Raw genomic sequence first — 111,871 nt, 5'->3', positions numbered from 1 at the left:
GGGCACCTTCACCGACAGCACGCAGGCCAGGCCTTCGCGCATGTCGTCGCCGGACGTCTCGACCCTGGCCTTCTTGGCCAGTTCGTTGTCGGTGATGTACTTGTTCAGGATGCGGGTCATGGCCGCGCGCAGACCGGTCAGGTGCGAGCCGCCGTCGCGCTGCGGGATGTTGTTGGTGAAGCACAGCACGCTTTCGCTGTAGCTGTCGTTCCACTGCATCGCCACTTCCACGCCGACCGACACGCCGCCGGCCGCGGATTCGGTGCTGACCGAAAACACGTTCGGATGCAGCACGGTCTTTGCGCGGTTGATGTATTCGACAAAGCCCTTCACGCCGCCCGAGAACGCGAAGTTCTCTTCCTTGCCCTGGCGCTGGTCGACCAGGCGGATCTTCACGCCGTTGTTCAGGAACGAGAGCTCGCGCAAGCGCTTGGAGAGGATCTCGTAGTGGTATTCGATGTTGTTGAAGATGAGCGGATCGGCCAGGAAGCGCACTTCGGTGCCGCGCTTGTCGGTCGTGCCCGTCACCGCCAGGGGCGCGACGCGCTCGCCTTGGCGGAATTCCATCTGGTGCACCTGGCCATTGCGGCGGATCGTCAGCCGCAGCCATTCGGACAGCGCGTTCACGCAAGACACGCCCACGCCGTGCAGGCCGCCGGACACCTTGTAGGAGTTCTGGTCGAACTTGCCGCCGGCGTGCAGCTCGGTCATGACGATTTCCGCCGCGCTGCGGTGGAATTCGTCTTCCTTGTGGATATCGGTCGGGATGCCGCGGCCGTTATCGGTGACCGAGATGGAGTTGTCGGTGTGGATCGTGACGACGATGTCGTCGCAATGGCCGGCCAGGGCTTCGTCGATGGCGTTATCCACGACCTCGAACACCATGTGGTGCAGGCCGGTGCCGTCGGACGTGTCGCCGATATACATGCCGGGGCGCTTGCGCACGGCCTCCAGCCCCTTGAGCATCTTGATCGAGTCAGCGCCGTAGCCGCTGGTCTCGGGAGTGGTGTTCTGCTGATCTGACATGTCTGTATCGATAACGCTTTAAAGAACGGCCTGGCGGCCGGACCGCCCGCGAGCCATCAGGCCCGCAAGCGGCACAAACCCACAAATGGGGCGCGGATCAGATCCGCATGGGCATGACGACGTACTTGAACTGGTCGTCTTCGGGCAAGGTGATGAGCGCCGACGCGTTGGCGTCCGGCATGACCGACCACTGGATGTTGTCGACTTTCACGTTGGCCAGCACGTCAAGCAAATAGCCCACGTTAAAGCCCACGTCCAGCGCTTCATGGCCGTAGTCGATGTCGATCTCTTCCTGGGCCTCTTCCTGCTCGGCGTTGGAAGACGAGATCTTCATCTGGTTCTGCGCCAGTTGCAGGCGCACGCCCTTGAACTTGTCCGTGGTCAGGATGGCGGCGCGCTGCAGGCTGCCCTGGAGCGCTTCGCGCCCGACCAGGAAGTGGCGCGTGTAGTTCGTGGGAATCACACGCGTGAAATCGGGGAACTTGCCTTCCACCAGCTTGGACACCAGTTCCACGTCGCCGAAGCGGAAGCGGATCTGGCCCGGCGCCACATCGATGGAGACCACCTCGTCGGAGTCTTCCAGCAGGCGCTGCATTTCCAGCACGGTCTTGCGCGGCACGATCACTTCGTGGCGTTCGGCGATGCCGTCGGCTTCGGTCGAGCAGTGCGCCAGGCGGTGGCCATCGGTAGCGACGGCGCGCACGCGGCCCGGTTCAAACACCAGCAGCATGCCGTTCAGGTAATAGCGGATGTCCTGCTGCGCCATGGCGAAGTGCACCATGTTGAACAGGTGGCGCAAGGTGCGTTGCGGCATGGTGAGCGAGACGTCCCACTGCTCGGGCTGAGCAACGGTGGGGAACTCGCTGGCTGCCAGCGTCTGCAACGCGAAGCGGCTCTTGGCCGATTGCACCGACAGCTTGTTGCTCGCCAGCGCCAGGCGCACGTCGCCCGTGTCCGGCAGCGCCTTCAGGATGTCCAGCAGCTTGCGCGCCGCGACCGTGGTGGACTCGTTGTCCTGGCCCACGCCGAAGTCGGCATGCGTGGTGATCTGCACTTCCAGGTCGGTCGCAATGAAGGCAACCTTGTTGCCTTCCTTGCGCATCAGGATGTTCGCCAGAATGGGCAGGGTATGGCGTCTTTCGACGATGCCCGCCACAGTCGATAGCGGTTTCAGCAATGCATCGCGTGTGGTTTGTACGAGTTGCATGTTCATCCTTTTAGAGTTTGTTCCAACACGTGCAGGGTATGGTTGAGCTCCGCCTGCTTGGCGCGGGCGTCGGAAATCTTGCGTACGGCGTGCAGCACCGTGGTGTGATCACGGCCGCCGAACAAATCGCCGATTTCCGGCAGGCTTTTCTGGGTCAGCTCCTTCGCCAGGTACATCGCAACCTGGCGCGGCAACGCGATATTGGCCGGCCGGCGTTTCGAGTACATGTCGGCCACCTTGATCTTGTAGAAATCCGCAACCGTCTTCTGGATGTTTTCCACAGTGATCTGGCCGTTGGACACCGACAACAGGTCCTTCAGGGCTTCCTTGCAGACATCGACCGTCAGCACATCGCGTCCGTGGAAGCGGGCGTAGGCCAACACCTTGCGCAGCGCGCCTTCCAGTTCGCGCACGTTGCTGCGCAGATGCTTGGCGATGAAGAAGGCCACTTCCTCGGGCATGGGCACGCCTTCGGATTCCGCCTTGCGCAGGAGGATCGCCACGCGCATTTCCAGTTCCGGCGGCTCGATGGCCACCGTCAGACCGGAATCAAAGCGCGAGATCAGGCGGCTGTCGATGCCCGACAGCTCCTTCGGATACGTATCGCTGGTGATGATGATCTGCTTGCGCTGCGCCACCATCGCTTCGAACGCGTAGAAGAATTCTTCCTGCGTGCGGTTCTTGCCGGAGAAGAACTGGATATCGTCGATCAGCAGCAGGTCCAGCGAGTGGTAGTAGCGCTTGAAATCGTCGAACGCCTTGCGCTGGTACGCCTTGACCACGTCGGACACGTACTGGTCGGCATGCACATAGCGCACGCGCACCCCGGTGCCCGCCGCCACCATCGCATTGCCGATGGCGTGGATAAGGTGAGTCTTGCCCAGCCCCACGCCGCCGTACAGGAACAGCGGGTTGTAGGACGTGCCCGGGTTCTCGGCCACCTGCAGCGCGGCGGCGCGCGCCAGCTGGTTGGCCTTACCCGTCACGAAGTTCTCGAAGGTCAGGTCGGTGTTCAGGCGCGAGCGCTCGTACACGATATTGGCCGCATCCGCGTTCACGGCCTGCGCCGCGGCTGTCGTCGCGGGAGGGGGCGGGGCGGTCGATACCGTGACGGTCACTGGCGGCGCGCCGCCGGAGGGGGAGGCCGCGGACAGGTGCGCTTGCTCTGGTTGCTGCGCACGCACGGGCGCGACCGGCATACGCGGCGCGGCGCCATGGGAAGGCAACTCGAACAGGACCTGTACCGGACGCTTGAACCACTCCGCGGCCAACGCTTCGATCTGGTGGGAAAAGTTCTTGCGCACCCAATCCAGCTTGAAGCGGTTGGGCGCGGCAACGCGCAGCACCGCCTGCGTTTCGTCGTACGCAAGCGGGACCAGCGGTCGTATCCACGCGCTGATTTGTTGGGGGGGGAGTTCCTGCTCAAGACGACTGACGCAGGTCTGCCAGAATTCTTTCATGTCGCTCTTATTCAAACCTCGATTCTACCTTGCCTGGGCACGGGTTATCCACAGGGTAGGGCATAAGCGTCTACACTCTCCTGGCTTAACTGTTTGACAAGACAGGGAAAACTTGCTGAAATGGTGGGCTTTTCCGAATTCTGTCTGTCAGAAGGTTTCACAGAGAGCTTAGCCGGGCTTGCCAGAAAGTGGTGTCTTCATTGATGCCTCGCTGGTCAACAGTCCGGTTTTTAGCTTTGCTGAATAGGTCGCCTGGGAAGAAATTCTCAGAGCACCGAGAAGAAATTCTCGGTCCAGAGCCCCGTCTACGAGTTGTTTTTTGCACATGTTGCAAAAATGCTCACTAGATACCCGCTTCTGAACTGCGCGACCTGGAACCCTCCGGGCAGGTCCCTTCTGACTTTTGTTCTTTTTGTGGATCGTCCATGAAACGTACCTACCAACCTTCCGTTACCCGCCGCAAGCGCACCCATGGCTTTCGCGTGCGCATGAAAACCCGCGCTGGCCGCGCTATCCTGAGCGCCCGTCGCGCCAAGGGCCGCAAGCGTCTGGCCGTCTAAGTCCTGGTTTTCCGGTTTTTCCGGAAACCTGACTATTTGCACGGCCGGCCATATTGCAAGACCTCTCGCAATCCCGTTCCGGTTCCGCGCAAACGCCTGACCCGCAGTCCATGCCGCGCTCCACGCTTCCACCGGAGGCGCGGCTGCATCGCCCCTCCGAGTTCGCCGCCGCCCTCAAAGGCCGGCGTCTTGCCCGAGGGGCGTTCTTCATTGTGAGCTCGGCTCCCAATGATCTGCCTCCCGGCCAGGATGCCTGTGCCCGTTTGGGCCTGGTGATCGCCAAGCGGTTCGCCGCCCACGCCAGTACGCGCAACGCGCTCAAGCGGGTCATCCGCGAAGCGTTTCGCCACCGGCGCCTGGCGCTGCCGGCAAAAGATTACGTCGTGCGCCTGCATAGCAAGGTCGCCCCCGCCACGCTCACTGCGCTTAAACGCGCGGCGCGAGCCGAAGTGGACGCTCACTTTGAGCGGATCGCGCGATGATCAAGGCTCTACTCATTGCCCCGATCCGGTTCTACAGGTTCTTCCTGAGCCCCTGGATCGGAAGGCAGTGCCGCTTTACTCCCACTTGCTCGGCGTACGCGATCGAAGCGATCGAACGCCATGGCGCCTGGCGCGGCTTCTGGCTGGCGGTCCGGCGCATAGGCCGCTGCCATCCGTGGTCGCCGGGCGGGTTGGATCCGGTTCCGCCGGCCAAGGGAACCAATGACGCCCCGTGCTGCTCCCACAGCCACCGCACCGAGCACGATTGACGCTAAACTGGCGGGCTTTGCTGGCCCGTATTCACTTCAGTAGGCACCATGGATATCCGACGAACCGTCCTCTGGATGATTTTTTCCTTTTCGCTGTTGCTCCTTTGGAACAACTGGCAAATCCATAACGGCAAGCCGTCGCTGTTCGGGGGCCCCACGCCCACGGCCAGCACGAGCGAACCGCAGGCTGGCGCGAACAACGCGACGCCTTCGGTGCCGAGCGCGCCCGCAGCCGCGGCCAGCGCCTCTTCCGCGGTGCCCGGCGCCGCCGCCCCCGCGGCCGCGCGCTCGGAAGAGATCGTCATCACCACCGACGTGCTGCGCCTGACGTTCGACACGATGGGCGCCCAACTGGTGCGAGCCGAGCTGCTGAAGTACCCGGCGACCGGCCAGCCGGACAAGCCCACGGTGCTGCTGGACCGCTCGGCGGGCCTGAACTATGTGGTGCAGACCGGTGTGGTCGGCGCGCCCAATGGCCAGAGCTTCCCCACGCACCAGACGCCTTTCCGTCTCGTGTCGCAAGACCGCACCCTGACCGGCGACAACCTGGTTGTCACCTTTGAAGGCGAATCGGGCGGCGTGAAGGTCACCAAGACGTTCACCCTGCATCGCGGCCGCTACGACATCGACGTGCGCCACGACCTGGCCAACGTCGGCGCCGCCCCCGTGACGCCCTCGCTGTACCTGCAGCTCGAGCGCGACGGCAACGACCCGGCCGACACGTCCAGCTTCTATCACACCTTCACCGGTTTCGCCGTCTACTCTGAACAGGACAAGTTCCAGAAGAGCACCTTCAGCGACATCGAAAAGAAGAAGGCCAGCTACATCAAGCAGACGGACAACGGCTGGATCGCCGTGGTCCAGCACTACTTCGCCACGGCCTGGGTGCCGCCGCAAGGCAAGCCCCGCACGAACGAACTGCTGGAAGTGCAGAAGAACCTGTACGCCGCCCGCAGCATCGAAGCCGTCGGCGAGATCGCCCCCGGCGCCGCCGCGCGCGTCGATTCGCACCTGTGGGTCGGCCCGCAAGACCAGAAGGCCATGGCGGCGCTCGCCCCCGGCCTGGAACTGGTCGTCGACTACGGCTGGCTGACCATCATCGCCAAGCCGCTGTTCACGCTGATGACCTGGCTGCACTCGATCCTGGGCAACTGGGGCTGGACGATCGTGGCCCTGACCGTGCTGATCAAGGCCGTGTTCTATCCGCTCGCCGCCGCCAGCTACCGCTCCATGGCCCGCATGAAGCAAGTGGCCCCGCGCCTGCAGGCGCTGAAGGAAAAGTACGGCGACGACAAGCAGAAGCTCAATGCGGCCATGATGGAGATGTACCGCACCGAGAAGATCAACCCGCTGGGCGGCTGCCTGCCGATGGTGGTGCAGATTCCGGTGTTCATCTCGCTGTACTGGGTGCTGCTGGCCAGCGTGGAAATGCGCGGCGCGCCGTGGATCCTGTGGGTGCATGACCTGTCGGTCCGCGACCCGTTCTTCATCCTGCCCGCCATCATGATGGCGACCATGTTCCTGCAGATCAAACTGAACCCGACGCCTCCGGACCCCATCCAGGCCAAGGTCATGATGATCATGCCGCTGGTGTTCGGCGGGATGATGTTCTTCTTCCCGGCCGGCCTGGTGCTCTACTGGTGCGTCAACAACACCTTGTCGATCGCCCAGCAGTGGTCCATCACGCGCGCCATGCAGCGCAAGGCGGAAGCCGCGGCCAATCGCTGACCGGCTCCCTCCCGCACGAAAAACCGGCCCTTGGGGGGCCGGTTTTTTTTATGTCCGCCGCAAACGCAAGGCGGATGGGTTGCTCAGCATTTTCTATTCCCGCCCGCGATTTCAATAGTTATTCTTAATCACGAATGGAAGATCAATCAACTTCACATCATCAGGCATGACCCCTATTATGGGTCTGAGTTTGCCGCCCGGCTGCCGTGCCGGACCGCATCCGCCACGCTGCGCGGCCTCATTTGCGGCCCGCGCAATCCAGGAATGACATAGGGAGTGTGCCATGACCGACAAGAAGCATCTGACCACCGCCTCGGGCGCGCCGGTGCCGGACAACAGCAATACCTTGACCGCGGGCCCTCGCGGCCCGGCGTTGTTGCAGGACTTCTGGCTGATTGAGAAACTCGCCCACTTCGACCGCGAACGCATCCCCGAACGCGTCGTCCATGCCAAGGGTTCGGGCGCCTACGGCACCTTCACCGTCACGCATGACATCTCCCGCTACACCCGCGCCAGTATCTTTTCCCAGGTCGGCAAACAGACGCCGCTGTTCCTGCGCTTTTCCACCGTGGCCGGCGAACGCGGCGCGGCGGACGCCGAACGCGACGTGCGCGGCTTCGCCATCAAGTTCTATACCGATGAAGGCAACTGGGATCTGGTGGGCAACAACACGCCCGTCTTCTTCATCCGCGATCCGCTGAAGTTCCCCGACTTTATCCACACCCAGAAGCGCGACCCCAAGACCAACCTGCGCAACGCCACCGCCGCCTGGGACTTCTGGTCGCTCAGCCCCGAATCGCTGCACCAGGTCACCACCCTGATGAGCGACCGCGGCATTCCCGCCAATCTGCGCCAGCAGCATGGCTTCGGCTCGCACACCTTCAGCTTCGTCAACAGCAACGGCGAACGCTTCTATGTGAAGTTCCACTTCAAGTCGCAGCAGGGCATTGCCTGTCTGACCGACGAGGAAGCGGCGCAGGTGGTGGCGCACGACCGCGAAAGCTCGCAGCGCGATCTCTTCAACAATATCGAGCAGGGCAACTTCCCGAAGTGGACGCTGAAGGTGCAGATCATGCCCGAGGCCGAAGCCGAGACCTACCACATCAACCCGTTCGACCTGACCAAGGTCTGGCCGCACGGCGACTACCCGCTGATCGAAGTGGGCGTGCTGGAATTGAACAAGAACCCCGAGAATTACTTCGCGGAAGTCGAGCAGGCCGCGTTCACGCCGGCCAATGTGGTCCCCGGCATCGATTTCTCGCCGGACAAGATGCTGCAGGGCCGGCTGTTCTCCTACGGCGACACGCACCGCTACCGCCTGGGCATCAACCATCACCAGATTCCGGTGAATGCGCCGCGCTGCCCGTTCCACAGCTACCATCGCGACGGCGCCGGCCGTGTGGACGGCAATGCCGGCGGCACGCTGAACTACGAGCCCAACAGCGCGGGCGAGTGGAAGGAAACGCCGTCCGCGGGCGAACCGCCCCTGCCGCTGGACGGCCAGGCCGCCGCGCGCTGGAATCACCGGGTGGACGACGACTACTACTCGCAGCCGGGCGCCTTGTTCCGACTGATGACGCCGGCGCAGCAGGAACTGCTGTTCGGCAACATCGGACGGCACATGGCGGGCGTGCCCGAGGAAATCCAGCGCCGTCAGCTGGAGCACTTCCGGAAGGCCGATCCCGCCTACGCCGCAGGCGTCGCCCGCGCGCTGGGGCTGGATCTGTAACCGCCGGCAAGGCCTGAATGAATAAGGGGCGGTCCTATGCGGGACCGCCCCCTTTTTTTGCGGGCGACTGATTGCCATGCCCGCGCGCAGCCTCAGCGCTGCATCCCCCACCGCCTGACCGTCAAACGCTCCAAGGTGTCGAATCCCAGGTTTTCCACAAGCAGGCCGATGATCACCACGGCCGCCAGTCCGGCGAACACCCGGTCTGTGTATAACTCGTTGCGGTTCTGGAAGATGTACCAGCCCAGCCCGCCCTTGCCGCTGGACGCGCCAAACACCAGCTCGGCGGCGATCAGCGTGCGCCAGGCAAAAGCCCAGCCTATCCTCAGCCCCGCCAGGATCGCCGGCAAGGCCGCCGGCACCAGGATCTGCAAGACATAGCGCAGCCCCGTCAGCCCGTAGTTGCGCCCCGCCATGCGCAGGGTCTCCGATACCCCGAGGAAGCCCGCATAGGTGTTCAGCGCCAACGCCCACAGCACCGAATGGATCAGCACGAACACCAGGCTGCCTTCGCCCAGGCCGAACCACAGCAGCGCCAGCGGCAGCAGGGCGATCGCTGGCAGCGGGTTGAACATGGCGGTCAGGGTGGACAGCAGATCGCGCCCGAAGCGCGTCGACACCGCCAGCGTGGTCAACACGAAGGCGAGCGCGACCCCGGCCACATAGCCCTGCACCAGCACCCGCAGGGATTGTGCGGCGCGCGCCAGCAGTTCGCCGCTCGCGATACCCTCCACGAAGGCCTGGGCGGTCTGCCAGGCGCCGGGCAGCAAGAGGTCATTGTCGGTATAGCGCGCCGCCAGTTCCCACAAGCCGGCCAGCAGCGCCAGGATCACGAGCTTGCGCAGGCTGGCGTGCTGCCACAGGCGTTCGTGCCAGGGCAAGGGCGTCTCGGCGGCCTGCGCGGGCAAAGGCGGCAGATCGTATTCAACCTCGGGGCGGACCAGGGGCGGTCCGGCGTAAGTGCTGTTCATGCGTCTTCCTTCATGCCGCCGCGCGTTCGGCCTGCGCGGGCGAGGGCGCATCGAACAACAGGTCGTGGATACGCCTGGCGGCCGACTGGAAGGCCGCGGAACCCTGGCTGTGCAGGTCGAAGCCATGCGCATTCAGCTCGGCGCGCACGCGGCCGGGATGGGGCGACAGCAGCAGCACGCGGCTGCCCAGCACCAGGGCCTCTTCAATCGAATGCGTGACGAACAACAGCGTGAAGCGCACGTCCTCCCACAAGGCCATCAGTTCTTCCTGCATGCGCCGCCGCGTCAGCGCATCCAATGCCGCGAACGGCTCGTCCATCAGCAGCACGCGCGGCTGCATCGCCAGCGCGCGCGCAATGGCCACGCGCTGCTTCATGCCGCCCGAAAGCGTGTGGGGATAGGCATCGGCAAACGCGGACAGGCCTACCTTGTCCAGATAGTGCATGGCGCGTTCGTCGGCCTCGCGGCGATTCAGCTTGCGCGAGGCCACCAGCGGAAACGCAACGTTCTGGCGCAGGGTCTTCCAGGGCGGCAGCTGGTCGAATTCCTGGAACACCACGATGCGGTCCGGACCGGGTCCCTGCACCCGCTTCCCGTCGATGGCGATGCGTCCTTCGGTCGGCTCGATGAATCCGGCAACCGCCTTGAGCAGCGTCGACTTCCCGCAGCCGGACGGCCCCAGCAGGATGAAACGCTCGGCGCCATGCACATCGAAGCTCACCTGATGCGTGGCGCGCACGCGCCGTTCGCGCGTCTTGTATTCGATCGACACCTTATCCACAGCCAGCAAAGGCGTGGTCGTTTCAATCTTATCCACAGGGCCGGCGGCGATCAGTCCCATATCAGCTGCCTTGCGCCGTGGCCGGATCGTCAAAGAAGTAGTCGCGCCAGCTCGCCGGCGCGTTCTTGATCGCGCCTACCTTGTGCATGAATTCGGCCAGCGCGAACGTGTTCTGCGGTTCCAGCTTGAACTGCACATCGGGATTCTTGATCACCTTGACCAGGAAATCGCGATCCTGCTTGGCGCCCGTGACGCGCAGGTAGATGTCCGCGGCCTTTTCCGGATTGGCGGCGGCAAACGCCGCCGCTTCCTTCAGCGCTTCCTGGAAGGCCTTGTACGTCTTGGGATTTTCGCGGCGGTACTTCTCGGTGGCGAACAACACGGTGGACGAACTGGGGCCACCCAGCACGTCATAGGAATTGAGCACGATGCGAGCCTTCGGGTTCTCGGCCAGCTCCTGCTCCTGGAAAGGCGGATTGCCGAAATGCCCCGTGATCTCGGTGCCCCCCGCGATGATCGCGGCAGCCGCGTCGGGATGCGGAAGCGCGACGGAAATCTTGTCCAGCTTGTTGAACTGCGCATCGCCCCACAGCTTGGCCGAGGCCAGCTGCAGCACGCGCGATTGCACCGATACGCCTACTGCCGGCACCGCGATGCGGTCCTTGTCCGTGAAGTCCGCAATGGTCTTCACGTTCGGGTTGTTGGTGACCAGGTAATAGGGAAAATTGCCCAGCGACGCCACGCCCTTCACATTTTGCTTGCCGCGCGTGCGGTCCCAGATCGTCAGCAGCGGTCCGACGCCGGCCCCCGCGATATCCACAGCCCCCGACAGCAGCGCGTCGTTCACCGCCGAGCCGCCGGACAACTTGGCCCATTCGACCGAGATATCCACACCTTCGGCCTTGCCGTGCTTCTCGATGAGCTGCTGGTCGCGCGCCACGTTCAGCAGCAGATAGACAATGCCGTATTGCTCGGCGATGCGGATGCGCCCTTCGGCCATCGCGGGCGTGGGCGAGGCCAGCGCCAGCACCGCAAGAATCAGCGCCAGCCCGGCGCCGGTGGCGGTTTGGACCAGCCGGTCCCGTAGTGCAGAGGACAAACGCATGGCGTTCCTTGTGGATAAGTGATGGTGCGCCGCTGGGGCCCACATTTTCAGAAAGGCGTATCGCCTTCGATCGTCGTGCGGTACAGCTTGCGGCGCAGATGATCCGGCGTGCCGCCCGCCAGATGGATCAGCGAGCGGTTGTCCCAGAACACCAGGTCTTGCGGCTGCCAGCGATGGCGGTAGATGTGTTCGGGGCGGATGCTGTGCGCGAACAGCTCGCCCAGCAAGGCGCGGCTTTCGTCTTCCGGCAGGCCTTCGATGCGGGTGGTGAAGCCTTCGCTCACGAACAGCGCGCGGCGGCCGTTCTCCGGATGCGTGCGCACCACCGGATGCACCACCTCCTGCACCTGCGCGATCTGCTGCGCGCTCAGGTTCGGGCGCCAGTTGCCTTCCTTCTGCAGCTGCCCGTACTGGGCCAGGTAGGAATGCACGCCGCGCTTGCCCTCGATCGCATTGCGCAGGGCGGCGGGCAAAGTGTCGTAGGCCAGGTGCATGTTGGCGAACAAAGTGTCGCCGCCTTCCGATGGCAGCTCCTGCGCATGCAGCAGCGAGCCCAGGCTGGGCAATTCCTTGTACGAGATGTCCGAATGCCAATACTTGCCGGCATCGCCCAGGCCTATCGGCTTGCCGTCTTCCAGGATGTTGGAGACGATCAGGATCTCGGGGTGGCCGGCCAGATGGAACTGGTGCAGCACGTGGATCATCAGGCGTCCGAAGCGGCGGCTGAAATCGATGTGCTGCTGCGGCGTGATGCGCTGGTCGCGAAACACCAGCAGGTGATGGTCCAGATGCGCCTTGTGCACCCGCGCGAAGTCGGCGGGCGCCAGTTCGCGCGATAGGTAGAGGCCTGTGATCTCGGCGCCCACGGGACCGGGCAGGGGACGCACGTCAAAGGACTGCGCCTGGGGGGCGGGGGCGGCGTCTACTTCGCGCCGCAAGGCGTTGCTCTGGGACATCGATCGCTCCGGTTCGCCTTGCGGCATGTCTGGAACGGTCGATTATGGAAAACGCGCCTTGTATCTCAAACGAAGTTATCGGCGTTTGAACAAAGCTCCACGTCATATAGAACGAAGCCGCGGAGCAAGGCCCGCGGCTTCATGGGGAAACGCTTATAAGCAAATAGCGTATCGGTTCTTAGGCGGCCGGCATGAACGCTTCCACGAGCTTTACCCAGTAGGTGGCGCCCACCGGCAGCAGGGCGTCGTTGAAGTCGTAGTTCGGGTTGTGCAGCTGGCACGGGCCCATGCCGTGATAGCTCTCCATGCGATGGTCGCCGTCGCCATTGCCCAGGAACAGGTAAGAACCCGGAATCGCTTCCAGGAAGAAAGAGAAATCCTCGGCGCCCATGAAGGGCGGCATGTCGCGCAGCACGTTCTTGGCGCCGAACGCATCTTCGGCGACCTTGGCCGCAAAGGCCGTTTCCTTCTCCCAGTTCACCAGCGGCGGATAGGCGCGCACGAAGTCCAGTTCGCCCGTGCCGCCATAGACCTGCGGCAAGGTGGTGGCGATGCGCCGCATGTCCGCTTCGATCTTGTCCAGCGTCTCCACCGAGTACGTGCGCACCGTGCCGCGCAGCGCCGCTTCGCCCGGAATCACGTTGTAGGCATCGCCCGCGTGGATCTGCGTGATCGACAGCACCGCCTGCTCCAGCGGATTCTTGCTGCGCGAGATGACCGTCTGCAGGGCATGCACCATGTCGGCCGCCACGATGATCGGATCGACCGATGCATGCGGTTGCGCCGCATGGCCGCCCACGCCCTTGATCACGATGTCCCAGCGATTGCTGGACGCCATCGTCGGGCCCGCGCGGAATCCGAACTGGTTGACCGGCATGCCCGGCATGTTGTGGATGCCGAACACCGCGTCGCACGGGAACTTGTCGAACAGCCCGTCCTGCATCATGGCGCGCGCGCCGGCGTTGCCGCCTTCTTCGGCGGGCTGGAAGATGAACACCACGGTGCCGTCGAAGTTCCGGTGCGTGGACAGGTACTGCGCGGCGCCCAGCAGCATCGTCGTATGCCCGTCATGGCCGCAGCCGTGCATGCGTCCGCTGATCGTGGACTTGTGCGCGAAACGGTTGTGTTCGGGCATCGGCAGCGCATCCATGTCGGCGCGCAGGCCGATGGTCTTCTTGCCGCTGCCCGCGCGCAGAATTCCCACCACGCCGGTTTTCCCCAGCCCCGTGTGGACTTCCAGTCCCCAGCCGCGCAAACGCTCGGCCACCAGGGTGGAGGTGCGCGTTTCCTGGAACGCCAGTTCAGGGTGAGCGTGGATATCCCGGCGCAGTGCGGTGAGATCCCCGTGTACGCGTTCGATTTCGGCTATGGTTTTCATGGCTGTGGATAAGCAGGGTAAGTTGATGGGTGACGCATGCTTGAACGGCTTGCTCGTGCAGGAATTCTCGCGCTCTCCCCCGTCCCCCGTCCAGCCCTATTTCGGATCGGGGTCAGCCCGCGTCATTCAAATGGCATGCGCTGAATTGCCCCGGCGCGATCTCCCGCAAGAGGGGACGCTCCGTCTTGCAGCGCGGCATGGCGTGCGGACAGCGCGGGTGGAAGGCGCAGCCGGTCGGCGGATCCAGCGGCGAGGGCAGCTCGCCCTTGATCGGCTGATACGTGCGCCGCCCGGGTACCAGCGTAGGCAGTTCCTTCAGCAAGGCCTGGGTGTAGGGATGATTGGCCCGCTGGAACACGGTGTCGGTCGGCGCAAGCTCCACCACGCGGCCCAGATACATGATGGCCACGCGATCCGAAATGTGGCTGACCACGCTGAGGTTGTGGCTGATGAACAGATAGGTCAGGTCCAGGTCGGCGCGCAGCTGCTCGAACAGGTTGAGCACCTGCGCCTGGATCGACACGTCCAGCGCGGCGACGGCCTCGTCGCAGACAATTACCGACGGCTTGAGCGCCAAGGCCCGCGCAATGCCGATGCGCTGCCTCTGGCCGCCCGAGAATTGATGGGGATAACGCTGTGCAAAACTTGCATCCAGCCCCACCTGGCGCATCAGGCCCGCCACATACTCCGCCTTGTCCGCGGACCGGATCAGGCCGTGCGCCACGGGCGCCTCGCCAATGATCTCGCGCACGCGCATGCGCGGGTTCAGCGAGGCATACGGGTCCTGGAAGATCATCTGCACGCCCAGCTCATAGGCGCGCCGTTCCTGGCCGCTCATCGCGCGCACTGCCTTGCCCTGGTAGAACACCTCGCCCGCGGTCGGCGGCAGGATGCCCGACACGATGCGGCCCAGCGTGGATTTTCCACAGCCCGACTCGCCGACGATGCCGATCACCTCGCCGGGCTGCACTTCCAGGTCCACGCCGGCCACGGCATGCACCACCTGCGTCTTCAGGCCTGCGCCCAACAGGTTCGCGATGCGTCCGGCCAGGTCCACCGGCTGCACGAAGCGCAGTTCGACCCCGCGCAAGGCCAGGATGGGAGTCGTGGAGTCGCGTTCGGCTGCGCTCATTTGATGTCAGGGTCTCCGGCATGCCAGCAGCGCACCCATTGCGCCGGGCGGACTTCCACGGGCTGCGGCTCGACCAGACAGGCGTCCGTCGCGCGCGGACACCGGCCGCGAAATGCGCAGCCTTGCGGCAGGTTGAGCAGTGACGGCGTCATCCCCGGAATCGGCACCAGCGGCTTGCCGCGGGACTCCGGCGTCGGAATCGAAGCGATCAATCCGTGCGTGTAGGGATGCATGGGATGGCTGATGACCGCTTCCGTGCTGCCCGTTTCCACGACGCGGCCCGCGTACATGACCGACACGCGGTCCGCCAGGCCCGCCACGACCGCCAGGTCATGCGTGATCCAGATCAGCCCGGTGCCCGTCTCGCGGCAGAGCTTCTGCACTTCGAAGAGAATCTGGCCTTGTATCGTGACATCCAGCGCGGTGGTGGGCTCGTCGGCGATGATGAGGCGCGGCGAATTGAGCAGCGCGATCGCGATCGCCACGCGCTGCCGCATGCCGCCCGACAACTGGTGCGGATAAGCACGCAAGCGCTCCTGCGGCGACGGTATGCCCACCATCGTCAGCGTCTGCAGGGCACGCTGGCGCGCCTGTTCGCGCGATGCCTTGCCGTGCGCCTGGACCGCCTCGATCATCTGCGTATCCACGCGCAGCACGGGATTGAGCGTCATCATCGGATCCTGGAAGATCATGGCGATCTCCTGGCCCCGCAACTGCCGCCATCGCGCAGGCGTCGCCATGCGCAGGTCCTCGCCGTTCAGGAGCAGTTGGCCGTCGACGATGCGGCCGGGCTCGTCCAGCAGGCCCATCAGCGAAAAGCCGGTGATGCTCTTGCCCGATCCCGATTCGCCCACCAGCCCCAGGATCTCCCCCTCGGCCAGGGCGAGGTCCACGCCGTCGACCGCCTTCACCACGCCGTTGCGCGTGAAGAAATGCGTCTTCAGCCCATGCACCTCAAGAATGGGCGTGGGCGTTGCCAAGGACTTTTCCACCGCTTGAGTCAGCATCGCGCCTGTCCTCAATTCGCGTGGCGCGGGTTGAGCACATCGCGCAGATGGTCGCCCACCAGGTTGATGGCGATGATGGCCAGCGCCAGCGCAATGCCCGGAAAGAACGATATCCAGTACTGGCCGGACAGCAGGTACTCGAACCCGTTGTAGATCAGCATGCCGAGCGACGGCTCGGTTACCGGCACGCCCACGCCCAGGAAGGACAGCGTGGCTTCCAGCGCAATGGCGTGCGCCAGATCGATCGTGGCGATCACGATGAGCGGCGGCATACAGTTCGGCAGCACATGGCGAAACAGCACGCGCCCCCACGACAGCGACATGCAGCGCGCGGCCTCCACGTATTCCTTGCCGCGTTCCACCAGCGCCGCGCCGCGCGCCGCGCGCGCAAAGTAGGCCCACTGCGCGACGATAAGCGCGATGATCACCTTATCCACACCCTTGCCCAGGATCGCCAGCAGCATCAGCGCGACGAGAATGGCGGGAAACGACAGCTGGATATCCACAATCCGCATCAGCAAGGCATCGATGCGGCCGCCGAAATAGGCGGCGACCAGCCCCACGGTGGCGCCGATGCCGAAGGCCGCCAGCACCGACACGGTGGCCACCAGGAGACTCGTGCGCATGCCGTACAGAATGGCGGACAGCAGGTCGCGCGCCAGGCCATCGGTGCCCAGCAGGTGGCGCATGGAGCCGTCGCTGCTTTCGCTGCCTGGCTTGAGCTTGGAATCCATGATGTCCAGGCTGGCCAGGTCATACGGGTTCTGCGGCGCGATCCACGGCGCCAGCAGCGCGGCGCCCACGATGACGATCAGCATTGCCAGGCCCAGCGTGGCCAGCTTGCTGGCAAAGAAATCCGATACGAAGCGCCGCCAGGGCGACTGTTCCTTGACGGCGGGCGGCGGCGCGGCGGCGGTGGCGGGCGTGTTCATCGGCGGCTATCCAGGCGTACGCGTGGGTCCAGCACCGTATAGACGATGTCCACCACGAGGTTCAACATGACCAGGAAGAACACGATAAGCAGCAGATAGGCCACCACCACCGGACGGTCCAGGTTGATGATGGAGTCAATCAGCAGCTTGCCCATTCCCGGCCACGAAAACACGGTTTCGGTCACGACGGCAAACGCCATCACCTGTCCAAATTCCAGGCCCGCGACGGTCACCACGGGAATCAGGATGTTCTTCAGCAGATGCACCCCAAGCACACGCTTTTCCGACAGGCCCTTGGCGCGCGCGAACTTGATGTAGTCCATGGGCAGCGCCTCGCGCGTGGCCGCCCGCGTGACGCGGATGATCATGGCGCACTTGGCGAACGCGATGGTGACGGCCGGCAGGGCCAGGCTCAGCCAGCCATTGAACGTCAGCACGCTCAGCTGCAGCGAACCGATGCTGACCGTCTGCCCCCGCCCGCCCGCGGGCACCCAGCCCAGCATCACGGCGAACACCATGATGAGCATCAGGCCGACCCAGAAGTTGGGCAGCGAAAAGCCCAGCACGGAACCCGTCATGATCGCGCGCGATCCCACGGCCTTGGGTTTGAGGCCCGCCAGGATGCCCAGCGGCACGCCGATCAGCACCGACAGCAGCATGGCCACACAGGCGAGTTCTACGGTGGCCGGCATGCGCTCCAGGATCAGGTGCATGGCCGGCTCGCCGGTCAGGAAGCTGTTGCCGAAGTCTCCACGCACCGCCTGGCTCATGAAGATCAGGTACTGCCGCCACAAGGGCTGGTCCAGCCCCAGCGACGCGCTGATCGCGGCGCGCTGCGCTTCCGTTGCTTCCGGGCTGGCCAGCATGGATACCGGATCGCCCACCATGTAGATGCCCGCAAAGACCAGCGCCGACATGACGAGCATGACGACGATGGTCTGCAGGAGCCTTCTTACTATTGTGGCAAGCACGAGATACCGCCTGCTGTACGCGTTACTTCTTCAGCGTTGCGAACTGCGCAAGCGTGACCTGGTCGGGACGGCCCTGGTAACGGATGTCGTTCTTCATGGCCCATACCGAGAGCTCGAAATGCACGGGCAACATGGCGAAGTCGTCCATGGCGATGTTGCTGGCCTTGGCAAGCAATTCGGCGCGCTTGGCGTCATCCATGGTGGACGAGGCCTCCTTCACCAGTTCGTCCATCTTGGGATTGGAATAGCGGCTGCGGTTGGTGGTGCCCTGGCCGGCTTCCGGGTTGCGCGTCATGAGCAAGGACGTCAGCGCGTTGGACATTTCTCCGCTGGTCACCGACCAGCCCGCCAGATAGGCCGAGAACGCATAGCTGTCGCGGTTCTTGAAGAACACCGGGGGCGCCATCGCATCCACGCTGGTCTTCACGCCGATGCGCGTCCACATCGATGCGATCGCCTGCGACACCTTTGAATCGTTGACGTAGCGGCCCGACGGCGAACCCAGCGTGATCGAGAACCCGTTGGGGTAGCCGGCTTCCTTCAGCAGCGCCTTGGCCTTTTCCACGTCGGCCTTCGGCGCCTTCGAGTGCTCTTTGCTCGAACCGAACATGGGGTAGGGCAAGAGGTTGCCGGCAGGCAGCGCCACGCCGCCCATCACGCGCTCGACGAGGGCGTCTCGGTTGATGGCCAAGGACAGCGCCTCGCGCACGCGCTTGTCCTTCATCGGGTTCTTTTCGGTGCCCTGGATGCCGGGCGAGGGCTCGGCATACTGGTCCAGCGCCACATAGACCACGCGCACCGACGGCGTTTCCTCGACGTAGAGCTTTTTGTCGCCCTTGAGCTTGGGCAGGTCATCGGTCGGGGGATCTTCGATCATGTCGACGTCGCCGGCCAGCAAGGCGGCCACGCGCGCGGCAGCGTTGCTGATGGGACGGTAGACCACCCGATCCCACTCGGGTTTCTTGCCCCAGTAGTTGTCGTTGCGCGCCAGCACGAATTCCGCGCCGCGCTTCCACGACACGAACTTGTACGGGCCAGTGCCGATCAGGCCGTCGCCGCTGTTCAATTCCGTGGTGGTCTTGCCTTCGGCCGCGGGGCCGGACGCGGCCTTCTTGGACATGATGGGCAGCTGCGCCAGATTCACCAGCAGATTCGGCGCGACGTCCTTGGTCGTGATGCGCACAGTCATCGGATCGACCGCTTCGGTTTTCGCGACAGACCCCAGATACAGCGTGAACGGCGACGGGCTGTTGGGCACCTTCGGCACGCGGTCATAGGTAAAGACGACATCTTCCGCGGTGAACGGCGTGCCGTCCGAGAACTTCACGTTCGGACGCAGCTTGAACGTCCAGATCTTGCCGTCCACGGTCCACGATTCCGCCAGCGAAGGCTGTGGCTTGAGCTGCGCGTCGGTGGCAACCAGCGTGTCGAAGATGGTCTGGGAAATCTGCGTGTTTGGCGTCAGCGCGTGATATTGCGGATCCATCGAAGACGGCTCCGTCTTCAAGGCGATCACCAGATCGCGGGCCATGGCCGAGCTGAACGTGCCAAAGGCCAACATCACCGCGGCGGAGCCGCAGGCCAAGACACGCGAAAACCGAGATGCCATCGTGATCTCCCAGAGTTGTTTCGGGTTTTGAACCTCCGGGCCACAGTAACCAGCAAACAACGTGCCGCGCAACAGTTATATTCCCCTATTGTTCTCGCATCGCCATCGCCCAGATATGTCCGCCTACGCCCCCATTGCCGCCATCGCCACCGCCCCCGGAAGAGGCGGCATCGGCGTCGTGCGCGTTTCTGGCGCAGACCTGTCCGGATTGGTGCGCCGCCTGTTCCAGCGCGACCTCACGCCGCGACACGCGCATTACCTTCCGTTCAAATCGGTTGCCGGAGAACTGCTGGACGAAGGCATCGCCATCTACTTCCGCGCGCCGCATTCCTATACCGGCGAGGACGTGCTTGAACTGCAAGGCCACGGCGGCCCTGCCGTGCTGCGCCGCGTTCTCGACAGCTGCCTCGCCGCCGGCCGGGACCTGGGCTTGCGGCTGGCCGAACCGGGCGAGTTCACCCGCCGCGCATTCCTGAACGACCGCATGGACCTGGCGCAGGCCGAAGCCGTAGCCGACCTGATCGAAGCCTCGTCGGTGGCGGCCGCGCGCGGCGCCATGGCGTCCCTGTCCGGCGAATTCTCGGCGCGCGTCAATGACCTTTCGGATCGCATTATTCACCTGCGCATGCTGGTCGAGGCAACCCTGGATTTCCCGGAGGAGGAGATCGACTTCCTGGAAAAGTACCAGGCGCGCCCGACGCTCGATGCCCTGGGCGCGGACCTGTCCGCGCTGATTGCGCAGGCCCGCCAGGGCGTCATCCTGCGCGAGGGCCTGCACGTGGTGCTGGCGGGCCAACCCAACGTCGGTAAATCCAGCCTGCTCAACGCCCTGGCCGGCGACGATATCGCCATCGTCACGCCGATTGCCGGCACCACGCGCGACAAAGTGGTGCAGGAAATCCATATCGACGGCGTGCCGCTGCATATCGTGGACACGGCGGGCTTGCGGGAAACGGAGGACACCGTCGAGAGCATCGGCATCGCGCGCACCTGGCAGGAAATCGAACGCGCGGACGTTATTTTGCATCTGCAGGACGCCACCCAGCCCGGCGACGAACTGGACGCCCTGATCACTGCGCGCCTGCCGCCGCGCACCCCGGTGCTGAAGGTTTTCAACAAGGTCGACCTGTTGTCCACGCCATTTGCCGCCGGCCCGGACGAACTGGGCATTTCCGCCAAGCGCGGCGCCGGCCTGGACGCGCTGCGCGCCGAACTGCTGCGGATCGCGGGCTGGAATCCCGGCGCGGAGTCCCCCTGGCTTGCGCGCGAACGCCATCTGCACGCCCTGCAGGACGCGGCGGAACATCTGGAACTGGCCGCCGAACATGCGGGCCAGGATGACCGGGTGCTGGACCTGTTTGCCGAGGAGCTGCGGCTGGCCCATGACAGCCTGTCCAGCATCACCGGAAAATTCACCAGCGACGACCTGCTGGGCGAGATCTTTTCCAGTTTCTGCATCGGGAAATAGGCGGGAGCAGACGACAATCATGCCCCATCACATGCGTCCCGCAACATCCGATGACGTGCCCGCCATCGAGCGCATCGTCAAGGAGGCGTACACGCATTACATCGCCCGTATCGGCGCAACGCCCGGCCCCCTGCTGGACGACTACCCGGCGCGCGTAGCGCAAGGCGTTGCCCACGTGCTGGAATCCCAAGACGGAATCCAGGGCGTGATCGTGCTGATTCCCGAGTCGGGATGCATGCTGCTGGACAACATCGCGGTGTCGCCCCTGGCGCAAGGCAAGGGGTATGGCCGAGAAATGATGCTGTGGGCGGAAGAGGTTGCGCGTCAGTCCGGCCTTTCCCATATCCGCCTCTATACGCAGGAGATGATGACGGAGAACATCGCCATCTATCAACGGTACGGATATGTCGAAACCCATCGCGCCACGGAGATAGGATTGAACCGCGTATTCATGAAAAAGTCCCTTATTTAAGGGGTTTTCTTCATATCTAGGCACTGTGTTTTCCACACGAAGCGCGGCGGCCATGATTCAGAAATTGAATTAATATGAGCTTTTGCTCATTTTTTATCCGCGCCCGCTTTGCTTTTCGACGGCACGCTGCGCAAGCCGATTGTTCGCCAGCGATCTTGCGTAGACGGAGTCGGGCCGGATGCGCTGCGCAATCACATATCCCGTCATGCACGCCAGCATCAAAGGCAGCATGACTTCATAGCTGAGCGTCATCTCGAAGATCATCAAAATGGACATCAGCGGCGCATAGGTCGTCGCGGCCAGCAGCGCCCCCATGCCCACGACGGCATAGCTCGACACCGCGGACAGGCTCCCTGCGGGAAACAGCCCGTGCAAACCCGTGCCGTACAAAGCGCCCAGCGCAGCCCCCACGAACAGCGTGGGCGTGAAGACCCCGCCCACGGCGCCCGAGCCGACGCTGGCGGCCGTGGCCAGAATTTTCAACAGCAGAATGGCGGCCACCGCCTGCCACGCCCACTGCGTGTGCAGCATGCTGTTGACCACGCTGTAACCGTTGCCCCAAACCTCGGGGTTCAGCACCGACAGCGCTCCAACAATCAGTCCGCCCAGCATCATCCTTGCCCATAGCGCAAAGGGCAGGCGGCGAAACGCCGCGCGGGACAGGTCCAGGAAACGCAGGAATTGCGGCGCAGCCAGGCCGGCGATCAGCCCCAATCCCAGGTAATTGATCACTTCCCAGCCCGACACGAATTCAAAGTGGGGCATGTGGAACACGGCGTCGTAGTGCAGGATCTGGCGCGTGACGATATTGGCGACCACCGACGACACCGCCAGGGGAACCAGCGTGGCCGATGAAATCACGCCGTAGACGATTTCAGAGATGAAGAGCGCGCCTGCAATCGGCGCGTTGTACGCGGCGGTGATGCCCGCCGTCGCGCCGCAGGCCACCAGCAGCCGAAGATGGCGGGGCGGCAGCACCAGATAACGGCCCGCCAGGGACGAGAGCATCGCCGCCAGCTGGACCATGGGGCCTTCGCGGCCAATGGATGCGCCGGATCCGATGGAAAAAATGGACGACAGGCTGCGCGCAATCGTCTGGCGAAAGCCGATGACGCCTCGACCGATCGAAATTGCCTCCATGTAGTCCGCCGCGCCACGCCTGGGCAGCCATCTGGCCGCCATTTGCAGAATGGCGCCGGCGATTGCGCCCCCCGCGGCCGGCAGCAGGAAGCGTTGCCAGGGATCCAGACCGCGGGCGAGGGACACCATGCCTTGGGGAACCTCGCCTGCGCCGAGCAGTATTTGCGTCCAGCCCAACAGTTCGCGGAACACCACGGTCGCCAACGCGCCCAGCGCGCCCATCAAGGCCGCCACGCACAAAGTGGCGGGCAGATTGTCGGCCAGCAAACCGCTTCTCAAGCTGCTGGCCCATGCGGATTTCCGGATTCTGATGTCTCTTGCCATGCCGGAATTCTACGGCGGAATCTGCTCACTTTTTGTTCAGTCCCCTGTAAAGAAGGCAGGCTGGCGTCCCCTCGAATGCCCGGTTTCGGCAAGGCCTCACAGGCCCTCTACGGCCCCCTGGAAGGGCAAAAATCAGGGTAGGCAAAATGCCATTTTTCGGGGTAAAAGTGCCGCTTTCCAGACCCGTTTCCAGAAAAAGGTCCTGTGGATAACTCCTAAGACAGCGGGTTGTGCACATGTTGTGGAGGCAAGTTGAACAAGCAGGGGTTTTGGGCAGGGTCCAAAATCTTGTCCAACTTCAGCTTTTTTCCCACACAGAGTTCTTGCACAGGCAAAATCGCTTGTAAAGCCGTGAAAAAAAAGAGGTTTTCAAGGTTAAGGTAGTTATCCACAGGCCTTATTAATCATTAGTCTTTATATAAAGAGAAATAAAGGAAAAGCCAAACATGCTTTCCCATTCCGCCCAGCCACCGCCCCCCGGACTGCGTCCATGCGTATCCTTCTGATCGAAGATGAAGCCGAACTTGCCCTTTGGCTTTCAAGAAGCCTGGCCAGACATGCTGGCTTTGTCGTCGAATGGGCTGACGACGGATTGGTGGCCGAAAGAAGGCTGGCGATCGAAGAATTCGACGCGGTCGTTCTGGATCTCGGACTTCCGGGCATGGATGGCCATACCTTGCTGGCAAAAATTCGCGCGCGAGACGACCGTACGCCGGTGCTGGTCTTGACCGCGCGCGATTCCTTGGCCGAGAGAATCGGAACTCTCCACCAGGGAGCGGACGATTTCCTGCCAAAACCGTTTGTTGTGGAAGAGTTGGAAGCGCGCCTGATCGCGCTCATCCGGCGCAGCCGCGGGCGTGAACATCCGCGCCTGGCTCTGGGAAACCTGGTTTTTGAGACTTCCGCGCAAAAATTTACGGTCAGCGGACAGCCGTTGCAGTTATCCCCACGTGAACATGCGGTGCTCAGGGTTCTGATCCAGAAAAGCGGAGAACCCATCAACAAGCAGCAAATTCTTGACCGCATCCTCACGGACGATGCGGACATCAACCTGGAAGCCATTGAGGTGCTGGTACACCGGTTGCGCAAAAAATTGGCGGAGACCGGTGTTCAGATCGTGACCATGCGAGGCATGGGCTACTGCCTGGAGAACCTTGTTGACAACTAGAAGTCCGGAAAAAAACGCTTTTTTTGCGGCAAAAAAGCGCAATCCGACGCTGAAAACCCAGTTGCTCTGGTGGCTGATCCCGACGCTCGTCCTGGTGATGATGGGAGCCCTGTGGCTGTCCAACCACCAACTGCGCAACCAGGTCGACATTGCCTACGACCGTTCGCTTTCCGGCGCGCTTCGCGCGATCGACCACAACATATCCACAGCCAGCGGTGGATTAGCCATGGAGCAGCCATACCTGATGCTGGAATTCTTCGAGCTGACGGCCAATGGCAACGTTTTCTACCGGGTAGCCACAGAGGACGGGCTGGCCGAGATCGGATATCCCGACCTGCCCATGCCGGACCAGCCCCTGGTTTCCGGCGAACCCCGCTTTTTCTACGCGACTTACCAGGGAGCGCCCGTCCGCGTTGCGGCCCTGGCGCGCCCGATGGATCCTCCGCTATACGCAAACAAAGGGGGACGGGTTATCGTGCAGGTGGCGGAAGGACTGGAAAGCCGGCAGGCGTTCCTCCACAAGGTGCTGGTGCGCTCCGTGGAGCGCGACCTAGCCGTGATCCTGATCAGCGTCCTGGTGATCGTCCTGGGGGTTTTCATGGCCTTGCGCCCCCTCGCGAGGCTGCGGCAGGAAGTGGAAGGACGTTCCGCGGACGATTTAAGCCCCGTCAGCGCGTCCGACATGCCAGGTGAGGTCCTGCCCCTGGTTGCGGCCGTAAACCTCCACATGGCCCGTTTTGCGGCCTTGGGGAGGGTGCAGAGCCAGTTCCTGGACGACGCGTCGCATCAATTGCGCACGCCCTTGTCGGTTTTGCGGACGCAAACGGCCTATGCCTTGCGCGAAACAGACCCCCAGGAGGTCCGTACAGCCCTTCTGGCGATGCAGGAAGGGTTGGACAGGGCCGTGCGCACCACCAACCAGATGCTCGCTCTGGCGCGCGCTAAGGACGCTTCCCTGGCCGAAGGCGGATTTGCCGCCGAACCGGTAGACCTGGTTGAGCTGGCCGACGGCGTGATCCGGAGCCTGCTTCCCTCCGCCCGCGCCCGCCAGCTCGACATCGGCCTGGAGGCCGACCAGAGGCCCGTTACCGTCGACGGCGCCGACTGGCTGCTGCGGGAGGCGGTCAGCAACCTTGTGGACAACGCTATCCGTTACGCGTCGGCGGGTGGGGTAGTCACCGTGCGGATCCAGCTTGCGCCCGGCGAAGCCCGGCTGGTCGTGGAGGATGACGGCCCCGGCATGTCGACGGAAGACATCGCCCGGGCTTGCGTGCGGTTTCGCCGGGGAGCGGCGGGGAAGAACAAACCGGGCGCCGGCCTGGGCCTGGCCATCGTGGGCACCATTGCCGAGATCATGGGAGCCCGCCTGGTTCTGGAGAACCGGGTTCCGCTGCCGGGGTTGCGGGCCGCACTGGTGTTTTCCCTGAAACAGGAGCCGGATGCTGCGCTGCGGCACGAAATCGGCCGGAATTGAAAGGTTGTGGAAAGCTTCGGTTTTGTACGGTTGCACCCACTGGAGCCGCCCGATGCGAAAGACCGCCTGAGCGCAGCCTCCAGCCATACCTAGACCTATAAATCCTGGAGACGCAAGAATGCAGACAAGCCTGAAGCTGCGCATGGCCGCTTTCGCGGCGCTTGGCGCGATTAGCCTGTTCTTTGGGGCGGCCCACGCCGCCGACGAACCTCGCCGTCCGGAATGCATCGCGCCGGCCCAGCCCGGGGGCGGTTTCGACCTGACCTGCCGCCTGGCCACCGAGGGCCTGAAGCAGAGCGGGGCGCTCAAGAGCACCATGCGCATCGTCTACATGCCCGGCGGCATCGGCGCCGTTGCCTACAACAACATCGTGGCACAGCATCCGAACGAGCCCGGCACCATCGTCGCGTTCTCGGGCGGCTCCTTGCTCAACCTGGCCCAGGGCAAATTCGGCAAGTACAACGTCAACGATGTGCGCTGGCTGGCAGCCATCGGCACCGACTACGGCGTGGCGGTCGTGCGCAACGACTCCCCCTACACCGATCTGAAAAGCCTGATGGACGCCTTCAAGCAGGACCCGACCAAGATCGTGCTGGGCGCCGGCGGTACCGTGGGCAGCCAGGACTGGATGAAGGCCGCGCTGACCGCCAAGGCGGCCGGCGTGGATTTCAAGAAAATGCGCTTTGTCGCGTTTGAAGGCGGCGGCGAAGCCGTGACCGCCCTGCGCGGCGGCCACATCCAGGCCTACATGGGCGATGCGGCCGAAGCCTTCACGATGCTCGAAGGCGGCGCCCCCATCCGCGTCCTGGCCGTGTTCAACGACCAGCGCCTGCCCGGCAAGCTGGGCACGGTGCCCACCGCCAAGGAACAGGGCTACGACATCGTCTGGCCCATCATTCGTGGCTTCTACGTGGGTCCCAAGGTGTCCGACGGCGATTACCAGTTCTGGGTCGACGCGTTCAACAAGGCGACCTCCGCGCCCGAGTTCGAGAAGCTGCGCCAGCAGCAAGGCCTGTTCCCCTTCAACAAGACGGGGCCCGAACTGGACGCCTACGTGAAGAACCAGGTCAAGCAGTACGGCGAACTGGCCGACACGTTCGGCCTGGTAAAGAAGTAAGCCGCGAGGCGACTCCTCCCGATCGCGCCCGCATGGGCCCGCCCGCCGCCGGCCCCGCCGGAGGCGGCGTGGGACCGCTGCGCCGCGCGGCGCCACTACAACGGAAACGTGGATCATGAATGATCGAATCTTGGGGCTTGCCGCCCTGGTGCTAGCCGCCTTCATGACGGCGGCGGGATGGGGAATCGAAGCCCCATTCGCGTACGAACCTGTCGGCCCGCGCGCCTTTCCCCTGCTGCTGGCCCTGATCATCGGCCTGTGCGGCCTGTGGCTGGTCTACAAGGGCGGGCACGCGGTCGAGGCCAATCCCGCCGGCGCCAACGGCCGCATCGCGCTGATGGTCGTGTTCGCGGCCGCGTATGCCTTCCTGTTCCAGTGGCTGGGATTTGTCATCGCCACATCGCTGATGACGATTTTTGTGGGCCGCCTGTTCGGGGGAAGCTGGGCCAAGTGCGCCCTCGGCGGCGTTGTCATGAGCCTTTTCTTTTTCGTGCTGTTCGACAAGGTGCTGGACGTGGTCCTGCCCGGCGGACTGCTGGAGAACCTGATATGAGCGGCATACTTGATCACCTGTCGATCGGCTTTGGGGTCGCCTTTTCCCTGACCAACCTCCTGGTGGCGGCAATCGGCTCGTTCATCGGCACCATGGTCGGCGTGCTGCCAGGCCTGGGGCCCGTCAACGGCGTGGCCATGCTGATACCGATTGCCTTCGCCATGAACCTGCCGCCCGAAACCGCGCTGATCTTGCTGGCGGCGGTGTACGTGGGGGCGGAGTACGGAGGCCGCATCACGGCCATCCTGCTGAACGTGCCGGGCGAGGCCAGCGCCATCATGACGACATTGGACGGCTATCCGCTGGCGCGCCAGGGCCTGGCCAATGTGGCGTTGTCGCTGTCGGCCTGGTCGGCGTTCTTTGGCGCCATCGTATCGGTGGTGGGCATCATCATGCTGGCGCCTATGCTGGCGAAATGGGCGCTGGCGTTCGGCCCGGCCGAGTATTTCGTGCTCATGATCTTCGCGTTCTGCTGCCTGACCAGCCTGCTGGGCAAGCAGCCCGTCAAGGGCGTGCTGGCGGCGATGATCGGGCTGTCGATCTCCGTCGTCGGGGTGGACGCGAATTCGGGCGTCTACCGCTACACCTTCGAATCCGTGCACCTGTCCGACGGCATCGATTTCGTCGTCGTCGTGATTGCTCTGTTCGCGGTCAGCGAGATGCTGGAGATGCTGGAGAAGGTGATGGCCGGGCACAGCGTCGAGGTCAAGCCCAGCGGCCGCAAGCTGTTCAACCTGAAGGAGATGGCTTTCACCTGGTGGAGCGTGGTGCGCAGCGCGCTGGTGGGCTTCGGCGTGGGCGTGCTGCCTGGCGCCGGCGCCAGCGTGGCCGCGGCCGTCGCGTATTCGCAGGAAAAGCGCATCATCGAAGCCAAGGATCCCGAAGCCAAGTTCGGCAAGGGCGACATGCGCGGCCTAGTCGCGCCGGAAGCCGCGGCGACCGCATCGGCTATCGGTTCCTTCGTGCCGATGCTGACCTTGGGCGTGCCGGGGTCGGGCACCACCGCGGTGATGATGGGGGCGCTGACGCTCTACAACATCACGCCGGGCCCGGTGCTCTTCGAGTCCAAGCCGGAACTGGTGTGGGGGCTGATCGCCTCGCTGTTCGTGGCCAACGTGCTGCTGTTTGTCATGAACGTTCCGCTGGTCCGTTTGTTCTCCAAGGTGCTGTCGGTTCCGGGATGGCTGATGGTGCCGGGCATTCTGTGCATCAGCTACATCGGCGTGTATGCCATCAACGCGGGCACGTTCGATCTGCTGCTGGTCGCGGGCATCGGCACGCTGGGCTACTTCTTGCGCAAGTTTGGCGTGCCGATGGCGCCGCTGGTGCTGGGCGTGGTGTTGGGCAACATGATGGAGCAGAACCTGCGCCGCGCGCTGTCGATGACCGACGGCGATGTGGGCGTGCTGTTCGCCAGCCCGGTGTCGCTCGCATTGTGGTCGGGGGCGGCTGCCGTCGTGATCTTGCCGCAGCTCATGCGGCGGCTTCGCGCAGCAAGAAAGGTTGCCGCTCGAACGGTGTGATTGTACGCTGGCCGGGCCGCCGGAAGGGATTTCGGCCAGCGATTGAAATCACGCCGGAAACGTCAAGGGGCGCCTTTCGGCGCCCCTTTTTTTCATGCAATGAATGTGCTGGAAAAGTCCGGCTTAATATGCGAGCTTTTACTCATTAATTAGTGCGTCACACCTGCGTCAGGCGCTCCAGCGCGGCATCCAGCGTCGCATCTTTCTTGGCAAAACAAAAGCGCACGATCCGATGGTTGGATTCGGGCGCGTCGGGCTGGCGATAGAACGCTGAAACCGGGATCACGGTAACGCCATGATTGACGGTCAGGTCGCGCGCGAAATCGGCCTCGCTCTGTTTGGATATCTGGCTGTAGTCGGCCAGCAGGAAGAACGTGCCGGGGCTGGGCAGCGGACGGAAGCGGGTCTTGGCCAGGCCCTGCGAAAGGCGGTCGCGCTTGGCTTGGTAGAAGGCCGGAAGATCGAGGTAGGGCCTGGGATCGCGCATGAATTCTGCCAGGGCGAACTGCATGGGCGAAGGCACCGTGAACACCATGAACTGGTGCACCTTGCGCAGCTCGGCGCTCAGCTGGCGCGGGGCGCAGCAGTAGCCGATCTTCCAGCCGGTGGTGTGATAGGTCTTGCCGAACGACGAGATCACGAATGCATGCTCGGCCAGCAGCGGGCGGCGCGCCACGCTTGCGTGCGGCTTGCCGTCGAACACGATGTGCTCATAGACTTCGTCGGACACCAGCAGCACGCCCGTGTCGCGCACAATGGACTCCAGCGCATCCAGGTCGCTTTCTTCGAGCACGGCGCCGGTCGGGTTGTGCGGGAAGTTCAGCATCAGTAGGCGCGTCTTCGACGTGATGGCGTCGCGCACGCGCTGCCAGTCGATGCGGTAGTAGGGATCGGCCTCGGTGGGCGCGCGCAGCGGCACCGGCACCGCAGTGCCGCCCGCCAATCGGATCGCGGGCAGGTAGGAGTCGTAGCAGGGTTCGATGACCACCACTTCATCGCCGCTGCCCACGGCGGCCAGCACCGTGGCCATCAAAGCCTCCGTGGCGCCGCTGGTGACCGTGATTTCGGTTTCGGGGTCGTAGGCATGTCCGTACAGTTCGCGCGTCTTGGCGGCGATGGCTTCGCGCAAGGGCGCGACGCCCGGCATGTAGGGGTACTGGTTGTGGCCGTCGGCCATGGCCTTGGTCACCAGCGCGCACAGCGCGGGGTCCGGATCGAAGTCAGGAAAGCCCTGGCCCAGGTTGATGGCTTTGTGTTCGATGGCCAGGCGGCTCATCACGGTGAAGATGGTGGTGCCGACGTCGGGGAGTTTGGATCGGATCATGTTGGATGCGAAGGTGAACGCTGGTAGGCAAAGAGAGTTTTCGTAAGTATCCCACTAACTCATAATTCGTTTTTCTCATGAGTTTCTAACGCGGACGGGACTGTGGTTCAGAACATGCTGGTGCGGGTGGCGGGTGGTCTGGGGATTGCGCTTCTGGGCGCATTGCTGGCGGTATGGGCGCATTTGCCCTTGCCCTGGATGCTGGGCGCGCTGTTATTGACCGCGGCCACGCGGATCGCGGGAGTAGGCACCGCCTGCCCCCGGCCAGTGCGCAACGGCGGGCAATGGGTGATCGGCACTTCGCTCGGCCTGTACTTCACGCCGCAGGTGATCGGCCATATCGGCAGCAACGCCGGACCCATCATCGTGGGCATGGTGTTCGCGCTGGGGCTGGCGTTCATGGGGACGGCGATCCTGCGCCGCTATACCGACGCGGACTTCAAGACGGCGTGGTTCTCTTCCGCGATTGGCGGGGCAAGCGAGATGGCCAGCCTGGCGGAGCGCCATGGCGCGCGTATCGATCGCGTGGCGACGGCGCACAGCGTGCGCGTGCTGCTGGTGGTGGTGGCCGTGCCCTTCATCTTCCAATGGTGGGGCGTGGCGGGGCTGGATCCCACTGTGCCGGGACCCAGGGACGTGCATGGCCTGGGGCTGGCGGCGCTGGTTGCGCTGACCTGCATCGGCGGCGTGGCCTTCGTGAAGCTGCGCCTGCCGAATCCATGGGTGCTCGGGCCCATGCTCGTGGCCATGCTGCTTACCGCCTCAAGCATTGAGCTGTCGGCCTTGCCCGACTACGTGCCGAAAATAGGCCAGCTCTTCATTGGATGGTCGCTGGGCGACCGCTACAGGCCCGACTTCTTTCGGGCGGCGCCGCGCTTCATCGCCGCCGTGGCGGTGTTCACGATGGCGTCGCTGATGCTTGCGTTCGGACTGGGGACGGCCTTGTCCTGGTGGTCCGCGGCGCCCGTTCCCACCTTGATCCTGGGAACGACTCCGGGCGGCATCGCGGAGATGGCGATCACCGCCAAAGTGCTTCAATTAGGAGTTCCCGTCGTGACGGCGTTCCACGTCACGCGCATGGTTTTCGTGGTGATCGTCACTGGCCCCATCTACGCCTTTCTGGCGCGGCGGCAGCTGAATTCCGCGTAGCGGTACTGCCGTTCCAGTCAGAAAAATACGACATTGGGGTAAACAACTATATGAGTCTGTAATGCGGGATGAGTATGCTGATTCCGCAGTTGATTCAAGCAGCGCGCGGACTCGTTCTGCCGCACAGGCGGCAAGCGGGAACACTGGTTTTGACCGATCGTTCAGTTCGCACGGCGTCCTTGATTCATTGCATTTCGATTTAATTACAGGACGCTAGAAAAAATGGCTCAGAAGGGCAAAGTTAAGTGGTTCAACGCTGACAAAGGTTTCGGCTTCATTACGCCGGACGTTGGCGGCACCGACGTTTTCGCACACTTTTCCGCCATCCAGGGCCGCGGCTATCGCAGCCTGAACGAAGGGCAGGAAGTCGAATTCGAAGTCAAGGATGGTCCGAAAGGACCTCAAGCGGCCGAAATTCGCCCGCTCTAAATCGGGAAATCCCAATTTCCCGTCAGCCAGGTTTGACCTGGCTACAACGCCCCAAGACCTTCGGTCTGGGGCGTTGTGTCATTCAGGGGCCGCATTTTCCCGCCACTGCGAGATTCATGTTAGTGACTACTAACATATTCTCGACCCTTGGATAAGTCTGTGGATAATTATTTTCGGGTATGAGCATTTAGATGCTCAGTAATGAAGCACAGGCTGCTTTCGTTGCGGGGTTTTGCACAGTTTTCCCGTGTACGGATTTTCTGCTCTCCCTGTGAGCCGGCGCTAGGGCCGTGCTCGCGCGCATGGAGCCGGTTTCAGGGGAAACATCGAGTTTCCCCAGGGAAAACGGGCTCTTGGCGCGTTTCTGAAGCGCCTTCTCGTGGATTTCTGCCGAGGCGACAGTTATCCCTTTGAGCCGTTTCTGGTCCTTTTGAACCACGCGTCGCGTTGTTGTTCACAAAGATATCCCCATGCCGGTTATGCACAGAATTACACCCTTTAGCGCCCGAAATGTGGGGTGTCGGCCTGTGGATAGAAATGGGGATAGCAATCCAGAAATAGAAATTCCTGCGCACGGATTTATAGGTTTGTGCGGGGAGCGGGTGATTTTCGGCGCCGAGTATTCCCGCATTTTCCAATGAAGGAATTCAGCTCGAAACTGCCCTGCGAGTTTTCCACAGGGTTTCACATGGAGGCGCTGCGCCTCGGCCATTTGGATGATGGCGCGTCGTCCGCGGCGGGGGCAAGATAATTGTTGGATCAATGAAACGTCGCGTGCTTCCCAAACGAATCGCGCCAGGTTGGTTCGCCGCTGGATAAGTTTGTGGATAAAACGCCGGTGCGAGATTCAGGCGCGGTTTGACTCGAGTGGTACTCCGGAGTTCCCGAGGCCATGGGTAGCTCTGTGGCATGAGTTGGAGCGCATTATCGGGTCGATAGCTGAAACTTATGCACAGCGTTCGCCGCGTCCTTCAGTCTTGGGTCCGGCCCTGATTGATTGCGCGGCTGTGGGTTAGTCGATGGTGCCTGATATCTGCCGTTGCAGATGGATTGGGTATTTGTGCGTATTCATGGATCTGAGGATTTGCGTGTTTTGAGCCGCTCGGAGTGTGACCCGCTCACGACAGGCGCCCGATTCTCCCAGACTTGTCGCGAACGATGTTCCACGTGGAACGTCTTACCTACGGCTCTTTCTGCTCTCAAAGCGCCTGTTGATAAAAGTGTGCGTAACTTCCTCTTGAATGCCCCGAATTAGGTGATGACGCCAGGGGAAGCACTTTTTCAGGATCTGTGGATAAGATCGGCTTCGTGTGAGGGCGAGGAGCTTGTCGATGCGACGGTCTTGTCTGGCAACGCGTTGGTGGATTGGACTCTGACCGATCCGTCGATGGAAGATGTGCTGCCCGATTTCTAAATTCACAGGCGCTGCGCTATGGATTGGCGACACGGCCGTGACGGACTATTTCTATCTTCGCGAACCCATCGCATTCCCCTCCCATGTTCAATGGCGTCAGGTTTTGGCTCGTGAGAGTTCTCGCCAGTTCGCCCCTTCTGCTTATTTTGAAGAAAAAGCGTGTTTTTTTGGGCAAGGGGTAGGGTAGGGTGGAATAAATCGATTTTTTTCCTGATTTTTACGTTTTCCCAAAGATCAAGGCGACGATCCGGGCGAGTGATAATTTCGCCGGCGGGGGCTTTTACGACCTATATCTCCGGGCCCATTTCCTTGGAACGTGTGATTTCGGCTAGACGGAGATCTAATCTTCTTTGGTGTTTCACGTGAAACATGACGAGAGCGGAGGGAAGCGTTTGTCCCGAAGGCTCAGTGTTCCACGTGAAACATCCCTTAGGGTTCAATTGTTCAGCGGAATGTCGCTGATCATTTCCTGTCGAGGTCGCCGATGGCGGCCGGGATGTTTCACGTGGAACATACTTTGAAATCCAAATGATCGGCTAACTGTCCTTTGCGGGCATAGCCGAACACCTAAAGGATCGCGTCGGGCTGCAAGCCCGACGGCCGCATGCAACCTAGCCGTCGGCAGCATCCCTCTTAGTTCATGTCCTATTTCGAGTGTCTATACACGCCACGCAGGCTTGCCACAGGCAAGCAGTCGACATGTACTTGGGAGTCTCACTGCAAGATCTAATGTGGCTTCTCGGACAGACGTGCTCAGGTATGACCCGAGCTTCATCCCATTGTGAGCAATGGGCGATCCCGAATCAGGGTTGCTGACGCCCCCGTAATCCTGTGATCGCTGTTCCACGTGGAACATTTGCCGTTGAACTTTAGGGTAGCTGGTCCAAAGTGGGGCCCGGCACCGATGTTTCACGTGAAACATGACCGTGAAACAGCGGCAGATGCCGACACATTTCAGGCCGCCGGCCTGGACTTGGTTGCCAATTACCGACGCCAGCATAGGCACGTCACGCCCAATGCTGCACCGAAACATGTTTCACGTGAAACATGCAACCCCTGCCTCTATAATGAGCACCGAACGCTCTCTTTTACCTCTCCCCATCATGGACTATCCCCGCGAATTCGATGTCATCGTCGTCGGTGGCGGCCACGCCGGCACCGAGGCGGCTTTGGCCGCAGCCCGCGCAGGCGCACGGACGCTGCTGCTGACGCACAACATCGAAACCCTAGGCCAAATGTCTTGCAATCCGTCCATCGGCGGAATTGGCAAGGGCCACCTTGTCAAAGAAGTCGACGCCCTCGGCGGTGCGATGGCTTTGGCAACGGACGAAGCGGGTATCCAGTTCCGCATCCTGAACGGTTCGAAAGGACCTGCCGTGCGCGCAACCCGCGCCCAGGCGGATCGCGTGCTGTACAGGAAGGCCATCCGTGGCCGCCTGGAAAACCAGCCGAACCTCTGGCTGTTCCAGCAAGCCGTGGAAGATCTGATGGTGGAGGGCGACCGCGTGGTCGGCGCGGTGACTCAGGTGGGCCTGAAGTTCAGGGCCAAGACCGTGGTGTTGACCGCCGGCACATTCCTCAACGGCCTGATTCACGTCGGCCTGCAAAACTATTCTGGCGGCCGCGCCGGAGATCCTCCGTCCATTTCCCTGGGCCAGCGCCTGAAGGAACTGCAGCTTCCGCAAGGCCGGCTGAAGACCGGAACGCCCCCTCGCATCGACGGCCGCACGATCAACTACAGCATCCTGGAAGAACAGCCGGGCGACCTGAATCCCATCCCCGTGTTCTCGTACATGGGCAATGTGGCCATGCACCCGCGCCAGCTGCCTTGCTGGATCACGCACACCAACGCCCGGACGCACGACATCATCCGCGGCGGCCTGGATCGCTCGCCGATGTACAGTGGCGTCATCGAAGGCGTGGGCCCGCGCTATTGCCCGTCCATCGAAGACAAGATCCATCGCTTCGCCGACAAGGAATCGCACCAGGTCTTCCTGGAACCCGAAGGGCTGGATACGCACGAGGTCTATCCCAACGGCGTGTCGACGAGCCTGCCGTTCGACGTGCAGCTGGACCTGATCCATTCCCTGCCGGGTTTGGAGAATGCGCACATCATGCGCCCCGGCTATGCCATCGAGTACGACTACTTTGATCCACGTGGATTGAAAAGCACGCTCGAGACCAAGGCGATCTCGGGCCTGTTCTTCGCCGGCCAGATCAATGGCACCACCGGCTACGAAGAGGCGGCTGCCCAAGGCCTGCTGGCCGGCGTCAATGCCGCGCTGCAGTCGCTGGACCGCGAACAATGGACGCCACGCCGCGACGAAGCCTACCTGGGCGTCCTGGTGGACGATCTGGTTACGCGCGGCGTGACTGAGCCCTACCGCATGTTCACTTCGCGCGCGGAGTATCGTTTGAGCCTGCGGGAAGACAACGCCGACCTGCGCTTGACCGAGATCGGTCGCCAGCTGGGCATCGTCGATGATGCGCGCTGGGATGCCTTCAATCGCAAACGCGATGCCGTCGATGCGGAAGTCGAGCGCCTGAAGTCGTCCTGGGTGAATCCGCGTTTGCTGCCGCTGGAAGTCGCCGAGCCCTTGCTGGGCAAGGCGATTGAGCGTGAGTACTCACTAGCGGATTTGCTGAAACGCCCGAATGTTTCCTATGAAGCGCTGATGGCCGCCCGCAATACCGATGGTTCGCTCCTCGCCGGTCCCGGCGTGGCGGCGGACGAGGTTCTGGCCGAACAGGTCGAGATCCAGGTGAAATACGCCGGCTACATCGCGCGCCAGCAGGACGAGGTGCAAAAGCAGATCGCCCACGAGCAGCAGGCAATTCCCGCGGATGTCGATTACGACGCCGTGACCAGCCTGTCCTTCGAAGTGCGCCAGAAGCTCAAGACGCATCGTCCGGAAACCGTCGGCCAGGCCGCCCGGATCTCCGGCGTCACCCCCGCTGCAATTTCGTTGCTGCTTATTCATCTGAAGCGCCTGCATTACGGCTCGCGCAAGCAAGCGGCATGAGCGCCCCCGCCAATCAGGCCGGCGCGGACATGGCCGGCCGCCTCTCTCGTGCGTGCGAGCAGTTAGGCCTGCGCGCCGATGACGCCGCGTTGGCCAAGCTGCTGAATTATCTGGCCCAGATGCAGCGCTGGAACCGCACGTACAACCTCACCGCCATCCGTGATCCGCAACAGATGCTGGTCCAGCATCTGTTCGACAGCATGGCTGCCGTGAAGCCGTTCGGCGACGCGCTGGCGGCCCCCGATGCCCAGGCCAAGGTGTTCGACGTCGGATCGGGCGGAGGCCTGCCTGGCGTCGTCCTGGCGATCATGCGACCCCTCTGGTCGGTGACCTGCATCGATGCCGTCGAAAAGAAGACCGCGTTCGTGCGCCAGATGAGCGGCGCCTTGTCCTTGCCGAACCTGCAGGCGCGGCACGCACGCATTGAGACGCTGGATCCGGCCGAGTGCAACATTGTCACGTCGCGAGCCTTTGCATCATTAGATGATTTTGCGCAACTCGCGGGTCGCCACGTAGCCAAGAATGGTACCCTCGTCGCCATGAAGGGCAAGGTCCCCGAAGAAGAAATTCAGGCATTGCATGCGCGCGGGGAATGGCAAGTCGACCATATTCAGCCGCTCCACGTGCCGGAGCTGCAAGCAGAACGCTGCCTGATCTGGATGCGCCGCAGTCAAGGAACCCTATGAAGAACATACCCCCCAGCACATCCGCCCGCGTATTCTGCATCGCCAATCAGAAGGGTGGTGTGGGCAAGACGACGACCGCCATCAATCTGGCGGCTGGCCTTGCCACGCACAATCAACGCGTGCTGCTGGTGGACCTGGACCCGCAGGGCAATGCCACGATGGGCAGCGGCATCGACAAGAACGCGCTGGAGTCGAACCTGTACCAGGTGCTGATCGGCGACGCTACCATCGAACAGGCTCGCGTGAAGTCGGAGTCGGGCGGCTACGATGTGTTGCCCGCCAACCGCGAGCTCTCCGGCGCCGAGATCGATCTGGTGCAAATGGACCAGCGCGAGCGCCAGCTGAAGGCTGCGATCGACACCATCGCCACCCAGTACGATTTCGTCCTCATCGATTGCCCGCCAACGCTGTCGCTATTGACCCTGAACGGCCTCGCCGCCGCCCATGGCGTCATCATCCCGATGCAGTGCGAGTACTTCGCGCTGGAAGGCCTGTCCGATCTGGTCAACACCATCAAGCGCGTGCATCGCAACATCAACGACGACCTGCGCGTCATCGGCTTGCTGCGCGTGATGTTCGACCCGCGCATGACGCTGCAACAGCAAGTGTCCGCGCAGCTCGAAGCGCATTTCGGCGACAAGGTCTTCAAGACCGTGGTGCCGCGCAACGTGCGCCTGGCCGAAGCACCCAGTTACGGTATGCCGGGCGTAGTGTATGACCGTGCGTCACGCGGCGCGCAGGCCTACATCTCGTTCGGCGCCGAAATGATCGAGCGCGTCGAAAGGGACTTGAAGTAGGCCGTAACTCATGTCCGTCGCCGCGCTCTTTTCTCCGACACAAACGCACACGAGCGCCACGCCGCAAGCCGGCGTGCGCGACGCGCTGCGCGCGCGTATCGAAGAGGCTGCGCTGAACGCCACGGCAGTGGGCGCGCAGGTGCTCTATGATGGCTGGATGGTGCGTTTCGCGCGCTCGCCGGCCAAGCGCGTCCGCAGTGTGAATGTGCTGGGGTTATCCACACGTCCTTTGGACGAGCGGCTGGCGTATTGTTCATCGTTGTATGCGCGCCATGGCTTGCCCATGGTGCTGCGCATTACCTCCATCGGCCCCGATTTTTCGCTCGACGCCGAGCTGGAGTCCCGCGGTTATACCTTCACCGGTGAGACCCGAGTCATGAGCGCGCCGCTCGCCCCCCGGATCAATGCCAGGGGCGATCTGCTTTTCAAGATTGTCGATGCCGAGCGCTTCGCGGCGGCGGTCGGAGCCATGCGCGGTTCGGCGCCCGAGCACATTGGTGAACATCAAGCGCGTCTGCAAGGACTGGCTGTGGATATCCTGCCGGTGCTCGCGATCGACGCGGCGGGGCAGTGCGTTGCCGCGGGCCTGGCCGTTCGCGACGACGATCTGCTTGGCTTGTTCGACATCGTCACCGATCCGGGACAACGGCGTAAAGGCTACGCCGCCGTCCTGGTGGAACACTTATTGGCCGAAGGCGCCGCCGGCGGCGCCAGGACGGCGTACTTGCAGGTGGAGCCGGAAAACACCGCCGCGCGCGCTTTGTACGGCCGCTACGGTTTCAAAGACTGTTACGCGTATTGGTACCGTCTGCCCGCCGAGCAGACGGACGCCTGAGCCCGGCTCGGGATACAAAAACAGAAGGAAAGAGGATTTAACTATGGCCACCAAGAAACCCAAGGGATTGGGTCGCGGACTGGACGCCTTGCTGGGCGCGGACGCGCCTGTCATCGACAACATCGGCAAGGCCGCGGCCAAGCCCGAGGGTCCGCCATCCACCTTGCCCATCTCGAAGATGCGCGCCGGCAAGTATCAGCCGCGCACGCGTATGGACGAGGGCGCTTTGGGTGAGCTGGCCGAATCGATACGCACGCAAGGCATCATGCAGCCCATTCTTGTGCGCGGGATCGGCGAAGCCGCGCCTGGCCACTACGAGATCATCGCGGGCGAACGGCGTTTCCGCGCTGCCCAATTGGCCGGCCTGAAGGAAGTGCCGGTGCTGGTGCGCGAGGTCGCCGACGAAAACGCGGCCGTCATGGCGCTGATCGAAAACATCCAGCGCGAAGACCTGAATCCCCTGGAAGAAGCCCACGGCGTGCGCCGCCTGCTCGACGAGTTCGGCCTGACGCACGAACAGGCCGCGCAGGCGATCGGCCGTTCGCGGTCTGCCACCAGCAACCTGCTGCGCCTCCTGAACCTGGCCGCGCCCGTGCAGACCATGCTGCTGGCGGGCGACGTCGACATGGGCCACGCGCGCGCGCTGCTGGCCGTGGACGCGGCAACGCAGATCCAGTTGGCCAATCAGATCATCGCGCGCCGCCTGTCGGTGCGCGAGGCCGAAAAGCTCGTCGCCAAGACCGCCAAGGAAGTCGAGTCCTCCGCGTCGCCCAAGAAGAAGACCAACGGTGTTTCGCGCGATCTGACCCGCCTCGAGGAGGCCTTGTCCGACCATCTGGGCACGCGCGTCGCGCTGAAGGTGGGCGCCAAGGAAAAAGGACAGATCGTCATCGACTTCCATGGGTGGGAACACCTGAATTCGCTGCTGGAACGCCAAGGCCTGTCCGGAGTGGTGGATGCCTGAGCGCGCCCTGCCTGTCATCGCGGTACTGGCGACGGGCGGCACGATCGCGGGCGCCCAGGCCGACGCCACGTCCGCGGGCTACAAGGCCGGTTCATTCTCGGTGAACGATCTGCTGGCCGCCGTTCCGCAACTGGCGGGCATAGCCGAGATCCGCGCCGAGCAGGTTGCCAACGTCGGCAGCCAGAATATGACGCACGACGTCTGGCGCGCGCTGGCCGAACGTGTGGACACGCTATGCCAGGACGCCTCGGTTGCCGGCATCGTCATCACGCACGGCACGGACACGCTTGAAGAAACGGCGTACTTCCTGAGCCTCGTGATCCGTCACGACAAGCCCGTCGTGCTGGTGGGCGCCATGCGTCCCGCAACGGCCCTGGGCGCCGAAGGCCCCGCCAATCTGTACAACGCGGTGGCGCTTGCGCGCCATCCGGACGCGCGCGGCCGGGGGCCGCTGGTCGTCATGAATGAAGACGTGCATTACGCCCGCGAGATCCAGAAGGTCGCCAGCGCCGGCCTGTGCGCCTTTGCCTCGCCGAATCGCGGCCGCGCCGGCGTCATGCATGGCGGCGCGCCGTGCTTCTATTCCCGCAACACCAGCACGCACACCGCACAAAGCGAGTTTTCACTCGCATTGCTGGAAAAGGCTGGCTGGCCGCGGGTCGACATCGTCTACGCCTACGCCAACCTGCAGGCCGACCTGATCGATTTCCTGGCCAGCGCCGCCGACGGCATCGTCCTGGCGGGCGTGGGCGACGGCAACGCCACCGACCTGGCCATCGAAGGGCTGCGCCGCGCGGCCGACGACGGCGTGGCTGTGGTGCGCTCCAGCCGCACGGGCAGCGGGTTTGTCGCGCGCGATGTCGAACTGGACGACGCCAGCCTGGGCTTTGTCGCCGCGCGCGACCTGAACCCGCAGAAGGCGCGGATCCTGCTGATGCTGGCGCTGTCCGTGACGCGCGATCCGGCGGCGCTGCAGCACATCTTCGACCGCTACTGAAAACCGGTCGTGGCGGCTACGCCGTCGCGTCTCCCTGCTGCGCCAGGCCCAGATTGGTCCTGAGCATGTCGTAGACCTGCCGCGTCAGCGGATTGATCAGGTCGCGCCTTATCCACAAGAAGTAGGTCACGTCCGGCAGCGGCGGCAGCCCTTCCTTTTCTCCCAGCACGCGCATTTCCGGCCCCAGCAGTTCCACGCTGCGCGCCGTGACGCCCAGGCCCGCCCGCAGCGCGGCCTTTATCCCCACCAGGTTCGGCGCCACATAGTTGGTGTGCCAGCGCACGCGCGCCTGCTCCAGCGCGTTGAGCGCCAGGCGGCGGAAGATGCTGGGGTCATCGGCCAGCACCAGCGGCACCGGCGCATGCACGTCATGCACATAGTCGGCCGAGGCCAGCCATACCGTGGGCGAGGTGCGCAGCGCCACGCCTTCGAAGTCCTGGTCGAAGCGGGTGGAAATCGTCAGGTCGATCTCGCCGGCGCGCAGCGCGTCCATCAGGAAGGGGCTGCGGTCCACGCGGATCTCGAGCTTCACGCGCGGGGCCGAGCGCGCGATGTGCGTCAGCAGGGTGGGCAGGATCGTGTCCGCCACGTCCAGGGGGGCGCCCAGCCGAAGATCTCCTTCCAGCTGCCCGTCCTGCAGGGCGCGCAGCGCCTCGTCGTTGATGGCCAGCATATGGCGCGCGTACTCGACCAGGCGCCGGCCATGCGAGGACAGCAGCTTGTTGCGCCCCTGCTTTTCAAACAAGGGGAGGCCGATCATGGACTCCAGCCGCTGCATCTGCTGCGTGATCGCGGACTGCGTCTTGTGCATCCGGTTGGCGGCTTCGGAAAACGTTTCGTGCTGGGCGATGGCCGTCAGCGTGCGGAGCAGGTCCAGATCCAGATTGCGCATTGCGGGCTCGCGAAAGGGCGTGGTAGACAGCTAAGGGATAACCCAAAATATTAGCGCTGCTAATGGAATGTTAAGGCAATTTAAATTGTTGGGCGGGAATCCGGGCGATACAGTAAGTGCAATAACTCATGAATCAAGAGGGAAAACCAAAATGAGCACTGCACATCCTCATCAGGCCGGCATAGACAGCGCGGTTGGAAATATTAAAAAAACTGTAGGAAATAAGGGCCTGAACCGCGACAGCCTGCAGGAGGTGCTGAACGAGCTCGTGGCGCTGGCAGGCCGGACGGACTGGTGGGCGGCGGACCGCTATCCGGCCCCGGAAGGCGAGGAACTGCAGGCGCGCTACCTGATCGCCGAAGACCCCGACAAAAGCTACGCGCTCTATCTGAACGTGATGCGCCCGGGCAAGAAGATCGTTCCGCACAACCACACCACCTGGGCCTGTATCGCCGCCGTCGAGGGGGTGGAATACAACTATGTCTACGACCGCAGCGACGACGGCTCCGTGCCGGGCGTGGGCAAGCTGGAGAAGACCGGCACCGTGGTGGTGGGACCGGGCGCCGGCATTGCGCTGATGCCGGACGATATCCACGCCGTGGAGATCCAGGGCGACAGCGCTATCCGCCACCTGCACATGTACGGCCGCGCGCTGGAAACGCTGAATGAACGCTTGGGCTTCGACCTGGAGACCGGCACCTGCAAGATCATGCCCATTGGCGTGCAGACGCGCCGCTGATCATGAACAAGCCCTATCGGTCCGCGACGCGCCTGCTGCGTGCAGGGCGCCCCCATCACGGCTGGGTCAACACCCCCGTCACCCGCGCCAGCACCTACGTATTTGAAAGCGTCGAGGCCTGGCGCGACACGCGGGCGCGCCGCGAGCAGGAGCGCCTGCCGTCCTATGGCGCGCGCGGCACCGACAGCACGCATGCGCTCGAAGACGCGCTGGTCGAGCTGGAGCAGGGCTTTCGCGCCAAGCTGTATCCCACCGGCCAGGCCGCCATCGCCACCGTGCTGCTCGCCTATCTGCGCGCCGGCGACCACGTGCTCGTCACCGATGCCGTGTACGAGCCGGTGCGCCGGTTCTGCGCGGAGCATCTGACCCGGCTGGGCATCGAATACACGTACTACCGCCCCGACGGCGCCGGCATCGAGGCGCTCATCCGCCCCAACACGCGGATGATCTACGCGGAGTCTCCAGGTTCGCTGACATACGAAATGCCGGACCTCCCCAAGTTATCCACAACTGCGCGCCGGCATGATTGCTGGCTGGCTGTGGATAACACCTGGGCGTCCGGGTTGATACACAAACCGCTCACGCTAGGCGCCGATATCTCCATCCTGGCGGCGACCAAGTACCTGGGCGGCCACGCCGACGTGATGATGGGCGCCGTCGTCGCCACCGACCGCGCCTGGCCCGCGCTGGAGCGCGCCACGATCGATTTCGGCCAGACGGTCGGCGCGGACGACGCCTTCCTGGTGCTGCGCGGCATGCGGTCGCTGCCGCTGCGCATGGCGCAGCATGCCCGCAACGCCATGCAGGTTGCCGGGTGGCTGCTGGAGCGCCCCGAGGTGGCGCGCGTGCTGTGCCCGGCCTTGCCCGGCGATCCCTCGCACGCGATGTGGCTGCGCGATTGCAGCGGCGCCAATGGTTTGCTGACGGTTGAGCTGTCGAACACGTACACCGAATCCGATGCCGAACGCCTGATCGACGGCCTGCGGCTGTTCGGTATCGGCGCGTCCTGGGGCGGCTTTGAAAGCCTGGTGATCCCGGTGCAGTTGCGCACATCGCGTTCCCTGCCCGACAGCGCCCCGCGCGGCCCGATGCTGCGCCTGCATATCGGCCTGGAAGATCCCGAAGACCTGATCGCCGATCTCGAATGCGGCCTGTCCGCGCTGACCCAACCCCTCCGTTCCTTCCGAATCTCATGATGCATCCCACCTCCAACCACTCCTTTGCCGACGTCGATTCGCATACGCTCAAGCAATGGCTGCACGACGGCCACGAGATCGCGCTTCTGGATGTGCGCGAGCATGGCCAATACGGCGAGTCCCATCTGTTCTACGCCGCGCCCGTGCCATACAGCCGGCTGGAGGTGGACATCGTGCGCCTTGCGCCGCGGCGCGACGTGCGGGTCGTGGTCTACGACAATGGCGGCGACGACGTCACGGCGGCGCGCGCTGCCCGCGCCTTGAACGCGCTGGGCTATGGCCAGGTGCATCGCCTGGCCGGCGGCATCGCGCAGTGGCAGCAGGACGGATATGCCGCGTTTGCGGGCGTGAACGTGCCCAGCAAGACGTTTGGCGAACTGGCCGAAGAAGTTTTCCACACTCCGCGCATCGGCGCCCGCGAACTGGCCGAACGCCAGCGGCGCGGCGACGACCTGATCGTTCTGGACGGCAGGCCCTATGCCGAGTACCAGAAGATGAGCATCCCGGGCGGCATCTGCTGCCCCAACGGCGAACTGGCGTTGCGGGCCCACACGCTGGCCGGCAGCCCGGAGACCACGATCGTGGTGAACTGCGCCGGCCGCACGCGCAGCATCATCGGCGCGCAGACACTGATCAACCTGGGTGTGCCCAATCCCGTCTACGCGCTGGAGAACGGCACGCAGGGCTGGTATCTGGAAGACCTGCAGCTGGAGCACGGGGCGCGCCGCCGCTACGGCGACGACATTGCGCAGGAAGAGGTGCCCGCGTTGGCGCAACGTTCCGCGCAGTTGGCCGAGCGTCATGGCGTACCCGTGGCCAGCGCGAGCCAGGTGCAGGCGTGGCTGCGCGACGCGGCGCGCAGCACCTTCCTGTGCGACGTGCGCAGCGCCGAAGAATTCGAGCAGGGTTCCTTGCCGGGGGCGCAGCACACGCCGGGCGGCCAACTGGTCCAGGCGACCGACCAGTACCTGGCCGTGCGCGGCGCGCGCATCGTCGTGTTCGATGCCGAAGGCGTGCGCGCGCCGGTCGTCGCAAGCTGGCTCAGGCAGATGGGATGGGATGCCTGCGTGTTGAAAGAGGGCGCGCAGGCCACGCTGGCCCACGACGCGCCCGCAGCGCAGGCGCCGGACGTTTCCGTGCTGACCGATGCCGCGCTGGCGGCCGCGCTGGCGCAGGGCGCGCAAGCCGTCGATATCCGTCCCAGCATGCGGTATCGCGCCAGCCACATCGCGGGCGCGCGCTGGTCGGTCCGTCCGCGCCTGGAGCGCCTGGCGCTGGACGCCGCGCGCCCCGTTGTCCTGCTGGCCGAAGAAGCCGCGCTGGCCGCCTGGGCTGCCGGCGACCTGCGCGCATTGGGGATCACGGACATCAAGGCGAACACCGGCACGCCGGAAAGCTGGTCCGCGCACGGGATTGCGCTGGAATCCACGCCCGCCCTGCCGCCCGACGGCGAATGCATCGACTACCTGTTCTTCGTGCACGACCGCCACGACGGCAACAAGGCCGCGGCGCGCCAGTATCTGGCCTGGGAGACCAACCTGGTCAAGCAGATCGACGAACGCGAACGCGCGGCCTACCGCTTCCCGGCTCGCTGACAACGCAGCCGCCGCGGCCGGCCCGCGGCGCAGCAGGCGCTTCAACCTGATCAATACGCCCCGACGGCTCTTGCCGGCGGGGTGCGGACGGTTCATGGCGAACCGGAATGCAAAGGACGGCCGAGCATCCGGCCGCCGACACAAGGGGAAATACAGATGAAGCAACATGCATTGCACGCTTGCAAGACCGTGGCCGCGGCAATGGCCGGCCTGTTGTGGGGCGTTGCCGCCCACGCCCAGGCGCCCGCGTCATTGGCCGACTATCCCAAGCAGGCCATTACCGTGGTCTCGCCATTTCCGCCCGGGGGCGGCAACGACGGCGTAGCGCGTCTGATCGCGCAAGAACTGGGCGCGATCACCGGCCAGAGCGTGGTGGTGGAAAACCGCTCCGGCGCGGGCGGCAACGTCGGCACCGCGCAGGTCGCGCGCGCCAAGCCCGACGGCTATACGCTCGTCATGTCGCAGACCAGCGTAATGGCCGTCAATCCGCGCCTGTACAAGAACGTGGGCTTCGATCCGCTGAAGGACTTCGCCCCGATCTCGCAGATCACGTCGGCGCCGCTTGTGCTCGTGTCGCGCACGGAGAGCCCGTACAAGAGCCTGAACGACTATCTGGCGGCGGCGCGCAAGCAGCCCGGCGCCATCACCTATGCGACGCCCGGCAACGGAACCATGAGCCACTTGATGGGCGCGCTCGTGTCGCAGAAGGCCGGCGTCAAGCTGGTGCACGTGCCGTATCGTGGAGCGGCGCCGGCCATCACCGATCTGATGGGCGGCACGGTGGACATGCTGATCACTTCGCCTGCATCGGCCGAACCCATGGTGGCCGCCGGCAAGTTGCGCATTCTTGCGATGAGCCACGGCGACAGCGTGGGCATCTTCAAGGAGGCGCCCACGCTGCAGCAAGCCGGCATGGAAGGCATCACGGCGGACGATTGGTACGGCCTGTTCGCGCCCGCGGGCACGCCGCCGGAGCGCATCGCCTACCTGGCGCAGGCCGTCGACCAGGCCATGAAATCGCCCGCCGTGATCGCCAAGATCAACAGCGGCGGCAGCCGGCCCGTGGGCAGCCAGCCGGCGGCGTTCAAGACGCGCCTGCAGCAGGACACGGCCTACTGGGCGGAGATGGTCAAGACCGCCGGCGTGTCGCTGGATTAAGCGCGGCCGCCCGGCTGCGCTACACCGCCAGGGTATTGCCCACGGCGGACTTCAATGCGGCATAGGCCGGCGACTTCTGCGCGCTGCTGTTGGTGACGAGGTGGTCGATCCGGTCCACGCCGCAATACGACACGCGGCTGCACAGGCCGATCTTGCTGAAGTCGGCCAGCAGCACGAGCTGCTTGGCGTTGGCCGTCATCGCGCGCGCCACTTCGGCCTCGCGCAGGTCGTAGTTGGTGGCGCCGCATTCCACGTCCACGCCCACGGGCGACAACAGCGCCAGGTCCGCGCGGTAGCGGTGGATCTCGGCAATGGTGATGTCGCCCGCCGTGGCGCATACCGGGCCGTCGACGGAGCCGCCCAGCATGATCAGCTGGTTGGCGCCGCTGCCCGCCGTGCCCACCTTCAAGGCGACGTCGAACGAATTGGTGATGATGGTCAGGCCGGTAAGCTTGGCCAGCTCGTCGGCCAGCACGCTGGTGGTGCTGCCTGCGTCCAGAAACAGCGTCTGCCCGCTGGACACCAGGCCGGCGGCGGCCCGCGCGATGGCGCGCTTGTACTTCACGCGGGTATGCACGCGTTCCGCGATGGGCGGCTCGTTGTGGACGGGAACGGCGCCGCCATGCACGCGGCGCAATTCTCCCAAGGCTTCCAGTTCAAGCAGATCCCGCCGGACGGTCTCGCGCGAGACCCCCAGTTCGCCGACGATGCGGTCGGTCGATACCTGCTGCAATGAAGACAGCAGGGCGCGGATTCTCTGATACCGCTCTTCTTGCCACATATCCGATGCTTCCTAATCTATGTCCGCCGCCGCGCGGCTCCGCCAATCAGCGCGCGCAACACCAGCAGCGACCCTCCCACGACCAGCATGATAAGGGTTGAATAGGCGGCGGCCTGCGATACGAACCCGGCTTCGTCCAGCCGCAGCACCGATACCGGCGCCACGCTGATCGATGGGGTCACCAGGAAGATGACCGCCGACAGGGTCACCATCGAGCGCATGAACAGGAAGAAGAAGACGCCCAGCACGGTGGGGCCGATCAGCGGCAGCACCGAGTCGCGCAGCACGTGCAGGGTGCCGCCGCCCAGGCAGCTCACCGCTTCCTCCAGGGCCTGCGGCACGGCGCGCATGCCTGTCATCATCGTCAGGAAGCCCTGGGTATGGTAGTGGTAGAAGTTGCACAGGGCGATCAGCGCCGCGCTGCCGTAGAGCGCATACAAGGGCGTGCCCGGCGCATTGAACGCGAAGATGTACGACAGGCCCAGCACCAGGCCCGGCACCCCGACCGGCAGCACCGACATCATGTACACCAGCTTGGCCCATGCGCGCGGAATCCGGCATACGCCAAAGCATAGGAAGAACAGCAGCAGCACGCCGCCGCCAGCCGCCGCAAGCGACAGGTACAGCGATGTCCAGAGCGGCGAATAGCCCCCGCTCACCGTAATGTCGTAGTGCTTCAGCGTCCATTCCATGCGATAGGGCCAGAGCCGCATGAAACTGGCGAAGACCACGGTGCCCACGGTGACGATGATCGCGCTGGCCGCAAGCAGCACGCCGGCGCTGAACGCCGCATCGCGTCCGCGCGACGGTTGCGGCGTGACCTTCAGGCCGCCGGGCGAGGCCGATCCGAACTGGCGCTGCGAGGCCACGCGCTCGATCTGCACCGAGATCAGCGAGGGCAGCAGCAACAGGATGCCCACCACCGACCCCATGCCGAAGTTCATCTGCCCCGATACCTGGCTGTAGATCTCCGTGGCCAGCACGCGATAGTTTCCGCCGATCACCGCCGCGTTGCCGAAATCGGTGATCGTGATGACGAATACGACAAATCCCGCGCTGAGCAGGCCGAACCTGCAGTTGGGCAGGGTGATGTCCATGAACTGGCGCGCGCTCGACGCGCCCATGACCTCGGCTGCGTCGTAATAGCGGGCATCCATGTTGCGCAGCGCCGCCTGCAGGATCAGCACCGCCTGGGGCAGGGCGTAGAACACGTTGGAGATCAAGAGGCCCCAGAACCCGTAGATGTCGATTTCCCATCCCGTCCAGCGATGGACCAGCCCGTTGCGTCCCAGGATGAAGATCAGGCCCAGGCCCTGGACGAGCGACGGCGCCAGCAAGGGCAGCACCAGCGCCAGCTGCACGATGGCCTTGCCGCGCATGCAGCTGCGGTCCAGGCCGTAGGCGACGGCGAATCCCAGCACGATGCTGACCACCGTGGTGGCGGCGCTCATCGTCAGGCTGTTGAGCGTGGCGGTGAGGATGCCGCGGGTGGCGAAGACTTCGGCGTAGTTGCCCAGGCCAATGGAGCCGTCTTTCTCCACCAGGCTGCGCCACGCCACGGTGGCCAGCGGATACAGGAAGAACAGCGCCAGGCCCGCCAGCGGTATGGCCACGCAGGTCCACAGCAGCGCGCGGTCCGCCGACCAGGGGGCGCGGCCGGCCGGCGCGGCCAGCGACACGCTTGCGTGCGCGCTGCTCACGCAGCCGCTCCGGATGGCGTCTTCATGTGCTGACCCAGGCGCAGTGGCCGGGCTCCATGGCAAGGCGCACCGGCGCGCCGCGGGACAGCCCGGCCGCGCCGTGCTGCTCCACCATCAGTTCGCGGCCCATCCACGCCACGCGCAAGCGCGTAAGGTTCCCCATGAAAGTCATGTCCTGCACGCGCCCGGGGCCGTGTTCATCGGCCGCGACGCGCAGGTTCTCGGGCCGCAGGCAGGCTTCGTAGCGTTCGCTCGCGCCTTCGGGGCGCGTCGCCAGCAGTTCGGGCATGGCGCTACGCACCCAGTCAGTCGGAAGCAGATTGCTCAGGCCCACGAAATTCGCCACGAATCGCGTGCGCGGCCGCAGGTACAGGTCGGAGGGGGAGCCTACTTGCTCGATGCGCCCGTCATTCATGCAGACGATCTTGTCGGCCAGCGTCAGCGCTTCCTCCTGATCGTGCGTCACCATGATCGTGGGAATCTTCAGCCGGCGCTGCACCTCGTGGATCTCGGCGCGCATATCCGTGCGCACGCGGGCATCCAGCGCGGACAGCGGTTCGTCGAGCAGCAGCAGCGCCGGGTCCACCGCCAGCGCCCGCGCAAGGGCCACGCGCTGTTGCTGCCCGCCCGAGAGCTGGTGCGGATAGCGCTCGGCATGGTCGGGCAGCTTGATCAGCGCGAGCAGCTCCCGGACCCGGGCGGCGATGCGCTCGCGCGTTTCGCCGCGGATGCGCAGCCCGTAGCCCACGTTTTCGGCCACGGTCATGTTGGGAAACAGCGAGTACGACTGGAACACGATGCCGAAGCCGCGCCTGCGCGCGGGCAGCGCGCCGAGGTCCCGTCCGCCCAAGGTGATCGTGCCCCGGTCGAACGGCAACAGGCCCGCCACGATCCGCAGCAAGGTCGTCTTGCCGCAACCGCTGGGCCCCAGCAGGCAGACGAATTCATGCTCGCCTACGGACAGGTCGATGTCTTCCAGCGCCACCGAGGCATCGAAGGTTTTCCGTATCCCCCGCAATTCCAGGTACATGGCGTCTCCAGATGGCTTGCCGCAAGCCGGTCAGCGCTTGATGGTGTTCTGCCAGGTCTTGATCGTTGCGTCGCGTTCGGCGGCCGACTTCTGGAAATCCACGGGATACAGCACGGCGGTCAGGTCCTTGGGAAGGCCTGCCGCCTCGGCCGCCTTGTTGGGGGCGGCGCCGGGCAGGGTGACCAGCTCCTTGTACTTGCTGTACAGCGCGCCGGCCTGCGCCGACAGCGTCCAGTCCAGGAAGCGCTTGGCATCCTCGGGATTCTTGGCCGTCTTCATCAGGCCGGACGCTTCCAGTTCGTAGCCCACCCATTTGGATGGGATCACCATCTTGACGGGGTAGCCCTCTTCGATGGACTGCATGGCGGGGAAGGCGAAGGACACGCCGATGGCGTATTCGCCGGCGCGCGCCATCTTGCAGGGGCGCGAGCCGGACGGCGTGTACTGCGCCACGTTCTTGTCCAGGTCTTTCAGAAGTGCCCAGCCTTTCTCCTGGCCGAGGCCCTGCAGCAGGGCGACGATCTGCAGGTAGCCGGTGCCGGATGCCGCCGGGCTGGGTATGACGATTTCGCCCTTGTAGACGGGCTTGGTCAGATCTTCCCAGGAAGTCGGCATGGGAAGGTTCTTGGATTTCAGCCGGTCGGTGTTCACACAGAACGCGGCCACGTAGCCGGTGGCGGCAAACCATTTGCCGTCGGCGCCCCTGTACTGGGCGGGCAGCGTATCCGCGCCCTTGGCCGCATAGGGCGCCAGCAGGCTCTGCAGGCGCGGATCCAGCATGTTGCTGACGGCGAAGCCCCAGATCACGTCCTGCTGCGGGTTGGCCGCCTCGGCGATCAGGCGGGCGCCCAGATCGCCGGTGGACAGGCGCAGCACGTTGACCTTCACGTCCGGCATGGCCGCGTTGGCCGCCTTCAGGTAGGCCGCGATCTCGTCTTCTTCCAGCGCGGTGTAGACGGTGATGGCGCCGGCATGGGCCTGCGCGCAACCTAGGGAAATTACTGCAACCACAAGGCTAAGCTTCTTCATACATTGCATGATGGGACTCCGGTTGGAATACACGGCAACGGTGGCGAGCTACGTATGCGGACGGCGACCTGCAGGAATGCGTGATCAGGTTGCAGTTTTATGTATGTTTGCAAATTTGTGGCAACGTGTCTAGACTGGAATAACCTGCATACAGGAGTTTTTTTGGCGTAGGCACATCCTCTCTCGCCACTCCTGGGAGCGCATCGATGCAAACTTCTCCGACCTTGTCCGCGCAGCAGCTCGCTGCGTTTTCCTCGTTCGCCCAAACGCTGGCGGACCGCGTGCGGCCCTTGTCGCGCAAGTGGTTCCGGCATCCGCTGGCGGTCGACACCAAGGCCGACGAAAGCCCCGTCACGCAGGCCGACCGCGAAGTCGAAGCGGCCTTGCGCGAGGCCATCGCCGAGCACTATCCCGATCACGGCATCTTCGGCGAAGAGTTCGGCGCCTCGCACACCGAAGCCGAGCTCGTGTGGTCGCTGGACCCCATCGACGGCACGCGCGCCTTCATCTCGGGCAACCCGCTGTGGGGCACCCTGCTGGCGCTGCTGCACCGGGGCAAGCCCGCGCTGGGCGTCATCGATATCCCCATGCTGGACGAACGCTGGATCGGCGCCGCCGATTCCCCCGCGCGGCTCAACGGCCAGGCGTGCCGCGTCAGCGCCTGCACCGAACTGCGCCAGGCCATCGTGTACGCCACATCGCCCGACATCTTCGAAGGCGCCGAACTGGCGGCATTCGACGCCCTGACCCAGGCGGCGCGCATGCGCCGCTACGGCGGCGACTGCTACAGCTATGGGCTGCTGGCCAGCGGCCATGTCGACCTGGTTGTCGAGGCCGGCCTGCAACCCTACGACTACCTGGCGCTGATGCCCGTCATCGAAGGCGCGGGCGGCGTCATTACCGATTGGACGGGGCAGCCGCTCAGCCTCGAATCGCAGGGCCGCGTGGTCGCGGCCGCCACGCCGCAGCTGCATCGCCAGGCGATGCGGGTGCTGGGGGCGGCCATGGCCTGACAACCGCGCCGCCCGCCCGCAGTTCAACGCAACGCTTCAGCCACAAGGTGAACGAGCATGCATGCACTAGGGGTAGCAACGGTGGAAGACGCGGAGCGCCTGGTGCAAGCCAGCCCGCTCTCGCATATCAAGGTGGGCTTGTCCGACGTCGACGGCGTCATGCTGGGCAAGTATCTGCGGCGCGACAAGTTCCTCGGCGCGCTGCGCTCGGGCCTGGCGTTCTGCGACGTGGTGTTCGGCTGGGATCTCGACGACCAGCTCTACGACAACACCAAGTACACCGGCTGGCACACCGCCTACCCCGACGCCAAGCTCAGGATCGTGCCGCAGACCGGCCGCCGCCTGCCGCTGGAACAAGGGCCGGGCGGCGAAGACATGCTGCTGTTCCTGGCGGAGTTCGAAGGCGACGCGGGCGCCATCTGTCCGCGCCGATTGCTGCACCGGACGATAGACCGCGCCGCCGCCATGGGCTATGACGCATACGCCGCGCTGGAATACGAGTTCTTCATGTTTCGCGAAACGCCGCATTCCGTGCGCGCGAAGAACTACCGCAACATGGAGAACTGGACACCGGGCAACTTCGGCTATTCCATGCTGCGCAGCACGGTCGAGGGCGACTTCTACCGCAAGCTGCTGGACATGTGCGAACGAATGGACATGCCCATCGAGGGCCTGCACACCGAGACCGGCCCGGGCGTCCTGGAAGCGGCCATCGCCGTGGACCAGGCCGCCGCCGCGGGCGACAAGGCATTCCTCTTCAAGACCTTCACCAAGGCGCTGGCGCAGCAAAATGGCCTGATGGCGACCTTCATGGCGAAATGGTCGCACGACCACCCCGGCCAGAGCGGCCACATCCACCTGTCGCTGCGCGACAGGAAGTCCGGGCACTCGGCGTTCTACGACGAATCCCAGCCTCACGGCGTGAGCGCGGCGCAGGCTTCCTTCATGGCGGGCGTCCAGCGCTACCTGCCCGAATTCATGGCGCTGTATGCGCAGACCATCAATAGCTATTCGCGCCTGGTGCCCGGCTACTGGGCGCCGCTGGACGCCACCTGGGGCATGGAAAACCGCACGACGGCGCTGCGCCTCATTCCGGGCAGCGACAAGTCGCAGCGCGTCGAAGTCCGCATCGGCTCGGCCGATGCCAATCCCTATCTCGCCCTGTCCGCCGCGCTGGCTTCCGGCCTGCACGGAATCGAGCAGGGCCTCAAGCCCGAACCGATGGTGAAGGGCAACGCCTATACGCAGCAGTTTCCCGCGCACCTGCGCCTGCCCACCACCCTGTGGGAGGCCGCGCAGCGGCTGCGCGAATCCGAGGCTGCGCGCCATCTGTTCGGCGACGCCTTCGTCGAGCACTACGTGGCGACGCGCGAATGGGAAGAAAGGCAGTTCCGCCGCCACGTGACCGACTGGGAGCTGGCGCGCTACTTCGAGATCATCTGAATCCCCTCCAACCCGCTTGCATAGGGCCGCCATGACCCAGGAACTCATCACCATCAGTCCCATCGACGGGCGCGAGGTCGTTCGCCGCGCCTACGCCAGCGACGCGCAGATTGCGCAGGCGCTGGCCAACGCGCAGGGCGCCCAGGCGGCCTGGCGCGCCATGGGCGTCGAGGCGCGGGGACGCATCGTTTCGCTAGCGGTCGACCGCTTCGTCGCCGCGAAGGCGGAGATCGCGCGCGCCATCACGATCCAGATGGGCCGGCCCCTGCGCTACACGCCGGGAGAAGTGGCGGGCTTCGAGGCCCGCGCGCGCCACATGATCGCGATCGCGGGCGAGGCGCTGTCGCCCATCCAGGCGCCCGCGCAGGCGGGCTTCACGCGCTTCATCAGCCGCGAGCCGATCGGCGTCGCGCTGACGATCGCTCCGTGGAACTATCCCTTGCTCACTGCCGTGAACAGCATCGTGCCCGCGCTGATGGCGGGCAACACCGTCATTCTCAAGCACTCCGACCAGACGCCTCTGTGCGCCGAGCTCATCGACCGCGCGTTTCGCGACGCCGGCGCGCCCAAGGGCGTGTTTCAGTACCTGCACGCCAGCCATGACATCGTGCAGCGGCTGATCCGCGCGCCCGAGATCGGCTATGTATCGTTTACGGGCTCCGTGCGCGGCGGCCGAATTGTCGAGGAGAGCGCGGCAGGAAGGTTCATCGGCGTGGGCCTTGAACTGGGCGGAAACGATCCGGCCTATGTGCGCGCCGATGCCAGGATCGATCATGCGGTGGAGACGCTGGTGGATGGCGCGTTCTTCAACTCGGGCCAATCATGCTGCGGCATCCAGCGCATTTACGTGGCGCGGTCCGTCTATGAGGAATTCCTTGGACGAGCCGTCGCGCTGACCAATGGCTACGTGCTGGGCAACCCGCTGCATGCGGACACGACGCTGGGCCCTGTCGTGCGTGCGCAAGCCGCCGTCGAGATCCGCGGCATCATCGCCGAAGCGTTGGCCGCCGGCGCCAGGAATATGATAGATCCATCGCATTTCAAGGAAGCGAGCGAAAGCTCGCCTTATGTTGCGCCTGCCTTGCTGACGCAGGTGGATCATCGGATGCGCGTCATGAACGACGAGTGCTTTGGTCCGGTCGTGGGCATCATGCCGGTCGATGGCGACGACGAAGCCGTCGCACTGATGAACGACAGCCCCTATGGCCTGACCGCCGCGGCGTTCACGCAAGACGAAGAGGCGGCGCTGCATATTGGCAGGCGTGTCAGGACCGGCACGTTCTTCATGAATCGCTGCGATTACCTGGACCCCTCGCTGGCCTGGACCGGCGTCAAGAACACGGGGCGGGGCGTGTCGCTGTCGGCGGTCGGCTACGAGCAGCTCACGCAAGCCAAGTCCTTTCACCTGCGCAGTGTCTGACACGATGTTTTCGGGAATCGAACCATGACCGTCCCCAGCGTCAACTGGAACTACCCCACCGCCATCAAGGCCGGCCCCGGCCGCATCCGGGAGCTGCCCGAATGGTGCCGCGAACTTGGCATGGCGCGGCCCTTGCTGGTCACCGATCCCGGCCTTGCGTCCTTGCCCATGGTGGAAGAGGCGCTCTTGGCCTGTCGCCAGGCCGGCCTGGACTGCGGCTTGTTCCACGAAGTCAAAGGCAATCCGACAGGCCGCAACGTCGATGACGGCGTCGCCGCCTACAGGCAGGGCCGCCATGACGGCGTGATCGCGTTTGGCGGCGGCTCCGCGCTGGACGCCGCCAAGGCCATCGCGCTGATGGCCGGCCAGACGCGGCCGTTGTGGGACTTCGAAGACATCGGCGACAACCATCTGCGCGTGAATGTCGCCGGCATGGCGCCCGTCGTGGCGGTGCCGACCACGGCAGGCACCGGTTCCGAAGTGGGGCGGGCCTCCGTCATCACCGATGAGGCCGCCCAGGTAAAGCGCATCATCTTCCATGCGCGCATGCTTCCGTCCATCGTGATCCTGGACCCGGAGCTGACTGTCGGCCTGCCGCCGAAAATCACGGCGGCCACCGGCATGGACGCGTTGTCGCACAATCTGGAGGCCTACTGTTCGCCGTTCTTTCATCCGATGGCCGCGGGCATCGCGATCGAGGGCATGCGCCTGGTCAAGGAGTACCTGCCGCAAGCGGTGGCCGATGGCGGCGATGTGCAGGCGCGCCAGCAGATGCTGGTGGCCTCCTGCATGGGCGCCACGGCCTTTCAGCGGGGCCTGGGGGCCATGCATGCGCTGGCGCATCCGCTGGGCGCGCTCTACGACGCGCATCACGGCACGCTCAACGCCATCCTCATGCCGTATGTGCTGAAGGCGAACCAGCAGGCGGTGGCGCCGCGACTGGAAGCGCTGGCGCGCTACCTGGGTTTGCCGCAAGCCGGGCCCGGCGCGGTGCTCGATTGGGTGCTGAGCCTGCGCGAGGCCGTGGGCATCCCGCATACGCTGGCCGACATCGGCATCGACGAGGCCCAGGCCGAGCGGGTAGGGCGCATGGCCTGCGAGGATCCGTCGGCCGGCACCAACCCGGTCAACTACACGGCCGACGAATATTCTTCGCTTTTCCGTGCAGCAATTCGCGGAAACCTGTAAGCTTCGCCCCCTCTGCGCGGAAACGCGACGGTGGCTGAACAGGAATTTTGAATTTTTCGTCCGAATGGTTTGACAGCGGATTTGAAAGTGTTCATAATCTCAAGTTCTCCGCTGGAGGGGTGCCCGAGTGGTTAAAGGGGGCAGACTGTAAATCTGTTGGCCTTGCGCCTACGTTGGTTCGAATCCAACCTCCTCCACCAGAGACCCATACCTAAATCCAGGCGCGGTTGGCCTGGATTTGCAATGTAAGGCCTAGGGAACTGGGCGGCCTTCGCAAAGAAGGTTGTAAGGTTCCCCAGGCCTTGATTTCGAAGGGTTTGGGAAAGAGAAGGTGAAAGGGTTTGCCGCGGGTGTAGCTCAATGGTAGAGCAGAAGCCTTCCAAGCTTACGACGAGGGTTCGATTCCCTTCACCCGCTCCAAGATTGATATCAGTAAAAGCTGCCCATGTGGCTCAGTGGTAGAGCACTCCCTTGGTAAGGGAGAGGTCGCGCGTTCGATCCGCGCCATGGGCACCACAAATATCCAAAGTTCTTTTCTTCAGTCAGAAGCGCAATCCAGGTCAGGAGTCAGCCATGGCAAAAGGCAAGTTTGAACGTACCAAGCCGCACGTGAACGTGGGTACGATTGGTCACGTTGACCACGGCAAAACGACGTTGACGGCGGCGATCACGACCGTTCTGTCGAACAAGTTTGGCGGCGAAGCCAAGGGCTACGACCAGATCGATGCGACTCCTGAAGAAAAGGCTCGCGGCATCACGATCAACACGGCTCACGTCGAGTACGAAACGGAAGCGCGTCACTACGCGCACGTTGACTGCCCGGGCCACGCTGACTATGTGAAGAACATGATCACGGGCGCCGCCCAGATGGACGGCGCGATCCTGGTCGTGTCGGCCGCTGACGGCCCGATGCCGCAAACGCGTGAACACATCCTGCTGAGCCGCCAGGTTGGCGTGCCGTACATCATCGTCTTCCTGAACAAGGCTGACATGGTTGACGACGCCGAGCTGCTCGAGCTGGTGGACATGGAAGTTCGCGAACTGCTGTCGAAGTACGACTTCCCGGGCGACGACACGCCGATCGTCAAGGGTTCGGCCAAGCTGGCGCTGGAAGGCGACAAGGGCGAACTGGGCGAACAGGCCATCATGAACCTGGCCGCCGCGCTGGATTCGTACATCCCGACGCCTGAGCGCGCCGTGGACGGCTCGTTCCTGATGCCGGTTGAAGACGTGTTCTCGATCTCGGGTCGCGGCACGGTGGTGAACGGCCGTATCGAACGCGGCATCGTCAAGGTCGGCGAAGAAATCGAAATCGTCGGTCTGGTTCCGACGGTCAAGACGACCTGCACCGGCGTGGAAATGTTCCGCAAGCTGCTCGACCAAGGTCAAGCGGGCGACAACGTGGGCATCCTGCTGCGCGGCACCAAGCGTGAAGACGTCCAGCGCGGCCAGGTTCTGGCCAAGCCGGGCTCGATCACCCCGCACACGGACTTCACGTCCGAGGTGTACATCCTGTCCAAGGAAGAAGGCGGCCGTCACACTCCGTTCTTCCAGGGCTATCGTCCCCAGTTCTACTTCCGCACGACGGACGTGACGGGCACGATCGAGCTGCCGGCCGACAAGGAAATGGTTCTGCCGGGCGACAACGTGGCCATGACGGTCAAGCTGTTGGCTCCGATCGCCATGGAAGAAGGCCTGCGCTTCGCCATCCGTGAAGGCGGTCGCACCGTCGGCGCCGGCGTCGTCGCCAAGATCCTGAAGTAAGCAATACCCGGATGGGTAGAGTGGGCTCTCAAGCCCCTCTATCCATCTTTGCTGTAAAAGTAGTACTATGTATGGTTCCGCAAGCCGATGCATGCGGAGCCAGTGCAAAGTTTCAGTGAATGTGTAGTGCAAGTGTAGTGTTTTAGGGGCATAGCTCAATTGGCAGAGCGTCGGTCTCCAAAACCGAAGGTTGTAGGTTCGATTCCTACTGCCCCTGCCACCGCCAGGATAAACCCGCGGGAGATCATCGCGAGTTACGCATTCACGGCGGCTCGCGTCGCAATATGTCTAATACCAGCGTAGAAACCGTAACCAGTACCGCCGACCGGGTCAAGCTCGGGCTGGCGGTTCTCGTCGTTATTGCTGGCATCGTCGGGTTCTCCGTGCTTAGCGCACAGCCGATGCCTGCACGTGTCGGCGTGTTCGTCGGCGGCCTCGTGATCGCAGCCGTGATCGCCTGGTTCAGCGAACCCGGCCGCCGCACCCTGAGCTTTGCCAGCGAGTCCTACAACGAAGTCAAGCGTGTCGCATGGCCCACCCGCAAGGAAACGACCCAGATGACGGGCATCGTTTTTGCGTTCGTGGCGGTCATGGGCATTTTCATGTGGGTGCTCGACAAGGGCATCGAATGGATTCTCTACGGCCTGCTGTTGGGCTGGAAATAAGGACGGCGAATGAGTAAGCGTTGGTATGTCGTCCATGTGTACTCCGGCATGGAAAAAAGCGTACACAAGGCCCTGAACGAGCGCATCGAGCGCGCAGGCCTGCAAACGTCTTTTGGCCGCATTCTTGTGCCCTCCGAGGAAGTCGTCGAGGTCAAGGGTGGTCAGAAGTCGATCACCGAACGCCGCATTTTCCCCGGTTACGTCCTGGTTGAAATGGACCTGACCGACGAAACGTGGCATCTGGTCAAGAACACCAACCGCGTCACCGGCTTTTTGGGTGGCTCGGGCAACCGTCCGACCCCGATTTCCGAAAAGGAAGTCGAGAAGATCCTCTCCCAGATGGAAGAGGGTGTCGAGAAACCCCGCCCCAAGATCCTGTTCGAAGTGGGCGAGATGGTTCGGGTCAAGGAAGGTCCGTTTGCAGACTTCAACGGCAACGTCGAAGAAGTCAATTACGAAAAGAGCAAGGTTCGCGTGTCGGTCACCATTTTTGGTCGCGCCACGCCTGTCGAACTCGATTTCAGCCAGGTCGAAAAGACCTGAATCTAACCCCCGGGGAGCCCAGGCCAGACAGGCCGGGGCGATATAACCCGCAAGGAGCAAAGCATGGCGAAAAAGATCGTCGGCTTTATCAAGCTGCAAGTACCGGCTGGTAAGGCTAACCCCTCCCCCCCGATTGGCCCCGCACTGGGTCAACGCGGCCTGAACATCATGGAATTCTGCAAGGCGTTCAACGCCAAGACCCAAGGCATGGAGCCTGGTCTGCCGATTCCGGTGGTGATCACCGCCTTCGCGGACAAGAGCTTCACCTTCATCATGAAGACCCCGCCCGCGACGGTCCTCATCAAGAAGGCAGCCGGCGTGCAAAAGGGTTCGCCCAAGCCGCATACCGACAAGGTCGGCACGCTGACCCGCGCGCAAGCTGAAGAAATCGCCAAGGCCAAGGGCCCCGATCTGACCGCCGCTGATCTGGACGCCGCTGTGCGCACGATCGCTGGCAGCGCCCGCAGCATGGGCATCACGGTTGAGGGGATCTAATCATGGCAAAGTTGTCCAAGCGCGCAGCCGCTATTGCGCAAAAGATCGACCGCACCAAGTTGTACCCGGTCGCTGAAGCCCTGACCCTGGTCAAGGAAACCGCCGTCGCCAAGTTCAATGAATCCATTGACGTGGCCGTGCAACTCGGCATCGACCCGAAGAAGTCGGACCAGCTGGTCCGCGGTTCGGTCGTGCTGCCCGCCGGCACCGGCAAGTCGGTCCGCGTGGCCGTGTTCGCCCAAGGCGACAAGGCTGAAGCCGCCAAGGCCGCCGGCGCCGACATCGTCGGTCTGGACGACCTGGCTGACGCGATCAAGGCCGGTCAGATGGACTTTGACGTCGTCATCGCCTCGCCCGACACGATGCGTGTCGTGGGCGCCCTGGGCCAGATCCTGGGTCCCCGTGGCCTGATGCCGAACCCGAAGGTCGGCACCGTGACGCCCGACGTCGCCACCGCTGTCAAGAACGCCAAGGCCGGTCAGGTTCAGTACCGTACCGACAAGGCCGGCATCATCCACGCAACGATCGGCCGCGCGTCGTTCGGCGTGGACCAGCTGCAAACCAACCTGGCCGCTCTGGTCGACGCCCTGCAAAAGGCTCGTCCCGCAGCTGCCAAGGGCATTTACCTGCGCAAGCTCGCCGTTTCGTCCACGATGGGCGGCGGTGCGCGCGTGGAAATTGCCTCGCTGTCGGCTTCCAACTAAGCCAACAGCAGTAAACGTACTTTGGGCTGCATCCGGATTCCTCCGGATGTTGCTGTCAAAGACCGCTGGAGCAGGGTAGTGGAAGGGTTCTCCCTTCCGTATGGAAAGCAGCATCCCCGCTGCCCCGCTTAATCCCGGAGCTCACACAGTCCGGATCCAGCGTAGACGGCGTCCCCAGGAAGATTTCTTTACACGAAGAACTCGACCAGGCGCCGCATTCGGTTGACGCGCAAGGCTCAGGCCCCAGGCGTCTTTTGATGGAGTGTTCAAACCGTGAGTCTCAATCGTCAAGAGAAAGCGGTGGTAATCGAGGAAGTCTCGGCGGAAGTCGCCAAGGCACAATCGATTGTTATCGCTGAGTACCGTGGTCTGGACGTCGCCTCTGTCACCGTACTGCGCAAAACTGCGCGTGAATCGGGCGTGTATCTGCGTGTTCTGAAGAACTCGCTGGCCCGTCGTGCTGTTGCCGGCACGGCTTTCGAGCCGTTGGCTGAGCAACTGACCGGTCCGCTGATCTATGGTATCAGCGCTGATCCGGTTTCGGCGGCCAAGGTCATCGCAGGTTTCGCGAAAAGCAACGACAAGCTGGTCATCAAGGCGGGCGCATTGCCCAACAGCCTGCTGACCCAAGATGGCGTGAAGGCTCTGGCCACCATGCCCTCCCGCGAAGAGTTGCTGTCGAAACTGCTTGGCACCATGCAAGCCCCCATCGCGCAATTCGTGCGTACGCTCAACGAAGTTCCGACCAAGTTCGCCCGTGGCCTCGCGGCTGTGCGCGACCAGAAGGCAGCGGCCTGATCGCCCTGCTGTCCGGAATTCGCTGAACGACGAAGCGACACCCAAACCCTGGCATTACCAAAATATTTGGAGTTCTGAAAAATGGCACTTAACAAAGCTGAAATCCTTGACGCCATCGCTGGCATGACCGTGCTCGAGCTGTCCGAGCTGATCAAGGAAATGGAAGAGAAGTTCGGCGTGTCGGCTGCTGCCGCTGCCGTCGCTGTCGCTGCTCCCGCTGCTGGTGGCGCTGCCGCCGCTGCTGAAGAGCAAACCGAGTTCACCGTCGTCCTGCTGGAAGCCGGCGCGAACAAGGTCAGCGTCATCAAGGCCGTGCGCGAGCTGACCGGTCTGGGTCTGAAGGAAGCCAAGGACCTGGTCGACGGCGCTCCGAAGCCCGTCAAGGAAGCTGTGGCCAAGGCTGATGCCGAAGCCGCCAAGAAGAAGCTGGAAGAAGCTGGCGCCAAGGTCGAAGTCAAGTAAGACCTGCGTCATCTGCCCGGGGACAGCGCTGTTTGCCGTCCCCGGGCTTTTGCGTTTCCAGGAAACCCCTACTGGGGGCATGCCCTTTCAGAGGGGTTTCCTGGAGTCGTATCACCTAGGGCCGTGGTTGACGGCCCATGCAACCTCGAGTCGGAGTGCTCATGCCTTACTCGTACACCGAAAAAAAGCGCATCCGCAAAAGCTTCGCCAAGCGTGAAGACGTTCAAAACGTTCCTTTCCTTTTGGCGACACAGCTTCAATCCTACCTAACTTTCCTGCAGGCGGATACCGCCCCGTCCGATCGCGTAGCCGACGGTTTGCAGGCGGCGTTCTCGTCGATTTTCCCGATCGTTAGTCACAACGGTATGGCGCGCTTGGAGTTCGTGAGCTACGTGCTCGGCGAACCGGTGTTCGATGTCAAGGAATGTCAGCAACGTGGCCTGACCTATGCCTCGCCCCTGCGAGCCAAGGTCCGCCTGGTGCTGCTTGACCGCGAAGTCAGCAAGCCGACCGTGAAGGAAGTGAAGGAACAGGAAGTCTACATGGGCGAAATTCCGCTCATGACGGGCACGGGTTCCTTTGTCATCAATGGCACCGAACGTGTCATCGTGTCGCAGCTGCACCGTTCGCCCGGCGTGTTCTTCGAACATGACCGCGGCAAAACGCACAGCTCCGGCAAGCTCCTGTTCTCGGCCCGCGTGATTCCTTACCGCGGCTCGTGGCTGGACTTCGAATTCGACCCGAAGGACGTCCTGTTCTTCCGCGTCGACCGCCGTCGCAAGATGCCTGTCACGATCCTGTGCAAGGCCATCGGCATGACGCCGGAATCCATCCTGGCCAACTTCTTCGACTTCGACAATTTCGAATTGAAGAGCGAAGGCGCGATGATGGAATTCGTGCCGGAACGTTGGAAGGGCGAAATGGCCCGCTTCGACATCTCGGACCGCGATGGCAAGGTCATCGTCGAAAAAGACAAGCGCATCAATGCCAAGCATTTGCGCGACCTGGCTGCCGGCGGCATCCAGCGTATCTCCGTGCCCGAAGACTTCTTGTACGGCCGCGTGCTGGCCAAGAACATCGTTGACGAAGATACCGGCGAAGTCATCGCCAACGCCAACGACGAAATCACGGAAAGCGTGCTCGGCGCCCTGCGCGCCGCCAACGTCTACGACATTCAGGCGCTCTACACGAACGACCTGGACCGTGGTCCGTACATCTCGCAAACGCTGCGCACCGATGAAACCGCCGACCAGATGGCCGCGCGCGTTGCCATCTACCGCATGATGCGTCCTGGCGAGCCGCCCACCGAAGAAGCGGTGGAAGCGCTGTTCCAGCGCCTGTTCTACAGCGAAGAAACGTACGACCTGTCGCGCGTTGGCCGCATGAAGGTCAACAGCCGCCTGGGCCGTGGTGAAGACATCACCGGCCCGATGACGCTGACCAACGAAGACATCCTTGAAACCATCAAGGTGCTGGTTGAGCTGCGCAACGGCCGCGGCCAGATCGATGACATCGATCACTTGGGCAACCGTCGCGTGCGCTGCGTGGGCGAACTGGCCGAAAACCAGTTCCGCGCCGGCCTGGTGCGCGTCGAGCGCGCCGTCAAGGAACGTCTGGGCCAGGCCGAGACGGAAAACCTGATGCCGCACGACCTGATCAACTCCAAGCCGATCTCGGCAGCCATCAAGGAGTTCTTCGGTTCGAGCCAGCTGTCGCAGTTCATGGACCAGACCAACCCGCTGTCGGAAATCACGCACAAGCGTCGCGTTTCCGCACTGGGCCCGGGCGGCCTGACCCGCGAGCGCGCCGGCTTCGAAGTCCGCGACGTGCATCCGACCCACTACGGCCGCGTCTGCCCGATCGAAACGCCGGAAGGCCCGAACATCGGCCTGATCAACTCCATGGCGCTGTACGCTCGTCTGAACGAGTACGGCTTCCTGGAAACGCCTTACCGCAAGATTATCGACGGCCGCGTCAGCGAGCAGATCGATTACCTGTCGGCCATCGAAGAAAGCCACTACGTCATCGCGCAGGCTAACGCCGCGCTGGACGAAGAAGGCAAGTTCGTCGACGACCTGGTCGCTTGCCGTGAAGCCGGCGAAACGATGTTGACCGCTCCGGCCAACGTGCACTACATGGACGTCGCGCCGTCGCAGATCGTGTCGGTCGCCGCATCGCTGATTCCGTTCCTGGAGCACGATGACGCGAACCGCGCACTGATGGGCGCCAACATGCAACGCCAGGCCGTGCCTTGCCTGCGTCCGGAAAAGCCGGTCGTTGGCACGGGCATCGAACGCACCGTGGCCGTTGACTCGGGCACGACCGTGCAGGCGCTGCGTGGCGGCCTGGTCGACCACGTTGACGCCGAGCGCGTCGTGATTCGCGTGAACGACGAAGAAAACGTCGCTGGCGAAGTCGGCGTCGACATCTACAACCTGATCAAGTACACGCGTTCCAACCAGAACACGAACATCAACCAGCGTCCCATCGTCAAGCGTGGCGACAAGGTCGCCAAGGGCGACGTGCTGGCCGACGGCGCATCGACCGACCTGGGCGAACTCGCCCTGGGTCAGAACATGCTGATCGCGTTCATGCCCTGGAACGGCTACAACTTCGAAGACTCGATCCTGATCTCCGAAAAGGTTGTGGCTGACGACCGCTACACCTCGGTGCACATCGAGGAACTGACGGTTGTCGCTCGCGACACGAAGCTCGGGCCGGAAGAAATCACCCGCGACATCAGCAACCTGGCTGAGACGCAGTTGAACCGCCTGGACGATTCCGGCATCACGTACATCGGCGCCGAAGTCAGCGCCGACGACGTGCTGGTCGGCAAGGTCACGCCGAAGGGCGAGACCCAGCTGACGCCGGAAGAAAAGCTGCTGCGCGCCATCTTCGGCGAAAAGGCGTCCGACGTTAAGGACACCTCGCTGCGCGTGCCCTCGGGCATGACCGGCACCGTGATCGACGTGCAGGTGTTCACGCGCGAAGGCATCGTGCGCGACAAGCGCGCCCAGTCCATCATCGACGATGAACTGCGCCGCTATCGCCAGGACCTGAACGACCAGCTGCGCATCGTTGAAAACGACCAGTTCGACCGTATCGAAAAGATGCTGGTCAACAAGACCGTCAACGGCGGCCCGCGCAAGCTGGCCAAGGGCGCCACGATCACCAAGGCTTACCTGGCTGATCTGGACCGCTGGCAGTGGTTCGACATCCGTCTGGCCGATGAGCCGCACGCTGTCGTGCTGGAGCAGGCCAAGGAATCGCTGGAGCAGAAGCGCCACCAGTTCGATCTGGCCTTCGAAGAGAAGCGCAAGAAGCTGACGCAGGGCGACGAGCTGCCCCCGGGCGTGCTGAAGATGATCAAGGTCTACCTGGCCGTGAAGCGTCGTCTGCAGCCTGGCGACAAGATGGCAGGCCGTCACGGCAACAAGGGCGTGGTCTCGCGCATCACCCCGGTGGAAGACATGCCGCACATGGCTGACGGCACGCCGGCCGACATCGTTCTGAACCCGCTGGGCGTGCCCTCGCGGATGAACGTCGGCCAGGTGCTGGAAGTGCACTTGGGCTGGGCTGCCAAGGGCGTGGGCCACCGCATTGCCGATCTGTTGCGCGACGAGCGCACCGCGCAGGTCAAGAACGTCCGCGCATACCTGGACAAGGTCTACAACACGACCGGCACCGGGGCGCGCATCGACGAGCTGACCGACGAAGAAGTCATGGAAATGGCCCAGAACCTCAAGAACGGCGTGCCGTTCGCGACGCCCGTCTTCGACGGCGCGACCGAAGAGGAAATCACCACGATGCTGGAGCTGGCCTATCCGGACGACGTCGCCGCGCGCATGGCGTTGACGCCTTCGCGTACGCAGGCATGGCTGTTCGACGGCCGCACGGGCGAGAAATTCGAGCGCCCCGTGACTGTCGGCTACATGCACTACCTGAAGCTGCATCACTTGGTCGACGACAAGATGCACGCGCGTTCCACCGGCCCGTACTCGCTGGTGACCCAGCAGCCGCTGGGCGGCAAGGCGCAGTTCGGCGGTCAGCGTTTCGGGGAAATGGAAGTGTGGGCGCTGGAAGCATACGGCGCCGCCTACACCCTGCAGGAAATGCTGACGGTGAAGTCGGACGACATCAATGGTCGTACCAAGGTTTACGAAAACATCGTCAAGGGCGACCACGTCATCGACGCCGGCATGCCGGAATCGTTCAACGTGCTGGTCAAGGAAATCCGCTCGTTGGCCCTGGACATGGATTTGGAGCGTAACTAATGAAAGCGCTACTCGACCTCTTTAAGCAAGTCTCGCAAGACGAGCAATTCGATGCCATCAAGATCGGCATCGCCTCGCCCGAGAAGATCCGTTCGTGGTCCTACGGCGAAGTTCGCAAGCCCGAGACCATCAACTACCGCACGTTCAAGCCTGAGCGCGACGGCCTGTTCTGCTCCAAGATCTTTGGCCCGATCAAAGACTACGAGTGCTTGTGCGGCAAGTACAAGCGCCTCAAGCATCGTGGCGTGATCTGCGAGAAGTGCGGCGTTGAAGTTACCGTTGCCAAGGTTCGCCGTGAACGCATGGGCCACATCGAGCTGGCCAGCCCCGTCGCGCACATCTGGTTCCTGAAGAGCCTGCCGTCGCGTCTGGGCATGGTGCTCGACATGACCCTGCGCGACATCGAACGCGTCCTGTACTTCGAAGCCTGGTGCGTGATCGAACCCGGCATGACTCCGCTCAAGCGCGGCCAGATCATGTCGGATGACGATTTCCTCGCCAAGACCGAAGAATACGGCGACGACTTCCGTGCCCTGATGGGCGCGGAGGCCGTGCGCGAACTGCTGCGCACCATCGACATCGACCGCGAAGTGGAAACCCTGCGCGGCGAACTGAAGGCCACCAGCTCGGAAGCTAAGATCAAGAAGATCTCCAAGCGCCTGAAGGTGCTGGAAGGCTTCCAGAAGTCGGGCATCAAGGCCGAGTGGATGGTCATGGAAGTGCTGCCCGTGCTGCCGCCGGACCTGCGTCCGCTGGTGCCGCTGGACGGCGGCCGCTTCGCGACCTCCGACCTGAACGACCTGTACCGCCGCGTCATCAACCGCAACAACCGCTTGAAGCGCCTTCTGGAGCTCAAGGCGCCGGAAATCATCCTGCGCAACGAAAAGCGGATGCTGCAGGAAGCCGTCGACTCGCTGCTGGACAACGGCCGCCGTGGCAAGGCCATGACGGGCGCCAACAAGCGCCAGCTCAAGTCGCTGGCCGACATGATCAAGGGCAAGAGCGGTCGTTTCCGTCAGAACCTGCTGGGCAAGCGCGTCGACTACTCGGGCCGTTCGGTCATCGTGGTGGGTCCGCAGCTCAAGCTGCACCAGTGCGGCCTGCCCAAGCTGATGGCCCTGGAACTGTTCAAGCCGTTCATCTTCAATCGTCTGGAGATGATGGGCCTGGCCACGACCATCAAGGCTGCCAAGAAGCTGGTGGAAAGCCAGGAACCTGTGGTCTGGGACATCCTGGAAGAAGTCATCCGCGAACACCCGGTCATGCTGAACCGTGCGCCCACGCTGCACCGTTTGGGCATCCAGGCGTTCGAGCCGGTTCTGATCGAAGGCAAGGCCATCCAGCTGCACCCGCTGGTTTGCGCGGCGTTCAACGCCGACTTCGACGGCGACCAGATGGCCGTTCACGTGCCGCTGTCGCTGGAAGCCCAGCTGGAAGCGCGCACGCTGATGCTGGCTTCCAACAACGTGCTGTTCCCGGCTAACGGCGAACCGTCGATCGTGCCGTCCCAGGATATCGTGCTGGGCCTGTACTACACGACGCGCGAGCGCATCAACGGCCGCGGCGAAGGCATCTTCTTCACCGACGTCGCTGAAGTGCAGCGTGCCTACGACAACGGCGAAGTCGAGCTGCAAAGCCGCGTCACCGTGCGCCTGAAGGAACACGAGCGCGACGAGGCTGGCGAATGGCAACCGGTGATCCGTCGTCACGAGACGACGGTCGGCCGTGCGCTGCTGTCCGAAATTCTGCCGAAGGGCCTGCCCTTCACGGTGCTGAACAAGGCGCTGAAGAAGAAGGAAATCTCGCGCCTGATCAACCAGTCGTTCCGCCGTTGCGGCCTGCGCGACACGGTGATCTTCGCCGACAAGCTGATGCAGTCCGGCTTCAAGCTGGCCACGCGCGGCGGCATCTCGATCGCCATGGGCGACATGCTGATCCCGACCGCCAAGGAAGGCATCCTGGCCGAAGCCAGCCGCGAAGTGAAGGAAATCGACAAGCAGTACTCGTCGGGTCTGGTCACGTCCCAGGAACGCTACAACAACGTTGTGGACATCTGGGGCAAGGCTGGCGACAAGGTCGGCAAGGCGATGATGGAACAACTGGCCACCGAGCCCGTGACCAACCGTCACGGCGAGGAAGTGCGCCAGGAATCGTTCAACTCCATCTACATGATGGCTGACTCGGGCGCCCGCGGTTCGGCTGCCCAGATCCGCCAGCTGGCCGGCATGCGCGGCCTGATGGCCAAGCCGGACGGCTCCATTATCGAAACCCCCATTACCGCGAACTTCCGTGAAGGCCTGAACGTACTCCAGTACTTCATCTCCACTCACGGCGCGCGTAAGGGTCTGGCCGATACGGCACTGAAGACCGCGAACTCGGGTTACCTGACCCGCCGTCTGGTCGACGTGACGCAGGATCTGGTCATCACGGAAGACGACTGCGGCACTTCGCAGGGCTACAACATGAAAGCCCTGGTCGAAGGCGGCGAAGTCATCGAACCGCTGCGCGACCGTATCCTGGGCCGCGTGGCCGCGGTGGATATCGTCAACCCGGACACGCAGGAAACGGCCATCGTTGCCGGCACCCTGCTGGACGAAGACCTGGTCGACACCATCGACCGCATCGGCGTGGACGAAGTCAAGGTCCGCACGCCGCTGACCTGCGAAACGCGTCACGGCCTGTGCGCACACTGCTATGGCCGCGACCTGGGTCGTGGTTCGCCGGTCAACCAGGGCGAAGCAGTCGGCGTTATCGCTGCTCAGTCCATCGGTGAGCCGGGCACGCAGCTGACGATGCGTACGTTCCACATCGGTGGCGCGGCCTCGCGTTCGGCTCTGGCCAGCGCGGTGGAAACGAAGTCGAGCGGCGTGGTCGGTTTTGCCAGCACGATGCGCTACGTCACGAACGCCAAGGGCGAACGCGTGGCGATCTCGCGCTCCGGCGAACTGGCGATCTTCGACGACAACGGCCGCGAACGCGAACGCCACAAGATCCCGTACGGCGCGACCGTGCTGGTGGGCGATGGCGACACCGTGAAGGCTGGCGCACGTCTGGCGACGTGGGACCCGCTGACCCGTCCGATCGTGTCGGAATACGGCGGCGCCGTCCGCTTCGAGAACATCGAAGAAGGCGTGACCGTTGCCAAGCAGGTGGACGAAGTCACCGGCCTGTCGACGCTCGTCGTCATCACGCCCAAGACCCGTGGCGGCAAGATCGTCATGCGTCCGCAGATCAAGCTGGTCAACGAGAGCGGCGAGGACGTCAAGATCGCCGGCACCGATCACTCGGTGAACATCTCGTTCCCGGTGGGCGCGCTGATTACCGTGCGCGACGGCCAGCAGGTTGCCGTGGGTGAAGTTCTGGCGCGTATTCCGCAAGAATCGCAAAAGACCCGCGACATTACCGGCGGTCTGCCGCGTGTGGCCGAACTGTTCGAAGCCCGTTCGCCGAAGGACGCCGGCATGCTCGCCGACGTTACCGGTACGGTCTCGTTCGGCAAGGACACCAAGGGCAAGCAGCGTCTGGTCATCACCGACCTGGAAGGCGTGAGCCACGAGTTCCTGATTCCGAAGGAAAAACAGGTTCTGGTGCATGACGGCCAAGTCGTGAACAAGGGCGAAATGATCGTGGACGGCCCGGCCGATCCCCACGACATCCTGCGCCTGCAAGGCATCGAGAAGCTGGCGACCTACATCGTCGACGAAGTTCAGGACGTGTACCGTCTGCAGGGCGTGAAGATCAACGACAAGCACATTGAAGTGATTGTTCGTCAGATGCTGCGCCGCGTGAACATCGTCGATGCGGGCGACACCGAGTTCATCCCGGGCGAGCAGGTCGAGCGCTCCGAGCTGCTGAACGAGAACGACCGCGTCACGGCTGATGACCGCCGTCCGGCTTCCTACGACAACGTGCTGCTGGGCATCACGAAGGCCTCGCTGTCGACCGACTCGTTCATCTCGGCCGCTTCGTTCCAGGAGACCACCCGTGTCCTGACCGAAGCCGCCATCATGGGCAAGCGCGACGACCTGCGCGGCTTGAAGGAAAACGTCATCGTCGGCCGCCTCATCCCGGCGGGCACCGGCCTGGCTTACCACCATGCTCGTCGCGACAAGGAAGAGCTGGAGGCGGCGGAACGCGAAGCCGCTCGCCAGCAGGCCAACCCGTTCGAAGACTCGCCGGTCACGGTGGGCTCGGATGCGGATGCCCCGGCTTCCGACGTCGGCGCCGAGGATTCCGCCGAATAAGCGGAACGCCCCGGACAGGCTCCCCGCGCGCGGTTGCGGCGCGAGGATGCCTGAAAACAGAAAGGCCGCTGATGCGAATCAGCGGCCTTTTTTACATGCGGGTGCAAGGGTGCGGGAAGACTACCTGGCGGCCTGCGCGCGGGCGCGCTGGAAGACGGGCCCCCAGGCCGGATGGCCGGCTTCGTTGGCGGCCAGTTCAAAGGCGGGATCCAGGCTGAGAATGCGCGCGAAGCTGTCTTCGCAAAGCTGCGTATAGCGCGTGACGCAGTAGCTGAACGCCTGGAGCTTGTAGGCTTCGATGCGCACCGCCTTGGTGGAGGACGCCAGGGTATCGGAGGTGGCCACGCTGCGGATGACTTCGCCGTAGCGGCCGGCGGCGTACTGGTCGCGCACCTGCTGCAGCTGATCCAGTGCTTCGGCGCTCGGCGGGCTTTCGGGCTGCAAGGTCGTGATGCCGGCGCAACCTGCCAGTACGGCAGATAAGCCAAGCAGACTGCTCAGAACGCGAATTTTCATGGCTTCCAAAGATGTAGAGTGGCGGGGCGATACGCTATCGTGCCACAGCCTGATGCGCTCGGACATTTTCGGCAATGTCCTTATGTTGCGGATTGGATAATATTCGGCCTATCAACCCTTAAACCCGTTCTGGCGCAGTCTCGATCATGTCTTCTTCCGCCGGCTTGCTGACGCCGCGTGGCCCCTTTTCCGGCGCCGCGCCGCTCGCCCTGCGCCCGTTGAGCGCCATCGCCGCCAGCGCGGCGGGCGGCGTTCCTGAAACGCGCATCAAGCGGCTTTTGTCCGATCTGCTGCCCTCTCTGATCGCCTTGCATGCGCAAGGCGAAATCTGCGGCGACATCTCCCTGGAAACCGTGGGCATGGACGAGGGCGCCCGCGCCCACCTGCTGCCCGAACTGGTGGTGGCGCGCTCGCGCCGCGCCAGCAGGACGCCGACCCCCGGCTTTGCGCCATTTGAGCTGTACACCGATTCGATGGAATGGCCGCGCGGTCCATGGAGCGATATCTACGCCCTGTGCGCGGTGGTCCATGCGCTCGTGACAGGCAGCCGGCCGCCGCCTGCGCCTGAACGCCGCGCAAGGGATACCTACCAACCCCTGGCGGCGCAGGGACTGAACAAGTATGGACAGGACTTCCTGCGCGTCATCGATGCGGGCCTGTCGATGACTCCCCAGGACCGGCCGCAAACGCTGGCCGAGCTGGCGGGCCTGCTGGATGTGGCGGCGTACATCGAACCCGCCCCGGCCGCTGCCGATGCCGGCGATGGCTCGGCCTACGCCGCGGCTGCGGCAGTCCCCCCGGAGACCGGCAAGCCTGCCCGCGGACGCCGGCCCTTGCTGGCGCTGCTGCTGATCGTGGCGCTCATCGGCGCGGGCATGTACGCGTGGTTCCAATCGGGCATGGGAACGCCCAATGCGCTGATTACCCGTTCGGAAGTCGTCCAGCCGAATCCGCCCGTCGTGCACCCCTTGCCGCAAGCGGTTCCCCCGGCCAACGCGCCGCCGGCGGTTCCGCCATCCGCGGCGTCTCAGCCGCCTGGCGATTTGCCGCCTCTGACCCAGGGGGGCACGGGCGCCGCCGCGGACAGCCCGGCCCCGCCATCCGATCCCGCCGCAGTGGCGCTCGCGCCGCCGCCCCAGGCGCCCGCCGCGCAGGCCCCCGCCGAGGCGCCTGCCGTGGTCGAAGAAGCGCCCAAGCCCAAGCCGGTCCCGGTTACCGTGCGGCTGGACATCCGTCCTTGGGGCGAGGTGTGGATCAACGGCGTGGCGCGCGGCATCAGTCCGCCCGTCAAGGAGATCAAGCTGATTCCGGGCAAGTATCAGGTGGTGTTGCGCAATGCCGATCTGCCGCCATACCGCGCGACGCTGGAAATCAAGGCGGGCAAGCCCGCGGTCATTTCGCACGCCTTCCAGTAAGGGGCTTACGCGGCGGGCAGGCGCAGCATAAAGACCGAACCGACCCCCGGTTCGCTGCTGACCTTGACGGATCCGCCGTGGCGTTCGGCCACCGTGCGCACGAACGCCAGCCCCAGGCCCGCGCCGCCGACATCGCCGCGGGTTTCGGCGCCCACGCGCGAGAAGGGCTCGAACAAGCTCGCCAGATCTCCCGCCGCAATGCCTTGGCCCTGGTCTCGTATGCTTACCCGCCAAAAACCGGGCTCCTCATCGATGCCGCATTCAATGCGCGTGCCGGCAGGGCTGTATTTGATCGCGTTGTCGATCAGGTTGCACAGGGCGCGCATCAGCAGCATTTGATCGCCGCGGGTGTAGGCGACGGGCAGCGGCGTCTTGAGGCCGAGCGTGATGTCGCGCTTGTGGGCAGAGGCCCAGAACTCGTCGACGCCGTCCTGCAGCAGACTCCCCAGATCCAGCTCTGTCGCGCTGATCGCCATGGACTCGGCCCGCGTCAGATGGACGAAGTCATCGACCAGACGCAGCGTGCGGTTTGCCAGCATCGCAATGCGCTTGAGGGTTTCTCCCTGGCTGTCGGGAGAGCTCTCGTCCTGCTTCATTTCGACGAGCGCCAGGATGGAGCTTTGGGGGGCGCGCATGTCGTGGGAGATGAAGCGCAGGGTCTCCTCGCGATGACGCTCTGCCTGGCGGATGCGCGAGATGTCGGTCAGTGTGGCCACCGTGCCGGCGAAGTGGCCTTCGGCGGTATGGATGGGGGCGCATTTCAGGATCAGGTCGCGTCCCGCGTTATCGCGCACCTCCAGGTCGGCGCTCCACGGCAACGCGGTGTCGACAAGGCTTTGACCCCGTAGCGCCTCGGCCACGCGATGCCGAGTGCCTTCGTCGGATATGGTTCTTTCAAGCAGATGCGTGGCGGGGTGCCCGACGCGGGGAGGGCGTATGCCGAGCCGCTGGAAATACATGACGGCCGCCTGGTTGCGGAACTGCATGCGGCCGTCCTGATCGAAGACCAGCGTCGCGTCAGGCATCCCATCCAGCCCGTCGGCCAGGAACCGTCGCAGGTTGCGCACGCGCGCCAGTGCGCGTTGCAATTCGCCGACCCGGCTTTCCAGCGATGCGCTGGCGCCGGCCGGCTGGGCGCGGGCTTCATTGAGCACCGGCGGGTATTCGCGTTGCAGGCGGCGCAGCTCATTGTCCATGTAGCGCAACGCGGCTTCCTGGCTGCGCCAGCTCCATAGCGGATAGCTCAGCGCGACGCCGGCCAGCGCCGCCGTCGGGGCAAACCACAGGTAGGCGTGCGCCAGCAGCAGCCACGCAGCCAGCAGCACGCCGGCGAACAGCGCGACGTTGATCAGCAGCGCCTGCTTGGGCGACAGCCGCCACAAGGCCAGGCAGGCCAGCAGCACGGGCAACGCCGAGAACAGCGCATTCCACCAGGCCGGCGGACGCTGGTAGGCGATGTCGTCGCGTGCGGCCTGCAGCACATTGGCGACGATCTCCACGCCCGATATGCCGCTGACATCATGCGATACCGGCGTCGGATAGGCGTCGCCCAAACCCGTGGCCCAGGCGCCCACCAGCACATACTTGCCGCGCAGCGCTTCCGGCGGCACGTCGCCGCGCAGAACGGACAGATAGGACACGGTGCGCGTGTGGGCGGGCGCGCCGGAGTAGGGGATCAGGATGCGGCCGTCCGGATTGGCGCGTTCGAGCAGGCGCTGCGCCCGCTCCGCTTCGCCGCCGACTTCCAGCATCGAGAGGGCCATATGGATTCTGCGGTCGCCGGCGAACTGTGCCGTCAGCGCGGCTTCGCGCACCACGCCGTCGGGGTCGATGTGGGCGTTGATAAAGCCGCTGGAGGCCGCGACACGCGCCAGTTCCGGAATGGGCAGGCCGATGGCGGTGGGGCCATTGAGGCGGTCCAGCACCACCGGCAGGACGGTGTGTCCGTTGCGCCGGATGCTGTCGGCCAGGAGGAGGTCGTCGTTGGGATTGACCGTGTCGGGTTCGGCGAAGATCAGGTCCAGCCCCACGGCGCGAGCGCCGCCAAGGCGGTCCAGCAGCGCGGCGTGGATCGCGCGCCGCCAGGGCCAGCGTCCCAGCGCGTCGATGCTTGCGTCGTCGATCGCCACGATCAGGATTTCGGGATCGGGGGCGCGCCCGCTCATCATCACCGCGCGGTCGTAAAGAACCTGGTCGAGGCGGCCGAGCCCATTGAACGATCCCAGGGCGGCGGCCAGCACCGCCAGCGCCACCGTCAACCAAAGCCCCGAGCGCGAGGGCCTGTCCAGGGAGTCGGCGGCGTCGGCCATGGAACGAGGCCTAGTACTCGGTAAGCGTCACGAGTCCGCCCGAGCCGCTGCCGACGCTGAGCCCGAACGAAGTTATCAGCGCGTTCGCGCCTTCGAAGGTGCGGACCGCATCCTGCCCGCTCAAACCCAGGTTGTCGACGGCGCGCACCGACACGTAAAAGGTGCCGGGCCCGGGCGCGGTGAAGCGGATGTCGCTGCTGGGAAAGCTGACCGACGACACCGGCAGGGCGCCTTCGGCATCGCGCGAGACGCGCACCAGATAGCCTTGCGCGCCAGCCACGGGGGCGAAGGCGCTGGTCCAGGAGCCGCCGCCTGCGCGCACCGGATCGCCTAGCTGCGGCGCCTTGAGCAGCGGGCGCACTCCCGAGAGGCTGCCGTCGGCGCCGATCGCGGCGCCGTAGCCCTCGGCCACGGCAACGGGCTTGGCTGGCGCCGCGCCGGGCGCATGGGCCTGCAGGCGCACGCTGCCTTCCAGCACTTCGCTTTGCGCGCCCTGGGCGCTGCTTTGCACGCGGAACCGCGTGCCGCGCACGCCGGTGACCGCGACGGGGGTACGGATCTCGAAGCGGCCTACGCCGTTTCCGGCGGGGGCGACGGACGACTCGACGCTCCCGCGCCGCACATTGATGACCGAATCGGTCAGCGCGGTGCCTTCAAATTGCCGCAAGCGGGTCAATTCGACCGAACCGTCGGACGGCAGGGTGAGCTTGGAGCCGTCTGCCAGCTCCAGCGTGACAAAGCCGTTGGGGGCGGTGACGACGGTGCTGCCCTCCGCCACGGGCGCGCCAGGCTGCACGGACTTGCCGTCCAGGTCGGCCTGGCCGCTGACGTGAACCACGCGCGCTTGCGCGTCGCGCACGGGAATCATCGAAAGGGGGATGTGCAGTTCCAGCCCGATCGGCAGCCGCTCCGGCGTGACGATCTGGTTCAGCGTCTGCAACCGGCTCCAGTTGGCCTGGTTGCGCGTGTATTGGGCCGCAAGGTTGATCAGGGTATCGCCCTGGCGCACGCGATAGATGAAGTCGTCGCCCAATGCGCCGGCGGGCTGGCTGCGGGCGGGGGCGCCCAGCGTGAGGCAGGAAAGCAGGGCAAGCAAAGAAAGCGCGCGAAAGCGGCTCATGGCAATCGGTTCTCCAGGGATACGCAACGCAGCTAGGGCGGACTGCCCAAGTTGTCTTCGGACGGGCTGATCAGTTCCAGCCGGTAGCCAAGCGCATAAGAGGATGTCAGGCGCACGCCATGTTCGGGGCGCAGTTGAAGCTTTTGCCGGATGTTCGAGAGGTGGGTATCCAGCGTGCGCGAGGTGGCGGGAATTTCCCGGTTCCAGACGCATTCCGCCAGCACGTCGCGCGACATGAGCCGGCCCTGGTTGCGGAAAAACAGCAGGGCCAGCTCGAACTCCTTTGGCGCCAGGGGGACGGCGGCGCCGTCGAGCGAGATGGCGCGCGCCGCGGGCTCGATCCGGTAGCGCGCGACCTCGAACGCATCGTTGACCGGTTCCGCGATCTGGCTGCGCCGCAGCAATGCGGCGACGCGGGCCAACAACTCCAGGGGACGCATGGGCTTGACGATGTAGTCGTCCGCGCCGGCGCGCAGGCCTTCCACCAGATCGTCCTCGCTGGACCGGTTGGTCAGGAAGATGACGGGGATCCGAGCGCCGATATTGGCGCGCAACCAGCGCACCACATCGTCGCCGTCGATATCGGGCAGATGCCAGTCCAGTAGCACCAGGTCGAAATTCTCGGTGCGCAGGGCGGCCAGCAGATCTCGGCTCTGCTGGTAACTGGCGCAGGCATATCCAGCGGTGGTCAGAACTTGCTGGATGCGTCGGGCCTGATCCAGGTCGTCTTCCAGCGACGCGATTTTCATCAGACGGGTTCTCGCGAAGGTTTTACGCAAGCGCGCCCTGCGGCGCCCTACTGCAAGAGGGGTGAGGAAATTATGTAAACGAATGATAACTCGGGTGGCGCGGGTGCTGGCTACGTTATGGCAAGAACTGTCAAACATTGCAAAGTTAACGAATCTTGACTGGAGTTGTTGCGCAACACCGCGCCACACTGTCTCAACCATTTCACCAGCCGCGGCCACAGCAGGCGGTGCAAGGGGCGGGAACGCTAAGTGGAATAGATATGAATCAATTGCGCATACTTATGATGTCGCCGGACGAAGTCTCCCGCAGCACTGCGGTGTCCACCTTGTTGCAGGCCGGGATATCGGCTCGCGGCTGCTCGACCTCTCTCGAATTGTTCGGCTTGCTCCACGGCGGCGGCTGCGATGCCGTCGTCCTCGATATTGGAGCCTCGGGCGAAATCGGCTATGCCCTCGTGGCCCGGCTGCGCGGCTCGGCGCCCCTGGGCATCGTCGTGGCCGGCCAGGGCATGTCGGTCGACAGCCGCTTGCGTTGCCTGCAGAGCGGCGCCGACGCCTGCCTGCCCGACCCGCAGGACCCGCGGGAACTGGCTTGCATCCTGCTCTCGCTGGCGCGCCGCCTGCCCGCCACGGAAGCCATGTCCCAGGCCGAGGAGACCGCGACCGGGCAATGGGAACTGCGCGACCAGGGCTGGACCCTGGCTGCGCCCTCGGGGACGGCCATCTCGCTGTCAGCCAACGAACGTTTGATCGTGCGCGCGCTGCTGGAGGTGGCGGGCAGGGCGGTCGGGCGCGACGAGCTGGGCGCCGGACTGCAGGCGGAAGGCGGCGGCGTGCGCGCCAGCAGCTCCCGCAGCATCGACGTCATCGTCAGCCGCTTGCGCCGCAAGGCCGAACTGGCGGGCGTCATGCTGCCGATCCGCACGGTTTACGGCAGCGGCTACCTGTTTGCCGACCGGTAGCCTCCGGCGGCGAGTACACTGGTCCGTGCGCGTTCGCGAGGGCAGGGATTGCCCTCGGGTTGTCTTGCCGGACCGCCGGCCTCGTGATCCGGATTTTCCGCGTACATGGCCCCAATTTTCACGAGCCGCGCCTAACTGGCCGTCTTTTGCCGGCAACGCGCCGCTGCGCTGCACTTACAAAAAACTTTGACAGTACGCCTTGATCTCAGTTATGCTAAAGGGCTTACTGCTTTATTTCGCGCGCAAAATCTGTACGCCTCAGGTAAACAGTTCAGGGTCCGGAAACCAAGGTGCGTCACGAGCCTTTTGTTTTTGGGCCCATCAGTCCGACTGTTTTCTGGCCGCATCCGGTTTTGTGCGTTTGTCATGGTTTGTTGGCAAGCCCGCTCTTTTACGTATACGAACGTTTGAGGCGGTTTTGCGCGAACTGCCTTCTCCGAAAGAACACTCTTGAGGAGACGAGTACGTAAGTACTTACCAGTGGTACGTAAAAGGGATTTCAAAGGTCATGCCTACCATTAGCCAACTCGTGCGCAAGCCGCGCGAAGTCAGCATCATCAAAAGCAAGAGCCCCGCGCTCGAAAACTGCCCGCAACGCCGCGGCGTGTGCACTCGCGTGTACACCACCACCCCCAAGAAGCCGAACTCCGCTCTGCGCAAGGTTGCCAAAGTGCGTCTGACCAACGGTTACGAAGTCATTTCGTACATCGGCGGCGAAGGCCACAACCTGCAAGAGCACTCGGTGGTTCTGGTGCGTGGCGGTCGTGTGAAGGACTTGCCCGGTGTGCGTTATCACATCGTGCGCGGTTCCCTCGACCTGCAAGGCGTCAAGGATCGTAAGCAAGCCCGCTCGAAGTACGGCGCCAAGCGCCCGAAGAAGGCTTAATAACGAGTCAGCAGTACCCCCGCGTGGCGGAAGTCCGTCACTAGGGAAGTGCGACCGCGCCGTCCAGATGATGGGAAGGTGCGCGGCACGTAAGGGGTCGTCCCAATGGACGGCCATGGCCGTGTAATGAAACACGGTTCAACTGAACAGACACAAGGAAGCAACAATGCCCCGTCGTCGCGAAGTACCCAAGCGCGAGATTCTGCCCGATCCCAAGTTCGGCAGCGTCGAACTCGCCAAGTTCATGAACGTCGTCATGCTGGACGGCAAGAAGGCCGTCGCCGAGCGCATCGTCTATGGCGCCCTCGAGCAAGTGCAAACCAAGACCGGCAAAGAGCCGATCGAAGTTTTCAGCCTGGCGATCAACAACATCAAGCCGATCGTCGAAGTGAAGAGCCGCCGCGTTGGCGGTGCCAACTACCAAGTGCCGGTTGAAGTGCGCCCCGTGCGCCGCCTGGCCCTGGCTATGCGTTGGCTCCGTGAAGCCGCCAAGAAGCGTGGCGAGAAGTCGATGGATCTGCGTCTTGCTGGCGAACTGATCGACGCCTCCGAAGGTCGTGGCGCCGCGATGAAGAAGCGCGAAGACACGCACAAGATGGCAGAGGCCAACAAGGCCTTCAGCCATTTCCGCTGGTAATTTAAGGACTAATCCACCATGGCCCGCAAAACCCCGATCGAGCGCTATCGCAACATTGGTATCTCTGCGCACATCGATGCAGGGAAAACCACCACGACCGAACGTATCCTGTTCTACACCGGCGTCAATCACAAGATTGGCGAAGTGCATGATGGCGCAGCCACCATGGACTGGATGGAGCAAGAGCAAGAGCGTGGCATCACCATTACGTCGGCTGCTACGACGGCGTTTTGGCGTGGCATGGCCGGCAACTACCCCGAGCACCGCATCAACATCATCGACACCCCGGGACACGTGGACTTCACCATCGAGGTGGAACGTTCCATGCGCGTCCTGGACGGTGCTTGCATGGTTTACTGCGCGGTGGGCGGTGTTCAGCCCCAGTCCGAAACCGTCTGGCGCCAAGCCAACAAGTACGGCGTGCCGCGTCTGGCCTTCGTCAACAAGATGGACCGCACCGGCGCCAACTTCTTCAAGGTCTATGACCAGCTGAAGAACCGCCTGCGCGCCAATCCCGTGCCGATCGTCATCCCCATCGGCGCCGAAGACACGTTCCAAGGCGTGGTCGACCTGGTCAAGATGAAGGCGATCATTTGGGACGAAGCCAGCCAAGGCACCAAGTTCGACTACAAGGACGTTCCGGCTGAGCTGGAAGGCCTGGCGAACGAATGGCGTGAAAAGCTGGTTGAAGCCGCCGCCGAGTCGTCGGAAGAGCTGATGAACAAGTACCTGGAAACGGGTGACTTGGACGAAGCCGAAATCAACCTGGCCATCCGCCAACGCACCATCGCCGGCGAAATCCAGCCGATGCTGTGCGGCACCGCGTTCAAGAACAAGGGCGTGCAGCGCATGCTGGACGCAGTCATCGACTACCTGCCTTCGCCTGTGGACATTCCCCCGGTCGACGGCATGGACGACGACGGCAATCCCGTCAAGCGTTCGGCTGACGACAGCGAGAAGTTCTCGGCTCTGGCGTTCAAGCTGATGAGCGATCCGTTCGTGGGTCAATTGACCTTCGTGCGCGTTTACTCGGGCGTCCTGAAGTCGGGCGATACGGTCTACAACCCCATCAAGGGCAAGAAGGAACGTATCGGCCGCATTCTGCAGATGCACGCGAACAACCGCGAAGAAATCAAGGAAGTGTTGGCAGGCGACATCGCCGCCGTGGTGGGTCTGAAAGACGTGACCACCGGCGAAACGCTGTGCGACATCGACTCCCACATCCTGCTCGAACGCATGATTTTCCCGGAGCCCGTGATTTCGCAGGCCGTGGAACCCAAGTCGAAGGCTGACCAGGAAAAGATGGGTCTGGCGCTGTCGCGTCTGGCTCAGGAAGATCCGTCGTTCCGCGTGCGCAGCGACGAAGAATCCGGCCAAACCATCATTTCCGGCATGGGCGAGCTTCACCTGGAAATTCTGGTCGACCGCATGAAGCGCGAGTTCGGCGTTGAAGCCAACGTCGGCAAGCCGCAAGTGGCCTACCGTGAAACCATCCGCAAGACCTGCGACGAAGTTGAAGGCAAGTTCGTCAAGCAGTCGGGCGGCCGTGGCCAGTACGGTCACGTGGTGCTGAAGGTCGAGCCGTTGGCTCCTGGCGGCGGCTACGAATTCGTGGACGCCATCAAGGGCGGTGTGGTTCCTCGCGAATACATCCCCGCGGTGGACAAGGGCATCCAGGAAACGCTGCCTTCGGGCGTGTTGGCTGGCTACCCGATCGTCGACGTCAAGGTCACGCTGTTCTTCGGTTCGTACCACGATGTGGACTCGAACGAAAACGCGTTCAAGATGGCCGGCTCCATGGCATTCAAGGAAGGTCTGCGCAAGGCCAGCCCCGTGCTGCTGGAACCGATGATGGCCGTTGAAGTCGAAACGCCCGAAGACTACGCTGGCACCGTGATGGGCGATCTGTCCTCGCGTCGCGGCATGGTTCAAGGCATGGACGACATGGTTGGCGGCGGCAAGACCATCAAGGCTGAAGTGCCCCTGGCCGAGATGTTCGGTTACGCCACGAACCTGCGCTCGCTGACGCAAGGCCGTGCCACGTACACGATGGAATTCAAGCATTACTCCGAGGCTCCCAAGAACGTCGCTGACGAAGTCATCGCCGCTCGGGCCAAGTAAATAACCCTTGTCAGGTCCGCCCAGCCGGGCGGCCCTGGCAGAAATCAAGTTTCCTTGAAAGTTAAAGGATAGAGATCATGGCAAAAGGCAAGTTTGAACGTACCAAGCCGCACGTGAACGTGGGTACGATTGGTCACGTTGACCACGGCAAAACGACGTTGACGGCGGCGATCACGACCGTTCTGTCGAACAAGTTTGGCGGCGAAGCCAAGGGCTACGACCAGATCGATGCGACTCCTGAAGAAAAGGCTCGCGGCATCACGATCAACACGGCTCACGTCGAGTACGAAACGGAAGCGCGTCACTACGCGCACGTTGACTGCCCGGGCCACGCTGACTATGTGAAGAACATGATCACGGGCGCCGCCCAGATGGACGGCGCGATCCTGGTCGTGTCGGCCGCTGACGGCCCGATGCCGCAAACGCGTGAACACATCCTGCTGAGCCGCCAGGTTGGCGTGCCGTACATCATCGTCTTCCTGAACAAGGCTGACATGGTTGACGACGCCGAGCTGCTCGAGCGGGTGGAAATGGAAGTTCGCGAACGGCTGTCGCAGTACGACTTCCCGGGCGACGACACGCCGATCGTCAAGGGTTCGGCCAAGCTGGCGCTGGAAGGCGACAAGGGCGAACTGGGCGAACAGGCCATCATGAACCTGGCCGCCGCGCTGGATTCGTACATCCCGACGCCTGAGCGCGCCGTGGACGGCTCGTTCCTGATGCCGGTTGAAGACGTGTTCTCGATCTCGGGTCGCGGCACGGTGGTGACCGGCCGTATCGAACGCGGCATCGTCAAGGTCGGCGAAGAAATCGAAATCGTCGGTCTGGTTCCGACGGTCAAGACGACCTGCACCGGCGTGGAAATGTTCCGCAAGCTGCTCGACCAAGGTCAAGCGGGCGACAACGTGGGCATCCTGCTGCGCGGCACCAAGCGTGAAGACGTCCAGCGCGGCCAGGTTCTGGCCAAGCCGGGCTCGATCACCCCGCACACGGACTTCACGTCCGAGGTGTACATCCTGTCCAAGGAAGAAGGCGGCCGTCACACTCCGTTCTTCCAGGGCTATCGTCCCCAGTTCTACTTCCGCACGACGGACGTGACGGGCACGATCGAGCTGCCGGCCGACAAGGAAATGGTTCTGCCGGGCGACAACGTGGCCATGACGGTCAAGCTGTTGGCTCCGATCGCCATGGAAGAAGGCCTGCGCTTCGCCATCCGTGAAGGCGGTCGCACCGTCGGCGCCGGCGTCGTCGCCAAGATCCTGAAGTAATTCGGATCAGTTAAGCAGCACCCAACCAGCGAGGGCGCAATCCCGCCCTCGCCTATCGTTCTTTAGGAAACGCCATGAAAAACCAAAAGATCCGTATCCGCTTGAAAGCCTTCGATTACAAGCTGATCGATCAATCGGCCGCTGAAATCGTCGACACCGCCAAGCGCACTGGCGCCGTTGTCCGCGGCCCGGTGCCGCTGCCCACGCGTATCCGCCGCTACGACGTTCTGCGTTCGCCGCACGTCAACAAGACGTCGCGTGACCAGTTCGAAATTCGTACCCATCAGCGCCTGATGGACATCGTTGATCCCACCGACAAGACCGTTGACGCTCTGATGCGTCTGGACCTGCCGGCCGGCGTCGACGTCGAAATCGCGCTGCAGTAAGGCGCACGACGGGCCTGCTACCTTCGCCGGCAGGTTCGTGAAAAGATGGCCGCAATCCCTCGGGAATGCGGCCATTTTGTTTTGGCCGCCGGGTGCCGGGTTTTGAGTTAGCGGGCGCTTACTGTCCGAGTGGGGCGCTATTGGAATGGTTTGCCGCCAGGTCCAAAACCGACTGTGGCAAAAGCGCGTCCGGCGACACCGCCGAAATGGGCTAAGTGCTTGTGCTGCCTGAAAAAAACATGCTAATATGCCAAGCTTGCCATTTTGTGGCGAGTCTAACTATGGGCAAGGGGCAAGCAACTCCCGATATTTGGGAATAGCCCAGCCAAGTCCAGGTTGAACATAGTCGTAGGGCAAAGGCCGTTACCTTTTGCCTGATTAGCCCCGACCAATCGCAGTCGGGAATGGAGAAAACGATGTCGAATTCGACACCCACGCCCGCCGCTCACCGGCTGGGGCTGGTGGGTCGCAAGGTCGGCATGACCCGCATTTTTACCGAGGAAGGTGAATCCATCCCGGTGACCGTGCTGGACGTGTCTAACAACCGCGTGACCCAAGTTAAGTCGCTGGAAACCGACGGCTACGCCGCGATCCAGGTGGCTTATGGCACTCGTCGTGCCTCGCGTGTGGCTCAGCCGCAAACGGGCCACTACGCCAAAGCCGGCGCTGAAGCCGGTAGCATCCTCAAAGAATTCCGCCTTGATCCCGCTCGCGCCGCTGAATTTGCGGCCGGTTCCGTGATCGCCGTGGAATCCGTGTTCGAAGCCGGCCAACAGGTCGACGTGACGGGCACGACCATTGGTAAAGGCTTCGCCGGTACCATCAAGCGTCACCACTTCGGTTCGCAACGCGCTTCGCACGGTAACTCCCGTTCGCACCGCGTTCCCGGCTCGATTGGCCAAGCACAAGATCCGGGCCGTATTTTCCCCGGTAAGCGCATGGCTGGTCACCTGGGTGATGTCACCCGCACCGTTCAAAACCTCGACGTCGTTCGCGTTGACGTTGAGCGCGGCCTGCTGCTGGTCAAGGGCGCTGTCCCCGGCCACGCTGGCGCCGACATCGTCGTGCGCCCGGCCATCAAGGCCCCGGCCAAGAAGGGAGCGTAAGTAAATGGATCTCAAGCTCCTGAACGACCAAGGTCAGGCCGCTGCTACGTTTAGCGCGCCCGACACGATCTTCGGCCGTGACTTCAACGAAGCTCTGATTCATCAGATCGTGGTGGCTTTCCAAGCCAATGCCCGTGCCGGCAACCGCGCTCAGAAGGATCGTGCCGAAGTTAAGCACTCGACCAAGAAGCCCTGGCGCCAGAAGGGTACCGGCCGCGCACGCGCCGGTATGACTTCGTCGCCGCTGTGGCGTGGCGGTGGTCGGATTTTCCCGAACTCGCCCGAAGAGAACTTCAGCCAGAAGGTCAACAAGAAGATGTACCGCGCCGGGATCCGTTCGATCCTGTCGCAACTGGCTCGTGAAGACCGCATCGCCGTCGTCGAATCGTTTGATCTGGAATCGCCCAAGACCAAGGCTGCCGCTGCAAAGCTGAAGAGCCTGGGCCTGGACTCGGTCCTGATCATCACCGACAGCGTTGATGAGAATGTTTACCTCGCCACCCGCAACCTGCCGCACGTTGCCGTTGTCGAGCCCCGTTATGCCGATCCGTTGTCGCTGGTCCACTACAAGAAAGTGCTGATCACCAAGCCGGCCATCGCTCAACTCGAGGAGATGCTGGGATGAACGCTGAACGCTTGATGCAAGTCATTCTGGCTCCGATCGTGACCGAAAAGGCCACGTTCGTCGCTGAGAAGAATCAGCAAGTCGCTTTCCGTGTCGTGGCTGACGCTACCAAGCCGGAAATCAAGGCTGCCGTCGAACTGCTCTTCAAGGTGCAGGTCGAGTCCGTGCAGGTCCTCAACCGTAAGGGCAAAGTCAAGCGCTTTGGCCGATTCGTTGGCCGTCGCCGTAATGAGCGCAAGGCTTACGTCTCGCTCAAGGACGGCCAGGAAATCGACTTTGCGGAGGTGAAGTAAATGGCCCTCGTAAAAGTTAAGCCGACTTCGGCCGGCCGCCGTGGCATGGTGAAGGTTGTCAGTCCCAACCTGCACAAGGGTGAGCCCTACGCGCCGCTGCTGGAAAAGAAGACCCGTGGTTCTGGCCGTAATAACAACGGTCACATCACGATCCGCCATCGTGGCGGCGGTCACAAGCAACACTACCGCCTGGTCGACTTCCGTCGTGACAAGGACGGTATCCCGGCGAAGGTTGAGCGTCTGGAATATGACCCCAACCGTACGGCGCACATTGCTCTGCTGTGCTACGCCGACGGCGAACGTCGTTACATCATCGCTCCGCGTGGTCTGGAAGTTGGCGCCACCGTGCTGTCGGGCATTGAAGCCCCGATCCGCGCCGGCAACACGCTGCCGATCCGCAACATCCCGGTGGGTACGACGATTCACTGCGTCGAGATGATCCCTGGCAAGGGTGCTCAGATGGTCCGCTCGGCTGGCGCTTCCGCCGTCCTGCTGGCTCGCGAAGGCATCTACGCTCAGGTGCGTCTGCGCTCGGGTGAAGTCCGCCGTGTGCACATCGAATGCCGCGCCACCATTGGTGAAGTCGGTAACGAAGAACACAGCCTGCGCCAAATCGGCAAGGCCGGTGCAATGCGTTGGCGCGGTGTCCGCCCGACGGTTCGTGGCGTTGCCATGAACCCGGTGGACCACCCGCACGGTGGCGGCGAAGGCCGTACCGGTGAAGCACGCGAACCGGTCAGCCCGTGGGGTACTCCGGCGAAGGGTTTCAAGACCCGTCGCAACAAGCGGACGAACAATATGATCGTCCAACGGCGCAAGCGCAAGTAAGAGGCGAACACTATGTCACGTTCGATCAAGAAAGGCCCGTTTGTCGATGCTCACCTGATCAAAAAGGTGGACTCGGCCGTCGCGGGCAAAGACAAGAAGCCGATCAAGACCTGGTCGCGTCGTTCCACGATCCTGCCCGAGTTCATCGGTCTGACGATCGCTGTGCACAACGGCAAGCAGCATGTTCCCGTGTACATCAACGAGAACATGGTCGGTCACAAGCTGGGCGAGTTCGCGCTGACCCGTACGTTCAAGGGTCACGCCGCGGACAAGAAGGCGAAGAGGTAAGCGATGGAAACTACTGCCATTATCCGTGGGGTTCACATCTCCGCACAGAAGACCCGTTTGGTTGCGGACCTGATCCGCGGCCAGAAGGTCGGCCGTGCGCTGGAGATCCTCACCTTCTCGCCGAAGAAGGCTGCCGTCATCCTGAAGAAGGCTGTCGAGTCCGCCATCGCCAACGCCGAGCACAACGACGGCGCCGATATCGACGAACTGAAAGTCACCACGATTTTTGTGGACAAGGCTCAGTCGATGAAGCGCTTCTCCGCTCGCGCCAAGGGCCGCGGCAATCGTATCGAGAAGCAGACCTGCCACATCACGGTCAAGGTCGGAGCTTAAGGAGTCACGATGGGTCAGAAAATTCACCCCACTGGGTTCCGTCTCGCGGTCACCCGTAATTGGTCCTCGCGTTGGTTCGCCGACGACAAGGCCTTCGGCACGATGTTGGCCGAAGACATTCGCGTTCGCGAGTACCTGAAAAAGAAGCTCAAGAGCGCCTCCGTTGGTCGCGTGATCATCGAGCGTCCCGCCAAGAATGCCCGCATCACCGTCTACTCGGCTCGTCCGGGCGTGGTGATCGGCAAGCGCGGCGAAGACATCGAAAGCCTGAAGGCTGATCTGCAGCGCCTGATGGGCGTGCCCGTGCACGTCAACATCGAAGAAATCCGCAAGCCGGAAACCGATGCTCAACTGATCGCCGACTCGATCTCGCAACAGCTCGAGAAGCGCATCATGTTCCGTCGCGCAATGAAGCGCGCGATGCAGAACGCCATGCGTCTGGGTGCCCAAGGCATCAAGATCATGAGCTCGGGCCGTCTGAACGGTATCGAAATTGCTCGCACCGAGTGGTATCGCGAAGGCCGTGTGCCGCTGCACACCCTCAAGGCCAACATTGACTACGGCACCTCCGAAGCCCACACCACGTATGGCGTGATCGGCATCAAGGTCTGGGTCTACAAGGGCGATATGCTGGCCAACGGCGAATTGCCGCCGGAAACCGCTACGCCGCGCGAAGAAGAACGTCGTCCGCGCCGCGCTCCGCGTGGTGATCGTCCGGACGGTGCTCGCACCGGTCGTCCGGGTGGTCGTGGCCGCGCTCCCCGCAAGGCGGATGCTGCTCCGGCGCCTGAAGGAGAATAACCATGCTGCAACCCTCTCGCAGAAAGTATCGCAAAGAGCAGAAGGGCCGCAACACCGGTCTGGCGACCCGTGGCACCCACGTGTCGTTCGGCGAGTACGGTCTGAAGGCCACCGGCCGTGGCCGTCTGACCGCTCGTCAGATCGAAGCTGCTCGTCGTGCTATCAATCGTCACATCAAGCGTGGCGGCCGTATCTGGATTCGCATTTTCCCGGATAAGCCCATTTCGCATAAGCCTGCCGAAGTCCGTATGGGTAACGGTAAGGGCAACCCGGAGTACTGGGTTGCTGAAATTCAGCCCGGCAAGGTGCTCTACGAAATGGAAGGGGTTAGCGAAGAGCTCGCGCGTGAAGCTTTCCGCCTGGCCGCTGCCAAGCTGCCGATTTCGACCACGTTCGTCGCGCGTCATATCGGTGCTTAAGGAGTACTAACATGAAAGCTAGCGAACTCCGTTCGAAAGATGCCGCCGAGCTCGGCAAAGAGCTCGAAAGCCTGCTGAAGGCACAATTCGGTCTGCGTATGCAGAAGGCCACGCAGCAACTGGCCAACACCAGCCAGCTGCGCAACGTGCGTCGCGACATTGCGCGCGTTCGTACCTTGCTGACCGAGAAGGCAGGGAAATAAAGATGAGCGAAACTCAAAACACCCAAGTGGCCAAGCGCCAGCGTACGCTGGTTGGCAAGGTCGTCAGCAACAAGATGGACAAGACTGTCGTGGTTCTGGTTGAACGCCGCGTCAAGCACCCCATCTTCGGCAAGATCATCATGCGCTCCGCGAAGTACAAGGCGCACGATGAATCGAACCAGTACAACGAAGGCGATACGGTTGAAATCGCTGAAGGCCGTCCCATCTCGCGCTCGAAGTCGTGGCGTGTGGTGCGTCTGGTTGAAGCCGCACGTATCATCTAAGTAAAGCAGTTCATCGGAACGGTTCGCCGTTCTGATATAAAGCGGCAAGGGCTAAACCCCTTGCCGTTTTTTTTTAGCTTCGACTTTGTGGAAATCAGAGGACATCATGCGCGGGTTCATGAGGGCGGTCCGGCTCGGACTCCTTATCGCGGGCGGGCTGGGGATAGCGCCGGCGACGTTTGCGCAAGGCCCCGGTCCGATTGCGCCAGGTTCGGCGAGCCCGGCGCCAGGCGCGACGCCGCCTCCCGAGACCGCGCCCGCCACGGATCCGACGGCCATCGGCAAGAGCGTGTTGAACGCCGGACCGGATCCTCGCGTGCGGCTGGACGGCCTGTCCATGGACCACGCAGCGATCTTCGGCACGGACGATGAGAATGAGCAGGCCCTGCTGGACCAGGAACGCGCGCTTCAGGCGCAACGCGATCAGTTGCATATGCTGCAGCGTCTGTTGAGCGGGACGCCGGCAGCCGCGGATCCGCACCCGCCAGCCATGATCCCGCTGAACCCCGGCGCGCCCATGAACATGCCGCGGCTGGCTCCCGCTCCATCCGGCTCGCAGCTCGATCGCAGCAACGGGGACACGCGCAGAAGCGTGGATGAGATGCAGCGGCGGGTCAATGGACTGCGGCGGGATGCGGACACGCTCAGGCAGAGCGGACGTTAGCTGCACGGCGCGCCGTCCACGGCGCATTGCCTCCTAAGCCCGCCGCGCCAGCTCCCGCAGCCGTCCCGCGACTCCTGTCGGGAAGTAGTACACCGCCAGCACGAACAGGATGCCCAGCCACAGCAGCCAGCGGTCCGGCTCGAACAGCAGCGCAAGCGGCGCCGCGCTTGCAACCGCATCGTGGATTACATGCAGCCCGTCCTGCAGATAGCTCTGCGCGAACACGAACAGGCTGGCGCCCACCACGGCGCCGTACATCGTTCCCATGCCGCCGATCACTACCATCAGCAGAATATTGAGCATGATCTCGAACGACAGCGAGGTGTCCGGGCCGTTGTAGCGCAGCCATAGCGCGTACATTGCGCCCGCAAGCGTGGCGAAGGCAGCCGCCAGCAGGTTGGACAGGCTGCGGTACAGCACCGTCCGATAGCCGATGGCTTCGGCGCGGAAGGGATTCTCGCGAATGGCCTGCAGCACGCGGCCGAACGGAGAATTGACGATGCGCAGCAGCGCCAGGAACAACACCAGGCAAACCGCGGCGATCAGATAGTAGGTGATGATGCGGCCGTCGACGGTGACCCCGAACAGCGGTTCCGACAGCGGTCGGAACGCCGGCCGCAGCATCTGCGGCACCTTGAAGTTCAGGCCGTCCTCGCCGCCCGTCAGGTCCGACAGCTGCGATACCAGCGTCTGAAAGGCGGCGGCCACCGCCAGCGTGATCATGGCGTAGAAGATGGCGCGCACGCGCAGGCTGGCCAGGCCGATCAGCAGGGCAAAGGCAAGCGAAACCGCCAGTCCGCCGCCCACGCCCGCGAACACCGCGGTCCAGCCTGGCTCCATCCGCACGCTGGCGATCGCCACGCCATAGGCGCCGATCCCGAAGAACATGGTGTGCGCGAAGCTGACGATGCCGGTGTAGCCCAGCAGCAGGTCATAGCTGGCGACCAGGATCACGAACACCAGGATCTTGGCGGCCACCGCCAGCGACTTGGGACCGGGAAACAGAAAGGGCGCCGCGGCCAGCGCGGCCACGATCGCGATGAGCAAGAGCGCGAGCAGGGCGCTGCGCGGGGGATCGCCGGAAAGCAGGCGTAGCGACATGTCGGCGTCTCCTAGCGATTCGTGACCGGATACACACCTTGCGGGCGCCATAGCAAAATGGCGACCATCAGCGCGATGTTCGAGAACAGGGCAGCCTTGGGCAACAGGAAGCCGGTGTAGTTGGCCATCAGGCCGACCAGCAGCGCGCCGATGAGGCAGCCCACGGTGGAGCCCAGGCCGCCGATCATGATGACGATGAAGATCAGCACGTTTACCTGCGCGCCCAATTGCGGCACGATGGACTGCTGGTACATGCCCCACAGCACGCCGCCCAGCCCCGCCAGCATCGAACCCGCGACAAACACGCCGACGAACAGATGGCGGATGCGATATCCCAGGCTTTCGACCATTTCGCGATCTTCCACGCCCGCGCGGATCAGGAGGCCCAGCTTGGTGCGGTTGAGCAGCCACAGCATGCCGCCCAGCACCAGCAGGCCCACCACCAGCGCCACGATCCGGAACTTCTCGACGGCCGCGTCGCCTAGCAGGAACGCGCCGCGCAGCGTTTCGGGCAATGGCAGAGCAATGGTCTGCGGCCCCCACAGCATCTTGATGATTTCCTCGCCGATGATCATGCCGCCCATGGTGATCAGGATCTGCTTGAGGTGCTGGCCGTAGACGGGCCGCACGATCACGCGCTCGAACGCCAGGCCCACCGCGCCCGCCACCAGCATGCCCACGATCATGGCCGGCAACACCGCGGCCAGGTTTGTCCATAGGCTGCCGGACTGCGTCCAGTCGGCCATGGAGCCCAGAACGGTTGCCGCCATGTATGCGCCGATGGCGATAAAGAGGCCATGCCCGAAGTTCAGCACGTCCATCAGGCCGAAGACGAGCGTCATGCCCGAGGCCACGATGAAGATGATCATGCCCATGGCCAGGCCTGCGATGGTCAGGGTGACCCAGGTGGAGAACGATCCCACCAGCGGGAGGGCGATGGCGGCCAGCGCCAGCACCAGCAGGATGGGGCGCAGGTCCGTGCGCGCGCGCGGCAGCGGGGCGTCGATGTCTGGCGTACTCATTGGTGGCTTCCCAGTGACAGGCCCAGCAGGCGCGTCTGCAGCGCATCGTCCGCCGCCAGCGCGTCCATGCTGCCGGCGTGGACAACCCGGCCGTTGTCCATGACCGCGACGTGATCGCCAAGCAGGCGGGCGAAGTTGAAATTCTGCTCGACCAGCAGGATGGTGGTGGACGCCTGCTTGAGTTCGATGAAGGCGTCGATCATGTTCTGGATGATGGCGGGGGCGAGCCCCTTGCTGGGTTCGTCCACCAGCAGCAGGCGGCGCGGCTCGATGATGGCGCGCGCCACCGCCAGCATCTGCTTCTGGCCGCCGGAGAGCTTGCCGGCAGGATGCAGCCAGAACTTCTTCAAGGCGGGAAAGAAGCCGAAGATCCATTCCAGCCGGGCAGTGTCCAGCTGGCTGGCGTTCTTGGCCTGGCGGGCCGCCAGCAGGATGTTCTCTTTCACGGAGAGGTCGCCGAAGATGCCCATGTTCTCGGGCACGTAGGCGATGCCCATGCGCGCCATGTCTGGGGGCGACGTGCGCGTGCCCGGCCCGCCGACGGGTGCGCCGTCAAAGCTCACCTGGCCTTGCGAGGCGCGCCACAAGCCCATGATCGTGCGCAGCGTGGTCGTCTTGCCGGCGCCATTGCGCCCGAGCAGCATGGTCACGGCCGCGGGGGGCACGGACAGGTCCACGCCATGCAGGATGTGATAGGCGCCGATATGCGTATGCACATCCTTCAGTTCCAGGAGAGGGCGCGCGCTCATGCGGCTTTCTCCACGGGGATGATGCCGAGATAGGCCTGCTGCACAATGGGCGATGCGATGACCTCCGCGGGGTCTCCGTCCGCCATCAGCCGGCCGTTGTGCAGCACGACGATGCGGTCGGCAAGCTCGCGCACGACGTCCATCTTGTGCTCCACGAGCAGTATCGTCTTCGAGGGATCGTTCTTGATCTCGCGGATCAGGTCCAGCACGACGGGCACGTCGTCCACGCTCATGCCGGCGGTGGGCTCATCGAACATGAACACCAGCGGCTCCAGCGCGATGAGCATGGCGATTTCCAGCTTGCGCTGATCGCCGTGCGGCAGGTCCGCGGCCGCCTGGTCGCGGCGCGCCGTCAGACGCGTGCGCGCAAGCAGCGCATCGGCGCGTTCCATCAGCCCGCGGTCGTCATTCCAGGTGCGCCAGAAGCGAATCTGCCGCCAGCCCATCCCTTGCTGACGCGATTGCAGGGCAAGCCGGACATTCTCGTGCACGCTCAAGCGCGGGAACAGCTGCGTCAGCTGGAACGCGCGGCCCAGGCCGGCGTGCATGCGTGCAGGCGCCGAAAGCGACGTAAGGTCGCGCCCGTTCAGGCGCACCGCGCCCGCGCTTGCGCGCAGCTGGCCGGAGATGAGATTGAAGTAGGTGGTCTTGCCCGCGCCGTTAGGGCCGACTATGGCCGTCAGCGTGCCGGGCGCGTAGGCGCAGTTGACATCGTTGACGGCCACATGTCCGCCAAAACGGACGGTGAGCGATTGGGTTTCCAGCATGGGCAGGGCGGGGACTAACGCTTGTTCTGGATCGGAACGGCCATCTGGTCGGGCGTGATTTCCTTGACCAGATCCTGGACCGCCCACTGCACCGACGGATCATTCTTGATGCGGAAGTGGTACATGGACTGCATGGCCTGATGGTCCTCGGGCCGGAACGTCATCTTGCCCTTGGGCGTGTCGAAGCTCATGCCTTCCATGGCCTTGATCAGCTTGTCGGTATTGGAGTCGCCCGCCGTCTTGGTCAGCGCAGTCACGATGGCGATGCCCGAGGCCATGCCGCCCGCCGTGAAGAAGTCCGGCGGCTGGCCAAAGCGCTTCTGATGTTCGGCCACCAGCCAATCATTGATCGGATTCTTGGGAATGCCGTAGTAGTAATAGGTGGCGCCTTCCATGCCCGCCAGCGCCTTCAGCGGCGTCATGGCCGCCAGCGTATTGCCGCCCGTGGCGATCTCGATGCCGAAGCGCTTGGGATCAAGGTCGGCGATCTTGAACGGATTGCCCGCCCCGGCCCAGAGGATGAAGATGATCTTGCGGCCCGGCTTGTCCTTCAGCGAATCGAACAGGCGCTGCGCGCCTGCGGTGAAGTCGGTGGCATTGGCGGGGAGGTACTCCTCGTGCACGATCTTGGCGTTCTTCAGCGCGCCCTTGAACGCCTTGACCCCGTCGCGGCCAAAGGCATAGTCCTGCGCCAGCATGGCGATCGACGTTCCGGCCTGGTCGAACGCGACCGCGTTGGCGATGGCGTCCTGCGAAGAATTGCGGCCCGTGCGGAAGATGTACTTGTTCCATTTTTCGCCGGTGATCGAATCCGCCACGGCAGGCTCGACCAGCAGGATCTTTTCGTACTCTTCGGCGATCGGCAGCATGGCGAGCGCCACGCCCGACGACGTGGGGCCGACTGCGATGTCGGCGTTGTCGTCGGCGTAGGCGGAAGCAAGTTGCGCGCGGGCGACATCCGGCTTGCCCTGGTTGTCCTTTTCGATGACGCGGATCTTGCGGCCGGCCACCGTCATGGTGCCCTGCGTGGCGTATTCCAGGCCCAGCATCAGGCCGTTCTGGGTCTGCTTGGCATAGGCCTCCAGCGGCCCTGTCTTGTCATAGACGTGGGCTACGACGAAATCCTTCGCCGCAACCGCGGAACTCATGCAAAGGCCGGCCAGCGCGGCGAGCAGAATGCGTTTCATGGGAGTCTCCTGGTATCAGTGGGCACGGACGGCCGAGATATCCGGCCTGGCGAGAAATTGGCGGATGGCTTCGATTTGGGGAGCCACGTTCAAGGCGGGGGCGTGGCCGCAATCGGGAAAGTCGATGCGTAGCGCGCGCGGTCCGCGCTCGGTCATGGCGTGGGCGACCTCGGGCAGCAGAAGATCCGAGTCGGCGCCGCGCAAAAGCAGGAGGGGCATGCGCAGCGAGTCGTAGCCGCTCCAGCGGTCGTAGTCGTTGGGATGGTGGCTGAACTGCCCCACGATAGCCGGGTCGTAATGCACGGTGACGCGGCCGTCCGGCAGTCGGCGCATGGAGGTCTCGGCCATCCTGCGCCATTGCTCGTCGCTTTGCCAGCCATAGGGCTTGTAGGCGACGCGCAGCCAGGCTTCCAGTTCGGTGACCGTGTCGAAGGCGGGCGGATTGCCGGCATACTCCACAATGCGCTCGACGGCGGGCCGCGGCAGTTCGGGCCCGATATCGTTGACCACCAGATGCGAGATGCGGTCGCGCAAGGTTCCGGCCGCGGCATGCATGCCGGTCGCGCCGCCCATGGACGTGCCTACCCAGCGCACGCGCGGAAGCGACAGGCCGTCCAGCAGGGCGCGCGCGAGCGCGGCGTAGAAGTCCAGCCGGTATTCGGCCACCGGGTTGGGGCTCCATTGCGACAGGCCGCGTCCGATCGTGTCGGGACAGATGATGCGATAGTCGTCCGCCAGCGCCTGCGCCAGCTCGTCGAAATCGCGGCCGGTGCGGGCCAGGCCGTGCCACATGATGATGGGGGGCGCATCGGTTGCGCCCCATTCCGTGTAATGCAGCTCGCGGCCCTCGCAGCGCAGATAGTGCGAAGCCGGCGTGTGGCGGGTAGCCGCCGCGCACGCGTGTGCCATGAGTCTCCTCCCGGGTTGTCCAGGTTGTGTGCTTATCGGGCTGAATATAGACTTGCGGCAGGCGCGTCCACAATGCGCCCGCCGCCCCAAGCAGGGTGAGTCAAGAATATGTAGACGCAAGATCAATTTGCGCATGCCCCCCGCGTGCCAGGAGACCGCGCCATGCCCGATACGGAATTCGCCATTTCGGCCAGCGCCGGTGCCGACCGGCGCGAGCAATGGCGCGCCGCGCTCTCCAATGCCTTCGGTCCGTTCGAGGTGCATGGCGGAAAGCCGGACAGCTTCGCGGGGCATGTTCGTTACGCGCGCCGCGCCAGCCTGCAGTTCAATGACCTGCACTATCAGGGGCAAAAGCTGGAACGCACGGCCGGCAACGTGTCCCGGCTGGACCAGGAGTTCTATACCTTCGGCCTGCCGCTGGCGGGACCTCTGGCTGTGCGGCAGCAGGGGCGCGAATTCCAGGTCGAGCCCGGCTGCGTGTACCTGATGAACCAAAGCCTGCCCTACCAGGCGACGGCGCAGGGGGAGGCGGGCTATCGCAGCCTGAGCGTGTCGTTTCCGCGCAGCGCGCTATCGCAGCGGGATTCGCGCATCGGCGCCTTCTACAAGCTTCGCACGGATGACGGATCGCCCCGCGGGGCGTTGCTCGCCAGCTACATGGACCATCTGTTCAAGGGCATGGACGGCTGGTCCGACGGCGAGGTTGCCGAGCTGGGCGAACGCCTGATCGACCTGATCGTCCTGTTTCTGGTGCAGCCGGGGCAGGGGCCCGCGTCGGAATCGGACAGCAGCGTCACGGTGGCGCATCGGGCGCGCGTCCTGGCCTACATTCGCCAGCATCTTGCGGACCCGACATTGTCGCCGCTACAGGTGGCGCAGGGCTGTGGCGTGTCGGTTGCGTATCTCCATCGCATCCTGCGCGCCGGCGGCCTGTCGGCGGAGTCGTTCATCTTCGATCAGCGGCTGGACAGGTGCCGCGAACTGCTGCTGAACCCGCAGCACCGCCATCGGGGCATCGCCGAACTCGCCTATCAGGTCGGGTTTTCCCATCCCTCGCATTTCAGCCGGCTGTTCAAGCAGCGCTTCGGCATGACGCCGCGCGATATGCGGGCGGGCGGCCAGGCGCCGCGGGCCTGATTCCGCCTGGCGCGGGCCGGGAAAAAGAAGCGGCCCGCCTCGGGGGGGCCGCTGGCGCATCAAGACGGGCGAACCTGGCTCAGAACGGCGAGGGCTGGTTCGAGAGGTCGGCGATGCTGTTGCTCTTCAGGTCCAGGCGGATATGCTCCGAAGGCGCGCCGCTGGCAAGCTTGAGCATGATCGCCATCAGCGGCTTGAAGCGGGCCTTGAACAGGTCGGCCAGCGTGTTGGCGTTGCTGACGCTGTTGCCGTTCATCTGCACCGCGGCGTTGGTCTGGGCCAGCGCCTGGGCCAGCAGCTTGTACTGGCTGGCGCGTTGAGCGGGGATGTCGGCGAATGCCAGGTCGCCGGCATTGGCCAGGCGCACGAAGTCTCCCGCCAGCTCCAGGGCATTCCACTGCGCAAAGTCCGCCAGCTGCATGCCGTTGGCCTGGGCGAGGGCCTGCGCGCGGGACTGGGCATCGGCCAGATTGGAGGCGTAGGCCGGGTTGCCGGCGCCGCTGCCGCCGCCGTCGGCGAGGCAGGCGAAGAAGGCCGAACTCAGATTGTTCTGGTTGCCGGTGTTCGCCAGCTCCTTGAGCGTAACGGTCGTCTGCAGCTGCGACAGCGTCAGCAGGTCGGCGCCCGTCAGGGGGCTCTTGACCAGTTCGCGCATCTCGCAGCGCCAATCGTCATTGAGCAGGCGCAGGCGCACCAGTTCGCTCATGTAGCGATAGGTGAAGTCGCCGTAGTCCGTGGCGTCCAGGATCGACACGTCCCAGCGCGGCGGCGTGTCATAGGCGTTCTCGGCGCGGTAGAGGTCGAACAGTTCGTCAAAGCGCGGCACCTTGTCGAGCCGGATGGTCTGCACTTCGATCTCGTCGGCGCTCTGCAGCGTCATGAGCTTGTAGGCGGGCACGTAGGCCGCCATGGAAGGCGCCTGGATGTTGAATAGCGCCGAGTCGCCGCCGTAGTTGCGCAAGGCCATGTCATTGAAGTGCATGTGGCCGCCCACGTGCACCTTCAAGCCGGTCTCGGCCAGCGCGCGGGTGGTGTTTTCCGCGGGGCGGCGGATCATCTGCATCTTGTTGGCGCCCAGCAGCGCCTCGATGTCATCGGACGCCCCGTTGAAGAACTCCGACATCGGGAAGTGGCTGAAGGCGATGACCTGCTTGCCTTGCGCCTTGCCGCGGGCCACGACGTCGGCCAGCCATTTGATGACGTGGGCCTTGTGCGTGAGCATCTTGTTGTAGCCCTGGTCGCCCGAGCCGGTGAAGTCGTTCGCGCCCATGCCCGTGGGAACATAGACGTTGGCGTCCAGGCCGACCAGCCAAACGCCCTTCACGGGTTCGACCACGTAAGAGGTGTCCGGCACCATCTTGCACAGCGTGTAGTTTTGCGGCTTGTTCGGGCCCCCGGTGCCTTCCGCGCAGATCTCGTACTGGCGGTTGGTCCAGTTGGCCTGCGCCAGCGCGGTGGTGTAGTCGTAGTCGTCGTACTTGTAGGTGCTGTACGGGGTCTCGTAATACACGTTCTGCGGCTGGGGCATGAAACCGTGCTGCTTGAGCGCGTCGGTGATGCCGGCGTAGCCCATGTGCAGCACTTCCTCAGTGCAGTACGTATTGCCCACGCGCGCCCAGTCGCCGCTGTAGGGCGTGCTGCACGCGGCGTTGCCGCCGCGGCTGTAGATGGGCTGCGAGAAGCCGATCGCGTTGGTCGCCGGGTCCAGGCCCAGGTAGTCGCTTTTTCCCGCGGCCTGGTTGAAGGGGCGGTTGGGGTCGTGGTTGCCCGGCGCGGCGAAGAACTGGATGCCGTGCTTCTTCGAGTATTCGTCCATGATCTTGACCAGGCCCCGCATGTGCACGGGTTGGCCGTCGTCCGAGAAGTCGCCCGGCAGCGCGATGTACTTCACGCCGCGCGCGACTGCGTCATTCAACGCCGCCAGGAAGGCGAAGTAGTTTTCGTTGAACAGGCGCGTGGACGTCAATTGCGCGTACATCGTCCGGATCGTGGCGTTGTCGCCCACCTTCGGATTGGGGATGCCCGGGAACGAGCCGTCCTTGAAGTCGGCGTAGACATCGTGGAAATGGATGTCGGGCATGAACGCGACCTGCACGGGGGCGGGCGGCTGGGCCGGCGTTTCCGTGACGGGCGGCACTTCGGCCACCGGGGACTTGTCGTCGTCCTTGTCGCCGCCGCAGGCGGCAAGCAAGGTCACGAGAGCGATGGCGCCTGCCGTGCGGGCATAGCGTGGAAGCGGGGTCATTGTGCTTTGAATTCCTGGGACTTTGTCGTGGCGCAGCGTCCTCCTGTTGCGGGGATCAGCTGCCTGTAAGGGACGCAATGCTCCCCGACACGGATGACAGCGTGATGAATGGCTTTCGAATCGCGGCCTGGCCGCGACAGACGAAAAAAAGCCCCGCAAGCGGGGCTTTCTGCACTGCGGATGCGAGGTCAGATGTGCGTGATGAACTTCGTGACCAGGTAGCCTTCGAACGTTTCCGTACCGCCTTCGCTGCCGATGCCGCTGTCCTTGATGCCGCCAAACGGCGTCTCTGCCAGCGCGCTGCCGAAGTGGTTGATGTTCACCATGCCGGCCTCCAGGCCGTTGGAGACCTTGGTCGCCGTCTTGAGCGAGTTCGTGAACACGTAGGACGACAGACCGAAGGGCAGGCTGTTGGCGCGGCGCAGGACTTCATCGGTGTCGGTGAAGCGGACGACCGGCGCGACCGGACCGAAGGGCTCTTCGGTCATCAGCATGGAGTTGTCGGGAAGATCCGTCACGACCGTGGGGGCGAAGAAGAAGCCCTTGCGATCCAGCGGGCCGCCGCCGACCACCACCTTGCCGCCGTGCTTCTTGGCGTCGTCGATGAAGGCGCTCATGGCGGGCACGCGGCGTTCGTGCGCCAGCGGGCCCATGTCGGTGCCGGCTTCCAGGCCGTCGCCGACCTTGATGTTCTTCAGCACATCGCTAAAGCGCGCCAGGAACTGCTCGTAGGCGCCGTTCTGCACGTAGAAGCGGGTGGGCGACACGCAGACCTGGCCGGCGTTGCGCACCTTGAACTTGGCCAGCATCTCGGCGGCGCGATCGATGTCGGCGTCGTCGAACACCAGCACGGGCGAGTGGCCGCCCAATTCCATGGTGACGCGCTTCATGTGCGCGCCGGCCAGTGCGGCCAGCTGCTTGCCTACCGGCACGGAACCGGTGAAGGACACCTTGCGCACGATCGGCGAACGGATCAGGTAGTCGGAGATCTTGGCGGGTTCGCCCCACACGACGTTCAGGCAGCCCTTGGGCAAGCCTGCGTCATGGAACATGCGGGCGATCGCCATGACCGCGCTGGGCGAATCCTCGGGGCCCTTCAGCACCACCGTGCAGCCGGCGCCGATCGCGGCGGCGATCTTGCGGATGGCCTGGTTGTACGGGAAGTTCCAGGGCGTGAACGCGGCGCAGACGCCGATGGGCTCGCGCACGACGATCTGGCGGACATCGGGGTTGCGCGGCTGGATCACGCGGCCGTAGATGCGGCGGCATTCCTCGGCGTGCCAATCGGCATGCTCGGCGCAGGAGGTGACTTCGCCCACGGCTTCGGCCAGCGGCTTGCCCTGGTCCAGCGTCATGTTGCGGCCGATTTCCTTGGCGCGCTCGCGCGACAGCGTGGCGACCTTGCGCAGGATGGCCGAGCGGTCCATGGGCGACGATTTCTTCCACGATTCGAAGGCGCGCTGGGCGGCGGCTAGCGCGCGATCCAGATCCGCTTCGGTGGCGTGGGGCAGCTGGCCGAGCACTTCGAGCGTGGCCGGGTTGATGACGTCCTGGGTGCGCCTGCCCTCGCCGGCGACGAATTCGCCGTCGATATACAGCGCCAACTGTTCATACATGCCTGTCGTTCCTTGCGAAATAGGAGTGGATAGCGATCGCTGTCGCCCACGGCAGTCTAAACCAGCTTCCACCCGGCGGGGAGGTCCACTCCCGGGCGGACGCTTGGAGCCAATGGCGGCGCGCAGCGCTTGCATGCGCGCGCCGCGATGGACAAAATGGGGAACCTTTGGCTGTCCATCCCGATACCTATCGTGCAACCCGTCGATGTGCGTCCGGCCGCCAAGCCCAGTGTGTATTCCCGGGCCCTTTTCCGCTTCATAGATTGGTTGCGCCACCGCATCGCGCAGGCCTCGCTGGTGGGAGACAAGCCCATTTTTGAGAACAGCCAGTTTCCGTGGGTGGCTGCCCTGGAAGCGCAGGCGCCGGCCATCCGCGCCGAACTGGCGGAACTGCTCTCCGAACGCCAGCATCTGCCGGCCTTCCACGAGATTTCCCCGGACGTGGGCATGATCACGTCCGACGATCAATGGAAGACCTTTGTCTTCATGGGCTACGGCCTGCGTTCGGCCCGCAACCTGGCGCGCTGCCCGGCCACCGCCCGGGCGCTCAAGGGCATACCGGGCATCCGCACCGCGTTCTTCTCCATCCTCGAGCCAGGCAAGCGCATCCCGCTGCACACCGGCCCGTACAACGGCGTGTTGCGGTTGCACCTGGGCCTGGTGGTTCCCGAACCCGCCGAGCGGTGCTGGATCGAGGTCGGGGGTGAGCGCTACAGCTGGAGGGAGGGGCGGGCCGTGGTGTTCGACGACCTGTACCCCCACCAGGTGCACAATGACACCGACGGGCTGCGGGCCGTGCTGTTCGTGGACTTCGAGCGCCCCTGCCGGGTTCCTGTAAAATGGTTGAATCGCCTGGTGCTCATGGCGGCGCCGTTCACGGACGAAATCCGGCGCGGCAAGGCCAATCATGACGCCTGGGAGAAGGGCTACTACCGCCAAAAATAAGGGGGCGGATAGCCCGTAAACCATTCCTCTTCTAGAGGGGCGTGGTCTTTTGTGCGTTATGCCAACAAAGTGCTTGCGCTCAAAATTTAACCACGCTAGAATGATCAGCTTTCCCAGATTGTCGATTCACTTAACCGAAGGCTAGGTGAACGTGTTGGGGGAATACCCGCAGGATTTCAACCCAGGGTCGTTGCGTTGCCAACCAGTTGCTGGTCCAGATGTTGTGGACTTGCCGACAAAAAAGCAGGGCGGCAGACCTGACGGGACCAAAACTGGCAGGAATTGCAGTGTTCCCTTGTTGGGAAAACCGTATTTCCAGTTAAGTTGGAACAGGAAAAATCATGATCCAAATGCAGACCACGCTGGACGTGGCCGATAACACTGGTGCGCGTCATGTCATGTGCATTAAGGTGCTCGGTGGCTCCAAGCGCCGTTATGCCGGTATCGGCGACATCATCAAGGTGAGCGTCAAAGATGCGGCTCCGCGCGGACGCGTCAAGAAAGGCGAAATTTACAATGCCGTGGTGGTTCGTACCGCCAAGGGCGTGCGCCGTAAAGACGGTTCGCTGATTCGTTTCGGTGGCAATGCCGCCGTGTTGCTCAACGCCAAGCTGGAGCCTATCGGCACCCGCATCTTCGGACCCGTTACGCGTGAACTGCGTACCGAGAAGTTCATGAAGATCGTGTCGTTGGCCCCGGAAGTGCTGTAAGGAGCCCTACGATGAACAACATTCGTAAAGGCGACGAAGTCATCGTCCTGACCGGCCGCGACAAGAAGCGTCGCGGTACCGTGCTGGCCCGTGTTGATGCCGACCACGTCCTGGTCGAAGGCGTCAATGTTGCCAAGAAGCACGTGAAAGCCAACCCGATGGCTAACAACCCGGGCGGGATTGTCGAAAAGACCATGCCGATCCACATCTCGAATGTGGCGCTCTTCAACCCCGCAACCGGTCGTGGCGACCGCGTGGGCGTTCAAGAAGTCGAAGGTCGCAAGGTCCGCGTGTTCCGTTCCAATGGTGCCGTTGTCGGCGCCAAGGCGTAAGGGGCGATAGACATGTCTCGTTTGCAAGATTTCTACAAGAGCAAGGTCGCTGGCGACCTGCAGGCCAAGTTTGGCTACAAGAGCGTCATGGAAGTGCCGCGCATCACCAAGATCACCCTGAACATGGGTGTCTCGGAAGCCGTGTCCGATAAGAAGGTTATCGAACACGCTGTGTCGGACCTGACCAAGATCGCTGGCCAAAAGCCTGTCGTGACGAAGACCAAGAAGGCTATCGCCGGTTTCAAGATCCGCGAAAACTACCCGATTGGTTGCATGGTCACGCTGCGCGGTCAACGCATGTACGAATTCCTGGATCGCCTGGTGGCGGTTGCGCTGCCTCGCGTGCGCGACTTCCGCGGTATCTCGGGTCGTGCGTTCGATGGCCGTGGCAACTACAACATCGGGGTGAAAGAGCAAATCATTTTCCCCGAAATCGAGTACGACAAGATCGACGCGCTGCGTGGGCTGAACATCAGCATCACCACCTCCGCGAAGACCGACGAAGAAGCCAAGGCGCTGTTGACGGCCTTCAGCTTCCCGTTCCGTAACTAAGGGGCTGATGACGTGGCTAAACTTTCCCTCATCAATCGCGACATCAAGCGCGCCAAGCTGGCTGACAAGTTCGCTGCGAAGCGCGCTGAGTTGAAGTCGATCATTGACGACCAGTCGAAGACCGACGAAGAACGTTACCAAGCTCGGCTCAAGCTGCAACAGCTGCCGCGCAATGCCAACCCGACGCGTCAACGTAACCGTTGCGTGGTCACCGGTCGTCCGCGCGGTGTATTCCGCAAGTTCGGCCTGACGCGCCACAAACTGCGTGAAATGGCGATGAAGGGCGAAATCCCCGGCATCACCAAGGCCAGCTGGTAGGAGAAACAATATGAGCATGAGCGATCCCATCGCCGATATGCTGACCCGCATTCGCAATGCGCAGCAAGTGGACAAAGTTACGGTGAGCATGCCCTCCTCGAAGCTGAAGGCGGCTATTGCCGCTGTGCTGAAAGACGAAGGCTACATCGACAGCTTTGAAATCAAGGGCACCCAGGCCAAGCCTGAGCTCGAGATCACCCTGAAGTACTACGCTGGCCGTCCGGTCATCGAGCGCATCGAACGCGTCTCGCGTCCTGGGCTGCGTATCTACAAGGGCCGTACCAGCATTCCTCAGGTCATGAACGGCCTGGGCGTGGCTATCGTTTCGACCTCGCGCGGCGTCATGACCGACCGTAAGGCTCGCGCCAACGGCGTCGGCGGCGAAGTGCTGTGCTACGTGGCCTAAGGAGAAATTCGAATGTCACGTATCGCTAAGTATCCGGTCGAACTGCCCAAGGGTGTCGAAGCTGACATCAAGCAGGATCAGATCACTGTCAAGGGCCCGTTGGGTTCCTTGACCCAAGCCCTGACTGGCGACGTCACGGTTTCGCTGGACGAAGGCAAACTCACGTTTGTCGCCGCCAACGAAACGCGTCACGCCAACGCCATGTCGGGTACCGTGCGCGCGCTGGTGGCCAATATGGTCAATGGCGTGAGCAAGGGATTCGAGCGCAAGCTGAATCTGGTTGGCGTGGGTTACCGCGCCTCGATTCAAGGCGACGCCGTTAAGCTGCAGCTCGGTTTCTCGCACGACGTTTTGCACCAGTTGCCGGCCGGTATCAAGGCCGAATGCCCCACCCAGACGGAAATCGTCATCAAGGGCGCCAACAAGCAAGTCGTCGGTCAGGTGGCCGCTGAAATCCGCGCGTACCGCGAACCCGAACCCTACAAGGGCAAGGGTGTGCGTTACTCGGACGAACGCGTCGTCATCAAAGAAACCAAGAAGAAATAACGGCGCACGCAAGGACGAATCATGGACAAAAAAGTTTCCCGTTTGCGTCGTGCGGTTCCGACCCGCCGGAAGATCAACGAGCTGCGCGTTCACCGCCTCTCGATCTTCCGCTCGAACCAGCACATCTACGCCAACATCATTTCGCCGGAAGGCGATCGCATTCTGGTCAGCGCCTCGACGGTGGAAGCCGAAGTGCGTGCGCAACTGGCCGGTCAAACCGGCCAGGGCGGCAACAAAGCCGCTGCTACGCTGGTCGGCAAGCGCGTGGCCGAAAAGGCCAAGGCTGCCGGTATCGAACTGGTCGCTTTCGATCGCTCGGGCTTTCGTTACCATGGCCGCGTGAAAGCGCTGGCCGATGCCGCGCGTGAAGCCGGCCTGAAGTTCTAAGCGAGGATCTGTCAAATGGCTAAAGTACAAGGCAAGAACGCCGCGGAAAAAGAGAACGATGACGGCCTCCGCGAAAAGATGATCGCGGTCAACCGCGTGAGCAAAGTGGTCAAGGGTGGTCGCACCATGAGCTTTGCCGCGCTGACCGTGGTTGGCGATGGCGATGGCCGCATCGGTATGGGTAAGGGCAAGGCGCGTGAAGTGCCGGTGTCCGTTCAGAAGGCTATGGAACAGGCCCGTCGCGGCATGTTCAAGGTCGCTCTGAAGAACGGCACGCTCCACCACACCGTGGTTGGCAAGCATGGCGCCGCTACCGTGCTGATCTCGCCCGCTGCTGAAGGTACTGGCGTTATCGCCGGCGGCCCGATGCGCGCTATTTTTGAAGTGATGGGTGTGCGTAACGTGGTTGCCAAGAGCCTGGGCTCGAGCAACCCCTACAACATGGTTCGCGCCACGTTGAACGGACTGCGCGCCTCCCTGACCCCGGCCGATGTTGCTGCCAAGCGCGGCAAGTCGGTCGAAGAAATCCTGGGGTAAATCATGGCTCAGAAGCAGATCAAAGTGACCCTCGTGCGCTCGGTGATCGGTACCAAGCAATCGCACCGTGATACGGTTCGCGGTTTGGGCTTGGGCCGCATCAACAGCAGCCGCGTGCTGGTCGATACGCCCGAGGTGCGTGGGATGATCCGTAAGGTGGATTATCTCGTTTCCGTCTCGGAAGCCTAAGGAATCACCATGTCGGATATGCAACTTAATTCGCTGAAGCCCGCCGAGGGCAGCAAGCACGCCAAGCGCCGCGTCGGCCGTGGCATCGGTTCGGGTCTGGGTAAAACCGCCGGCCGTGGCCACAAGGGTCAGAAGTCGCGCTCGGGCGGTTTCCATAAGGTTGGCTTCGAAGGCGGTCAAATGCCGCTGCAACGTCGCCTGCCCAAGCGTGGTTTCACCCCGCTGGGTCAACACCTGTATGCCCAAGTTCTTTTGTCGGACCTCCAGGCCCTGCCCATCGATGAAATCGACGTGCAAGTGCTGAAGGCGGCTGGCGTGATTGGCCAGGCGGTTCGTTACGCCAAGGTCATCAAGTCGGGTGAACTCTCGCGCAAGGTCGTGCTCAAGGGCATTACCGCGACGGCCGGCGCTCGCGCCGCCATCGAAGCCGCGGGCGGCTCGCTTGCTTGATCAGAGGTGACGAGTGGCTAACGCGCAGGCATTGGGCAAAACCGGAGCACGGTACGGCGATTTGAAGCGTCGTCTTGTGTTCCTGGTGCTCGCCCTGGTGGTTTACCGTTTGGGTACACACATCCCCGTACCGGGTATCAATCCGGATGCGCTGGCGGACTTGTTCCGTCAGAACCAGGGCGGGATCCTGGGCCTGTTCAACATGTTCTCGGGCGGGGCGCTCTCGCGTTTCTCGATTTTTGCCCTGGGGATCATGCCGTACATTTCGGCATCCATCATCATGCAGTTGATGTCGGTGGTGGTGCCGTCGCTGGAGGCGCTCAAGAAAGAGGGCGAATCCGGACGTCGGAAGATTACCCAATACACCCGCTACGGCACTGTCGTGCTGGCGCTGGTGCAAGCAGTGGGCATTTCGGTGGCGTTGGAGTCCCAACAGGGACTGGTGATCGATCCGGGCATGCTGTTTCGCTTCACGACCGTCGTGACTTTGGTCACCGGCACCATGTTCGTCATGTGGCTGGGTGAGCAAATCACGGAACGCGGTCTTGGCAACGGGATTTCCATCCTGATCTTCGCAGGTATCGTTGCGGGTCTGCCCGCGGCGCTGGCTGCACTGTTGGACCTGGTCCGCACCAACGCGATGTCCGTGCTTTCGGCACTGTTCATTGTGGCTCTGGTGGTGCTGGTTACCGCTTTTGTGGTGTTCGTGGAACGCGGACAGCGCAAGATCACGGTGAACTACGCCAAGCGTCAGGTCGGCAACAAGGTCTACGGTGGCCAAAGCTCGCATTTGCCGCTGAAGCTGAACATGGCAGGGGTGATTCCGCCGATCTTCGCATCGTCGATCATTCTGTTCCCGGCCACGATCACGAGCTGGTTCTCCAGCAGTGAGAACATGCGCTGGCTTAGCGACCTGGCTGCGGCCCTGTCGCCTCGTCAACCGCTCTACATCACGCTGTACTCGGTCGCGATTATTTTCTTCTGCTTTTTCTACACGGCTCTGGTTTTCAACAGCCGCGAAACGGCGGACAACCTGAAGAAGAGTGGTGCGTTTGTTCCGGGCATCCGTCCGGGCGAGCAAACAGCGCGCTACATCGACAAGATCCTGATGCGTTTGACGCTCGCAGGTGCCATCTACATCACGTTGGTGTGCCTGTTGCCGGAATTCTTGGTGATGCGCTGGAACGTTCCCTTCTACTTCGGTGGTACGTCTCTGTTGATTATTGTGGTGGTGACGATGGATTTCATGGCGCAGGTTCAGGCCTACATGATGTCTCACCAGTACGACTCGTTGCTCAAGAAGGCTAACTTCAAGGGCGCGGGTTTGCCGATGCGGTAAGCAAAAGAATGTCCAAGGACGACGTCATTCAGATGCAAGGCGAGGTTCTTGAGAACCTCCCGAACGCGACATTTCGCGTCAAGCTCGAAAACGGCCACGTGGTGTTGGGCCATATTTCCGGCAAGATGCGTATGCATTACATCCGGATCCTGCCGGGTGACAAGGTCACAGTGGAGCTCACGCCCTATGATCTGACGCGAGCCAGGATAGTTTTCCGCTCCAAATGAGCGGAACCGGATTACGGAAAATTAGGAGTCAACCATGAAAGTAATGGCATCGGTTAAGCGGATCTGCCGCAACTGCAAAGTTATCAAACGTCACGGCGTGGTGCGCGTTATCTGCACCGACCCGCGTCACAAGCAGCGTCAAGGCTAACTCGGGTTAGCGACTACGCAACGGATTTATTCAAGGAACAGTCATGGCCCGTATTGCTGGCATTAACATTCCGCCGCAACAGCACGCCGAGATCGGCCTGACCGCCATTTTTGGCATCGGTCGTACGCGCGCTCGCAAAATCTGCGAAGCGGCAAACGTACCCTTTGACAAAAAGGTCAAGGATCTGAGCGACGCTGAATTGGAACGCGTCCGCGAACATGTTGGTTTGTTCACGGTTGAAGGCGACCTGCGTCGTGAAGTACAGCTCTCGATCAAGCGTTTGATCGACCTGGGAACCTACCGCGGTATGCGTCACAAGCGCGGTTTGCCCGTGCGCGGCCAGCGCACTCGCACCAACGCCCGGACCCGCAAGGGCCCGCGTCGTGCTGCTGCGTCCCTGAAGAAATAATCGAGGAACTGGATTATGGCGAAAGCTTCCACCAGCGGCGCTTCGCGCGTGCGCAAAAAGGTCAAGAAGAACGTCTCGGACGGCATCGCGCACGTTCACGCTTCGTTCAACAACACCATCATCACCATCACCGACCGTCAGGGCAACGCACTGTCGTGGGCCACTTCGGGCGGTGCTGGCTTCAAGGGTTCGCGTAAGTCGACCCCGTTCGCCGCGCAAGTCGCCGCTGAAACGGCTGGCCGCGTCGCGCTCGAGTACGGCATCAAGACGTTGGAAGTGCGCATCAAGGGCCCCGGCCCCGGTCGCGAATCGTCGGTCCGCGCTCTGAACGCGCTGGGCATCAAGATTTCGAGCATCGCCGACATCACGCCCGTTCCGCACAACGGCTGCCGTCCGCCGAAGCGTCGTCGTATCTAAAGGGAATCCACATGGCACGTTATATTGGACCCAAATGCAAGCTCTCGCGCCGCGAGGGTACTGACCTGTTCCTGAAGAGCGCCCGCCGCTCGCTGGATTCCAAGTGCAAGCTGGATTCCAAGCCTGGCCAACACGGCCGCACTTCGGGTGCCCGCACTTCCGACTACGGCCTGCAGCTGCGCGAAAAGCAAAAGCTCAAGCGCATGTACGGCGTGCTGGAAAAGCAATTCCGCAAGTACTTCGCTGAAGCCGAGCGCCGCCGTGGCAACACCGGCGAAACGCTGATCCAGCTGCTGGAATCGCGCCTGGACAACGTCGTCTACCGCATGGGCTTCGGCTCGACGCGCGCCGAAGCTCGCCAGCTGGTGAGCCACCGCGCCATCGAACTGAACGGCCACACGGCTGACATCGCTTCGATGCTGGTCAAGGCTGGCGACGTCATCTCGATCCGCGAAAAGGCCAAGAAGCAAGGCCGCATCAAGGAATCGCTCGACCTGGCCACCAGCATCGGCATCCCCCAGTGGGTGGAAGTCGATACGACCAAGTTGACCGGTACGTTCAAGTCGGCCCCCGATCGTGCAGATGTCGCCCGCGACATCAACGAATCGATGGTCGTGGAACTGTACTCGCGTTAATCAAGCCTGCCGGCGCCTCCTCGCGAGCGCGCCGGCGAGTTGGTATCGCGATCCGTTTGCACGTCCCGCAGCAGCCCGCTTTCCGCCTTCCGGTGGAGCGGGCTTTGCGGTAAGTATCGGGCGGCCGTTTGCGCGCTGTCCGAGTTTCATGTTTCACCCTGTCCATCAGCCTTATCGGTGTAACGAGCCGAGGGTATTGAAAAGGAACACAGTAAATGTCCACTCAAGGTTTCCTGAAGCCGCGCTCCATTGAAGTCGAACCGGTCGGCACGCACCATGCCAAGATCGTGATGGAGCCGTTCGAGCGTGGCTACGGTCACACGCTGGGCAACGCCCTGCGCCGCATCCTGCTTTCTTCGATGACCGGCTACGCGCCGACCGAAGTCCAGATGACGGGCGTGGTGCACGAATACTCGACCATCCCGGGCGTTCGCGAAGATGTCGTCGACATCCTGCTGAACCTGAAGGGCGTGGTCTTCAAGCTGCACAATCGCGACGAAGTGACCCTGGTTCTGCGCAAGACCGGCGCGGGCACCGTGCTGGCCAGCGACATCGAGCTGCCGCATGACGTCGAGATCATCAACCCCGGCCACGCCATCTGCAACCTGACGGAAGCGGGCAAGCTGGAAATGCAGATCAAGGTTGAAAAGGGCCGCGGCTACGTGCCGGGCAACGTGCGCGCGCTGTCGGAAGACCGCACCCACACCATCGGCCGCATTGTTCTGGACGCTTCGTTCAGCCCGGTTCGCCGCGTGAGCTACGCTGTTGAAAGCGCCCGCGTGGAACAGCGCACCGACCTGGACAAGCTGGTTCTGGACATCGAAACCAACGGCGTGATCTCGCCCGAGGAAGCGGTTCGCCAGTCGGCTCGCATCCTGATGGACCAGATCTCGGTCTTCGCCGCACTGGAAGGCGCCGGCGATTCGTACGAAGCTCCGGTCCGCGGCACGCCGCAGATCGATCCGGTGCTGCTGCGCCCGGTCGACGACCTGGAGCTGACGGTGCGTTCGGCCAACTGCCTGAAGGCCGAAAACATCTACTACATCGGCGACCTGATCCAGCGCACCGAAAACGAGCTGCTCAAGACCCCGAACCTGGGTCGCAAGTCGCTCAACGAAATCAAGGAAGTCCTGGCTGCACGTGGCTTGACCCTCGGCATGAAGCTCGAGAACTGGCCGCCCCTGGGCCTGGAACGTCCCTAAGTACTGAAAGGGTGCCGCCCCTGAAAGGGGGCGTCTCCCGCGGCGCCCGGCTTCACCGCCGGGCGGTTTGCGAAATCGTCGTAAAATGCACCGTTTTCTACCGGACCGCGGCCTGATTGCAGGTTGATAGAAGAGCCGGACAACCCGATGGCGGAAACGCTGTCTCTAGATTCAAAGGAAACTTATCATGCGTCACGGTAATGGCTTGCGTAAGCTCAACCGCACCAGCAGTCACCGTCTTGCCATGTTCCGCAACATGGCTGTTTCGTTGATCACCCACGAAGCAATCAAGACCACGCTGCCGAAGGCGAAAGAATTGCGCCGCGTCATCGAACCCCTGATCACGCTGGGCAAGGAGCCCACGCTCGCGAACAAGCGTCTGGCTTTTGCCCGTCTGCGCGACCGCGATGCGGTGGTGAAGCTGTTTGCCGAAATCGGCCCGCGCTACGCGGCCCGTAACGGCGGCTACACCCGCGTGCTGAAGATGGGCTTCCGTCAAGGCGACAACGCTCCCATGGCTTTCATGGAACTGGTTGACCGTCCGGAAGTTGATGAAGCCGCTGCGGACAGCGCTGCCGAATAAGTTCGGTAGAGCGATAAGCGACAAGGGCGGGTCTTCGGACCCGCCCTTGTTTTATTTGGGCGCCGCCTTGGCCTTGCGGCGCCGTCAGGACGGCCGTGCGCGGATCGCGCCTACGAGGCGTGGAGTTCCCCGCGCAACTGCGCCGCGGTCGCCGCCAGCACGCCCTGCGGGGGCTGGGGCGGCATCTTGAACGTCAGGTCCTGCTGCTCGATGTACTGCGTGGAGGTCAGGTCCTGCGTGTGGTGCATGGGGATGACGTGGGCGTGCGCGTGCGCGACGTGGATGCCGGTGAAGGCGAAGCCCACGCGCTCGACGCCGTACAGGCGCTTCATGTGACGCCCCAGCTTTTGTCCCAGGTTGAGGATGTGGCCCGCGAGATCGGCGGGCATGTCCTCGTAGTAGGGGTAGTGCTGCTTGGGAATGATGAGGGTGTGCCCGGGGCGGACCGGCTGGATATCCAGGAAGGCCAGCAGGCGCTCGTCCTCGTGGATCACGTGCGCGGGGATCTCATGGCGGGCGATGCGGCAGAACAGGCAGTTGTCGGACATGCAGGCCTCGGCGTATGGGGTGGCATGGCGGCGCTTGCCGGCCCGGCAGATCCGGACTGTGGCCGCAATACCGATAAAATACCCCGAGTTACATCCCACGCGGGTATCCCAAGGAGACTCCATGTTGCGCGATGACGACGTCGTGCTGGTCATCAGCAATGCGCCGGACCTGTTGCTCGCCAAGCGCATTGCGCATGTGCTGGTCGAGGACGGGCTGGCGGCTTGCGTGAACCTTGGCGCCGCCGGCCTGTCCATCTACATGTGGAACGGAGAGGTCGAAGGGGCCGAGGAAATCCCCATCCAGATCAAGACCACATACGCGCGTCACCAGGCCGTTGTGCAGGCCCTGGCGCAGATGCATCCCTACGATGTGCCCGAGATCATCGTGCTGCCTGTCATCGGCGGCGCGGCGCCATACCTGGACTGGGTGCGCGAGCAGACGGCCATTACGCAGAACAAGAGAGACTGATGTTGCAACTTGCCGGTACCGTCGACGCGCCAAGGCCCGCGACGAGCGCGACTCGCGCTTTTTTCAGGCAATGCCTGGCGCTCCTGGCGATGGTTTTGCTGTTGCTGGGCTGGCAGGCGGCCGCGCAGGCCGAGACCGAGTTCCTGGAGCCCGAAAAGGCCTTTGTGTTCAGCGCCCGGATGACCTCGCCGGAAATGCTGGAACTGCATTACCGTGTTGCGCCTGGCTACTACATGTACCGCGAGCGGTTCGGCATCGCCATCAGCCCGGCCGGCGCCACGACGCTGGGCGAGGCCGTCTATCCCAAGGGCGAGGTCAAGTACGACCCGACCTTCGAGAAGGACATGGAGGTCTTCCACAAGGACGTGACGATACGCGTGCCGGTGGGCGCGGGCGGACAGCCCTTTACCTTGACGCTGACGGGCCAGGGCTGCGCGGATGCGGGCCTCTGTTATCCCCCCATGGACAGCAGCGTGAAGCTCACGCCGGTGGCGGGCGGCTATGCCTTGGCCGGCGCGGGCGCCGGGGCGGCGCCGGCAACGCCCGCGGCGTCCGGCGGCCTCGCCGCGCTGGTCAATGCCGGCGACACCGGCCTGGCGGACGCCTTGGGCGGCCTGGGCTGGATCAAGACGGCGGGCGTCTTCCTGGTGCTGGGCCTGTTGCTGGCCTTCACGCCCTGCGTGCTGCCGATGATTCCCATCCTGTCTTCCATCGTGCTGGGCGGGGCGGCGCAGCAGCGCCCGACGCGCGGACGCGGCCTGGCCTTGGCCGCAACCTATGTGCTGGGCATGTCGGTGGTGTACACGGCCCTGGGCGTTGCCGCCGGCCTGAGCGGGGCCGGGCTGGCCGCCTGGCTGCAGACGCCGTGGATCCTGACCTTGTTCGCCATCCTGCTGGCCGTGCTGGCGCTGGCCATGTTCGACGTATTCACCTTCCAGATGCCTTCGGGCATCCAGGCCAGGCTTTCCGAACGGTCCTCGCGCATTCCCGGCGGGCGCTACACGGGCGCGCTGGTGATGGGCGCCTTGTCGGCGCTGATCGTCGGCCCTTGCGTGGCCGCGCCGCTGGCCGGCGCGCTGTTGTACATCTCGCAGACCGGCGATGTGGTCCTGGGCGGATCCGCGTTGTTCGCGATGGCCTGGGGGATGGGCGTGCCGCTGCTGATCGTGGGCGCGTCCTCGGGCGCCTTGCTGCCCAAGGCCGGCTCCTGGATGGATGGCGTGAAGCGCCTGTTCGGCATGCTGTTGCTGGCGACCGCCTGGTGGATGCTGATCCCCGTGGTGCCGACCTGGGTGCAGATGACGGGCTGGGCATTCCTGGCCGTCGTGTCCGCCGTGATGCTGCGGGCCTTTGACGCCTTGCCAGAGGGCTCAGGCGCCGCGCGCATGTTCGGCAAGGGCCTGGGCTTGCTGCTGGCGCTTGCGGCCGCTGCGTGGCTCGTGGGCGCGGCTAGCGGCGGCCGGGACGTGCTCCAGCCCCTGTCGCACCTGGCGGCGCGCGCCCAGGCGCCGGCGGGCGCGGCGAACGCCGGCGGGGAAGTCCATTTCACCCGCGTGCGCAACAACGCCGAGCTGGACGCGGTGCTGGCGCAAAGCCGGCAGCCGGTGATGTTGGATTTTTACGCCGACTGGTGCGTGTCCTGCCGCGAGATGGAGCGCTTTACCTTCACCGATCCGGGCGTTGCGCAACGCATGGCGGGGATGGTCCTGGTGCAGGCGGACGTGACCGCGAACAACGCCGACGACCGCGCGCTGCTCAAGCGCTTCCGCCTGTTCGGCCCGCCCGGCATCATGTTCTTCGAGCCCGGCGGCAAGGAGATCCAGGACGCGCGCGTGGTGGGTTTCCAGGACGCCAAGCGCTTCACCGAGTCGCTCGACCGCGTGCTGGCGCGCTGACAGGGCAGGCGCGCACGGGCGCTCTTCGTCTGATGCGCGCAACGCGTCCAGGCGCGCATTGAGTCGGGGGACGGAGCGAGATACCATGTCCGCTGCGCCGCGTGGGCGGCGCACTCAACTCCCTCCAGGCCGACGCCCGTGACGTCCCCGACAATTGATGCAAGCCAGGACCGGCAAGGTCTTATCTATCTTCAATTGATGCTGGTCATGGCCACATGGGGCCTGAACGTCGTCTCCATCAAGTACCTGACGCAGCACATGGACATCCAGGCGCTGGCCGCCGTGCGGATCGTCATTGCGTTCGTCACCGTCACCCTCATCATCAAGGCGCGCCGCGGCCGCATTCCCAAGCTCGGCCTCGCGCAGCTGGGCTGGGTGGCGCTGGCGG

General features: G+C 63.5%; 111 protein-coding genes and 4 tRNA genes (2 of these 115 running past the window's edge). 82 read left to right on the top strand and 33 right to left on the bottom strand.

The genetic code is table 11. The annotated features are described in order from the left end of the window. The 3 genes from gyrB to dnaA all read right to left on the bottom strand — a co-directional run. On the bottom strand, nt 1-1,026 hold the 5' portion of the coding sequence (gene gyrB, locus ACFWP0_RS02205; protein ID WP_377839360.1) for a DNA topoisomerase (ATP-hydrolyzing) subunit B. The gene continues 1,422 nt to the left of window position 1, outside the view; only the first 1,026 of its 2,448 coding nucleotides appear in the window; its start codon is at nt 1,024-1,026; the stop codon falls past the left edge of the window. A 97-nt stretch (nt 1,027-1,123) separates the two neighbouring features. Beyond that, the gene (gene dnaN / locus ACFWP0_RS02200) at nt 1,124-2,233 is read right to left on the bottom strand and encodes a DNA polymerase III subunit beta (RefSeq protein WP_171666047.1); all 1,110 of its coding nucleotides are present in this window, start codon (nt 2,231-2,233) and stop codon (nt 1,124-1,126) included. A gap of 2 nt (nt 2,234-2,235) precedes the next feature. After that, on the bottom strand, nt 2,236-3,693 hold the full coding sequence (dnaA, locus tag ACFWP0_RS02195) for a chromosomal replication initiator protein DnaA (RefSeq protein ID WP_377839358.1): 1,458 nt from the start codon (nt 3,691-3,693) through the stop codon (nt 2,236-2,238). A 425-nt stretch (nt 3,694-4,118) separates the two neighbouring features. On the opposite strand from dnaA, the gene rpmH reads away from it, so the two are divergent. From rpmH to ACFWP0_RS02170, 5 genes are all read left to right on the top strand, one after another. Further along, entirely contained in the window at nt 4,119-4,253 is a 135-nt protein-coding gene (gene rpmH / locus ACFWP0_RS02190; protein ID WP_006228069.1) for a 50S ribosomal protein L34, read from the top strand. 110 nt (nt 4,254-4,363) lie between these two features. Further along, on the top strand, nt 4,364-4,735 hold the full coding sequence (locus ACFWP0_RS02185) for a ribonuclease P protein component (protein ID WP_171666587.1): 372 nt from the start codon (nt 4,364-4,366) through the stop codon (nt 4,733-4,735). Then, nucleotides 4,732-5,004 (top strand): membrane protein insertion efficiency factor YidD, encoded by a 273-nt coding sequence (gene yidD / locus ACFWP0_RS02180; RefSeq protein ID WP_171666043.1) that lies wholly within the window; start codon nt 4,732-4,734, stop codon nt 5,002-5,004. Before ACFWP0_RS02185 ends, yidD begins: the two co-directional genes overlap by 4 nt. 48 nt (nt 5,005-5,052) lie before the next feature. Then, a complete protein-coding gene (gene yidC, locus ACFWP0_RS02175) occupies nt 5,053-6,732 on the top strand; it encodes a membrane protein insertase YidC (protein ID WP_377839355.1) in 1,680 nt (559 codons plus the stop codon). Nucleotides 6,733-7,015: 283 nt separating this feature from the next. Then, entirely contained in the window at nt 7,016-8,461 is a 1,446-nt protein-coding gene (locus tag ACFWP0_RS02170) for a catalase (protein ID WP_377839354.1), read from the top strand. A 92-nt stretch (nt 8,462-8,553) separates the two neighbouring features. On the opposite strand, the gene ACFWP0_RS02165 is transcribed toward ACFWP0_RS02170, so the two are convergent. From ACFWP0_RS02165 to ACFWP0_RS02120, 10 genes are all read right to left on the bottom strand, one after another. After that, nucleotides 8,554-9,432, bottom strand: coding sequence for an ABC transporter permease (locus ACFWP0_RS02165; protein WP_377839353.1), 879 nt, complete (start codon nt 9,430-9,432; stop codon nt 8,554-8,556). Nucleotides 9,433-9,442: 10 nt separating this feature from the next. After that, nucleotides 9,443-10,273 carry an ABC transporter ATP-binding protein gene (locus ACFWP0_RS02160; protein WP_377839351.1) on the bottom strand — a complete coding sequence of 277 codons (831 nt, stop codon included), beginning with the start codon at nt 10,271-10,273 and terminating at the stop codon, nt 9,443-9,445. 1 nt (nt 10,274) lies between these two features. Beyond that, entirely contained in the window at nt 10,275-11,318 is a 1,044-nt protein-coding gene (locus tag ACFWP0_RS02155; RefSeq protein ID WP_377839350.1) for an ABC transporter substrate-binding protein, read from the bottom strand. Nucleotides 11,319-11,365: 47 nt separating this feature from the next. Then, the gene (locus ACFWP0_RS02150; RefSeq protein ID WP_377839349.1) at nt 11,366-12,274 is read right to left on the bottom strand and encodes a TauD/TfdA dioxygenase family protein; all 909 of its coding nucleotides are present in this window, start codon (nt 12,272-12,274) and stop codon (nt 11,366-11,368) included. Nucleotides 12,275-12,452: 178 nt separating this feature from the next. Continuing rightward, nucleotides 12,453-13,652 carry a M20 aminoacylase family protein gene (locus ACFWP0_RS02145; RefSeq protein ID WP_377839348.1) on the bottom strand — a complete coding sequence of 400 codons (1,200 nt, stop codon included), beginning with the start codon at nt 13,650-13,652 and terminating at the stop codon, nt 12,453-12,455. A 112-nt stretch (nt 13,653-13,764) separates the two neighbouring features. After that, nucleotides 13,765-14,784 (bottom strand): ABC transporter ATP-binding protein, encoded by a 1,020-nt coding sequence (locus ACFWP0_RS02140; RefSeq protein ID WP_377839347.1) that lies wholly within the window; start codon nt 14,782-14,784, stop codon nt 13,765-13,767. Beyond that, nucleotides 14,781-15,791: an ABC transporter ATP-binding protein gene (locus ACFWP0_RS02135; RefSeq protein ID WP_377839346.1), complete on the bottom strand. Its 1,011-nt coding sequence runs from the start codon at nt 15,789-15,791 to the stop codon at nt 14,781-14,783. The genes ACFWP0_RS02140 and ACFWP0_RS02135 overlap by 4 nt, the downstream gene beginning before the upstream one ends. A gap of 11 nt (nt 15,792-15,802) precedes the next feature. Then, entirely contained in the window at nt 15,803-16,723 is a 921-nt protein-coding gene (locus ACFWP0_RS02130) for an ABC transporter permease (RefSeq protein WP_377839345.1), read from the bottom strand. Next, nucleotides 16,720-17,694, bottom strand: a complete 975-nt coding sequence (locus tag ACFWP0_RS02125; protein ID WP_377839344.1) for an ABC transporter permease — start codon at nt 17,692-17,694, stop codon at nt 16,720-16,722. Before ACFWP0_RS02125 ends, ACFWP0_RS02130 begins: the two co-directional genes overlap by 4 nt. Nucleotides 17,695-17,716: 22 nt before the next feature. Further along, entirely contained in the window at nt 17,717-19,303 is a 1,587-nt protein-coding gene (locus tag ACFWP0_RS02120; protein ID WP_377839342.1) for an ABC transporter substrate-binding protein, read from the bottom strand. A 115-nt stretch (nt 19,304-19,418) separates the two neighbouring features. Here ACFWP0_RS02120 and mnmE point away from each other — a divergent pair, with 115 nt between their 5' ends. Both mnmE and ACFWP0_RS02110 read left to right on the top strand, forming a co-directional pair. Continuing rightward, nucleotides 19,419-20,771, top strand: coding sequence for a tRNA uridine-5-carboxymethylaminomethyl(34) synthesis GTPase MnmE (mnmE, locus tag ACFWP0_RS02115; protein ID WP_377839341.1), 1,353 nt, complete (start codon nt 19,419-19,421; stop codon nt 20,769-20,771). 19 nt (nt 20,772-20,790) lie between these two features. Continuing rightward, a complete protein-coding gene (locus tag ACFWP0_RS02110) occupies nt 20,791-21,243 on the top strand; it encodes a GNAT family N-acetyltransferase (protein WP_377839340.1) in 453 nt (150 codons plus the stop codon). A 93-nt stretch (nt 21,244-21,336) separates the two neighbouring features. Here the strand turns inward: ACFWP0_RS02110 and ACFWP0_RS02105 are convergent, their stop codons facing one another. Then, complete coding sequence (locus ACFWP0_RS02105; protein ID WP_377839338.1) at nt 21,337-22,707, bottom strand: ClcB-like voltage-gated chloride channel protein; 1,371 nt, start codon at nt 22,705-22,707, stop codon at nt 21,337-21,339. A gap of 490 nt (nt 22,708-23,197) precedes the next feature. On the opposite strand from ACFWP0_RS02105, the gene ACFWP0_RS02100 reads away from it, so the two are divergent. The 5 genes from ACFWP0_RS02100 to ACFWP0_RS02080 all read left to right on the top strand — a co-directional run bounded on the left by ACFWP0_RS02100 (nt 23,198) and on the right by ACFWP0_RS02080 (nt 28,542). After that, nucleotides 23,198-23,875, top strand: a complete 678-nt coding sequence (locus ACFWP0_RS02100; RefSeq protein WP_377839337.1) for a response regulator — start codon at nt 23,198-23,200, stop codon at nt 23,873-23,875. After that, nucleotides 23,865-25,349 (top strand): sensor histidine kinase, encoded by a 1,485-nt coding sequence (locus ACFWP0_RS02095; RefSeq protein WP_377839336.1) that lies wholly within the window; start codon nt 23,865-23,867, stop codon nt 25,347-25,349. The genes ACFWP0_RS02100 and ACFWP0_RS02095 overlap by 11 nt, the downstream gene beginning before the upstream one ends. A 118-nt stretch (nt 25,350-25,467) precedes the next feature. Further along, a complete protein-coding gene (locus ACFWP0_RS02090; protein WP_377839335.1) occupies nt 25,468-26,466 on the top strand; it encodes a Bug family tripartite tricarboxylate transporter substrate binding protein in 999 nt (332 codons plus the stop codon). A gap of 115 nt (nt 26,467-26,581) precedes the next feature. Next, nucleotides 26,582-27,019, top strand: a complete 438-nt coding sequence (locus ACFWP0_RS02085; RefSeq protein ID WP_377839334.1) for a tripartite tricarboxylate transporter TctB family protein — start codon at nt 26,582-26,584, stop codon at nt 27,017-27,019. Continuing rightward, the gene (locus tag ACFWP0_RS02080) at nt 27,016-28,542 is read left to right on the top strand and encodes a tripartite tricarboxylate transporter permease (RefSeq protein WP_377839333.1); all 1,527 of its coding nucleotides are present in this window, start codon (nt 27,016-27,018) and stop codon (nt 28,540-28,542) included. The genes ACFWP0_RS02085 and ACFWP0_RS02080 overlap by 4 nt, the downstream gene beginning before the upstream one ends. Before the next feature lie 157 nt (nt 28,543-28,699). On the opposite strand, the gene ACFWP0_RS02075 is transcribed toward ACFWP0_RS02080, so the two are convergent. After that, the gene (locus ACFWP0_RS02075; protein ID WP_377839332.1) at nt 28,700-29,866 is read right to left on the bottom strand and encodes a pyridoxal phosphate-dependent aminotransferase; all 1,167 of its coding nucleotides are present in this window, start codon (nt 29,864-29,866) and stop codon (nt 28,700-28,702) included. A 114-nt stretch (nt 29,867-29,980) separates the two neighbouring features. Here ACFWP0_RS02075 and ACFWP0_RS02070 point away from each other — a divergent pair, with 114 nt between their 5' ends. From ACFWP0_RS02070 to ACFWP0_RS02035, 8 genes are all read left to right on the top strand, one after another. Then, a complete protein-coding gene (locus tag ACFWP0_RS02070; RefSeq protein WP_377839641.1) occupies nt 29,981-31,015 on the top strand; it encodes an AbrB family transcriptional regulator in 1,035 nt (344 codons plus the stop codon). A 222-nt stretch (nt 31,016-31,237) separates the two neighbouring features. Next, on the top strand, nt 31,238-31,444 hold the full coding sequence (locus ACFWP0_RS02065) for a cold-shock protein (protein ID WP_008157480.1): 207 nt from the start codon (nt 31,238-31,240) through the stop codon (nt 31,442-31,444). A 2,517-nt stretch (nt 31,445-33,961) separates the two neighbouring features. Continuing rightward, nucleotides 33,962-35,881: a tRNA uridine-5-carboxymethylaminomethyl(34) synthesis enzyme MnmG gene (gene mnmG, locus ACFWP0_RS02060; protein ID WP_377839640.1), complete on the top strand. Its 1,920-nt coding sequence runs from the start codon at nt 33,962-33,964 to the stop codon at nt 35,879-35,881. Beyond that, nucleotides 35,878-36,567, top strand: coding sequence for a 16S rRNA (guanine(527)-N(7))-methyltransferase RsmG (gene rsmG, locus ACFWP0_RS02055; RefSeq protein ID WP_377839331.1), 690 nt, complete (start codon nt 35,878-35,880; stop codon nt 36,565-36,567). The genes mnmG and rsmG overlap by 4 nt, the downstream gene beginning before the upstream one ends. Next, a complete protein-coding gene (locus ACFWP0_RS02050; RefSeq protein ID WP_377839329.1) occupies nt 36,564-37,364 on the top strand; it encodes a ParA family protein in 801 nt (266 codons plus the stop codon). The genes rsmG and ACFWP0_RS02050 overlap by 4 nt, the downstream gene beginning before the upstream one ends. Nucleotides 37,365-37,374: 10 nt before the next feature. Further along, a complete protein-coding gene (locus ACFWP0_RS02045) occupies nt 37,375-38,199 on the top strand; it encodes a GNAT family N-acetyltransferase (RefSeq protein ID WP_377839328.1) in 825 nt (274 codons plus the stop codon). 43 nt (nt 38,200-38,242) lie between these two features. Then, the gene (locus tag ACFWP0_RS02040; protein ID WP_377839327.1) at nt 38,243-39,163 is read left to right on the top strand and encodes a ParB/RepB/Spo0J family partition protein; all 921 of its coding nucleotides are present in this window, start codon (nt 38,243-38,245) and stop codon (nt 39,161-39,163) included. Further along, on the top strand, nt 39,156-40,160 hold the full coding sequence (locus ACFWP0_RS02035) for an asparaginase (protein WP_377839326.1): 1,005 nt from the start codon (nt 39,156-39,158) through the stop codon (nt 40,158-40,160). Before ACFWP0_RS02040 ends, ACFWP0_RS02035 begins: the two co-directional genes overlap by 8 nt. A 16-nt stretch (nt 40,161-40,176) precedes the next feature. Here the strand turns inward: ACFWP0_RS02035 and ACFWP0_RS02030 are convergent, their stop codons facing one another. Next, on the bottom strand, nt 40,177-41,052 hold the full coding sequence (locus tag ACFWP0_RS02030) for a LysR substrate-binding domain-containing protein (protein WP_377839325.1): 876 nt from the start codon (nt 41,050-41,052) through the stop codon (nt 40,177-40,179). Nucleotides 41,053-41,203: 151 nt separating this feature from the next. On the opposite strand from ACFWP0_RS02030, the gene ACFWP0_RS02025 reads away from it, so the two are divergent. From ACFWP0_RS02025 to ACFWP0_RS02010, 4 genes are all read left to right on the top strand, one after another. Beyond that, nucleotides 41,204-41,791: a hypothetical protein gene (locus ACFWP0_RS02025; RefSeq protein WP_377839324.1), complete on the top strand. Its 588-nt coding sequence runs from the start codon at nt 41,204-41,206 to the stop codon at nt 41,789-41,791. A gap of 2 nt (nt 41,792-41,793) precedes the next feature. Then, nucleotides 41,794-42,987: a cystathionine beta-lyase gene (gene metC, locus ACFWP0_RS02020; protein WP_377839322.1), complete on the top strand. Its 1,194-nt coding sequence runs from the start codon at nt 41,794-41,796 to the stop codon at nt 42,985-42,987. Further along, the gene (locus tag ACFWP0_RS02015; RefSeq protein WP_377839321.1) at nt 42,984-44,582 is read left to right on the top strand and encodes a rhodanese-like domain-containing protein; all 1,599 of its coding nucleotides are present in this window, start codon (nt 42,984-42,986) and stop codon (nt 44,580-44,582) included. Before metC ends, ACFWP0_RS02015 begins: the two co-directional genes overlap by 4 nt. Before the next feature lie 156 nt (nt 44,583-44,738). Next, the gene (locus ACFWP0_RS02010; RefSeq protein ID WP_377839320.1) at nt 44,739-45,740 is read left to right on the top strand and encodes a Bug family tripartite tricarboxylate transporter substrate binding protein; all 1,002 of its coding nucleotides are present in this window, start codon (nt 44,739-44,741) and stop codon (nt 45,738-45,740) included. Nucleotides 45,741-45,759: 19 nt separating this feature from the next. Here ACFWP0_RS02010 and ACFWP0_RS02005 read toward each other — a convergent pair whose 3' ends face one another. From ACFWP0_RS02005 to ACFWP0_RS01990, 4 genes are read right to left on the bottom strand one after another with little or no spacing between them, the layout of a single operon-like run. Then, nucleotides 45,760-46,521, bottom strand: a complete 762-nt coding sequence (locus ACFWP0_RS02005) for a DeoR/GlpR family DNA-binding transcription regulator (protein WP_377839319.1) — start codon at nt 46,519-46,521, stop codon at nt 45,760-45,762. Between the two features lie 17 nt (nt 46,522-46,538). Next, nucleotides 46,539-48,221, bottom strand: coding sequence for an ABC transporter permease subunit (locus tag ACFWP0_RS02000; protein ID WP_377839317.1), 1,683 nt, complete (start codon nt 48,219-48,221; stop codon nt 46,539-46,541). Between the two features lie 22 nt (nt 48,222-48,243). Continuing rightward, a complete protein-coding gene (locus ACFWP0_RS01995) occupies nt 48,244-49,251 on the bottom strand; it encodes an ABC transporter ATP-binding protein (RefSeq protein ID WP_377839316.1) in 1,008 nt (335 codons plus the stop codon). A 30-nt stretch (nt 49,252-49,281) separates the two neighbouring features. Further along, a complete protein-coding gene (locus tag ACFWP0_RS01990) occupies nt 49,282-50,289 on the bottom strand; it encodes an ABC transporter substrate-binding protein (protein ID WP_377839315.1) in 1,008 nt (335 codons plus the stop codon). A 197-nt stretch (nt 50,290-50,486) separates the two neighbouring features. On the opposite strand from ACFWP0_RS01990, the gene hisN reads away from it, so the two are divergent. The 17 genes from hisN (at nt 50,487) to rpoC (ending at nt 69,293) form a co-directional block, all read left to right on the top strand. Continuing rightward, on the top strand, nt 50,487-51,293 hold the full coding sequence (gene hisN, locus ACFWP0_RS01985) for a histidinol-phosphatase (protein ID WP_377839314.1): 807 nt from the start codon (nt 50,487-50,489) through the stop codon (nt 51,291-51,293). 57 nt (nt 51,294-51,350) lie between these two features. Further along, entirely contained in the window at nt 51,351-52,736 is a 1,386-nt protein-coding gene (locus ACFWP0_RS01980) for a glutamine synthetase family protein (RefSeq protein WP_377839313.1), read from the top strand. Between the two features lie 31 nt (nt 52,737-52,767). After that, on the top strand, nt 52,768-54,156 hold the full coding sequence (locus tag ACFWP0_RS01975) for an aldehyde dehydrogenase family protein (RefSeq protein ID WP_377839312.1): 1,389 nt from the start codon (nt 52,768-52,770) through the stop codon (nt 54,154-54,156). A gap of 24 nt (nt 54,157-54,180) precedes the next feature. Further along, nucleotides 54,181-55,344, top strand: coding sequence for an iron-containing alcohol dehydrogenase (locus tag ACFWP0_RS01970; RefSeq protein WP_377839311.1), 1,164 nt, complete (start codon nt 54,181-54,183; stop codon nt 55,342-55,344). Between the two features lie 113 nt (nt 55,345-55,457). Further along, a tRNA-Tyr gene (locus ACFWP0_RS01965) sits at nt 55,458-55,544 on the top strand. A 146-nt stretch (nt 55,545-55,690) separates the two neighbouring features. Continuing rightward, a tRNA-Gly gene (locus tag ACFWP0_RS01960) sits at nt 55,691-55,764 on the top strand. A 21-nt stretch (nt 55,765-55,785) separates the two neighbouring features. Beyond that, nucleotides 55,786-55,860: transfer RNA gene (locus ACFWP0_RS01955), tRNA-Thr, on the top strand. A gap of 57 nt (nt 55,861-55,917) precedes the next feature. Continuing rightward, nucleotides 55,918-57,108, top strand: coding sequence for an elongation factor Tu (tuf, locus tag ACFWP0_RS01950; RefSeq protein WP_377839310.1), 1,191 nt, complete (start codon nt 55,918-55,920; stop codon nt 57,106-57,108). A 144-nt stretch (nt 57,109-57,252) separates the two neighbouring features. After that, a tRNA-Trp gene (locus tag ACFWP0_RS01945) sits at nt 57,253-57,328 on the top strand. 64 nt (nt 57,329-57,392) lie between these two features. Next, nucleotides 57,393-57,773, top strand: a complete 381-nt coding sequence (secE, locus tag ACFWP0_RS01940) for a preprotein translocase subunit SecE (protein ID WP_006216577.1) — start codon at nt 57,393-57,395, stop codon at nt 57,771-57,773. 9 nt (nt 57,774-57,782) lie between these two features. Next, nucleotides 57,783-58,316 carry a transcription termination/antitermination protein NusG gene (gene nusG / locus ACFWP0_RS01935; RefSeq protein ID WP_006389586.1) on the top strand — a complete coding sequence of 178 codons (534 nt, stop codon included), beginning with the start codon at nt 57,783-57,785 and terminating at the stop codon, nt 58,314-58,316. Nucleotides 58,317-58,379: 63 nt separating this feature from the next. Further along, entirely contained in the window at nt 58,380-58,811 is a 432-nt protein-coding gene (gene rplK / locus ACFWP0_RS01930; RefSeq protein WP_046806050.1) for a 50S ribosomal protein L11, read from the top strand. Nucleotides 58,812-58,813: 2 nt separating this feature from the next. Continuing rightward, entirely contained in the window at nt 58,814-59,515 is a 702-nt protein-coding gene (gene rplA / locus ACFWP0_RS01925; protein WP_377839309.1) for a 50S ribosomal protein L1, read from the top strand. 273 nt (nt 59,516-59,788) lie between these two features. Continuing rightward, a complete protein-coding gene (rplJ, locus tag ACFWP0_RS01920) occupies nt 59,789-60,313 on the top strand; it encodes a 50S ribosomal protein L10 (protein ID WP_006227006.1) in 525 nt (174 codons plus the stop codon). A gap of 81 nt (nt 60,314-60,394) precedes the next feature. Continuing rightward, nucleotides 60,395-60,775: a 50S ribosomal protein L7/L12 gene (gene rplL / locus ACFWP0_RS01915; RefSeq protein ID WP_006227008.1), complete on the top strand. Its 381-nt coding sequence runs from the start codon at nt 60,395-60,397 to the stop codon at nt 60,773-60,775. A gap of 161 nt (nt 60,776-60,936) precedes the next feature. Next, complete coding sequence (gene rpoB, locus ACFWP0_RS01910) at nt 60,937-65,049, top strand: DNA-directed RNA polymerase subunit beta (RefSeq protein ID WP_377839308.1); 4,113 nt, start codon at nt 60,937-60,939, stop codon at nt 65,047-65,049. Beyond that, the gene (rpoC, locus tag ACFWP0_RS01905; RefSeq protein ID WP_377839307.1) at nt 65,049-69,293 is read left to right on the top strand and encodes a DNA-directed RNA polymerase subunit beta'; all 4,245 of its coding nucleotides are present in this window, start codon (nt 65,049-65,051) and stop codon (nt 69,291-69,293) included. The genes rpoB and rpoC overlap by 1 nt, the downstream gene beginning before the upstream one ends. Before the next feature lie 120 nt (nt 69,294-69,413). On the opposite strand, the gene ACFWP0_RS01900 is transcribed toward rpoC, so the two are convergent. Continuing rightward, a complete protein-coding gene (locus ACFWP0_RS01900; RefSeq protein WP_377839305.1) occupies nt 69,414-69,809 on the bottom strand; it encodes a TssQ family T6SS-associated lipoprotein in 396 nt (131 codons plus the stop codon). 146 nt (nt 69,810-69,955) lie between these two features. On the opposite strand from ACFWP0_RS01900, the gene ACFWP0_RS01895 reads away from it, so the two are divergent. Continuing rightward, complete coding sequence (locus ACFWP0_RS01895; RefSeq protein WP_377839304.1) at nt 69,956-71,224, top strand: serine/threonine protein kinase; 1,269 nt, start codon at nt 69,956-69,958, stop codon at nt 71,222-71,224. 5 nt (nt 71,225-71,229) lie between these two features. On the opposite strand, the gene ACFWP0_RS01890 is transcribed toward ACFWP0_RS01895, so the two are convergent. Genes ACFWP0_RS01890 through ACFWP0_RS01880 form a run of 3 tightly spaced genes read right to left on the bottom strand, consistent with a single transcriptional unit; the run spans nt 71,230 to nt 75,402 of the window. Continuing rightward, entirely contained in the window at nt 71,230-73,533 is a 2,304-nt protein-coding gene (locus ACFWP0_RS01890; protein WP_377839303.1) for a CHASE2 domain-containing protein, read from the bottom strand. A gap of 10 nt (nt 73,534-73,543) precedes the next feature. Further along, nucleotides 73,544-74,653 (bottom strand): FecR domain-containing protein, encoded by a 1,110-nt coding sequence (locus ACFWP0_RS01885; RefSeq protein ID WP_377839302.1) that lies wholly within the window; start codon nt 74,651-74,653, stop codon nt 73,544-73,546. A gap of 32 nt (nt 74,654-74,685) precedes the next feature. Beyond that, nucleotides 74,686-75,402, bottom strand: coding sequence for a response regulator transcription factor (locus ACFWP0_RS01880; RefSeq protein ID WP_377839301.1), 717 nt, complete (start codon nt 75,400-75,402; stop codon nt 74,686-74,688). Between the two features lie 260 nt (nt 75,403-75,662). On the opposite strand from ACFWP0_RS01880, the gene ACFWP0_RS01875 reads away from it, so the two are divergent. The 17 genes from ACFWP0_RS01875 (at nt 75,663) to ACFWP0_RS01795 (ending at nt 87,506) form a co-directional block, all read left to right on the top strand. Further along, the gene (locus ACFWP0_RS01875) at nt 75,663-76,364 is read left to right on the top strand and encodes a response regulator transcription factor (RefSeq protein ID WP_377839299.1); all 702 of its coding nucleotides are present in this window, start codon (nt 75,663-75,665) and stop codon (nt 76,362-76,364) included. 508 nt (nt 76,365-76,872) lie between these two features. Continuing rightward, nucleotides 76,873-77,250 carry a 30S ribosomal protein S12 gene (gene rpsL / locus ACFWP0_RS01870; protein WP_005017264.1) on the top strand — a complete coding sequence of 126 codons (378 nt, stop codon included), beginning with the start codon at nt 76,873-76,875 and terminating at the stop codon, nt 77,248-77,250. Nucleotides 77,251-77,416: 166 nt separating this feature from the next. Further along, nucleotides 77,417-77,887 carry a 30S ribosomal protein S7 gene (gene rpsG, locus ACFWP0_RS01865; RefSeq protein ID WP_006216561.1) on the top strand — a complete coding sequence of 157 codons (471 nt, stop codon included), beginning with the start codon at nt 77,417-77,419 and terminating at the stop codon, nt 77,885-77,887. An 18-nt stretch (nt 77,888-77,905) separates the two neighbouring features. Then, nucleotides 77,906-80,008: an elongation factor G gene (fusA, locus tag ACFWP0_RS01860; protein WP_377839298.1), complete on the top strand. Its 2,103-nt coding sequence runs from the start codon at nt 77,906-77,908 to the stop codon at nt 80,006-80,008. Between the two features lie 77 nt (nt 80,009-80,085). Next, complete coding sequence (gene tuf / locus ACFWP0_RS01855; protein ID WP_377839297.1) at nt 80,086-81,276, top strand: elongation factor Tu; 1,191 nt, start codon at nt 80,086-80,088, stop codon at nt 81,274-81,276. A 74-nt stretch (nt 81,277-81,350) separates the two neighbouring features. Beyond that, a complete protein-coding gene (gene rpsJ / locus ACFWP0_RS01850) occupies nt 81,351-81,662 on the top strand; it encodes a 30S ribosomal protein S10 (protein WP_003806903.1) in 312 nt (103 codons plus the stop codon). Between the two features lie 416 nt (nt 81,663-82,078). Then, nucleotides 82,079-82,768, top strand: a complete 690-nt coding sequence (rplC, locus tag ACFWP0_RS01845) for a 50S ribosomal protein L3 (RefSeq protein ID WP_171667071.1) — start codon at nt 82,079-82,081, stop codon at nt 82,766-82,768. 4 nt (nt 82,769-82,772) lie between these two features. After that, nucleotides 82,773-83,393: a 50S ribosomal protein L4 gene (rplD, locus tag ACFWP0_RS01840; protein WP_006216558.1), complete on the top strand. Its 621-nt coding sequence runs from the start codon at nt 82,773-82,775 to the stop codon at nt 83,391-83,393. After that, nucleotides 83,390-83,686, top strand: coding sequence for a 50S ribosomal protein L23 (rplW, locus tag ACFWP0_RS01835; protein WP_006216557.1), 297 nt, complete (start codon nt 83,390-83,392; stop codon nt 83,684-83,686). Before rplD ends, rplW begins: the two co-directional genes overlap by 4 nt. Next, nucleotides 83,687-84,514: a 50S ribosomal protein L2 gene (rplB, locus tag ACFWP0_RS01830; protein WP_377839296.1), complete on the top strand. Its 828-nt coding sequence runs from the start codon at nt 83,687-83,689 to the stop codon at nt 84,512-84,514. A 12-nt stretch (nt 84,515-84,526) separates the two neighbouring features. Beyond that, nucleotides 84,527-84,802 (top strand): 30S ribosomal protein S19, encoded by a 276-nt coding sequence (rpsS, locus tag ACFWP0_RS01825; protein WP_377839294.1) that lies wholly within the window; start codon nt 84,527-84,529, stop codon nt 84,800-84,802. Between the two features lie 3 nt (nt 84,803-84,805). Continuing rightward, the gene (gene rplV / locus ACFWP0_RS01820; RefSeq protein WP_006227021.1) at nt 84,806-85,135 is read left to right on the top strand and encodes a 50S ribosomal protein L22; all 330 of its coding nucleotides are present in this window, start codon (nt 84,806-84,808) and stop codon (nt 85,133-85,135) included. A gap of 9 nt (nt 85,136-85,144) precedes the next feature. After that, nucleotides 85,145-85,936, top strand: a complete 792-nt coding sequence (gene rpsC / locus ACFWP0_RS01815; protein ID WP_377839293.1) for a 30S ribosomal protein S3 — start codon at nt 85,145-85,147, stop codon at nt 85,934-85,936. 2 nt (nt 85,937-85,938) lie between these two features. Continuing rightward, the gene (rplP, locus tag ACFWP0_RS01810) at nt 85,939-86,355 is read left to right on the top strand and encodes a 50S ribosomal protein L16 (protein ID WP_377839292.1); all 417 of its coding nucleotides are present in this window, start codon (nt 85,939-85,941) and stop codon (nt 86,353-86,355) included. An 11-nt stretch (nt 86,356-86,366) separates the two neighbouring features. Further along, on the top strand, nt 86,367-86,558 hold the full coding sequence (gene rpmC / locus ACFWP0_RS01805; protein ID WP_003806912.1) for a 50S ribosomal protein L29: 192 nt from the start codon (nt 86,367-86,369) through the stop codon (nt 86,556-86,558). Nucleotides 86,559-86,560: 2 nt separating this feature from the next. Beyond that, nucleotides 86,561-86,842, top strand: a complete 282-nt coding sequence (gene rpsQ, locus ACFWP0_RS01800) for a 30S ribosomal protein S17 (RefSeq protein ID WP_006216549.1) — start codon at nt 86,561-86,563, stop codon at nt 86,840-86,842. A 118-nt stretch (nt 86,843-86,960) separates the two neighbouring features. Further along, entirely contained in the window at nt 86,961-87,506 is a 546-nt protein-coding gene (locus ACFWP0_RS01795) for a hypothetical protein (RefSeq protein ID WP_377839291.1), read from the top strand. Between the two features lie 33 nt (nt 87,507-87,539). On the opposite strand, the gene ACFWP0_RS01790 is transcribed toward ACFWP0_RS01795, so the two are convergent. Genes ACFWP0_RS01790 through ACFWP0_RS01765 form a run of 6 tightly spaced genes read right to left on the bottom strand, consistent with a single transcriptional unit; the run spans nt 87,540 to nt 93,241 of the window. After that, nucleotides 87,540-88,607, bottom strand: coding sequence for a branched-chain amino acid ABC transporter permease (locus tag ACFWP0_RS01790; RefSeq protein WP_377839289.1), 1,068 nt, complete (start codon nt 88,605-88,607; stop codon nt 87,540-87,542). 11 nt (nt 88,608-88,618) lie between these two features. After that, on the bottom strand, nt 88,619-89,629 hold the full coding sequence (locus ACFWP0_RS01785) for a branched-chain amino acid ABC transporter permease (RefSeq protein WP_377839288.1): 1,011 nt from the start codon (nt 89,627-89,629) through the stop codon (nt 88,619-88,621). Continuing rightward, a complete protein-coding gene (locus ACFWP0_RS01780; protein WP_377839287.1) occupies nt 89,626-90,378 on the bottom strand; it encodes an ABC transporter ATP-binding protein in 753 nt (250 codons plus the stop codon). Before ACFWP0_RS01780 ends, ACFWP0_RS01785 begins: the two co-directional genes overlap by 4 nt. Beyond that, a complete protein-coding gene (locus ACFWP0_RS01775) occupies nt 90,375-91,145 on the bottom strand; it encodes an ABC transporter ATP-binding protein (protein ID WP_377839285.1) in 771 nt (256 codons plus the stop codon). The genes ACFWP0_RS01780 and ACFWP0_RS01775 overlap by 4 nt, the downstream gene beginning before the upstream one ends. 14 nt (nt 91,146-91,159) lie before the next feature. Continuing rightward, complete coding sequence (locus ACFWP0_RS01770) at nt 91,160-92,332, bottom strand: substrate-binding domain-containing protein (protein WP_377839284.1); 1,173 nt, start codon at nt 92,330-92,332, stop codon at nt 91,160-91,162. A gap of 15 nt (nt 92,333-92,347) precedes the next feature. Next, the gene (locus ACFWP0_RS01765; protein WP_377839283.1) at nt 92,348-93,241 is read right to left on the bottom strand and encodes an alpha/beta fold hydrolase; all 894 of its coding nucleotides are present in this window, start codon (nt 93,239-93,241) and stop codon (nt 92,348-92,350) included. 162 nt (nt 93,242-93,403) lie between these two features. On the opposite strand from ACFWP0_RS01765, the gene ACFWP0_RS01760 reads away from it, so the two are divergent. Beyond that, nucleotides 93,404-94,378, top strand: a complete 975-nt coding sequence (locus ACFWP0_RS01760) for a helix-turn-helix domain-containing protein (RefSeq protein ID WP_377839282.1) — start codon at nt 93,404-93,406, stop codon at nt 94,376-94,378. A 79-nt stretch (nt 94,379-94,457) separates the two neighbouring features. On the opposite strand, the gene ACFWP0_RS01755 is transcribed toward ACFWP0_RS01760, so the two are convergent. Together ACFWP0_RS01755 and ACFWP0_RS01750 are read right to left on the bottom strand one after the other, a co-directional pair. Further along, nucleotides 94,458-96,623, bottom strand: a complete 2,166-nt coding sequence (locus tag ACFWP0_RS01755) for a metallophosphoesterase (RefSeq protein ID WP_377839281.1) — start codon at nt 96,621-96,623, stop codon at nt 94,458-94,460. A gap of 188 nt (nt 96,624-96,811) precedes the next feature. Then, complete coding sequence (locus tag ACFWP0_RS01750; RefSeq protein ID WP_377839280.1) at nt 96,812-98,239, bottom strand: NAD-dependent succinate-semialdehyde dehydrogenase; 1,428 nt, start codon at nt 98,237-98,239, stop codon at nt 96,812-96,814. A gap of 192 nt (nt 98,240-98,431) precedes the next feature. On the opposite strand from ACFWP0_RS01750, the gene ACFWP0_RS01745 reads away from it, so the two are divergent. The 19 genes from ACFWP0_RS01745 to rplQ all read left to right on the top strand — a co-directional run bounded on the left by ACFWP0_RS01745 (nt 98,432) and on the right by rplQ (nt 108,571). Next, nucleotides 98,432-99,184, top strand: coding sequence for an aspartyl/asparaginyl beta-hydroxylase domain-containing protein (locus tag ACFWP0_RS01745; RefSeq protein WP_377839278.1), 753 nt, complete (start codon nt 98,432-98,434; stop codon nt 99,182-99,184). Nucleotides 99,185-99,525: 341 nt separating this feature from the next. After that, a complete protein-coding gene (rplN, locus tag ACFWP0_RS01740) occupies nt 99,526-99,894 on the top strand; it encodes a 50S ribosomal protein L14 (RefSeq protein ID WP_006216531.1) in 369 nt (122 codons plus the stop codon). 11 nt (nt 99,895-99,905) lie between these two features. After that, nucleotides 99,906-100,226, top strand: coding sequence for a 50S ribosomal protein L24 (gene rplX / locus ACFWP0_RS01735; RefSeq protein ID WP_056571030.1), 321 nt, complete (start codon nt 99,906-99,908; stop codon nt 100,224-100,226). A 12-nt stretch (nt 100,227-100,238) separates the two neighbouring features. After that, nucleotides 100,239-100,778: a 50S ribosomal protein L5 gene (rplE, locus tag ACFWP0_RS01730; RefSeq protein WP_006216529.1), complete on the top strand. Its 540-nt coding sequence runs from the start codon at nt 100,239-100,241 to the stop codon at nt 100,776-100,778. Between the two features lie 12 nt (nt 100,779-100,790). Then, nucleotides 100,791-101,096, top strand: coding sequence for a 30S ribosomal protein S14 (gene rpsN, locus ACFWP0_RS01725; RefSeq protein ID WP_006227037.1), 306 nt, complete (start codon nt 100,791-100,793; stop codon nt 101,094-101,096). 10 nt (nt 101,097-101,106) lie between these two features. After that, a complete protein-coding gene (gene rpsH, locus ACFWP0_RS01720) occupies nt 101,107-101,502 on the top strand; it encodes a 30S ribosomal protein S8 (protein ID WP_006216525.1) in 396 nt (131 codons plus the stop codon). A 12-nt stretch (nt 101,503-101,514) separates the two neighbouring features. Continuing rightward, nucleotides 101,515-102,048: a 50S ribosomal protein L6 gene (rplF, locus tag ACFWP0_RS01715; RefSeq protein WP_377839277.1), complete on the top strand. Its 534-nt coding sequence runs from the start codon at nt 101,515-101,517 to the stop codon at nt 102,046-102,048. A 21-nt stretch (nt 102,049-102,069) separates the two neighbouring features. Beyond that, a complete protein-coding gene (rplR, locus tag ACFWP0_RS01710; protein WP_377839276.1) occupies nt 102,070-102,435 on the top strand; it encodes a 50S ribosomal protein L18 in 366 nt (121 codons plus the stop codon). Between the two features lie 15 nt (nt 102,436-102,450). Then, a complete protein-coding gene (rpsE, locus tag ACFWP0_RS01705) occupies nt 102,451-102,972 on the top strand; it encodes a 30S ribosomal protein S5 (RefSeq protein WP_042795917.1) in 522 nt (173 codons plus the stop codon). Nucleotides 102,973-102,975: 3 nt separating this feature from the next. After that, entirely contained in the window at nt 102,976-103,161 is a 186-nt protein-coding gene (gene rpmD / locus ACFWP0_RS01700) for a 50S ribosomal protein L30 (protein WP_006216520.1), read from the top strand. A gap of 9 nt (nt 103,162-103,170) precedes the next feature. Next, nucleotides 103,171-103,611, top strand: coding sequence for a 50S ribosomal protein L15 (gene rplO, locus ACFWP0_RS01695; RefSeq protein ID WP_171667056.1), 441 nt, complete (start codon nt 103,171-103,173; stop codon nt 103,609-103,611). Nucleotides 103,612-103,624: 13 nt separating this feature from the next. Beyond that, on the top strand, nt 103,625-104,950 hold the full coding sequence (gene secY, locus ACFWP0_RS01690; protein ID WP_039882533.1) for a preprotein translocase subunit SecY: 1,326 nt from the start codon (nt 103,625-103,627) through the stop codon (nt 104,948-104,950). 8 nt (nt 104,951-104,958) lie between these two features. Next, nucleotides 104,959-105,177 carry a translation initiation factor IF-1 gene (infA, locus tag ACFWP0_RS01685; RefSeq protein ID WP_003806927.1) on the top strand — a complete coding sequence of 73 codons (219 nt, stop codon included), beginning with the start codon at nt 104,959-104,961 and terminating at the stop codon, nt 105,175-105,177. A 34-nt stretch (nt 105,178-105,211) separates the two neighbouring features. Continuing rightward, nucleotides 105,212-105,325, top strand: a complete 114-nt coding sequence (gene rpmJ / locus ACFWP0_RS01680) for a 50S ribosomal protein L36 (RefSeq protein ID WP_003806928.1) — start codon at nt 105,212-105,214, stop codon at nt 105,323-105,325. 43 nt (nt 105,326-105,368) lie between these two features. Then, nucleotides 105,369-105,734: a 30S ribosomal protein S13 gene (rpsM, locus tag ACFWP0_RS01675; protein WP_008168996.1), complete on the top strand. Its 366-nt coding sequence runs from the start codon at nt 105,369-105,371 to the stop codon at nt 105,732-105,734. A 15-nt stretch (nt 105,735-105,749) separates the two neighbouring features. Then, nucleotides 105,750-106,151, top strand: a complete 402-nt coding sequence (gene rpsK, locus ACFWP0_RS01670) for a 30S ribosomal protein S11 (RefSeq protein WP_006216516.1) — start codon at nt 105,750-105,752, stop codon at nt 106,149-106,151. Between the two features lie 11 nt (nt 106,152-106,162). After that, on the top strand, nt 106,163-106,786 hold the full coding sequence (gene rpsD, locus ACFWP0_RS01665) for a 30S ribosomal protein S4 (RefSeq protein WP_006389633.1): 624 nt from the start codon (nt 106,163-106,165) through the stop codon (nt 106,784-106,786). Nucleotides 106,787-107,001: 215 nt separating this feature from the next. Further along, nucleotides 107,002-107,988 (top strand): DNA-directed RNA polymerase subunit alpha, encoded by a 987-nt coding sequence (locus ACFWP0_RS01660; RefSeq protein WP_306634690.1) that lies wholly within the window; start codon nt 107,002-107,004, stop codon nt 107,986-107,988. Nucleotides 107,989-108,175: 187 nt separating this feature from the next. Then, on the top strand, nt 108,176-108,571 hold the full coding sequence (gene rplQ, locus ACFWP0_RS01655) for a 50S ribosomal protein L17 (RefSeq protein WP_171667054.1): 396 nt from the start codon (nt 108,176-108,178) through the stop codon (nt 108,569-108,571). A 110-nt stretch (nt 108,572-108,681) separates the two neighbouring features. Here the strand turns inward: rplQ and ACFWP0_RS01650 are convergent, their stop codons facing one another. Then, on the bottom strand, nt 108,682-109,119 hold the full coding sequence (locus ACFWP0_RS01650; protein ID WP_377839274.1) for an HIT family protein: 438 nt from the start codon (nt 109,117-109,119) through the stop codon (nt 108,682-108,684). 121 nt (nt 109,120-109,240) lie between these two features. Here ACFWP0_RS01650 and cutA point away from each other — a divergent pair, with 121 nt between their 5' ends. From cutA to ACFWP0_RS01635, 3 genes are all read left to right on the top strand, one after another. Further along, nucleotides 109,241-109,588 (top strand): divalent-cation tolerance protein CutA, encoded by a 348-nt coding sequence (gene cutA / locus ACFWP0_RS01645; protein ID WP_377839273.1) that lies wholly within the window; start codon nt 109,241-109,243, stop codon nt 109,586-109,588. Then, nucleotides 109,588-111,483, top strand: a complete 1,896-nt coding sequence (dsbD, locus tag ACFWP0_RS01640; RefSeq protein ID WP_377839272.1) for a protein-disulfide reductase DsbD — start codon at nt 109,588-109,590, stop codon at nt 111,481-111,483. Before cutA ends, dsbD begins: the two co-directional genes overlap by 1 nt. 198 nt (nt 111,484-111,681) lie before the next feature. Beyond that, nucleotides 111,682-111,871 carry the beginning of a DMT family transporter gene (locus ACFWP0_RS01635; RefSeq protein ID WP_377839639.1) on the top strand. Its footprint extends 692 nt past the window's final position, so only the first 190 of its 882 coding nucleotides appear in the window; its start codon is at nt 111,682-111,684; the stop codon falls past the right edge of the window.

Origin of the sequence: Achromobacter sp. NPDC058515, from assembly GCF_042721735.1 — a bacterium.
Classification (GTDB): Bacteria; Pseudomonadota; Gammaproteobacteria; order Burkholderiales; family Burkholderiaceae_B; genus Achromobacter.
Note: the sequence above shows the minus strand (reverse complement) of the source record. Positions and strands in the feature narration are given on the sequence as shown.

Coding starts and splice junctions, on each gene's coding strand:
- ACFWP0_RS01660 (WP_306634690.1), top strand. CDS start 107,002: ATGTCCACTCAAGGTTTCCTGAAGCCGCGCTCCATTGAAGTCGAACCG.
- rplB (WP_377839296.1), top strand. CDS start 83,687: ATGGCCCTCGTAAAAGTTAAGCCGACTTCGGCCGGCCGCCGTGGCATG.
- rplP (WP_377839292.1), top strand. CDS start 85,939: ATGCTGCAACCCTCTCGCAGAAAGTATCGCAAAGAGCAGAAGGGCCGC.
- fusA (WP_377839298.1), top strand. CDS start 77,906: ATGGCCCGCAAAACCCCGATCGAGCGCTATCGCAACATTGGTATCTCT.
- rplF (WP_377839277.1), top strand. CDS start 101,515: ATGTCACGTATCGCTAAGTATCCGGTCGAACTGCCCAAGGGTGTCGAA.
- rplL (WP_006227008.1), top strand. CDS start 60,395: ATGGCACTTAACAAAGCTGAAATCCTTGACGCCATCGCTGGCATGACC.
- rplN (WP_006216531.1), top strand. CDS start 99,526: ATGATCCAAATGCAGACCACGCTGGACGTGGCCGATAACACTGGTGCG.
- metC (WP_377839322.1), top strand. CDS start 41,794: ATGAACAAGCCCTATCGGTCCGCGACGCGCCTGCTGCGTGCAGGGCGC.
- ACFWP0_RS01890 (WP_377839303.1), bottom strand. CDS start 73,533: ATGGCCGACGCCGCCGACTCCCTGGACAGGCCCTCGCGCTCGGGGCTT.
- ACFWP0_RS01765 (WP_377839283.1), bottom strand. CDS start 93,241: ATGGCACACGCGTGCGCGGCGGCTACCCGCCACACGCCGGCTTCGCAC.
- ACFWP0_RS02010 (WP_377839320.1), top strand. CDS start 44,739: ATGAAGCAACATGCATTGCACGCTTGCAAGACCGTGGCCGCGGCAATG.
- hisN (WP_377839314.1), top strand. CDS start 50,487: ATGCAAACTTCTCCGACCTTGTCCGCGCAGCAGCTCGCTGCGTTTTCC.
- ACFWP0_RS02100 (WP_377839337.1), top strand. CDS start 23,198: ATGCGTATCCTTCTGATCGAAGATGAAGCCGAACTTGCCCTTTGGCTT.
- rplO (WP_171667056.1), top strand. CDS start 103,171: ATGTCGGATATGCAACTTAATTCGCTGAAGCCCGCCGAGGGCAGCAAG.
- ACFWP0_RS02080 (WP_377839333.1), top strand. CDS start 27,016: ATGAGCGGCATACTTGATCACCTGTCGATCGGCTTTGGGGTCGCCTTT.
- ACFWP0_RS02150 (WP_377839349.1), bottom strand. CDS start 12,274: ATGTCCCAGAGCAACGCCTTGCGGCGCGAAGTAGACGCCGCCCCCGCC.
- rpsS (WP_377839294.1), top strand. CDS start 84,527: ATGTCACGTTCGATCAAGAAAGGCCCGTTTGTCGATGCTCACCTGATC.
- rpoC (WP_377839307.1), top strand. CDS start 65,049: ATGAAAGCGCTACTCGACCTCTTTAAGCAAGTCTCGCAAGACGAGCAA.
- rpsD (WP_006389633.1), top strand. CDS start 106,163: ATGGCACGTTATATTGGACCCAAATGCAAGCTCTCGCGCCGCGAGGGT.
- ACFWP0_RS02155 (WP_377839350.1), bottom strand. CDS start 11,318: ATGCGTTTGTCCTCTGCACTACGGGACCGGCTGGTCCAAACCGCCACC.
- rpmJ (WP_003806928.1), top strand. CDS start 105,212: ATGAAAGTAATGGCATCGGTTAAGCGGATCTGCCGCAACTGCAAAGTT.
- ACFWP0_RS02030 (WP_377839325.1), bottom strand. CDS start 41,052: ATGCGCAATCTGGATCTGGACCTGCTCCGCACGCTGACGGCCATCGCC.
- ACFWP0_RS01900 (WP_377839305.1), bottom strand. CDS start 69,809: ATGAAAATTCGCGTTCTGAGCAGTCTGCTTGGCTTATCTGCCGTACTG.
- ACFWP0_RS02040 (WP_377839327.1), top strand. CDS start 38,243: ATGGCCACCAAGAAACCCAAGGGATTGGGTCGCGGACTGGACGCCTTG.
- rplQ (WP_171667054.1), top strand. CDS start 108,176: ATGCGTCACGGTAATGGCTTGCGTAAGCTCAACCGCACCAGCAGTCAC.
- ACFWP0_RS02075 (WP_377839332.1), bottom strand. CDS start 29,866: ATGATCCGATCCAAACTCCCCGACGTCGGCACCACCATCTTCACCGTG.
- ACFWP0_RS02160 (WP_377839351.1), bottom strand. CDS start 10,273: ATGGGACTGATCGCCGCCGGCCCTGTGGATAAGATTGAAACGACCACG.
- ACFWP0_RS01880 (WP_377839301.1), bottom strand. CDS start 75,402: ATGAAAATCGCGTCGCTGGAAGACGACCTGGATCAGGCCCGACGCATC.
- rplW (WP_006216557.1), top strand. CDS start 83,390: ATGAACGCTGAACGCTTGATGCAAGTCATTCTGGCTCCGATCGTGACC.
- ACFWP0_RS01770 (WP_377839284.1), bottom strand. CDS start 92,332: ATGAAACGCATTCTGCTCGCCGCGCTGGCCGGCCTTTGCATGAGTTCC.
- rplD (WP_006216558.1), top strand. CDS start 82,773: ATGGATCTCAAGCTCCTGAACGACCAAGGTCAGGCCGCTGCTACGTTT.
- rplK (WP_046806050.1), top strand. CDS start 58,380: ATGGCGAAAAAGATCGTCGGCTTTATCAAGCTGCAAGTACCGGCTGGT.
- ACFWP0_RS02090 (WP_377839335.1), top strand. CDS start 25,468: ATGCAGACAAGCCTGAAGCTGCGCATGGCCGCTTTCGCGGCGCTTGGC.
- ACFWP0_RS02070 (WP_377839641.1), top strand. CDS start 29,981: ATGCTGGTGCGGGTGGCGGGTGGTCTGGGGATTGCGCTTCTGGGCGCA.
- ACFWP0_RS01650 (WP_377839274.1), bottom strand. CDS start 109,119: ATGTCCGACAACTGCCTGTTCTGCCGCATCGCCCGCCATGAGATCCCC.
- rplE (WP_006216529.1), top strand. CDS start 100,239: ATGTCTCGTTTGCAAGATTTCTACAAGAGCAAGGTCGCTGGCGACCTG.
- ACFWP0_RS02065 (WP_008157480.1), top strand. CDS start 31,238: ATGGCTCAGAAGGGCAAAGTTAAGTGGTTCAACGCTGACAAAGGTTTC.
- ACFWP0_RS02085 (WP_377839334.1), top strand. CDS start 26,582: ATGAATGATCGAATCTTGGGGCTTGCCGCCCTGGTGCTAGCCGCCTTC.
- infA (WP_003806927.1), top strand. CDS start 104,959: ATGTCCAAGGACGACGTCATTCAGATGCAAGGCGAGGTTCTTGAGAAC.
- ACFWP0_RS01760 (WP_377839282.1), top strand. CDS start 93,404: ATGCCCGATACGGAATTCGCCATTTCGGCCAGCGCCGGTGCCGACCGG.
- ACFWP0_RS02130 (WP_377839345.1), bottom strand. CDS start 16,723: ATGAACACGCCCGCCACCGCCGCCGCGCCGCCGCCCGCCGTCAAGGAA.
- ACFWP0_RS01755 (WP_377839281.1), bottom strand. CDS start 96,623: ATGACCCCGCTTCCACGCTATGCCCGCACGGCAGGCGCCATCGCTCTC.
- tuf (WP_377839297.1), top strand. CDS start 80,086: ATGGCAAAAGGCAAGTTTGAACGTACCAAGCCGCACGTGAACGTGGGT.
- ACFWP0_RS02015 (WP_377839321.1), top strand. CDS start 42,984: ATGATGCATCCCACCTCCAACCACTCCTTTGCCGACGTCGATTCGCAT.
- nusG (WP_006389586.1), top strand. CDS start 57,783: ATGAGTAAGCGTTGGTATGTCGTCCATGTGTACTCCGGCATGGAAAAA.
- ACFWP0_RS02105 (WP_377839338.1), bottom strand. CDS start 22,707: ATGGCAAGAGACATCAGAATCCGGAAATCCGCATGGGCCAGCAGCTTG.
- rpsQ (WP_006216549.1), top strand. CDS start 86,561: ATGAGCGAAACTCAAAACACCCAAGTGGCCAAGCGCCAGCGTACGCTG.
- rpmD (WP_006216520.1), top strand. CDS start 102,976: ATGGCTCAGAAGCAGATCAAAGTGACCCTCGTGCGCTCGGTGATCGGT.
- ACFWP0_RS01795 (WP_377839291.1), top strand. CDS start 86,961: ATGAGGGCGGTCCGGCTCGGACTCCTTATCGCGGGCGGGCTGGGGATA.
- mnmG (WP_377839640.1), top strand. CDS start 33,962: ATGGACTATCCCCGCGAATTCGATGTCATCGTCGTCGGTGGCGGCCAC.
- dnaA (WP_377839358.1), bottom strand. CDS start 3,693: ATGAAAGAATTCTGGCAGACCTGCGTCAGTCGTCTTGAGCAGGAACTC.
- rpsL (WP_005017264.1), top strand. CDS start 76,873: ATGCCTACCATTAGCCAACTCGTGCGCAAGCCGCGCGAAGTCAGCATC.
- rpoB (WP_377839308.1), top strand. CDS start 60,937: ATGCCTTACTCGTACACCGAAAAAAAGCGCATCCGCAAAAGCTTCGCC.
- yidD (WP_171666043.1), top strand. CDS start 4,732: ATGATCAAGGCTCTACTCATTGCCCCGATCCGGTTCTACAGGTTCTTC.
- mnmE (WP_377839341.1), top strand. CDS start 19,419: ATGTCCGCCTACGCCCCCATTGCCGCCATCGCCACCGCCCCCGGAAGA.
- rpsE (WP_042795917.1), top strand. CDS start 102,451: ATGGCTAAAGTACAAGGCAAGAACGCCGCGGAAAAAGAGAACGATGAC.
- secE (WP_006216577.1), top strand. CDS start 57,393: ATGTCTAATACCAGCGTAGAAACCGTAACCAGTACCGCCGACCGGGTC.
- rplC (WP_171667071.1), top strand. CDS start 82,079: ATGTCGAATTCGACACCCACGCCCGCCGCTCACCGGCTGGGGCTGGTG.
- ACFWP0_RS01975 (WP_377839312.1), top strand. CDS start 52,768: ATGACCCAGGAACTCATCACCATCAGTCCCATCGACGGGCGCGAGGTC.
- ACFWP0_RS01990 (WP_377839315.1), bottom strand. CDS start 50,289: ATGCAATGTATGAAGAAGCTTAGCCTTGTGGTTGCAGTAATTTCCCTA.
- ACFWP0_RS01785 (WP_377839288.1), bottom strand. CDS start 89,629: ATGAGTACGCCAGACATCGACGCCCCGCTGCCGCGCGCGCGCACGGAC.
- rpsJ (WP_003806903.1), top strand. CDS start 81,351: ATGAAAAACCAAAAGATCCGTATCCGCTTGAAAGCCTTCGATTACAAG.
- ACFWP0_RS01875 (WP_377839299.1), top strand. CDS start 75,663: ATGAATCAATTGCGCATACTTATGATGTCGCCGGACGAAGTCTCCCGC.
- dsbD (WP_377839272.1), top strand. CDS start 109,588: ATGTTGCAACTTGCCGGTACCGTCGACGCGCCAAGGCCCGCGACGAGC.
- rplR (WP_377839276.1), top strand. CDS start 102,070: ATGGACAAAAAAGTTTCCCGTTTGCGTCGTGCGGTTCCGACCCGCCGG.
- ACFWP0_RS02185 (WP_171666587.1), top strand. CDS start 4,364: ATGCCGCGCTCCACGCTTCCACCGGAGGCGCGGCTGCATCGCCCCTCC.
- ACFWP0_RS02170 (WP_377839354.1), top strand. CDS start 7,016: ATGACCGACAAGAAGCATCTGACCACCGCCTCGGGCGCGCCGGTGCCG.
- ACFWP0_RS01895 (WP_377839304.1), top strand. CDS start 69,956: ATGTCTTCTTCCGCCGGCTTGCTGACGCCGCGTGGCCCCTTTTCCGGC.
- dnaN (WP_171666047.1), bottom strand. CDS start 2,233: ATGCAACTCGTACAAACCACACGCGATGCATTGCTGAAACCGCTATCG.
- ACFWP0_RS02045 (WP_377839328.1), top strand. CDS start 37,375: ATGTCCGTCGCCGCGCTCTTTTCTCCGACACAAACGCACACGAGCGCC.
- ACFWP0_RS01775 (WP_377839285.1), bottom strand. CDS start 91,145: ATGCTGGAAACCCAATCGCTCACCGTCCGTTTTGGCGGACATGTGGCC.
- rpmC (WP_003806912.1), top strand. CDS start 86,367: ATGAAAGCTAGCGAACTCCGTTCGAAAGATGCCGCCGAGCTCGGCAAA.
- ACFWP0_RS02140 (WP_377839347.1), bottom strand. CDS start 14,784: ATGAGCGCAGCCGAACGCGACTCCACGACTCCCATCCTGGCCTTGCGC.
- ACFWP0_RS01970 (WP_377839311.1), top strand. CDS start 54,181: ATGACCGTCCCCAGCGTCAACTGGAACTACCCCACCGCCATCAAGGCC.
- rpsH (WP_006216525.1), top strand. CDS start 101,107: ATGAGCATGAGCGATCCCATCGCCGATATGCTGACCCGCATTCGCAAT.
- rsmG (WP_377839331.1), top strand. CDS start 35,878: ATGAGCGCCCCCGCCAATCAGGCCGGCGCGGACATGGCCGGCCGCCTC.
- ACFWP0_RS02025 (WP_377839324.1), top strand. CDS start 41,204: ATGAGCACTGCACATCCTCATCAGGCCGGCATAGACAGCGCGGTTGGA.
- ACFWP0_RS02145 (WP_377839348.1), bottom strand. CDS start 13,652: ATGAAAACCATAGCCGAAATCGAACGCGTACACGGGGATCTCACCGCA.
- rpsG (WP_006216561.1), top strand. CDS start 77,417: ATGCCCCGTCGTCGCGAAGTACCCAAGCGCGAGATTCTGCCCGATCCC.
- tuf (WP_377839310.1), top strand. CDS start 55,918: ATGGCAAAAGGCAAGTTTGAACGTACCAAGCCGCACGTGAACGTGGGT.
- ACFWP0_RS02050 (WP_377839329.1), top strand. CDS start 36,564: ATGAAGAACATACCCCCCAGCACATCCGCCCGCGTATTCTGCATCGCC.
- ACFWP0_RS01885 (WP_377839302.1), bottom strand. CDS start 74,653: ATGAGCCGCTTTCGCGCGCTTTCTTTGCTTGCCCTGCTTTCCTGCCTC.
- ACFWP0_RS01780 (WP_377839287.1), bottom strand. CDS start 90,378: ATGAGCGCGCGCCCTCTCCTGGAACTGAAGGATGTGCATACGCATATC.
- ACFWP0_RS01790 (WP_377839289.1), bottom strand. CDS start 88,607: ATGTCGCTACGCCTGCTTTCCGGCGATCCCCCGCGCAGCGCCCTGCTC.
- ACFWP0_RS02165 (WP_377839353.1), bottom strand. CDS start 9,432: ATGAACAGCACTTACGCCGGACCGCCCCTGGTCCGCCCCGAGGTTGAA.
- ACFWP0_RS01980 (WP_377839313.1), top strand. CDS start 51,351: ATGCATGCACTAGGGGTAGCAACGGTGGAAGACGCGGAGCGCCTGGTG.
- ACFWP0_RS01995 (WP_377839316.1), bottom strand. CDS start 49,251: ATGTACCTGGAATTGCGGGGGATACGGAAAACCTTCGATGCCTCGGTG.
- ACFWP0_RS02120 (WP_377839342.1), bottom strand. CDS start 19,303: ATGGCATCTCGGTTTTCGCGTGTCTTGGCCTGCGGCTCCGCCGCGGTG.
- rplV (WP_006227021.1), top strand. CDS start 84,806: ATGGAAACTACTGCCATTATCCGTGGGGTTCACATCTCCGCACAGAAG.
- rpsM (WP_008168996.1), top strand. CDS start 105,369: ATGGCCCGTATTGCTGGCATTAACATTCCGCCGCAACAGCACGCCGAG.
- yidC (WP_377839355.1), top strand. CDS start 5,053: ATGGATATCCGACGAACCGTCCTCTGGATGATTTTTTCCTTTTCGCTG.
- ACFWP0_RS01750 (WP_377839280.1), bottom strand. CDS start 98,239: ATGTATGAACAGTTGGCGCTGTATATCGACGGCGAATTCGTCGCCGGC.
- ACFWP0_RS02035 (WP_377839326.1), top strand. CDS start 39,156: ATGCCTGAGCGCGCCCTGCCTGTCATCGCGGTACTGGCGACGGGCGGC.
- rpsK (WP_006216516.1), top strand. CDS start 105,750: ATGGCGAAAGCTTCCACCAGCGGCGCTTCGCGCGTGCGCAAAAAGGTC.
- ACFWP0_RS02005 (WP_377839319.1), bottom strand. CDS start 46,521: ATGTGGCAAGAAGAGCGGTATCAGAGAATCCGCGCCCTGCTGTCTTCA.
- rplA (WP_377839309.1), top strand. CDS start 58,814: ATGGCAAAGTTGTCCAAGCGCGCAGCCGCTATTGCGCAAAAGATCGAC.
- rplX (WP_056571030.1), top strand. CDS start 99,906: ATGAACAACATTCGTAAAGGCGACGAAGTCATCGTCCTGACCGGCCGC.
- ACFWP0_RS02135 (WP_377839346.1), bottom strand. CDS start 15,791: ATGCTGACTCAAGCGGTGGAAAAGTCCTTGGCAACGCCCACGCCCATT.
- rpsC (WP_377839293.1), top strand. CDS start 85,145: ATGGGTCAGAAAATTCACCCCACTGGGTTCCGTCTCGCGGTCACCCGT.
- rpmH (WP_006228069.1), top strand. CDS start 4,119: ATGAAACGTACCTACCAACCTTCCGTTACCCGCCGCAAGCGCACCCAT.
- cutA (WP_377839273.1), top strand. CDS start 109,241: ATGTTGCGCGATGACGACGTCGTGCTGGTCATCAGCAATGCGCCGGAC.
- ACFWP0_RS02110 (WP_377839340.1), top strand. CDS start 20,791: ATGCCCCATCACATGCGTCCCGCAACATCCGATGACGTGCCCGCCATC.